Source organism: Acidovorax sp. FG42, assembly GCF_057809195.1.
Genome location: NZ_JBMDJM010000018.1, coordinates 1 through 113,628 on the forward strand (window position 1 = coordinate 1; position 113,628 = coordinate 113,628).

Consider the following 113,628-nt stretch of genomic DNA (forward strand, 5'->3'; position numbering starts at 1 on the left):
TTTTCTTTGGTGACTTTCTTTTGGCGAAGCAAAAGAAAGTTACTCGCACGCCGGGGCGACTCCCGGCCTCCGCCCTCAACAAAGGCACGCCACCCAATCAGCGCACAAGAACCAACACTACAAAATCAATAGCTATCACCGCATATCCCACTAACGCATCCAACCCCAAAGCCCTCAAACAGGCCCCAAAGCCATTCTTCCCGAAGAAGTCACCGACACATCCCTCGCATGCCGCGTCTCCACCCGGTTGCGCCCCGCCCGCTTGGCGTCATAACAAGCCATGTCCGCCGCGTACAGCACCGACGGCACATCCTGCAAGCTGGCATCGAGCACCACCAGCCCGATACTCACCCCCAACGTAAAACTGCGCCCCTGGTACGACGGCTCCCACGCATGCACAGCCGCACGCAACTGCTCGGCCACGGCCTGGCCGCGTGCCAGTGCACAGCCGGGCAACACCACCGCAAACTCATCGCCCCCCAGCCGCGCTGCCCAGCCAATCTGGCGCACATGGGACTCCAGCAGCCGGGCCACATGGCGCAGCACATCGTCGCCCGCGTCGTGGCCCGCAATGTCGTTGACCACGGTGAAATGGTCCAGGTCGAGGAACAGCACCACACCATCGCCCTGGGTGTCTCCACCCTCCTCATCGGCGGCGGGCACCACAGCGCGCTGGCGGGCCGACCGCTCGGCCATCAGCTGGCCCAGGCGCTCGTCGAACGCGGCGCGGTTGTACAGCTGCGTCAGCGCATCGTGCGCGCGGCCCCAGGACTGCTGCACCTGGGCCTCGCGCGCGGCGGTGATGTCTTCCAGAATCCACACGGTGCCACCGTGCACCTCCTCGGGGCGCACGCCCCGGCCCTGCACGCGGGCCCACACGGGGCTGCCGTCCTTGCGCATAAAGCAGATGTCGCCATCGAACGCACCATGCGCCGCCACCTCGGCGCGCACGCGGTCGCCCACCTGGGCATAGTCGGCGTCGCTGGCGTACAGGATGCGCGCGGGGCGGCCCTGCAGCTCCTGCGCGGTGTAACCCAGCATCACGCAGGCCTGGTGGCTCGCCACCTCCAGCATGCCGTGGCGGGTGATGACGATACCCACGGGGGCACTGTCCAGCACGGCCTGGAACTGGCCAACCACCGTGTCCTTGCGCGACTGCTGCAAGCTGCCCTGTTGCACCAGGCCCTGGAACACGCGCACCAGCTCACCCACCTCACCGCCCGCGCGGGGCCAGTCCACCGCTTCTGCGGGCTGCTGGCGCGCGCTGGTCCGGAGCAGCTGGCGCGCCTTGAAGGTCAGCTGCGCCAGTGGCTGCGCCATCCAGCCCATAAGCGCCACGGCCAGCAACATGCACAGCACCATGCTGGCCACCGCCAGCCACCAGGCTTCGCGCTGGGCGCCGCGCAGCGGTGCCAGCAGCGCCTGCGACTGGCTCACGCGCGCCACGATCCACTGCGGCAGCGGCATGCCCGCCATGCTCACGATGTGGTCGGACTGCACATGGGTCATGCCCCGCCCCACCACCGGCTGGGCCTGGCTTTGCCAGCGCGTGTACACCGGGGCCAGGCCCACTTCGTCACGCACCTGGCCCAGCACGCGGGTGGGGTCGGAGTGCGACAGGATGGTGCCGTCGCGGGTGAAGACGATGAGCTGCGAGTCATCGCGCGCAGGCAGCGTCATCGAAGGTGGCAGCAGGCTTTGGGATTGCAGGCGCAACGCCCCTGCCACCACACCCACCACTGTGCCGTCTTCGCGGTGCAGCGGCATGGTGAACATGACCCGCGCCTCGCCCCTGCGGCCGGCGATCAGCTCGGACACCAGGGGCTTGCCATCCACCAGGGTGCGGCGCAGGGCATCGCGTTCGGTGGGGTCCAGGTCCGCAGCCTTTTCGATCTGACCGGCGCGCAAATTCAGGCGCAGTTCGCCGTTGTCGCGGGCGACCTGCATGGTGTCGAAGAACTGCACCGCAGGCAGGCCCTGCTGCAGCAGCCATTCCAGCGACGAGGGTGACTCCAGCATCGCCGGTGTGATGCCTGCGGCCACGGTGCGCAGCACCTTCTGGCTTTGTTCGATCTTGCTGGCCAGCAACCGGGCCACCACCTCGACCTCGTCGGTCTGCTGGCTCACCACCCGGCGCATGGCCTCCTGCCCGGAGGCCCGTGTGACCAGCCAGGCGGCCACCGCCCCCGACAGCGCCACCGCCAGCGCAGCCACCAGCATCAGCCGCAGCACCAGGGCGCCGGGCACCAGCCAGCCCGGCGCAGGGTCCGGGGCAGCCTGGGGGCCGGGCGGCGGCGTCATGGACGCTTCCCCCCTGCGGGCTGATGGGCACGCTCAAAGTTCGGCATGGGGACGGGTCGCAGCAGACATGTCCCAACAAATATACGCAGGGCCTGTGCCCCGGGGCTTGGGTGGAACCCTTGGGTAAAGCCAAGGAAAAACCCTGAGCCCGCCGGGGTACGGAGGGTATGAAAAGAAGACGCGGCAAGGGCCGTGCAGCGCGGTGCAAGCGCGTATCGCCGCGCAGAAGAGCCTCCTCCGGGCCCATCGCCTCAGAGGTGCCGGTTTGTCAGGAAATGCAACGGAGCACAAGCCTGTGACAGCGCTCAGGAGCAAGCGGCCGGTTGGCCGCTGCTGAGCCTCCACCAAGCGGCGTCAGCAGCCCGCCATCGACTGCAAGGCCCGGGGCTGGGGCAGTGCCAGCACATTGCCGGTGCCGTGGATCAGGCCCAGTTCGCGCAGGTGACGCAGCACGCGCGAGAAGGTTTCGGGCGCAATACCCAGCTGGGCGGCGATGAGGCGTTTGCGCTGGTGCAGGGTAACCTGCATGGCGCCGCTGTGGTCAGGCTGGGCATGGTTCAGCAGCCACTGTGCGCAGCGCGATTCGGCATCCTGCGCGAGACGGCTTACCGCCAGTTCAGACTGTTGCCGGTAGCCCTGGGCCATGTCCAGCAGCAGGCCCCGCGCGCCCGCCGGCATGGCGGCCAGGCTGCGCTGGAACGCCTCAATGGGCACGCGCCGCACATGCACGCGGGTGTCGGCCACCATGTCCACCGGCAAAGGCAGGCCCAGCAAGGCCGACGCGGCATCAAGCCAGAACGGCCCCTCGACAGCACCGAGCTGGTGGCGCAGGAAACCGTCGTCCAGCACGCCGCGCAGCACACGGCCGCTTTCGAGGTGCAACACCGTCGTCAGCACCTCATTGCGCCTGCGCAGCACTTCGCCGGGAGCGATGACCTCGGTGTCAGCGGGCAGAGAAAAAAGGTTAGGTGGCAGCATGGAAGCCACTGTGCCGTGCGGCTGCGCCTGCGGCATTGAGCCACATCAAAACCGCACCATGTCGCCCGCCCCGCGCGCCCCAGGTTTGCGCCAAAACACACGAAAACTGCGCCAGCAACGTGCATGGATACGCGCTGAGAGCGCTTGGCAGGGATGTAAACAGGTGTTGCACCAGGGCATGGAACTTGCGAAGCCCTACCGGCGGGCCCCGCCCTGCACCACGGTGCAACAGGGGCCGCGTCTCCTTTGCCCCGCCGGCCCTCCGGCGCTTTTTTCCCCAGGAATCACTCCATGAAGAAAAACCTGATTGCACTGTCTCTATCGCTTGGTGGCGCCCTGCTGTGTGCCACCGGGGCCCACGCCCAGAGCTCCGTCCAGCTGATGGGCCTGACCGATGTGTTTGTGGGCTCCATGAAAAACGCCGGTGATGCCGGCAGCAGCAAGGTCGTCAACAGCGGCGGCATGACCACGTCGTGGTTCGGCGTCAAGGGCACTGAAGACCTGGGCGGCGGGCTCCGGGCCAACTTTGCACTCACCTCGTTCATCAAGGTAGACAGCGGGATCCAGGGCCGCTTTGCCAACGACACCTTCTTCTCGCGCGATGCCAACGTGGGCCTGAGCGACAGCTGGGGCACCGTGACCGTGGGACGCGGCCTGGCGCCCAACTTCCTGCCGTCGATCCTGTCGAACCCGCTGGGCGACTCGTTCACCTTTGCGCCGCTGATCCTGCACATGAACGTGCCCCTGTTCAACGGCACGGGCTGGGGTTCCACCACGCCGTCCGACACCGGCTGGTCCAACGAAATCATCTACAGCACGCCCAACCTGGGCGGCCTGACCGCCAACCTGCACTACCAGTTTGGCGAGGTCGCGGGCGACAGCAGCAAGAAGAACGTGGGCATCAACGCGCTGTACTTCAACGGCCCCATCACCCTCACCGGCTTTTACGAGCGTGACCAGATGAGCAACCCCGCCGTGCCCAGCACCTACCTGGGCACCACCAAGACCGACTGGATGCTGGGCGGCGCGTATGACTTTGCCGTGGTGAAGGCCTTTGCCAGCTACGGCCAGGCCAAGGCCGACAACACCACCAACAAGGCCAAGACCACGCAGCTGGGCGTGTCGGTGCCCGCAGGCGCCACCGGCAAGGTGCTGGCATCGTGGGCGCAGACCAAGATGACGGCCACCGACATCTCGCGCAAGACCTTCACCGTGGGGTATGACTACTTCCTGTCCAAGCGCACCGACGTGTACGTGATGGCCATGAACGACCGCATCACCAACCAGACCAAGGGCAACAGCTTCGGCGTGGGCATCCGCCACCGGTTCTGACGGCTGCACGCAGCGCCTGGGCCATTTTCAAGCCCCAGCAGCCCCAGGCGCTAGTGCAATATGTCTGAGCAGCTACAAAATTAGTAGCACCCGGAAATCGTTCACGTTGGTGTGCGTGGGGCCGGTGACCAGCAGGTCGTCCAACCCCGCAAAAAATCCCCAGGCGTCGTTGCGCGCCAAGTGGTCGTCGATGCGCAGGCCCTCTGCGCCTGCACGCGCCAGCGTGTCGGGACACACAAAGGCCCCCGCGTTGTCTTCGCTGCCGTCGATGCCGTCGGTGTCGGCCGCCAGCGCCCACACGGCGGGCTCGCCCTGCAGCGCCTGCGCCAGGCCCAGGCAAAACTCCCCCGCACGCCCGCCCCGCCCCCGGGGCACGCCGGGCGCACGTGGACGCACGGTGACGGTGGTCTCGCCCCCCGACAGGATCACACATGGCGCCGCAAACGGCTGGCCACGCCGCGCCACCGCGCGGGCCAGTGCCGCATGCACCTTGCCCACCTCGCGCGACTCTCCCTCCATCTCGTCCGACAGCACATGCGCAGGCAGCCCCGCCAAACGGGCCAGCGCGGCGGCGGCCTCCAGCGCCTGCTGGGGCGTGGCAATCATGTGCACCGCATGGCCGGCAAAACGCGCGTCGCCGGGTTTGGGCGTCTCCAGGCGGCTGGCCTCCAGCGCGGTGCGGATGGCCGGGGGCACCTCGATGCCGTAGCGCGCCAGAATGGCCAGCGCATCGGCGCAGGTGGTCGCGTCCGGCACGGTGGGGCCGCTGGCAATCACCGACGGGTCGTCGCCCGGCACGTCGCTGATGGTGAGCGTGACCACGCGCGCCGGCGCGCAGGCCGCCGCAAGGCGCCCGCCCTTGATGCGCGAGAGGTGCTTGCGCACGCAGTTCATCTCGCCAATGTGGGCGCCGCTGTCGAGCAGGGCGCGGTTGATGCGCTGCTTGTCTTCCAGAGTCACCCCGTCGCAGGGCAAGGTCAGCAGGGACGAGCCCCCGCCCGAGATCAGGCACAGCACCAGGTCGTGCTCCGTCAGCCCCTGGGTCAGATCCAGAATGCGCTGCGCTGCGGCCAGCCCGGCCGCATCGGGCACAGGGTGCGCGGCCTCCACCACCTCGATGCGCTGGGGCACGTCCGCAGGCCGGGGCGGCACATGCCCGTAGCGCGTGACCACCAGGCCCGAGAGGGGCGCGTCCTGCGGCCACAGGGCCTCCAGCGCCTGCGCCATGGCGCCGCCCGCCTTGCCCGCGCCCAGCACCAGGGTACGGCCCCCGCTCTCGCGGCTGGGCGGCTGGGGCAGCCACTGGCGCATGCCGTGCAGGGGTTGTGCGCTGTGCACGGCGGCATCAAACAAGGCCTTCAGAAAGGCGCGGGGGTGGGTGCGGTAATCCGGCAGGGAGGGGCTGGCTGGCTGGGTTTCTGGGTGCATGCCGCGCATTGTGCAGCGGCGGGGCGGGTCACCCGGCTGTAACCAGGTTGTCACACGCCGCCGGTATCGTCGGCACCCTTGCTCAGGGACCCACAACAGCCATGCACAACACCCCATGGAGCCGACTGGAGGCGATGATGGCACTGCTGTCGCCCGCCGCCCGCCAGGGCACCGGCCCCCTGGCGCGGCTGATGCGCGAAGGCGGGCTGTACAGCGTGTTCCAGCCCCTGGCCGACCTGCGCGAGGGCCAGGTGTACGCGCATGAGGCGCTGATACGTGGCCCCCAGAACACCCCCTTGCACACCCCTGACAAACTGCTGGAGCTGGCCCGGCACGAGGGCATTCTGCAGGACTTTGAGCTGCTGTGCGTTTACACCGCCATGGAGCAATGGGGGCTACACGACGCGCCGGGCCGGCTGTTTGTGAACATCAGCGCCGACGCGCTGGTGCATGGGGTCCAGCTGATCGGCGCTACCGAGCTGGGCAACACCGTGCGCAGCCTGGGCCTGAGCGCCCGCATGCTGGTGCTGGAAATCACCGAACACGAACGCGTGACCGACATGCCCCTGCTGCGCCAGGCCATCAAGGCCGTACACGCCTGCGGCGCGCGGCTGGCGCTGGACGACTTTGGCGACGGCCGCTCCAGCCTGCGGCTGTGGTCCGAGGTCAAACCCGACTTCGTGAAGATCGACAAATACTTCATCCGCGACATCAGCGACCACCCCGAAAACCTGCAGATGCTGCAGGCCATCAAGGGCATTGCCGACGTGTTCGGCACCCAGCTCATCGCCGAAGGCATCGAAACCCGCGACGACCTGCGCGCGCTGCGCGACTTGGACATCCCCCTGGGCCAAGGCTGGCTGCTGGGCCGCCCGGCCATGGCGCCGCGCGAGGCGGTGGACGACGCTGCGCTGGAGGTGATGCACGACCGCCGCGTGGCCGTGCTGCCGCACCTGGGGCAAACCGCGCGCCCAGGCATCCTGCGCAGCCTGCTGGTGGTGCAGGCACCCACCGCAGCGCCCGCCACCAACAACGATGCCGTGGCCGCCCTGTTCCGCCAGCACACGGACCTGCACGCGCTGGCGGTTGTGGACGGGTCGCGCCCCGTGGCCCTCATCAACCGCCAGCAGTTCATGAACCACTACGCCACGCCGTACTTCCGCGAGGTGCATGGCCGCAAGTCCTGCCTGGCGTTTGCCAACCTGGCGCCGCGCGTGGTAGAGCTTGACTGCGATGTGGACCAGCTCGTGGGCATCCTCACGTCGCAGGACCAACGCTACCTGAGCGACGGCTACATCGTCACCGACAACGGCCGCTACCTGGGCCTGGGCACCGGCGACCAGCTGGTGCGCGCCGTGACCGAAACCCGCATCGAGGCCGCGCGCCACGCCAATCCGCTCACCTTTTTGCCAGGCAACATCCCCATCAGCCTGCACATCCAGCGCTTGCTGGAAAGCGGCACCGAGTTTGTGGCCTGCTATGCGGACCTGAACAACTTCAAGCCCTTCAACGACCACTACGGCTACTGGCGCGGCGACCAGATGATCCGGCTGGTGGCGCGCCTGGCCACGGCACACTGCGACGCACGCAGCGACTTTGTGGGCCATGTGGGCGGGGACGACTTCATGCTGATCTTCCAGAGCAGCAACTGGCTGCAGCGCTGCAAGAACATCGTGGACGAGTTCGCACGCGAGGCCGTCACGCTGTTTGACGACAGCGCACGGCTGGCAGGCGGCATCCATGCCGAGGACCGGCATGGCGTGCAGCGGTTCTTTCCTTGCACCACGCTGGCCATCGGCGCCGTGCGCATCACGCCCGGGCGCTTTCGGCATGCCGAAGAAGTGGCCAACCTGGCTGCCGTGGCCAAGCATGAAGCCAAGCAGGCAGCGACCGGGGTGGTACTGCATGGCGGGTTCACCGAGTCGAGCCTGGGGGCGCTGGCTGCGACGCGGGCGCTGCAGGATGTGTTGGCGGCGTAGGGACTGTTTGGACCGCGTCTAAGGGGCGCAACGCCGACGCAGAAAGCGGTGTTCTGGCTCAACGTCAGGCTGTCATTGACACCGCACGGCTTAGGGCAAACAAGTCTGCTTCGGGCCCGAAGCTGCTGTTGACTCGCTACGCGCTTGCTTGCAGTCCAAGCCGCGCAGTGTCCGGAGCCTGACAATGCACTCTCACCCTCAATTGAGAGGACATGCCCAAGCAAGCCGGGTAATGCCTCTCATCTCAAACGGTAGGCCTCATGAATTCAGTCTTTGCTCGCGCCGAGTTCTTCGATGCTTCGGCACTGGTTCTACTTTACGTCAACGACCCAGGTGCTTCGGCGGTTCGTGAATACTTCAATCGACGGCCAACCGTTTACACGACGGAGTTTTGCTTCCACGAGGCTCTTAGTGTTCTGAAGACTAAGTGGCGAAGGGTCAAAGTTCTAAGTCGAGATGAGTACTTGGCGGCAGCTCATGAGCTGACTATTTGGTATTCGGGGATGCAACGGACGTTGCCAGAAATCGCACTTCACGATCGTGACTACTATTCCTTGGTTCGCGAGCTAGCGATTCGCACTGGGCTCGATTATTCAGATGCGCTTCAGTTGGCGAGCCTGAAGTATGGGAACTATGCAAGCTTGACTAGAGAGTCAAAGACGGTCTTAACTACAGCCGATCGAGAATTGGCCAATGCTGCACGTGCCGAGGGGTTGCGCGTTTGGTCGGTGCTTGATGAGACGCCACCGAATGAGGTCTAACCTATTGCTAGTTCCGAGAAGCGTCGGAGAGCTGCCACTCGCGACTCAGTGTCAGCATTGACCGTCCGCTTCTAGCTGCCGGAAGAGACCGCTCCTCGCCGCTTGCTGCCGCCCCACTCGACTCCCTCAAGGCCCCGTAGGCGCCCCCGCCTCAAACCACTTCCCAATCAGCGCCCGCTCCGCATCGGTAATTCCCGTGGCGTTGTTCATGGGCATGAGCTTTTGCACCACGGCCTGCTGGTAGATGGCCTGGGCGTGTTGCTTCACGCTGTCGGGCGAATCAAGCCGCAGGTTCTTCATCTGCACCTGCTCGCCGTGGCACATGTAGCAGCGCTGTTCCAGCACCGCCTGCACGGCCTTGAAGTCATTTTGGCCGCTAGCGCCGGTTTTATCTGCGCTGGCAGCTCCTGAAACAGGAGCATTCACCACGGGGGTGGCCATCGGTGCGGGGCGCATCCACACAATGGCGCCCACGATCACAGCCACGCCGACCAGCGCATACGGCAGCGGGTTGCCGTTGCGGCCCAGCTTGTAGCCGTGGCGCATCACGAAGAACTGGCGGATGGCCGCGCCGGCAAACATCATCAGGATCAGCACCAGCCAGTTTTGCGGGTGGCTCCAGGTGAAGCTGTAGTGGTTGCTCAGCATGGCAAACAGCACGGGCAGCGTGAAATAGGTGTTGTGCACGCTGCGCTGCTTGCCGCGTTTGCCGTGGATAGGGTCCACGGGCTGGCCGGCCTTGATCTGGCTGATGACGGTGCGCTGGCCAGGGATGATCCAGAAGAACACGTTGGCGCTCATGGATGTGGCGATCATCGCCCCCACCAGCAGGAAGGCCGCGCGGCCCGCAAACCAGTGGCAGGCCAGCCACGAGGCCACGCACACCAGCACCAGCACCAGCGCGCCCACAATGGCGTCGCCGTTCTTGCGCTGGCCGAAGATGCGGCAGATGGCGTCGTACAGCAGCCAGAACACCACAAAGAAGCCCAGCGCCACCATGATGGCCGTGGCGGGCGCCCAGTCCATGCGCGACTTGTCGATGAGGTAGGTGCTGGCGCTGTAGAGGTAGGACACGGTGAACAGCGCAAACCCGCTGATCCAGGTGCTGTAGCTCTCCCAGAAGAACCAGTGCAGGTGTTTGGGCAACTGCGGGGGCGACACCGCGAACTTGACGGGGTGGTAAAACCCGCCGCCGTGCACGGCCCAGAGCTCGCCGCTCACGCCTTGTTTCTTGAGGTCTTCGTCCTCGGGCGGCGTGAGGCTGCTGTCCAGAAAAACGAAATAGAACGACGAGCCGATCCAGGCGATGGCCGTAATGACATGGACCCAGCGCAAAAGCAGGTTGGCCCAGTCGAGAAAGTAGCTTTCCATATCTCAACCTTGATGGCGCGTTAGCGCCAAACAGCAAACCTGCTCACCACTGCGGGCGCTCTGAGCAGACATTGAGGTCGCGCACCTTGGCCAGTGGGTTGCTGGCCGGGGCACCGCTGCGACCGGTACGTCAAAGTGTATGCAGGAATTGTTCCCGATTCCAGCCCCAACCTGGGGCATTCGGGGCCGGAATTACCCTCATTTCCCGGCCTTTGGCATGGGCGGTAGCGTCTGCAGCAACTGCGCTGCCACGGCCACGGCAATCACCTCGGGCTCCTTGCCCCCGATGCCGGGAATGCCGATGGGGCAGGTCACCTGCGCCAGCTCCTCGGGCGCGAACCCGCGCTCATGCAGGCGGTTGCTGAAGGTGGCCCATTTGGTTTGGCTGCCAATCAGCCCGATGAAGGGCAGGTCGCCCTGCTCGCGCTGGCGGCGCAGGCAGGCGGCCACCACGTCCAGGTCCTCGGCGTGGCTGAAGCTCATGATCAGCACGCGGCTGCCGGGTGCCAGGCGGGGCACGGCGAGTTGAACCGGCTCGGAGTGTTCGCAGACCACGCCCTCCGGCGGGTCGGGCGGGAAGATGCCGTCCCGGCTGTCGATCCAGGTCAGGGCAAAGGGCAGTGGCGCCAGCACGCGGGCCAGCGCGTGGCCCACGTGCCCGCCGCCAAACAGGGCCACCGGGTGCAGGTTGGGTGTGAGGCGCTGGGCCAGCCCCGGGGCGTCTTGCGCCGTGAGCAGCTCAAACCCCAGGTGCACGACACCGCCGCAGCACTGGCCCAGCGCCGGGCCCAGCGCAAACCGCATCGGCCCAAGCGCCGTCACCGGCCCACCCGCTAGGCGGCGGCGCGCCTCGGCAATCGCCTGCAGCTCCAGATGCCCGCCGCCGATGGTGCCCACCAGCTGGTCGGCGAACACGGCCATCCAGGCGCCGGGCTCCCGGGGCACGGACCCTTGGGTAGACTCCACGGTCACCAGGCAGGCTGGCACGGCCCCCAGGCCGTCCAGCAGCATTTGCAAATTTGTCACCGCGATCCTTTTCGTGACGGATGCAAAACGGGGCTCTGCCAGCGGCTCACCCTCCGGTGAGGCAGCTGTTGTAGCCCTCATTTCGACCGTCGTCATTTTGTAACGTACCACCTTCGCCGCTGGGTTATCGTGCCCGCAGTCTCAGGAACCTTTCACACCATGCCCGACACGCCCTCTCCCCGCTCCACCGGAAAGCGCAGCCACTGGTTGCTGGCAGGCATCATGGCCGTGGGTGCGGCGCTGGTCTCGGCCTGCAAGTCCCCGCCAGAGCCCACGCCAGCCCCCGCGCCCGACAGCGTCCCCTCCACCGGCCCCGATGCCAGCGGCGTCAAGGGCCCCGTGCCCGCCACCGCCGGGTCAGCGCGCCCCTCGGCCGCTGCCACGCCGCTGGCCTATCGCCAGGATGCCGCCACGCACCTGTATGGCCTGAACCGCGAGCGCATCTTCAAAGGCAAGCTGCCGCCGCAGCTGTATGCCATCGGCGTGCTGCAGCTCGACATCGACCGCGCGGGCAAGATCACCCGCCTGCACTGGATGCGCGCCCCGCGCCATGCCCCCGAGGTGGTCACCGAGATCGAGCGCACAGTGCGCGCTGCGGCCCCCTTCCCAGTCCCCGCCCGCATGGGCAAGGTCACCTACACCGAGACCTGGCTGTGGGACAAGAGCGGGCACTTCCAGCTCGATACGCTGACCGAAGGGCAGCTGTAGCGCCCCCCTGAGCGGCCAGGCCGCTTCCGCCTTCTGGCAGCGCTTGCTACGAGCCCCGGTAGGTCGAATAGCTCCAGGGGCTGACCAGCAGCGGCACGTGGTAGTGCTGGTCGGCGTGCGCAATGCCGAAGTCCAGGCTCACCTGGTTCAGAAAATTGGGTTCGGGCAGCTGCACGCCCCGGGCCTTGAAGTAGCCCGCCACATCAAAGCGCAGCCGGTACGTGCCGGTGCGCAGGCTGGCGTTGTCGAACAGCGGCGCATCGGTGCGGCCGTCATGGTTCAGCACCAGGCGCTTGATGAGGGTGGCGTTGTCGCCGTCGGTGGAATACAGGGCCACTTCCATGCCGGCCGCAGGGCAGCCGTTCATGGTGTCCAGAACGTGGGTGCTCAATCCCATGGGGGAATCTCCTGAAGTAAGAGTCTGTCCAATCGGCGACGATTGCCAGATCGCAGTGTGTAGACCAAAAGTGTATACACTTTTCACCATCCACCGTATCATGCAGCCATGGAATCTTCCTCCACCAGCGCCATCGTCGAAGCGCTGACCCGCGCCATCGTAGAACACCGCCTGCAACCCGGCACCAAGCTGGCCGAGCAAAAGCTGGCCGACCACTTTGGCGTGTCGCGCACGCTGGTGCGGCAGGCGCTGTTTCAGCTGGCGCAAAACCGGCTGGTCACCCTGGAGCCCGCACGGGGCGCGTTTGTGGCGACACCCTCGGTCGAGGAGGCGCGCCAGGTGTTTGCCGTGCGCCGCATGCTGGAGACCGAGATGACCCGCGCCTTTGTGCGCAGCGTGACGCCCGCCAAGCTCAAGGCCCTGCGCGCCCACGTGGCCAGCGAGAAGGCCGCCATGGGCACCCACGACGCCAGCACCCGTACCGAGTTGCTCGGCGACTTCCATGTGCGCATGGCCGAGCTGATGGGCAACGAGGTGCTGGCGCAGATGCTGGGAGACCTGATCTCGCGCTGCGCCCTCATCACGCTGATGTACCAGTCGGCCAGCGCGGCCGAGCACTCGCACGAGGAGCATGCCGACATCGTGGCGGCCCTGGCCGCGCGCGACGAGGAGCGCGCAGTGGCCCTGATGCAAAGCCACCTCGAACATGTCGAAGCCAGCCTGACCTTTGACCGCAAGCGCCCGGCCAGTGACCTGGCCGCCGCGCTGGCCTCTTGAAAACCACCCCACCATGATCTACGACACCACCCAGGCCTACCCCCGCGACCTCATCGGCTACGGCAAGACACCGCCCCACGCCCAGTGGCCCGGTGACGCGCGCATTGCCGTGCAATTCGTCCTGAACTACGAAGAAGGCGGCGAAAACGCGGTGCTGCATGGCGATGCGGGCAGCGAGCAGTTCCTGTCCGAAATGTTCAACCCGGCCAGCTACCCCGAGCGGCACATGAGCATGGAGGGCATCTATGAATACGGCTCGCGTGCTGGCGTGTGGCGCATCCTGCGCGAGTTTGAAAAGCGCCAACTGCCCCTCACGGTGTTTGGCGTGTCCACGGCCCTGCAGCGCCACCCCGAGCTCACGGCGGCTTTTGTGGAGCTGGGCCACGAGATTGCGTGCCATGGGCTCAAGTGGATCCATTACCAGCACATCCCCGAAGAGGTGGAGCGCGCCCACATGCAAGAGGCGATGGACATCATCCAACGCATGACGGGCGTAAGAGGAAGTTCGCAAGACCATGTACATGGTCTGGGCTGGTACACCGGCCGCGACAGCCCCAACACCCACCGCCTGGTGGCTGACTACGGCGGCTTTGAATACGACAGCGACTACTACGGCGACGACCTGCCCTTCTGGATGAAGGTGCAAAAAACCGACGGTAGCGTGGTGCCCCAGCTCATCGTGCCCTACACGCTGGACTGCAATGACATGCGCTTTGCGCTGCCCCAGGGCTACTCGCACGCCGACCCGTTCTTCCAGTACATGAAGGACACCTTCGACGCGCTGTATGCCGAAGGCGACCCTGCCGGCGATAACGCGCCCAAGATGATGAGCATTGGCATGCACTGCCGTCTGCTGGGCCGCCCGGGCCGCATCACGGCGCTGCAGCGCTTTCTGGATCACATTGCGCAGCACGACAAGGTGTGGGTGGCCCGCCGTATCGACATCGCGCGCCACTGGAAGGCCGTGCACCCCTACCCCACCACAAAGGCCTGATGACCATGGCATGGACCCTTGACCAACTGAACGCTGCCACGCCCGCACAGGCCCTGGAGGCGCTGGACGGCGTGTACGAGCATTCCCCCTGGATTGCCGAACAGGCGCTTGCCCAGCGGCCGTTTCGCTCGCTGGCACACCTCAAGCACGCCCTGGCCCACGCGGTGCGCACCGCCAGCACCGAGGCGCAGCTGGGCCTGATCCGCGCCCACCCCGAGCTGGCGGGCAAGGCCATGGTGGCGAAAAGCCTGACGGCCGAATCGACCAACGAGCAGTCCAAGGCGGGCCTGACGCAGTGCACGCCCGAAGAATTTGCGCGCATCCAGCAGCTCAATGCGGACTACAACGCCCGCTTTGGCTTCCCCTTCATTCTGGCCGTGCGCGGTCCGCGCGGCGCGGGGCTGAACAAGCAGCAGATCATCAATACCTTTGCGCGGCGGCTCGACAACCACCCGGAGTTCGAGGTGGCAGAGGCCTTGCGCAACATCCACCGCATCGCCGAGATCCGCCTGAACGACAAGTTCGCCACCGAACCTGTGCTGGGCAATGACGTGTGGGACTGGCATGAAAAGCTGGCCGAACACTCCGACCCCGGTTTTGCCGAAAAGGGCCAGCTCACCGTCACCTACCTCACCGACGCCCACCGCGCCTGCGCCCAGCGCATCAGCCACTGGATGCGCGACTGCGGCTTCGACGAGGTCGAGGTGGACGCCGTGGGCAACGTGGTGGGACGGTATCGCGCCGCCACACCCGGTGCCAAGTACCTCATGACCGGCTCGCACTACGACACCGTGCGCAACGGCGGCAAGTACGACGGGCGCCTGGGCATTTTTGTGCCCATGGCCTGCGTGCGCGAACTGCACCGCGCGGGCCAGCGTCTGCCGTTCGGCATCGAGGTGATTGCCTTTGCCGAAGAAGAAGGCCAGCGCTACAAGGCCACCTTCCTGGGTTCGGGCGCGCTCATCGGGCACTTCAACCCCGCCTGGCTGGACCAGAAGGATGCCGATGGCGTGACCATGCGCGCGGCCATGCAGCACGCGGGGCTGTGCATTGACGACATCGCCAAGCTGCAACGCGACCCGGCCCAGTACCTGGGCTTTATTGAAGTCCACATCGAACAGGGCCCGGTGCTCAACGAGCTGGACCTGCCGCTGGGCGTGGTCACCTCCATCAACGGGGGTGTGCGGTTTGTGGGCGAAATGATCGGCACCGCCAGCCACGCAGGCACCACCCCCATGGACCGCCGCCGCGATGCGGCCGTGGCGGTGGCAGAGCTGGCGCTGTACATCGAGCAGCGCGCCGCCCAAGACGGAGACTCGGTGGGCACAATTGGCCTGCTCAACGTGCCCGGCGGCTCCATCAATGTGGTGCCGGGACGCTGCCAGTTCAGCCTGGACCTGCGTGCACCCACCGATCCGCAACGCGACGCACTGGTGCGCGATGTGCTGGACCACCTGGGTCAGATCGCTGCCCGGCGCGGCCTGCGCTACACGCTGGAAGAATCCATGCGCGCTGCCGCCGCCCCCAGCGCCCCAGCCCTGCAGCACCAGTGGGAGCGTGCGGTGGACCACCTGGGCGTGCCCGTGTTCCGCATGCCCAGTGGCGCAGGCCACGACGCGATGAAGCTGCACGAAATCATGCCGCAGGCCATGCTGTTCGTGCGCGGAGAAAACTCCGGCATCAGCCACAACCCGCTCGAATCCACCACCAACAACGACATGCAACTGGCCGTGGACGCCTTCACCCAGGTGCTGCACCAGCTTGCCGAGGAACCACAACCATGACCACCCCGAACCACCACGCCGCGCTGGACGCCTGGATCGACCAGCACTTTGACGAAGAAGTGCGCTTTCTGCAGGCCCTGGTGCGCGTGCCCACCGACACGCCCCCCGGCAACAACGCGCCCCACGCCGAACGCACGGCAGAGCTGCTGAAGGACTTTGGCTACGAGGCCGAAAAGCACGCCGTGCCCACCGCCGATGTGCAGGCCTACGGCATGGAGTCCATCACCAACCTCATCGTGCGCAGACCGTACGGCAGCGGCGGCAAGACCATCGCCCTGAACGCCCACGGCGACGTGGTGCCGCCCGGCGAAGGCTGGACGCACGACCCCTACGGGGCCGAGATCGTCGATGGCGCCATGTACGGCCGCGCCACCGCCGTGAGCAAGAGCGACTTTGCAAGCTTCACCTTTGCGGTGCGTGCCCTCGAAGCCGTGGCCAGGCCCGCCCAGGGCGCGGTAGAGCTGCACTTCACCTACGACGAAGAGTTTGGCGGCGAACTGGGCCCCGGCTGGCTGCTGCAAAAGGGGCTGACCAAGCCGGACCTGATGATTGCCGCGGGCTTCAGCTACGAAGTGGTCACCGCCCACAACGGCTGCCTGCAGATGGAAGTGACAGTGCACGGCAAGATGGCACACGCCGCCGTGCCCCACACCGGCGTGGATGCCCTGCAAGGCGCCGTGCACATCCTGAATGCGCTGTACGCACAGAACGACGAGTACAAGAAGGTCACGTCCAAGGTCGAGGGGATCAAGCACCCCTACCTGAACGTGGGCCGCATCGAAGGCGGCACCAACACCAACGTCGTACCCGGCAAGGTGATGTTCAAGCTCGACCGCCGCATGATCCCCGAGGAAAACCCGGTGGAGGTCGAAGCCACCATCCGCCGCGTGATCGAACAGGCCGCAGGTGAGCGCGCCGGTATCAGCGTGGAGATCAAGCGCCTGCTGCTGGCCAACGCGATGACGCCGCTGGCGGGCAACAAGCCCCTGGTCGACGCCATCCAGCAACATGCCCAAGCCGTGATCGGCGAACCGGTCCCTGCCGTGGGCACGCCGCTCTATACCGACGTGCGCCTGTATGTGGAGCGCGGCATTCCCGGCGTGATCTACGGCGCCGGCCCCCGCACCGTGCTCGAATCGCACGCCAAGCGCGCCGACGAGCGCCTGCAACTCGAAGACCTGCGCCGCGCCACCAAGGTGATCGCGCGGACATTGAGCGACTTGCTCGCCTGAAGGCCCGCAGAGTATTGAGGTTGAATCATGCATGCAGCACATCAGTGCTGCGCTGCAATGTCATGACGAGATTGACTCTGACAGCCCCTTGACCAACCTACACTGGCGCGGGCGCATCCATCGACTGGGTGCGCCCGTTGTCATTTCCAGATTCCACACACCAGGAGATATCCCATGAACATTCGCCATACGCTGCTGGCTGGCAGCGTTGTGCTGGCCCTGGCCAGCCTCACGGCCTGCGGCAGCACGCCGCCGGTGGCCAAGGCTCAGCCGGTAGCCGCAGTACAGCAGACCGCCTCGGCCCAGGCCGCCAGCGCAGCCTACGACTTCGACATGGATGTGTTCCACCCCGTCGTGGCACGCAACGGCATGGTGGCCACCGAGCAGGAACTGGCCTCGCAGATCGGCCTGGACATCCTCAAGGCCGGTGGCAATGCGGTGGATGCCGCCGTCGGCATTGGCTTTGCGCTGGCCGTGGCCCTGCCCAACGCGGGCAACCTGGGCGGCGGCGGTTTCATGATGGTGCACGACGCCAAGACCGGCAAGAGCGTGGCCCTGGACTTCCGCGAAGTGGCGCCTATCAAGGCCACGCGCGACATGTACCTGGATGCCAAAGGCAATGTGGTGGACGGCAAGTCGCTGTACACCCACTACGCCGTGGGCGTGCCTGGCACCGTGGCCGGCATGGAGCACGCGCTCAAGAGCTGGGGCACCCTGCCCCTGTCGCGTGTGATCGCTCCGGCCATTGAGCTGGCGGACAAGGGCTTCCCGGTGAGCGAAACGCTCGCCAAGATTCTGCAGCAAGAGAAGAAGAACATGGGCCAATGGCCCGCCACCCAGGCCATCTTCTGGAAGAACGGCGAACCGCTGAAGGTGGGCGACCCACTGGTACAAAAAGACTTGGCGCAGTCCATGCGCCTGATTGCCCAGCAGGGCGCCAAGGCGTTCTACGAAGGCGAGATCGCCCAGAAGATTGCGGCCGAAATGGCACCCCACGCGGGCGCCATCACGCTGCAGGATTTGCGCGAGTACAAGGTGGTGGAGCGCGCACCCACGCGTGGTACCTACCGTGGCTATGAGATCGTGACCATGCCCCCACCCTCCTCGGGCGGCCCACACTTGGTGCAGATTCTGAACATGCTGGAGCCGCTGCCCCTGGCCCAGTGGGGTCCCAACAGCGCGCAGACCATCCACCACATGGCCGAGAGCAGCAAGCTGGCCTACGCCGACCGCTCCGAATATCTGGGCGACCCGGACTTTGTGAAGATCCCGCTCAAGGGCCTGACCTCCAAGCGCTATGCCGAATCGCTGGCCAAGGGCATCGACCCCAACCGCGCCCGCCCGGCCAAGGAGATCAAGCCCGGCCAGCCCCAGCCGTATGAGAGTGACCAGACCACCCACTACTCGGTGGTGGACAAGGCAGGCAACGCCGTGGCCGTCACGTACACGCTGAACACCAATTTCGGCAGCGGCATCGTGGCCAAAGGCACGGGCATTTTGCTCAATAACGAGATGGACGACTTCTCAGCCAAGCCCGGCGTGGCCAATGCCTACGGGCTGGTCGGCGGTGACGCCAACGCCGTGGCCGCCAAGAAGCGCCCCCTGTCGTCCATGACGCCCACCTTGGTGCTGAAGGACGGCAAGCCCACGCTGGTGACCGGCAGCCCCGGCGGCGCGCGCATCATCACCACGGTGCTGCAGACAGTGGTCAACACCATCGACTTTGGCATGAACCCCGCCGAGGCCGCTGCCGCACCCCGCGTACACCACCAGTGGACGCCCGACGAGCTGCGCGTGGAAAAGGGCCTGTCGCCCGACACCATCGCCCTGCTCAAGCAGCGCGGCCACAACATCGCGGTCAAGCCCTCGATGGGCCGTACGCAGACCATCCAGATCCGCGGTGGCGCGCTGTACGGCTACTCGGACCCGCGCAACCCCGACGGCAAGACCCTCGGCTACTGATTGCCAGGGCCCGCCTAGTGCGGGCTAGCTGCGCCTGTCAGCCTTTGCAAGGCCACGCCCTCTAAAGGTGTGGCCTTTTTCATTGAGCCCTTCGCGACAGCATGCGGGCATACCCTCATACGCCGCCATTCAGACTTGCCTACAGTTCTTGTATGCAAGATTTGCGTTCAAAAAGCTACTGAAGGAGTTGGCATGCCCCGGTTTTTCAAATCCCTTTTTGGCCAGGTGGTGCTGGCCTTGATAGCCGGTGTGGTGGTGGGCCTGGTCTGGCCTGACACCGCCATCGCGCTCAAGCCCCTGGGCGACGGCTTCATCAAACTCATCAAGATGCTGATCCCGCTCATCGTTTTCTGCGTGGTGGTGCATGGCATCGCAGGCACGGGCGACCTGAAGCGGGTGGGCCGGGTGGGCGTCAAATCGCTGATCTACTTCGAGGTCGTCACTTCCATCGCCCTGGTGCTGGGCCTGGCGCTGGCGTTCTGGTTCGAGCCCGGCGTGGGCATGAACGTGGACCCCAAGGCGCTCGACCCCAAAGCCATGGGTGCCTATGCCGAGAACGCCAGCAAGCTCACCGGGGGCGGCTTCACCGACTTCTTGCTCAAGCTCATTCCCACCACCGCCGTGAGCGCGTTTGCCAACGGCGATGTGCTGCAGGTCCTGCTGTTCTCCATCGTTTTTGGCTGCGCCCTGGCATTGATCGGGGAACGCGGCGCGCGCGTCACCGGCCTGATCGACGACCTGTCGCATGTGCTGTTCAAGACAATGGGCCTGATCATCAAGCTCGCACCGTTGGGTGTGCTGGGCGCCATCGCGTTCACCGTGGGCAAGTACGGCCTGGGGTCCCTCAAGCAGCTGGGCATGCTGGTGGCGCTGTTCTACGCCGCGGTGGTCATCTTCGTCGTGGTGGTGCTGGGCCTCATCATGCGGGTGTCGGGCTTCAGCCTGTTTAAGCTGCTGCGCTATCTGCGCGAGGAACTGGCCGTGGTGTTTGCCACCACGTCGTCCGACAGCGTGCTGCCCCAGATCATGGCCAAGCTCCAGCACATGGGCATCCGCGACTCCACCGTGGGCCTGGTGATCCCCACCGGCTACTCGTTCAACCTCGACGCTTTCTCGATCTACATCACGCTGGCGGCTGTTTTCATCGCCCAGGCCACCAACACGCCGATTTCCATGGCCGACCTGCTGACCATCCTGGCGATCTCGCTGGTCACCTCCAAGGGCGCACACGGCGTGCCCGGCTCGGCCATCGTCGTGCTGGCCGCCACCTTGCAGGCCATCCCTGCTATTCCGGCGATTGGCCTGGTGCTGGTGCTGTCGGTGGACTGGTTCATGGGCATCGCCCGCGCGCTGGGCAACCTCATTGGCAACTGCGTCGCCACCGTGGCCGTAGCGGCGTGGGAGGGCGACATCGACCGCGAACGCGCCCATGCCGTGCTCGACGGCCGCGAGCCACCCATGCCACGCGCCTGATCGGGCACAGCACCTTTGCAGCACGCGACAATCCGGCCATGAGCATCAACCAGACCCAGATCGCCCAGCAGGTGGTGGAATCCATCCTCGCGCAAAAACTCTCGCCCGGCGAGCGCCTGGGCGAGCAGGAGCTGGCCGATCTGTTCGGCGTGAGCCGCACGCTGGTGCGCGAGGCCCTGATGCAGCTGCAGGCACGGGGCTTTGTGGAAGTGCGCTCGCGCCGGGGCTGGTACGTGGTGGAACCCTCGGTGGAGGATGCACGCGACGCGTTCTCCGCCCGGCGCATCATCGAATCCGGCATCCTGGCCGATGCGGGCCGACCGCTGCAAAGCGTGACCCGCCGCCTGCGTGCGCACATCGCCGACGAGCAGCAGGCCATCGAAGGCGCGGACGCTGCCACGCGCGCCTTTCTGCTCGCAGACTTCCACGTCTGCCTGGCCGAGGCGATGGGCCACCGCAGCCTGAGCGACATCCTGCGCGACCTCACGGCACGTACCACCCTGGCCGCATCGCTCTACCAATCGCAGCACGCGGCCAGCCAGTCCTGCGCCGAACACGCCGCCATCGTCGAGGCACTGGAGGCCGGCAACACCACCCTGGCCCGCGAGCGCATGCTGGCCCACATCGGCCATGTGGAAGGCGCTCTCAACCCCGGCCAGCCCCTGGTGCGCGACCGGCTGCGGGAATCCTTGGCACCGCTGACCAGCCCACGCACCAAGGCGGCAGCTACGGACCCGGGCTAGCCACACCGAAGGCACCCAGGCCCCACCGTCCAACCGCCTCCACCCGGGCAGGCGGGAACTTGCTGCGCCTCTCTAAGGGTTAACCGGGATAAGCGCACCCGGTCATTTTGTATACGATTTTTGTATGGACACCTGTGCACCATCTCGCACCCGTGTTCCTCTCGTATTCACACCCCAAACCCGCCGAAGGACACCCATGAACCCGCCCGTACACCCCGTGGACGAACACCTGCCCCTGGGGCGACTGACGGCGCTGGGCCTGCAGCATGTGCTGGTGATGTATGCGGGCGCTGTGGCGGTGCCGCTCATTGTGGGCCGCGCGCTCAACCTCACGCCCGACCAGGTGGCCAAGCTGATCTCGGCCGACCTGTTTGTGTGCGGGCTGGTCACACTGATTCAGGCGCTGGGCGCCTCGCGCTGGTTTGGCATTCAGCTGCCGGTGATGATGGGGGTGACCTTTGCCTCGGTGGCGCCCATGATCTCGATGGCGCAGAGCACGGGCGGCACGGCCGGGGCCGGGCTGATCTTTGGCTCGGTGATCGGCGCGGGCGTGATCTCCATCCTGATCGCACCGCTGGTCAGCCGCATGCTCCGCTTCTTCCCGCCCGTGGTCACCGGCACCATCATTGCGGTCATCGGCATCAGCCTGATGCGCGTGGGCATCAACTGGATCTTTGGCAACCCGGTAGGCCCCACAGCGCCCAGCGTGCCCAACCCCGAGCACCTCAAATGGCTGGCAGAGGCGCAGGCAGCGGCAGGTGCCCCCGGCTCGTCGCTGCCACCGGTCCCCAAGGGCTTTGCCGTGGTGCCCACGGTGCCCAACCCCAAGTACGCAGACCTGACCGGTGTGGGTATCTCGGGCTTGGTACTTCTGTCCATCCTGCTGATTGCCAAGTTTGCCAAGGGCTTCATTGCCAACATCTCGGTGCTGCTGGGCATCGTGATCGGCGCCGTGGTGGCCGTGGGCATGGGGCTGATGAACTTTGACAAGGTGGCCAAGGCGCAGTGGTTTGACCTGGTGCTGCCGTTCGAGATTGCCGGCCCCGTGTTCGACCCCATCCTGATCCTGACCATGACCCTGGTGATGATTGTGGTCATGATCGAATCCACCGGCATGTTCCTCGCCCTGGGCGAGATGACCGACCGCAAGGTGGACCAGGCGGCCCTCACGCGCGGCCTGCGCACCGACGGCCTGGGGACGCTGCTGGGCGGCATCTTCAACACCTTTCCGTACACCAGCTTCTCGCAGAACGTGGGGCTGGTGGCCGTCACCGGTGTCAAGAGCCGCTTTGTGTGTGTGGCCGGCGGTGTGATCCTGATCGTGCTGGGTGTGCTGCCCAAGATGGCCGCGCTGGTCGAGTCGCTGCCCACCATGGTGCTGGGCGGCGCGGGGCTGGTGATGTTTGGCATGGTGGCGGCCACGGGCATCCGCATCCTGGGCGGGGTGGACTTCAAGACCAACCGCTTCAACGCCATGATCGTGGCCGTCTCCATCGGCGTGGGCATGGTGCCGCTGATCGCGCCCAACTTCCGCCAGTGGATGCCGCATGCCATCCACCCTCTGATCGAATCCGGTATCCTCCTGGCCTCGATCACGGCGGTGGCCCTGAACGTTTTCTTCAATGGCGCCAGCCGCGACACCTCCGCCGCTGTCAACGCCGCACGCCAGGCCGACGCCCACTAGCATCCCGCCTGCCCGTTGCCGAAAACCCGCCACCGCCCGCGTGGCCCGCCCCCTGTCCGCCACAGCTGCCAGGGGGTTTTAGCTTTAGAGCCTGGTTCAAAGTCTTTTTGGAGATCGCATTGGAGTGCAATCGGGAGGAGTGGATGCGTCGGGTGCGCCGCATGGGCTCGTGCCCATGCAAGCGGCCGGGGCTTCTAATTGCCCGATTTCACTCCAACCCTTCGGGCAAGTGCCTTGCCGGGCGGTCTGCGGCGGAGCAAAGCTTGCCAATAGCACGGGCTATTGGCTGCGCACCGCGCCTTGCATCCCATCCCGGCAAGGGACTTGTGCGACCCCAAAAAGACTTTGAACAGGCTCTTATGCTGCATCCGCATAAACCTGCATGCCAGCCGCCCACGCCATCGGGTACCCTTGTTTTCGCTTTCCGCCCAGGACTTCCAGGATTTCCGCATGACACAGAACATTTCCGCTGCCGAACAGGCCCTGCGCGACGCTGCGCGCGAATACCACCGCAACCCCACCCGGGGCAAGATTTCGGTCACCCCCACCAAGCCTTTGTCCAACCAGCGCGACCTGTCGCTGGCCTACTCGCCAGGCGTGGCCTACCCGTGCCTCGATATCGCTGCCGACCCTTCCAAAGCGTTTGACTACACCTCGCGCGGCAACCTGGTTGCGGTGATCACCAACGGCACGGCGGTGCTGGGCCTGGGCGACATCGGCCCGCTGGCCAGCAAGCCGGTGATGGAAGGCAAGGGCTGCCTGTTCAAGAAGTTTGCCGGGGTCGACGTGTTCGACATCGAACTGGCCGAACGCGACCCCGACAAGCTGATCGAAATCATCGCGGCGCTGGAGCCCACGCTGGGCGGCATCAACCTCGAAGACATCAAGGCGCCCGAGTGCTTCTACATCGAGCGGGAACTCAGCAAGCGCATGAACATCCCGGTGTTCCATGACGACCAGCACGGCACGGCCATCATCAGCAGCGCGGCGTTGCTCAACGGCCTGGAGCTGGTGGGCAAGCAGATCGACCAAGTCAAGATTGCTGTGTCGGGCGCGGGCGCGGCCGCCATTGCCTGCCTGAACGTGATGGTGGGCCTGGGCGTGAAGGTCGAGAACATCTTTGTGTGCGACTCCAAGGGCGTGATCTACGAAGGCCGCCCTGGTGGCTACGACGAATCGAAAGCGGCCTACGCGCAAAAGACCGACGCCCGCACGCTGGCCGATGCGGTCAACGGCGCCGACGTGTTCCTGGGCTGCTCGGCCCCTGGCGTGCTCACGGCCGAGATGGTCAAGACCATGGCGCCGAAGCCCATCATCCTGGCGCTGGCCAACCCCGAGCCGGAAATCCGCCCCGAGCTGGCCAAGGCCATCCGCCCCGACTGCATCATCGCCACGGGCCGCTCGGACTACCCCAACCAGGTCAACAACGTCCTGTGCTTCCCGTACATCTTCCGTGGCGCGCTGGACTGCGGCGCCACCAAGATCACCGAAGCCATGAAGCTGGCCTGCGTGCGCCAGATCGCCGACCTGGCCAAGGCCGACATCAGCGAAGAAGTGGCCAGCGCCTATGCAGGCAAAGAGCTGACCTTCGGCCCTGACTACCTGATCCCCACGCCGTTCGACTCGCGCCTGATCCTCAAGATCGCGCCCGCCGTGGCCAAGGCCGCCGCCGAGTCCGGCGTGGCCACGCGCCCCATCGAAGACATGGAGGCCTACAAGGAAACACTGTCGCGCTTCGTGTACCAGACCGGCATGCTGATGCGCCCCGTGATCAACGCGGCCAAGGCCCTGCCCGATGCACAAAAGCGCGTGGCCTATGCCGACGGTGAAGACGAGCGCGCCCTGCGCGCCGCACAGATGGCGATTGACGACAAGATCGCCCACCCCATCCTCATCGGCCGCCCCGCCGTGATTGCCGCGCGCATTGCCAAGGCCGGCCTGCGCATGCAGCTGGGCAAGGACGTAGAGGTGTGCAACCCTGAGGACGACCCGCGCTTCCGCCAGTACTGGGAGCATTACCACCAGCTCATGAAGCGCAACGGTGCCTCGCCCGAAGTGGCCAAGGCCGCCGTGCGCCGCTCCAACACCATCATCGCCTCGCTGATGGTGAAGCTGGGCGATGCCGACGCCATGATCTGCGGCCTGGTGGGCACGTACGAGACGCACCTGGAGCGCATCCACAGCATCATCGGCCGCCAGGAAGGCGCCAACAACTACGCCGCGCTGAACGCGCTGATGACCAACCGGGGCACGCTGTTCATTGCCGACACCTACGTGAATGAAGACCCCACGGCCCAGCAGCTGGCCGACATCGCCTGGATGTCGGTGCAGGAGGTGCAGCGCTTTGGCATCCCGCCCAAGGTCGCCTTCCTGTCGCACTCCAGCTACGGCTCGTCCAAGCGCGCATCGGCCCGCAAGATGCGCGAGGCGCGCGACCTGTTCGTGGCCGCCCACCCCGAGATCGAGTGCGACGGCGAGCTGCACGGCGATGCCGCGCTGGAGCCGAACATCCGCAACGCCTACATGGCGGACTCGACCCTGACGGACTCAGCCAATCTGCTGATCTGCCCCAACCTGGATGCCGCCAACATCCTCTACAACGTGCTCAAGACCACCACCAGCGGTGGCGTCACCGTGGGCCCCATCCTGATGGGCGCCGCTGCCACGGCCTACATCCTGACCCCGGCCGCCACCGTGCGCCGCGTGCTCAACATGACGGCCCTGGCCGTGGCCAGCGCTGCCACCCGGCCGCGCTGAAAGTACCGTGCCGGCCTTGCGCTGGCCGGCCTGCACACCGAGTCAACGGGGCCCCTGGGCCCCGTTTTTTTATGCGTGCGACAACCCCTTGCACTGCACTCGCACCATTTCGGGAAACCCAGCATGCTGGCATGCACCACTTCGGTGAACAATGGGGCACGGCAAAACACCCGCATCCGCAAACCGGGCATCGTTTTTGCTGACTGCAGGTGCATGGCCCCTGGATGGGGCCAACACCTTCCCTCACCGCATTTCCCCTTGCCCGACAGGAGCCCCGAATGAAAAAAAGACTGTTCATGCAAACCGCTGCCGCCCTGGCTCTGATCGGCAGCGCGTCGCTGGCCCAGGCACAGGCCACCACGCCCATCAAGTTCCAGCTGGACTGGCGTTTTGAAGGCCCTGCGGCGCTGTTCCTGCAACCCGTGGCCAAGGGCTACTTCAAAGCCGCAGGCCTGGACGTGACGGTGGACGCGGGCAACGGCTCCGGCGGTGCGGTGCAGCGCGTGGCATCGGGCACATACGACATGGGGTTTGCCGACCTGGCCGCCGTGATGGAGTTCCACGCCAACAACCCCGACGCGCAGAACAAGCCCGTGGCGGTGATGGTGGTCTACAACAACACACCCGCCTCGGTCATGGCGCTGAAAAAGAGCGGCATCACCAAGCCCGCTGACCTGGCAGGCAAGAAGCTGGGCGCCCCCGTATTTGACGCAGGCCGCCGCGCGTTCCCCATCTTCCAGAAGGCCAACGGCATCGGCGCCGTGACCTGGACCGCCATGGACCCGCCACTGCGCGAAACCATGCTGGTGCGCGGTGACGTGGACGCCATCACCGGCTTCACCTTCACCTCGCTGCTCAACCTGGAAGCCCGTGGCGCCAAGGCTGCCGACGTGGTGGTGCTGCCCTATGCCGACTTTGGCGTGAAGCTGTACGGCAACGTGATCATCGCCAGCCCCAAGCTCATCAAGGAGAACCCGGGCGCCATCAAGGCGTTCCTGTCGGCCTTCACCAAGGGCGCCAAGGAAGTCATCGCCAACCCCGCTGCGTCCATCGAATACGTGAAGGCGCGCGACGGCATCGTGAACGTGCCGCTCGAAACCCGCCGCCTGCAGCTGGCCATCGACACCGTGATCAACAGCCCCGACGCGCGCGCCGAGGGCTTTGGCCAGCTCAAGCCCGGCCGCCTCTCGCTGATGGCGTCGCAGGTGTCCGATGCGTTCAACACCAAGACCCGTGTGAACGCCGACGATGTGTGGAACGCCAGCTTCTTGCCCAGCGCTGCCGAGCTGAACATCCTGCCCAAGAAGTAAATACTATTAATTTGATAGCTGCAAGCGCATTATTCACGGCGCTTGCGGTCATTCTGAGCATAAAAACTTCCATGCAGGCTGCTGACAACTATTTTGTGGACTTCCGAGACGTCTGGCTCGCCTACAACGACGAGCTGCGCGCCAAGAACCAGTTTGCGGTCGAAGCCATCGACCTGCAGGTGCGGCGCGGCGAGTTCATCGCCATCGTCGGCCCCTCGGGCTGTGGCAAGTCCACCTTCATGAAGCTGGCCACGGGGCTGAAGATGCCGTCGATGGGCAAGATCCTCATCGACGGCCAGCCGGTGACGGGGCCGCTCAAGGTGTCGGGCATGGCCTTCCAGGCGCCTTCGCTGCTGCCCTGGCGCACCACGGTGGACAACGTGCTGCTGCCGCTCGAAATCGTTGAGCCCTACCGCAGCCACTTCAAGCAAAAGCGCAAGGAATACGAAGAACGCGCGCGCAAGCTGCTGCAAAAGGTGGGCCTTGCGGGGTATGAAGACAAATTCCCCTGGCAGCTGTCGGGCGGCATGCAGCAGCGCGCCAGCATCTGCCGCGCGCTGATCCACGAGCCCAAGATGCTGCTGCTGGACGAGCCGTTCGGCGCGCTCGACGCTTTCACCCGCGAAGAGCTGTGGTGCATCCTGCGCGACCTGTGGACCGAGCAGCAGTTCAACGTGATCCTGGTCACGCACGACCTGCGCGAGTCGGTCTTCCTGGCCGACACGGTGTATGTGATGAGCAAGAGCCCCGGCCGGTTTGTGGTGCGCAAGGAGATCGAGCTGCCCCGCCCGCGCGACCTGGAAGTGACCTACACCAAGGAGTTCACCGACATCGTGCACGAGCTGCGCGGCCACATCGGTGCCCTGCGAAAAGCAGGCGCGCCCATCCAGCAATAAGAACAAAGAAAGCGCCTCATCCCCATGCACAAAAAAACCGTGGAGCGCTGGTCCCCCTGGATCCTGCTCGTCGCCACCATCCTGCTGTGGCAAATCATCTGCTCGGCCTTCAGCATCCCTGAATACCTGTTCCCCAGCCCCTGGGCCATCGGCGTGCAGCTGGTGGAGTTCAGCGGCGTCATCGCAGGCCATGCCTGGCGCACCTTCTGGGTCACCATGGCGGGCTTTGGCATCGCTATCGTCGTTGGCGTGCTGCTGGGTTTTGTGATCGGCAGCTCGCGCATCGCCTATGCCGCCGTGTACCCGCTGATGACGGCCTTCAATGCACTGCCCAAGGCCGCCTTTGTGCCCATCCTGGTGGTGTGGTTCGGCATCGGCGTGGGCCCGGCCATCCTGACGGCCTTCCTCATCAGCTTCTTCCCCATCATGGTCAACATCGCCACGGGCCTGGCCACGCTGGAGCCCGAGCTGGAAGACGTGCTGCGCGTGCTGGGCGCCAAGCGCTGGGACGTGCTGACCAAGGTGGGGCTGCCACGCTCCATGCCGTACTTCTACGGCTCGCTCAAGGTAGCCATCACGCTGGCCTTTGTGGGCACCACCGTGTCGGAAATGACCGCTGCGAACGAAGGCATTGGCTACCTGCTGATCAGCGCAGGCTCGTCCATGCAGATGGGCCTGGCCTTTGCGGGCCTGATGGTCGTGGGCGCCATGGCCATGGTGATGTACGAGCTGTTCAGCTGGATTGAAAGACGCACCACGGGCTGGGCGCACCGGGGTTCTCAAGGTGAATAACCCGGCGGTGTTGAGCGAAGCCCAGGCAGCTACGCTGCTGCGCCGCGCCAACGCTGTGGCCCAACGCGCCAAGCACATGGGCCGCCACCCCTTCGGCGCGCTGCTCGTTGCGCCCGATGGGGAGACGGTACTGGCCGAGCAGGGCAATATCGACACCGTGAACCACGCCGAGAGCACGCTGGCCCGCACGGCGGCGGCGAACTACCCCGGCGCCTACCTGGCGCAGTGCACGCTGGTCACCACCTTCGAGCCCTGCGCCATGTGTGCGGGCACCATCTACTGGGCGGGCATCGGCCGCGTGCTGTATGGCGCCGAAGAAACCGCCCTGCTCGCCCTGACGGGCGACCACCCCGAGAACCCCACCCTGGCCCTGCCCTGCCGCACGGTGTTTGCCAGCGGCCAGCGCTCCACCGAGGTACTGGGCCCGGTGCCCGCACTGCAGGACGAGATCACCGCCCTGCACCGCGATTTCTGGCGGTAGCGGGCTCTGGCGCTTGTATGACAAGCGCGAGTAGCTTCTGTTTCAGTAGCAAGAGACACCATCAACGGGTGCCCCGGCACCCTGCCGCTATACTGCCCGCCCCGTTTGGACGACAGCAGGATCACACCGCATGCGCTTGACCATTCTTTTGCGCCTTCTGGCCCTTGGGGCCGCAGCAGGTCTGGCCGCATGCGGCGGCACCGCACCAACACAGCCGGCGGCGGGCGATGCCACACCGGTCGCAGCGACCCCATCCGCCACGCCCCCCATCCGCATCGGCATCGCCCTGGGCGGGGGTGCGGCCAAGGGCTTTGCGCACATTGGCGTGATCAAGATGCTGGAGGCCAATGGCCTGGCGCCCGCCGTGGTCTCGGGCACCAGCGCAGGCAGCGTGGTCGGCGCGCTGTATGCCAGCGGCATGAATGCCTTCGAGATGCAGGAAAAGGCCGTGGCGCTGGACGAAGCCAAGATCCGCGACCTGCAGCTCTCGTCTGGCGGGCTGGTGCTGGGGCAGAAGCTGGAAGACTATGTGAACGAGCAGGTGCGCCGCAAACCGCTGGAGCAGATGGCCAAGCCCTTTGTCGTCGTGGCCACGCGGCTGGAGGACGGTGAGCGCACCGTGTTTGCGCGCGGCAACACCGGCCAGGCCGTGCGCGCATCGAGCAGCGTGCCGGGCGTGTTCCAGCCCGTCACCATCGGCAAGTACCACTTTGTGGATGGCGGCATCGTGAGCCCCGTGCCGGTGGATGCCGCACGCCAGCTGGGCGCGGATATCGTGATCGCGGTGGACATCTCCAACAAGGCCCGGGGCCAGACGCCCGGCAACATGCTGGGCGCGCTCAACCAGTCGATTGCCATCATGGGCCAGAAGCTGGGCCAGGCCGAGCTGGCGCGGGCCGATGTGATCGTCCGCCCACAGGTGCTGGACATCGGCGCCGCCGACTTCAGCCAGCGCGCCAATGCCATCGTGGAAGGCGAAAAGGCCGCACTGGCCGTGATGCCGCAAATCCGCGAGCGCGTGGCCCAGCTGCAGACCGAACGCGCCAAGGCGGCGGCGCAGGCCCAGCAGAAGGCGGCCGAGGTGCAGTACCAGGCCTGCCTGGACAACCGCAGCCGGCTGCAGAAGCTTGCGGGCCTGGCCAAGCTGGACGACTCCTGCCCGGCGCCCAAGTAGAGCAGCCAACAAACCCTTCCGGCACAGCGCCCTTCGGGTAAAGTCTATTGCGCCCAACGCCTGCCCGCACCACCCGGCAACGCGTTCACGCCCCCACTGCCCGCGCCACCCATTCCATGTCTTCACCCTTCTCCGCCGTCAAACCCAGCGCCAAGCTCTCCGACCAGGTGGCCAGCGCGCTGGAGGCCGAGATTCGCGCGGGCCGCATCCAGGCTGCGCAGAAGCTGCCCACCGAGGCCGTGCTGGCGCAGCAATTCCAGGTCAGCCGCACGGTGGTGCGTGAGGCCATCTCGCGCCTCAAGTCGCTGGGGCTGGTGGACTCACGGCAGGGCAGCGGCGTGTATGTGCTGGCGCCCGGCATCGAGCCGTTGCAGTTTGATGTGCCCCTTGCGGCATCGCGCGAGGCGGTGATGCAGATTGTGGAAGTGCGCCGAGCGCTCGAAGCCGAGGTGGCAGAACTGGCAGCCCTGCGCCGCAGCGAGGAAGACATTGCCGCCATCCGCGCCGCCATGCAGCACATTGCCGACGCCGTGCGCGCAGGCCGCGACGGGGTGGAAGAAGACGTGCTCTTCCACCGCGCCATTGCCCAGGCGGCGGGCAACCCGTTCATGATCAGCACGCTGGACTACCTGGCCCAGTTTCTCAAAGGCGCCACGCGTGTGACCCGCGCCAACGAGGCGCGGCGCACCGACTTTGCCGATGCGGTGACCCACGAGCACACCCACATCGTGCGCGCCATCGAGGCGGGCGACCCGGTGGCTGCACGCGCCGCTGCGGCGCAGCATATGAAGAACGCATTGGCCCGCATCGAGCAGGCCGACCTGTCGTTCTGGGCCCAGGACGGCGCGCGACTGGCCCAGCCGCTGGTGGCGGCGTCCGCACCGCTGGTGTTCTGAGCTGCATCGGTGATGCCTGCGCGACGGGCTTAAACGCTTTGACGCTGGTGGCGTAGCGCGCATCCGAGCGAAGCTTGAGGTGTGGCGGCGGCGGGGTTTGCGCCCCGGTCGCATTGTTGATTTGCTACATATTTAGTAGCTTCTCAGGCATATTGCACTAGCGCTTGAGCACTAAAACGCCTCAAAAGCGCGTCACCTGCCCTCTCCACGCACTGGCACACGCGGGTTAACCCGTAGGAGTACAGATCGCAATAATTTGTATGATAACCATATAAACACATCAAACCGGGTGCGCCCAGCCTTCCTCAACAGGCCGTTTTCAGCGGCCTCCATCTGGGCCTGCCCCCCTTCCATCCCGGAGATACCCCGTTCATGTCCACCCTCGCACTTCTCGGCATCGGCGCCGGCAGCATTGGCCTGCTCCTGTTGCTCATCATCCGCTGGCAGGTCCACGCTTTCGTGGCGATGATGCTAGTGAGCTTTCTGGTGGCGTTTGCCACGGGCATGCCCATTGGCGACATCATCAGCACGCTGATTGCGGGCATGGGCGGCACACTAGGGTCGGTGGCCATCCTGGTGGCGCTGGGTTCCATGCTGGGGCGCATGATCGAGGTCTCGGGCGGTGCGGCCAGCCTGGCCAATCGCTTCACACAGCTGCTGGGGCCTACACGGGTGCCCATGGCCCTCACGGCTGCAGCGCTGGTGCTGGCGATCCCGGTGTTTTTTGACGTGGGCTTCATCATCCTCGTGCCCATCGTCTACGGCTTTTGCAAGGCGGCGGGCGTCAACCCCATCAAGTTCGGCCTGCCCGTAGCGGGCATCATGCTGGCTGCGCACGTGGTGGTGCCACCGCACCCCGGCATCGTGGGCGGGGCAGCTATCGTCAAGGGCGACATTGGCTGGATCACCATCATTGGCCTGGCCATCTGCATCCCGCTGGCGGCGTTGTCTCAGGTCGTGGCGGGCTGGCTCAATCGCAAGGGCTACCCCATGCTGCCCACCACGGCTGAGCAGTTTGCCGCCTTTGGCAACAGCGAAGACAGCAAGACCAGCAAAGCAAGCGCCGCTCCAAGCGTCGGCACCATCATGGCGCTGATCCTCATCCCCCTGGCCCTCATCATGGCGGGCACCACCGGCGCCACGCTGCTGCCCAAGGGTGACAACCTGCGCAACGTGCTGGGCTTCATCGGCTCGCCCATCTTTGCGCTGATGGTGGCCGTGGGCCTGGCGATGTTTCTGCTGGGCCGCAACCAGGGCTGGAACCGCGAGCGCACCAACGCCATCATGGAATCCGCCCTGCCCCCTGCTGCCACCGTGATTTTGGTGACGGGCGCGGGCGGCGTGTTTGCCAAGGTGCTCACGGCCAGCGGTATTGGCGCTGCGCTGTCGCAAAGCCTAACCGCTACCCATCTGCCGCTCATCCTGCTGGCGTTCATCATCTCTCTGGCCCTGCGCGCCGCCCAGGGCTCGGCCACCGTGGCCATCATCACCACCTGCGGTTTGCTGGCCGATGCGATGGCGGGTGGCGGGTATTCCCCCTTGCAAGTGGCGCTGCTCACGGTTGCCATTGGCTTTGGCAGCCTGGGTCTGTCCCACGTCAACGATTCGGGCTTCTGGATCGTGACCCGCTACCTGGGCCTGAGCGTGGGCGATGGCCTGCGCACCTGGACCGTGCTGACCACCGTGCTGGGTCTGGCGGGCTTTGCCCTGACTGCCCTGCTGTGGGTGGCCGTTGCTTGATTTTTCCTCTTTGCTCTAGAAAGACACCACTATGACCCAACCCACCGTCGGCATCATCGGCCTGGGCGCCATGGGCGCTGGCATTGCCAAGACCCTGCGCAACAACGGTTTCACCATCCACGTGTGCGACGCGCGCCCCGGCGCGGCCGATGCCTTTGTGGCCGACGGCGGCACGGCACACGCCACCACCGCTGCATTGGCAGCGGTGAGTGATGTGGTGGTGTCGGTGGTGGTCAACGCCGCGCAGACCGAGAGCGTGCTGTTTGGCGACGATGGCCAAAGCGGCGCAGCCAGCACCATGCGCCCCGGCAGCACCTTTGTGATGTGCTCCACGGTGGACCCAAACTGGTCGGTGGCACTGGAAGCGCGCCTGAACGCCCTGGGCCTGCACTATGTGGACGCACCCATCTCCGGCGGCGCCGCCAAGGCGGCATCGGGCCAGATGACCATGATGACCTCGGCCAAACCAGAAGCCTATGCCGCTGCGGGCGTCGTGCTCGACGGCATGGCCGGTAAGGTGTACCGCCTGGGCGACAAGGCGGGCGCGGGCAGCAAGGTCAAGATCATCAACCAGCTGCTGGCCGGTGTGCACATCGCCGTGGCTGCCGAAGCCATGGCGCTGGGCCTGCGCGAGGGTGTGGAAGCCAGCGCCTTGTATGAAGTGATCACGAACAGCGCGGGCAACAGCTGGATGTTTGAAAACCGCATGGCACATGTGCTGGCGGGCGACTACACGCCGCTGTCGGCCGTCGATATCTTCGTGAAGGACCTGGGCCTGGTGCTGGACACCGCCCGTGCCAGCAAATTCCCCCTGCCGCTGGCGGCCACCGCACACCAGATGTTCATGCAGGCATCGACCGCAGGCTTTGCCAAGGAAGATGACAGCGCTGTGATCAAGATCTTCCCGGGCATCACTCTGCCCGAAGGGAAGGACAAGGCATGACACGCGCACGTGCATTGCTGGGCTGCATTGCCGACGACTTCACCGGCGCGACCGACTTGGCCAACAACCTGGTGCGCGCCGGCATGCGCGTGGTGCAAGCCATGGGCGTTCCCAAGGCGCCGTTGGATACCGAGGCAGATGCCATCGTGGTCGCACTCAAGTCGCGCACCATCCCCAAAGACGAAGCGATTGCCCAGTCGCTTGAGGCGCTGAAGTGGCTGCAGGCGCAAGGTGCCGAGCAGATCTACTTCAAATACTGCTCCACCTTTGACAGCACAGCCGCAGGCAACATCGGCCCCGTGACCGATGCGCTGATGCAGGCCCTGGGCACCGACTTCACCATCGCAACGCCCGCATTTCCCGACAACAAGCGCACCGTGTTCAAGGGCTACCTGTTTGTGGGCGATGTGCTGCTGAACGAGAGCGGCATGCAGAACCACCCGCTCACGCCCATGACCGACCCCAACCTGGTGCGCGTGCTGCAGGCGCAGACCGAGAGCCGCGTGGGCCTGATCGACCACAGCGTGGTCGCACAGGGCGAGGCCGCTATCCGCGCGTGCATCGACCAACTGAAGGCCGAAGGCGTGCGCATGGCCGTGGTGGATGCGGTATCGAACGCCGACCTGCTGCGCCTGGGCCCTGCCCTCAAGAGCATGCCGCTGGTGACTGCTGGCTCGGGCGTGGCCATTGGCCTGCCGGGCAACTTTGGCGTGACGCCCAGCAACGAGGCCGCCCGCCTGCCCGCTTCACAAGGGCTGCAGGCCATCGTGTCCGGCAGCTGCTCGGTAGCCACCAACCAGCAAGTGATGGATTTCATCAAGGCGGGTAAGCCCGCTCTGGCCATCGACCCGCTGCGCATCGCCGCAGGCGTGGACGTGGCCGCCGAGGCGCTGGCATGGGCTGAGGGCCACATCGGCCAAGGCCCGGTGCTGGTGTATTCCACCGCCGAACCCTCGGCTGTGCGCGCCATTCAAGGCAAGCTGGGCTCTGAAAAAGCCGGAGCCATGGTGGAAGACACCATTGCCGCCATTGCACGCGGCCTGGTGCAGCGCGGTGTGCGCCAGCTCATCGTGGCGGGTGGCGAAACCTCGGGAGCCTGCGTGCAGGCCCTGGGCATCACGCAAATGCGCATTGGCGGGCAGATTGACCCCGGCGTGCCGTGGTGCCATGCCGTGGCCCCCGACGCGAAGGACGGACTGCACATCACGCTGAAGTCGGGCAACTTTGGCAGCACCGACTTTTTCACCAAGGCTTTTGCACAATTGCAGGCATGACCTCTACCCCCGCCTTCATGGATGAAGCCCAAGCCCGCGACGAAATCTGCCGCGTAGGCCGCAGCCTGTTCAAGCGGGGCTATGTGCACGCCACCGCAGGCAACATCAGCGTGCGCCTGGCCGATGGCTACCTCATCACCCCCACCGATGCCTGCCTGGGCACGTTGCAACCCCAGCGGCTGGCGCGCCTGGACGCACAGGGCCAGCAGGTGGCGGGCGACCGGGCCAGCAAGACCATTGCGCTGCACCGGCAGATTTACGAGGCCTCGGCTTCGACTGCAGCCCCAGCGCGCTGCGTGATCCACACGCACAGCACACATCTGGTCGCCTGCTCGCTGCAAGCCGACACCGCTGCAGATGGCCAGCTGTCGCCCGATACGCAATTGCTGCCGCCCATCACGCCCTACTTCGTCATGAAGGTGGGTCGCGTGCCGCACATCCCGTACCACCGCCCTGGTGATGCCGCAGCGGCCGCGCTGGTGGCGCAGACCATCACCCGCTATGCGGCGCAGCGCAGCCCTGTGCGCGCGGTGATGCTGGCGCGCGTGGGCCCCAACGTGTGGCACGACACGCCCGCCGCCGCCATGGCCGTGCTGGAAGAGCTGGAAGAAACCGCACGCCTGTGGCTGCTGTGCCAGCCCCGCCCTGCGCCACTGACTGAGCCCCAGATTGAAGAGCTGCGGCAAAGCTTTGGATCCCACTGGTAACGGGTAACGGGCTGGCTGCGCACAAGGCGCGGGGATGAAAGAACACACACAAGGAGACAAACCATGACCCTTTCTTTCTGGCACAAAGCCTTCGCCCCCATGCTGCTGGGCGTGCTGGCCACAGGGGGCGCATCGGCTGCGGACTACCCCGCTCCCAAGCACGGCGAGTGGGTCGTCAAGGACTTCCGCTTCCACACCGGCCAGACTTTGCCCGAACTCAAGCTGGCCTACTCCACCGTGGGTGAGCCCACCGGAGAGCCCGTGCTGGTGCTGCATGGCACCAATGGCTCGGCAGAGAGCATGCTCACGCTCGGCTTTGCGGGCACGCTGTTTGGCCCCGGCCAGCCGCTGGATGCGCGCAAGCACTTCATCATCCTGCCGGACGCCATCGGCACAGGCCGCTCCAGCAAGCCGTCGGACGGCCTGCGCGCCGCCTTCCCAGCCTACAACTACGACGACATGGTGCAGGCCCAGTACCGCCTGCTTACCGAGCACCTGGGCGTGCGCCATGTGCGCGCCATCATCGGCAACTCCATGGGCGGCATGCACACCTGGGTGTGGGCCCAGCGCTACCCCGACTTCATGGACATTGCCGTGCCCATGGCGTCGCTGCCCGCCGCCATGTCGGGCCGCAACTGGATGATGCGCCGCCTGCTGGTCGATGCCATCCGCAACGACCCCGAATGGCAGGGCGGCAACTACACCCGCCAGCCCCGCAGCCTGCAGTTTGCGTCGGTGTTCTTTGGCACCGGCACCAACGGCGGCAACCAAGGTCTGCAAAAGCTGGCCCCAAGCCGCGCTGCAGCCGATGCGCTGGTGGAGCAACGCCTCAAGGCCCCTTTCCGTGGCGATGCCAACGACCACATCTATCAGTGGGAAGCATCGCGCGACTACGACCCCGAGCCTGGGCTGGAACGCATCACCGCGCGCGTGCTGGCCATCAACTCGGCAGACGATGAGCGCAACCCACCCGAGCTGGGCGTGCTGGACAAAGCCATCGCCCGCATCCCGCACGCACAGGCCTACGTGATCCCTGCCAGCGCCGACACCCTCGGCCACAGCACGGTGGGCCTGGCGCGCTTTTACCAAGACCGGCTGGCACAGGTGCTCACAACCGCACCCCGCCGCTGACCGCTTTTTCTCAGGAATCTTTCATGCCCCGCTTTGCTGCCAACCTGTCCATGCTCTACAACGACGTGGACTTTCTCGACCGTTTTGCTGCCGCCGCCCGCGATGGTTTCCAGGCGGTGGAGTACCTGTTTCCCTACGCCTACCCGACGCAAGAACTGGCCGCGCGCCTGCAAGCCAACGGCCTGCAGCAGGTGCTGTTCAACGCTCCGCCCGGCAACTGGGACGCGGGCGAACGTGGGCTGGCCTGCCTGCCGGGGCGTGAGGCCGAGTTCCGCGAAGGCATTGCCAAGGCCATCGACTACGCCAAGGCCCTGCAGTGCCCCCGCATCCACGTGATGGCAGGTCTGGTGCCCCAGGGCGCGGACGCAGCCACCGTGCGCGCCACCTACATCGCCAACGTGCGCCACGCCGCCGAACAGGCTGCACCGCACGGCATCCAGATCCTGCTGGAGCCCATCAACGGCCGCGACATGCCAGGCTTCTTCCTGAGCCGCCAGGACCAGGCTCATGCGCTGATCGCCGAGATCGGTGCCACCAACGTGAAGGTGCAGATGGACCTGTACCACTGCCAGATCGTGGAAGGCGACCTGGCCATGAAGGTGCGCCAATACCTGCCCACCGGCAACGTCGGCCACTTCCAGATTGCCGGCGTGCCCGAGCGGCATGAGCCTGATGTGGGCGAGATCAACTACACCTACCTGTTCAAGTTGCTGGACAGCCTGGGCTACGACGGCTGGATTGGCTGCGAATACCGCCCTGCGCGTGGCGCTGCCGCCCACGCCACCAGCGACGGGCTGGGCTGGCTCAAGCCCTGGCTTTAAGAGCCTGTTTACGATCTCGCAGGGGATCGCGTTGGAGCGCAATCGGGATGAGTGGATGCGTCGGATGCGCCGCATGGGCTCATGCCCATGCAAGCAGCCAGGGCGTCCAATCGCCCGATTTCGCTCCAACCCTTCGGGCAGTGGCCTTTGCGGGCGGTCTGCGGCGTTGCAGCGCTTGTGGATAGCGGGGCTATCCACTGCGCACCGCGCCTTGCATCCCATCCCGCAAAGACCGCTGCGCGACCCCTGGGAGATCGTGAACAGGCTCTAAGCCCGCTCCGCACCACAGTTGCCGCTGCACGCCTGACGCTGGTGCAGCGCGCACCATGGCGCGGCACACGGGGGCGTCCAGACATAGTTTCTCGCTGGGTTGGCATGGCACAGATCCTGCAAATACATCGACGCCAAGAGTAGAAGCGTTCAGCGGCCACCGCCCGGAAATTGCTCTTGAAGCATGCAATGGACTGACGCCACCCACGGGCGAGCAGGACTGTGCGTCTTCAGGAGGCCGCTGCCCCACCTTGCAGCCCCAGCGCCCTGTCGGTTGATTGCATGCACCCCGTCCGGAGGGGTGTGAAGCCTGGCTTTTCACTCCCCCGTGGTTATCCGCCAACGACCAGGAGTGCTCCACCATGCAACGCCGTTCCCTCATCCGCGCCACTGGCGCCGCCGCCCTGCTGTCTGCCACACCGTTTGTGCGCGCCCAGGGCAATCTGCAAAAGTTCAAGTTCAACCTGGGCTGGAAGGTTGAGGCCTCGGGCGCGGGCTTTTTGCTGGCGCAGCAGCGCGGCTACTACAAGGATGCGGGCCTGGACGTCACCATCGACACCGGCAACGGGTCTGCATCGGCCATCAGCCTGGTGGCGGGCGGTGCGTATGACGTGGCGTCGGCCGACCTCTCGACCATGATCGAGTTCAACACCGCCAACCCACAATCCAAACTGGCGGCGGTCGCCATCCAGTACGACCTGAACCCCAACTCGGTCATGGTGCGCAAAGATGGCGCCATCAATAAACCCGCCGACCTAGCGGGCAAGACCATCCTGGGCCAGCCCTTCAACGCCTCCCGCAAGCTCTTTCCTGCCTTTGCCAAGGCGCAAGGCTTTGACGGCAGCGGCGTGAAATGGGAGAACGTGGCGCCCGACATTGGCGACACGCGCTTTGTGAAAGGTGACTTTGACGCAGCAGCGTACTTCTTCTTCACCGGTCTGCTCAACCTGAAGGCGCGCGGCCTGACGCCGGATCAGATCACGGTGTTTCGCTTCTCGGACTACGGCCTCAAGTCCTACGGCAACGGGCTGATCGCCAACGCCAAGAGCATGCAGGACAACCCGGATGCCATGAAGGCCTTCGTCAAGGCCACCACGCGCGGCTGGGTCGATGCGATTGCCGACCCGCGCGCCGGCGCTGCCGCCATCAAGGCCCGCGAGCCCTTGGCCCATGAAGAGATCGAGTTCGAACGCCTGCAGCTCATCGTGGACGGCACCATGAAGACCGCTGAGACACGCACCAACGGCTGGGGCGCTGCCACCCCTGCGCGCCTGCAGGCCACCATCGATGAGACCGTGGCGGCCTTCGGCCTCAAGAGCAGCCTGGCGGTGGCCGACATCTGGACCGACCGCTTCCTGCCCCCGGCCGCCGACCGCAAGCTCAAAGCCTGACCCGGGGAAATCCATGGGCATCCCCCTCATCGACCTCAGCGGCGCCCTGCAGCCAGGCGCGCCGCGCAGCCCTGCCGTGATGGCTGTGGCCGACCAACTGCGCCAGGCCTGCATGGGCGCAGGGTTCTTCTACGTGCGCGACCACGGGGTGCCGCTGGACGTCATTGCACGCCAGTTTGAATTGGCGCAGCAGTTCTTCGACCTGCCGCTGGCATCCAAGGAAGCGATTTCGCTGCACCACTCACCCGCCATTCGGGGCTACGAAAGCCTGGGCGGGCAGACCCTGGACGCAAATGCGCGCCCGGACCTCAAAGAGAGCTTCTACTGCGGGCTGGACTACGCTGCCGAACATCCGTACGTGCAGCGTGGCTACCACTCCTACGGCAGCAACCAGTGGCCGGAGGGGTTGCCCGAGCTGGCCACCCAGAGCCACACCTACATCGCCGCCATGCGGCAACTGGCCATGCGGCTGATGCAGCTGCTGGCACTCTCGCTCGACCTGCCCGAGGACTACTTCGACCACACGCACCAGAGCCCCATGCTCACGCTGCGGCTGCTGCGCTACCCGCCGCATCCTGAAAGCGCCGATGCACTCACCTTTGGCGCAGGCGAGCACACGGACTGGGGTGCCATCACCCTGCTGGCCCAGGATCACCATGGCGGTCTGGAGGTGAAGCTATCCACCGGCGAATGGGTGGCCGCCACACCCATCGAGGGCGCGCTGGTGGTGAACCTGGGCGACATGATTCCGCGCTGGACCAACGGGCTGTACCGGTCCAACCCGCATCGCGTGCGCAACGTGCACAGCGGGGGCGCACCGCGCCACTCCATTCCGTTTTTCTACACGCCCGACTACGAGGCCCAGGTGATCCCCGTCCCCACCTGTGTGCCTGCCGGTGAGTCGCCGCGCTTTGCACCCTGCACCGTGGGCGAGCACTTGCAGGCCATGTACCGCAAGACCTATGGCCTGGGTCAGACCACCACATCCACCACCCCGGCCAGCGCGGCGGTGATGGCATGAGGCTCTGGTTCAACCTGTTGTGCCAGGACATCGAGGCACAACTGCAGTTCTATCAAGCCCTGCTGCAGTTGCCCGAGGCGTCGGGGACGCGCTCGGCCATCTACCGGGCGGTGGAGACCGAGCACTTCCAGCTCGGCTTCAATGCCCCCGAGGCCTATGCCCTGCTGGGCCTGGCCGACCGGCAGCCTGGCGCAGCCTTGCCGTCACCACGCGGCGTGACGGGCTATGCCACCTTCATGCTGGACACACCGGACGCCGTGGAGGCTGCCACCGAAAAGGCCAAAGCTCTGGGCGGACAGGTCATCAAGCCACCTTACGCCACGTACTACAGCCAATGGCAGGCGGTGCTGGCGGACCCGGAGGACAACGTGTTCCGGATAAGCGCTGTGGGTGTACCGCGCCACGTCGCTTGAGCCTGCCCCTAGCCTGGCCGCGCCATCGACGGCACCCGCCCACCCAGGCATCGGCGGGGCGGACAAGCGCCCACCCCTGCCTCCCAAGTCACGCGTCAATAAGCCTTGAAGTTGGCCGCCACCCGCTGGTTCAGGTAGTCGCCCGCGGCAATCGCCGGGTACTTCTTGCCGGGCCCTTCGATGATGGCGTCGCGGTTGGCCTGGGCAAAGAAGGCGATGCTGTAGCGCGGCCCCATGTACTCGCCGGGCAGAGGGTTCTTTACACGGTGGAAGTTGCTGGGCAGCTGGTCGTCGCTCCAGCGCATCAGCATGTCCCCGATGTTGCAGGTGATGGCCTGCTCGTCGGGCTCCACCGAGGTCCAGGCTTGGGTGTCCATCTCCTTGCCCGGGCACACCTGCAGGCCACCCTGGCCCTGGCGCTGAAAGAGCAGGGTCAGGCAATCAAAGTCGGTATGCGCCCCGGCGCGCCACAGGCCCAGGTGGGCTTGCTGCTCGGGCGGGGTCGCAAAGTAGTGCAGCAGGCGCAAGGTGCTTTGGTAACTGGCCTGCGCAGGGTCGTGCGCGCGGGCAAAGAAGGCCTCGTCAAACTCCAGCTTCCACGCAAAGCACGACAGCACCTGCATGGCCACCTGCCAGCACCGGCCCTCAAACGCAAGCATGGTGGCCTGAAAGCCTGCCAGCTCCTCGTCAGTGGGCCACAGGCCGGCCATGTGCGGGCGGGTGATCTGGTACGACTCCTTCTGGTCCGGCGTGCCGGTGGAGGGGCGCACCTGCGCGCGGCTCTCCCAGCCCACATTCAGCGCTTTCTTGAGCGGGTACTGCGCCTTCACGCCATCCGGCAGCGCAAAGAAGCGCTCGGTCATCGCAAAGGCGTTGTGCACCTCGGCCAGGTCAATGCCGTGGTTCACGATCTGGAAAAAGCCGACATCGACGGCGGCGTCCCATAGCTGGTCGGCAATCTCGGTCTTGCGCTGAGCAAAGTGGCTGAGGTCGATGCGGCGGATCTCGCGGCTCGCGGTTTCCGAGCCCATCGCGCCCATGCGCGTTTCTTTTTGCAGCTCGGCGAGGTCGTAGGCAGCAGTAGTGGTCATGCAGTTCTCCTGAAGGCAAGTGGAAGGAAGAAAGGCCCTCCCGCTGGGTGCTTCAAGAGTGGGTGACACCGCCTGCGGCGGCCGTCCTTTCAACCCTTGAAGCCACGATGTGTCAACGCACACCGCTGTGTGCACAGCGGGCTTCAAGAGCAATTTCCGACTGGCATCGCCCCGTGCAGGATCACACAGGGGGCAACGCAGTGAACGCTTCTACTCTTGCCAAAACCGATGCAAGAAGAATGCCCACGGCTCCTTGCTTGTGTGTCCACGCAGGGTGAGAGCGCTTGTGTGCAGCGCATCAAAAGCCATTCATACATGTCACTGATTGTGATTGGCATGCCAAATGCATAGCGCCCTGCACCACAACGGCGGGCGTGCAGACAGTCCGGCGTTGCACAACGACAGCCACCCACCCACCATCGACGGAGACACCTACACCATGCACGCGCTCATGTCTGCACCCCCAGCCAGCTTTGACGACCCCACCCCCATCAACGACACCGACGGCACCTACCTGCGCCAGGCCATCGCGTGGTCGTGCACGGCCCGCGCGCGCGGCAACCGCCCGTTTGGCGCGGTGGTGATCAGTGCCGAAGGGCGCCTACTGGCCGAGGCTTACTGCAACACCACCGAGACCGGCGACTGCACGGGCCACGCCGAGACGAATGCGGTGCGCCAGCTCAGTCCGCGCGTGGGGCGCGATGCCCTGGCCAAGGCCACGCTGTATTCGTCGGCCGAGCCCTGCGTGATGTGTGCGGGCGCCATCTTCTGGTCGGGCATTGGGCGCGTGGTGTTTGGCATTGACGCCGAGCGCCTGCGCGTATTCCGGGGCGCGCGGGCCGAGCAGCGCGATGCCGAGCTGTCGTGCCGTGACGTGTTTGCAGCCTCGCCCCACGCCATCGAATGCATCGGCCCGGCGCTGGTCGAAGAAGCCAGCGCACCCCATATCGGGTTCTGGAAAGTCTGACCCACTCCTGCGCGGGCAGAATCTGCGGCGCACACTCTGCAATCCCCCCATGCCTCGCACCAAAGCCATGACCGAATCCGAAGCCGAAGCCGCCTCCGGCGCGCTGCTCAGCCGCGCCAAACAGGGGCGCGAACGCATCCTGGGCGCTATCCGCGACGCGGCCATTGCCGAGTTCAGCCGCCATGGTTTCAAGGGGGCATCCACCAAGGCCATTGCCGAGCGCGCCGGGCTGACCAAGCCCCAGCTGCACTACTACATCAGCAGCAAGGAAGAGCTGTATGAAGAGCTGCTGTACTCGGTGCTCAACGGCTGGTCGGGCGCCTTCATCTTTGACAGCAACAGCGACGATCCCAAGAAGGTGTTGAGCAGCTATGTGCGCAAAAAGCTCGACTACGCACTGGACAACCCGGGCCTGTCGCGCATCTTCACCACCGAGGTGCTGGGCGGTGGGCGCAACCTGGGCAAGTACTGGCCGGTGGCCGTCAAGTCCACCCAGCAGAAGGTGGACCTCATCAACCGCTGGATTGCCGAAGGCCGCATGCGCAAGGTGGACGCCAAGGTTTTGCTGATGCAGATCTGGGGCATGACGCAGCACTACGCCGACTACGGCGTGCAGGTGCACATCATGCTGGGCCTGGCGCCCGACGACCCCATCGACCGCGAGCCCATCGTGCGCGAACTCACCAGCTTTGTGCTGCTGGGCTGCGGCCTCGCACCAGACTAAGGCCCCCGCCCCATTCTGGGCATCCCTCGGGTGCCCGAGGGGCGAATCCCGGGCAATTTGCACCAGCACGCGGCGTCAAAAGCCGCTTTCAGGCCGCGTTGATCCACCACAAAGACGTTTGACGGGTTTTTGTGGCTGGCACAGCCTTTGCAATAGTTTGACCAATCGATCAAATCACATGGTCAAACAATGCAGACAGCCCCCGACACCGCCAGCGCCACCCGCACAGAACACACGTTCGAGCTGATCCTGCAGCGCAGTCAGATGCGCTTGCCTGTTGGCCCCGGCGAGAGCATGGCCGACGTGCTGCAGCTCGCAGGCGTGCCGCTGGAAACCCTGTGCGAGCAGGGCGTGTGCGGCACCTGCGTGACCCGCTGGCTGGACGGCGAACCCGACCACCGCGACAGCTGCCTGAGCGCCGCAGAGCAAGCCACCCACCTCGCCGTGTGCTGCGCACGCAGCCACAGCGCCACGCTCACCCTGGACATCTAGGTCCATCCCACGCACCCGAAGGACACCCGCCATGCGCATCCTCGTGATTTATTGCCACCCCGTAGAAACCAGCTACAACGCCGCACTGCACACCGAGGTGGTGCAGCAGCTGCGCGGCGCGGGCCATGAGGTGGACGACTGCGACCTGTACGCCGAGGGCTTCAACCCCGTGATGACCCGCGAGGAGCGCCTGGGCTACCACGAGGTGCCCAGCAACCAGTTGCCCGTGCAGGGCTATGTGGACCGCTTGCTCTGGGCCGAGGCGGTGGTGTTCTGCTTTCCCACCTGGTGCTTTGGCATGCCGGCGATGCTCAAAGGTTTTTTTGACCGCGTGCTCATGCCCGGCGTGGCCTTTGACATCAGCGACCCGCACAACGTCAAGCCCTCACTCACCCACATCAAGCGCATCTCCGCCGTGGTCACCTACGGCCGCCCCCGCTGGACGGCCCTGTTCATGGGCGACCCACCGCGCAAGTCCATCACACGCTACATGCGCCTGCTCACTGGCGGCAAGGCGCGGGTGGACTACCACGCCTACTACCACATGAACGTGGCCACCCCACCCCGGCTGGCAGCCTTCAAGGCCCGTGTGGGCCAGGCCATGGCGCGCTTTGCATAAGACCAATTTCTAAGGGCCACGGCATGCACGCATCCAGCACTCCCGACCACATCCTGCGCGCAAGGTTGCCGCGCTGGCTGCTGCCTTCCGCATGGCCGCAGCAGGGCCACCACCCCGCACTGGCCGACCTGCACCTGGCCCAAGGCCGCATCGTGCAGGTGCTGCCCCATGGCACCCAGCCAGCGCCCCACGGCACGGTGTGGGACGTAGCAGGCGCACTGGTGCTGCCCGGCTTGGTGGATGCGCACACCCACCTTGACAAGGCCTTCACCCTGCCCCGCATGGGCGTGGTCCAGCCCGGCCTGCTGGGCGCCATCGAGGCCATGATGGTGGACCGGCAAAGCTGGACCGAAGCCGACATCCACGCCCGCGCCAGCCGCGCGCTGCAATGGGCCTATGACGCGGGCACCGTGCACCTGCGCACCCACTGCGACTGGTGGGAGCCCGACGCACAGCCACTGGCCTGGAACGTGTTGCGCGCACTGGCCCATGACTGGGCCGACCGCATCACGCTGGAGCGCGTAAGCCTGATCCCCTTGCATCTGTATAAGGACCGCAGCGCCGCCATGCAGCTTGCCGCCACCGTGGCCGCCAGCGGCCCTGGTGCCTTGCTGGGCGGCTTTGTGCATTCCACCAACTGGGACCCGCAGGCGCTGCGCCACCTGTTCGAAGCCGCACAACACCACGGCCTGAACGTGGACCTGCATGTGGACGAAGAGCTGCACCCCGGCGCCCAGGGCTTGGCGACCACCGCTGCACTGCTCAAGGATCTGCGCTTTGAAGGCCATGTGGTCTGCGGGCACACCTGCGCGCTGGCGGCACAGGACGAGGCCACCGCCCTCGCCACGCTCGACGCCGTCGCGCAAAGCCCCATCACACTGGTCACGCTGCCCATCACCAACCTGCTGCTGCAGGACGCCACCACCGGCCGCACGCCGCGCCAGCGTGGCCTGACGCTGGTGAAGGAGGCCCGTGCACGCGGCATCCCGGTGCTGGTGGCCAGCGACAACGTGCAAGACCCGTTCTGCCCTGTGGGCAGCTTCGACCCGCTGGAGGCCTTGGCCACGGGCGTGCTGGCGGCGCAGCTGGAGGCACCCTTTGACCAATGGAGCGAATCCCTGTGCCGCACCGACTGGCTGCGCTCCGGCAGCACTGGCCCCACCGCGCTGCCGCTGCAGCCCGGTGCGGTGGCTGACCTGCTGGTCTTCACCCAGGCCGACCACTGGGGCTTTCCATCGCGCACACAAGGCGCGCAGGGCCGCGTGGTGCTGCGCCAGGGCCGCGTCGCCAGCGGCCACGCACCAGCCGCCTGGCATGTGCCCACCACCCAAACCGCAAGGAGCCTCGCATGAGCCCCGCATCCGCAACCTTGCCTGCGCCCGGCATCGCCCAGCCCCTGGCCCGCTATGCCGCATGGCGCCGCGCAGGCGACTTCATCTACCTCAGCGGGATCATCGCCGTGGACCCCGCCGCCAGCCGCATCGTGCGCGGCTATGCCGACATCCCCGACGAAGCGGCCACGCTGATTGGCCGTACGGGCGAGTTCAGCAGCGACATCAAAGAGGGCCCCATCCTCGCGCAGAGCTGGTACGTGCTCGACCGCATCCGCCAGACCATCGAGGCCACAGGCGGCCAGATGTCCGACGTGTTCAAGCTGGTGCAGTACTTCAAGAACCTGGACCACTTCCCGCAGTACAGCCGCGTGCGCAAGCTGTTCTTCCCCGGCGAGCCCCCCGCATCCACCGTGGTGGAAGTGAGCGGCATGTTGCCCACGCCCGACATCCTGATTGAGGTCGAAGCCACGGCCTATCTGCCACAGCGCTGATCCACCCCCAACACCTACACGAAAGTCTTTCATGCTGCACGGCTACAACCCGCCCCACCGCTACCTGCCCTACCTGAGCTGGACCGAGATCGCAGACCTGCCCGACAAGGAAAACACCGTCATCGTGCTGCCCACCGGCGCGACCGAGCAGCACGGCCCACACCTGCCGTGTGCGGTGGACACCGTCATCAGCGCGGGCGTGGTGGGCCATGCACTCGCGCGCCTGCCGGATGATGTGCCCGCGTTTGCGATGGCCCCCATCACCTACGGCAAGTCCGAAGAGCACCTGCACTTCCCGGGTACCGTCACGCTGAGCGGCGAGACCCTGCTGGCCACCATGAACGAGGTGGGCGAGTCGGTATACCGCGCGGGCTTTCGCAAGCTGCTGTTCGTCAATGGCCATGGCGGCCAGCCGCAGGTGATGGAGATGTGTGCCCGCGAGCTGCGGCTGCGCCATGGCGACTTCATCGTGGTGCCCAGCTTCACCTGGCGGGTGCCACATGTGGCGGGCAAGTTCCTCTCCGACAAGGAAAAACGCCTGGCCATGCACGCCGGTCATGGCGAAACCGCACTGATGCTGGCCCTGGCCCCCGACACCGTGCACATGGAGCGTGCAATAGTCAACTACCCGCCCGTTTTTGATTCGCCCCTGCTCTCGCCCGACGGCCGCCCTGCCTGCGCCTGGAGTGCGCGCGACTTCGGCCCCAGCGGAATCATTGGCGACCCGCTGCCCGCCACGGCCGAGCAGGGCCACGCCATCCTCGAATCGCTGGCCGTGAGCTGGGCCGCCGCCATCACCGAACTGCACAAACTGCAGTGGGCGCCGCGCGCTAAGCCCACCTGGGGCCGCGCCCATCACACCGGCCACATCGAGCACCCGTCCGCACTGGCCTGAAACCTGCGAACGCTACCGCCAATCCTTTGCGCCTTTCCCTTCGTTGTCCCTTCGTTCCACCTCCACCCCCTACCGGAGTACCACCATGATGAAGACCGCCTCCCGACTTTCCAAACTTGGTGCAGCCGCGCTGCTCGCTGTTGGCGCCGTCGGCACCATGTCGAGCACTGCCCACGCGCAAGAGAAGTTCACCTACATGACCAACTGGTACGCGCAGGCCGAGCATGGCGGCTTCTACCAGGCGGTGGCCACAGGCCTGTACAAAAAGTACGGGCTGGACGTGACCATCAAGATGGGCGGCCCACAGGTCAACATCGTGCAGATGATGGCCGCCGGCCAGGCCGAATGCGTGATGGGATCGAGCGACCTGCAAATGATCCAGATGCGTGAGGGCGGCGTGCCCGTGGTCAACGTGGCCGCTGTGTTCCAGAAGGACCCGCAAGTGCTCATCGCCCACGAGGACGTGAAGAAGTTCGAAGACCTCAAGGGCAAGACCATCCTGATCGCATCGTCGGCCCAGCGCGGCTACTGGCCCTGGCTCAAGGCCAAGTACGGCTTCACCGATTCGCAGACCCGCCCCTACACCTTCAACATCCAGCCCTTTGTGGCTGACAAGAACAGCGCCCAGCAGGGCTACCTGACCTCTGAGCCGTTTGCGATTGCCAAAGCGGGCGTCAAGGCCAACACGCTGATGTTCAGCGACCAGGGCTACCCCGCCTACGCCACCACCATCTCGTGCATGGAAAAAACGGTGAAGGACCGCAGCGCCGCCGTGGCCTCGTTTGTGAAGGCGTCGATGGAAGGCTGGAAGAGCTACCTGGCCGACCCCGCCCCCGCCAACGCGCTCATCAAGAAAGACAACCCCAACATGACTGACGAGCAGCTCGCCTACAGCGTGGCCAAGCTCAAGGAAATGGGTATGGCCACCGGGGGCGACGCAGCCACCATGGGCATCGGCATCATGACCGACGCGCGCGCCAAGGCCAGCTACGACTTCCTGGTGGACGCCAAGCTCATCGACCCCGCCAAGGTGAAGCTGACCGAGACCTACACCACCGCCTTCGTCAAAGACCTCAAGGTTCTGCCCTGAGCCCTGACAGCCCTGAAACAGCGGCCGGTGCGCTCCCTCGCACGCCCGGCCGCATCCATCGAAAGGCGACCATGACATCCCCCGCTGAATCTCCGCCGCCGGCACACGCCCAGGCACCGCTGCCCCATTCCACGCCCGCCGTGGAGGTGCTTTCCGCCGAAAAAACCTACCCCAACGGTACGCAGGCCCTGCTGCCGGTGGACCTGACCATTGAGGAAGGCGAATTCGTCACCCTGCTCGGCCCATCGGGCTGCGGCAAGAGCACGCTGCTGAAAATGGTGGCGGGCCTGCTGGAGCCTACCGACGGCCGCCTGCACCTGTGGCGCAAGCCCGTGGCGCAGCTGGACGAAAGCGGCAAGAAGATGGCGTTTGTCTTTCAGTCACCCACGCTCATGCCCTGGGCCAGTGTGCAAACCAACGTACGCCTGCCGCTGGACCTGGCAGGCGTGCCGCGTGCCGAGGCCGATGCGCGCGTGACCGAAGCGCTGGCGCTGGTGGGTTTGTCCAAATTTGCCAACGCCCTGCCCCGGGCGCTGTCGGGCGGCATGCAGATGCGCGTGTCCATCGCGCGCGGCCTGGTCACCCAGCCCGACCTGCTGCTGATGGACGAGCCCTTTGGTGCGCTCGACGAGATCACGCGCCACAAGCTCGACGCCGACCTGCTCGACTTGTGGCGCAAGAAGAAGCTCACCGTGATCTTTGTGACGCACTCGATCCACGAAGCGGTGTTCCTCTCCAGCCGTGTGGTCATGATGGCCGCGCGCCCCGGCCGCGTGGTCGAAGAGTTCCGCATCGACGCGCCCTACCCCCGCACGGCCGACTTCATGGTGTCGCCCGAATTCAGCCGCTACGCCAAGCTGCTGCAGGACAGCCTGCTGCGCGCCAGCGTGGACACCGAGGAGACCGTGGCATGAGCACCCCCTTCCCTTCCGCACGCATGGCGTCGCCCGCGGTCACCGCGCACCCTGCAGCCGCCCCGCGCTCAGCGCCTGCACCAGCCGCTGCCAAACCTGCCACCAAGACCACGCCCAAACGCCCGCCGCTCATGGCCCAGCCCCGCGTGCAGCGCGTGGTGTACCCCGTGCTCGTCGGCCTGGTGCTGATCGCACTGTGGCAGGGGCTGGTCACGGCCATGGAGCTGCCGCCCTACCTGGTGCCCTCGCCCATCCTGATGATGAAGACGCTGTTCACCGACTGGGCGGCCCTCGGCGGCTCGCTGTGGGTCACCGTCAAGATCACGGTGCTGGCCTTTGTGGTGGCCACCGTCGCGGGGGTGCTGATCTCGTTCCTGTTTGTGCAGAGCAAACGCATCGAGACGGCGCTGTTTCCCTACGCCGTGCTGCTGCAGGTCACGCCCATCGTGGCCGTGGCGCCCCTCATCATCATCTGGGTGAAGGACCCGACGGCATCGATGGTGATCTGCGCCGCACTGGTGGCCCTGTTCCCCATCATCAGCAACACCACGCTGGGCCTGCGCAGCGTGGAGCCTGACCTGCAAAGCTACTTCCAGCTCAACCGCGCCACGCGGCTGCAGACGCTGCTGCGCCTGCGCATCCCCAGCGCGCTGCCCTACTTCTTTGGCGGGCTGCGCATCTCCAGCGGCCTGGCGCTCATCGGCGCGGTGGTGGCGGAGTTTGTGGCGGGCACCGGGGGTCAGGGTGCAGGGCTGGCGTACCAGATCCTGCAGGCAGGCTTTCAGCTCAACATCCCGCGCATGTTTGCTGCACTGCTGCTGATTTCGCTCACTGGCGTCGCCTTGTTCGTGCTGATGGCCTGGCTCACCCGCGTCGCCCTGGGCGGCTGGCACGCCAGCGAAACGTCGCACGACTAGGGCGACGCTGAACAAGCCTCCGCGATGCGGCGGGCCCTGGGTCGGGATGGGCTGCAAGGCGCAAACCACAGCGATAGCCGTAGCTATCGCGAGGATTTGCAACGCTGCAGACCGTCCTGAGCCTGGGATGCGCCGGGCGCGAGAGGCTTGTTGAGCGGTGCCCTAGACCTTTCACCCCCATCGCCAACACACCGCGCGCAGCCACTGGCGCGCGGCACGGGCTTCCTTTTGCCTAAAACGGCCACCAGCTGCCAAGGAGATACCGACATGACCACCACCGCCCAACAACTGCCCGACCTGCTGCCCGACCTGGACTGGATTGCCGACCCGCTGCGCGTGGGCCGCCTCTCACAGGACTTTGCCTGGTTCAGCCCCGTGCTCAAGCGAGACCTGGCAGGCAAGCGCGGCGACATCGCCGTGCGCCCGCGCACCGAAGCAGAAATCCGCCAGGTGGTAGCGGCCTGCGCCAGTGCTGGCATTCCCCTCACCGTACGCGGCAGCGGCACCGGCAACTACGGCCAAAGCACACCGCTGCATGGCGGCGTGATCCTGGACCTGTCGGGCTACAACGCCTTTGGCTGGGTGCGCGGCGGCGTGGGCCGCGCGCAGTCGGGCATCCGGCTGGCAGACTTTGACGCGCAGGCCAAGCCCCACGGGCAAGAACTGCGCTGGCTGCCCAGCACCTACCGCAGCGCCACGCTGGGCGGGCTGTTTGGCGGCGGCTTTGGCGGTGCGGGCTCCATCAACCACGGCCCGCTGGCCGCGCCCGGCAATGTGCTGGCCGTGCGTGCGATGACGGTAGAGCCCGAGCCCCAGGTCATCGAACTGCGCGGACCAGAGGCCATGCTGCTGCACCACACCTACGGCACCAACGGCATCGTGCTGGAACTGGAGGTAGCACTGACACCCGCTGTGGAGTGGACCGAGTGCATCGCCACCTTCGAGCAGTTTGACGCTGCGCTGGAGTTTGCCGACCGCTTTGGCAGCGCGCCCGGGTTGGAGAAAAAAGAGGTGTGCTTCGTTGCCGCCCCCATCCCGCAGTACTTCACCAGCCTGGCCGAGCACCTGCCCGCCAACCAGCACGCGGTGCTGCTGCTGGTGGCCCCGCATTCCGAGGCGGGCATGCGCGACATGGTGGCGCAGCACGGCGGCCAGGTCACCTACCGCAAGACGGCCGATGAAGTGGCCAGCAGCCACAAGACGCTGCTCGAATACACCTGGAACCACACCACCCTGCACGCCCTCAAGGTGGACAAGGGCCTGACCTACATCCAGAGCGGCTTTAACCCCATGCACCGCCTCAAGCAGGTGAAGGCGCTGGAGGCCGCGCTGAAGGGCGAGGTAATGATGCACCTGGAGTTCTTGCGTACGAAGGAAGGCGCCTTCAACTGCAGCGGCCTGCAGATCATCCGCTACACCACCGAGGAGCGCCTGAACCAGATCATGCAGATCTACCGCGACCATGGTGTGCAAATCAACAACCCGCACGTGTACATCGTGGAAGACGGCAAGCAGAACAACCTGGACCCGGCCGTGGTGGGCATGAAGCGCCGCTTTGACCCGCAAGGCCTGCTCAACCCCGGCAAGCTGCGCAGCTGGTACACAGCCGAACCCACAGCCCCCGTGGAGGCGCCTGCGCAGACACCCGTACGCCAAACAGCGTAGAGAAAACGGGTGGCACGTGTCCCACCCGCAGGCCTCTACCGCTTGCCTGCAGGGCATAATCAGCTACTCATTTCGTAGCAGACCATCACCCCATGCCCTGGCACGCCCGCCTCCAGCTCGACTACACGGCAGAACACGACGCCCGCACCGTCGCCCGCTACGAGCACAACGGGCCGCTGCGCATCCTGCAAAGCCTGTACCCCGAGGGCGACGCCATCTGCCACAACGTGCTGGTGCATCCACCTGGTGGCCTGGTGGGCGGCGACACACTGGACATCACCACCACCGTGGGCCCCGGCGCCCACGGCCTGGTCACCACACCCGGGGCCACGCGCTTTTACCGCTCCACTGGCCCGCTGGCGCTGCAGCGCAGCCACCTCACCCTGGCCGAAGGTGCGCGCCTGGAATGGCTACCACTCGAAGCCCTGTGCTACAGCGCCTGCCACGCTGAAAACCACCTCACGCTGAACCTCGCCCCCGGCGCCGAATGCATCGCCTGGGACGTGACCGCGCTCGGCCTGCCCCATGCGGGCCAGCTGTTTGAACAAGGCCGCTTCACCCAGCACCTGGAAGTGCCCGGCCTGTGGCTGGAGCGTGGCGTGATCGATGCCACCGATGACCGGCTGCTGAGCAGCCCCTTGGGCCTGGCAGGCCACCGCTGCATGGCCAGCATGTTCTTTGCCGCAGGCACGCCGCTCGACCGCACGCGCCGCGACGCAGCCTTGGACACCGCCCGCGCAGTGATGGATCAACACCCCCAGGTCAAAGCCACCGCAGGCGCCACCAGCCCCAATGACCGCATGGTGGTGGTGCGCGTGCTGGCGCCGCAGGTGGAGCCAGCGATGCAACTGCTCAAGGCCGTGCGGGTGGCTTGGCGGGAGGTGTTGTGGAAGCTAGAGGGGGAGGCGCCCAGGATTTGGGCGATGTGAACGTGGGCGCCGCTTCGTTCGCACTGGCAATGCCTGCCAAGGATTACAAGGCGGGCTTACGTGCCTGAAGTGCGGAGCAAGTCTTCACGAGCCAGTGGTCGTGGTGGCCTTTATCCGTTCGTTCCGGGGGACAGTTTCTCTGCAATCAGGTTGGCTGTGTAGCGCAGTCGTTGAATGTCCGCATCCGCGTTCACCGTGCGACTGAAGCAGCACAGCGTGCCGTATATCTCGCCGCCAGGCAGGCGCACCGGAGTGCTCAGATGGGTCCCGATGGGAAAGCCCGGATCTGGCGCTTGGCCCTGCGCAATCAGCGGCTTGGCATCTGCGATCTTCTCCGGCAGGCGGCCGTCGACCACGTATTGGCACCAACTTTCCTCGACCGGATCTGATTGGCCAGCATGGACGGGAGAAAAGCCTGGCGCGCAATCCACTGCCTCTATCACGCGGCGGCCGTTGGCGATCTGGGATACAAAAGCGACGTCCATGCCCAGACGTGTGCGCAGCATCCTTAAAACGGTGGGCACCACATCGGGCAGATCGGGATCCGCAGAGTCACTGGTGGCAACCAGCAACTCAGAGATGGTGACGTCGAGATCGTCGGGGTTGTAGTCCAGCAAGTGCATACCCACCAGTCTAGATCGCAACCGACGTGATACCGGTAAGCAGACGTTGAAAATGGGTATCGAAACGCACGCTGCCAAGCGGCGCTGGCCCCGCCTTAATTCCGCGACCGCAGGGCGTACCAAACGCCCTGCACTCAATGGGCACGCACGCGGCCGTGCACGTCCAGGGACTCAGGTGGCTGGGGCAATTGCCGCAGGCACCTTCAACAACCCATCCGCTTTGAACATGGCGCGAATCCCCCGCACCGCCTGCCGAATCCGCGCCTCGTTCTCGATCAGCGCGAAGCGCACGTACTCATCCCCCTGGTCGCCAAACCCAATGCCAGGCGACACGCACACCTTGGCCTTGTCCAGCAGCTGCCGCGCAAACTCCAGCGAGCCCAGCGCGCGGTAGGGCTCGGGGATTCGGGCCCAAATGTACATGCTGGCCTTGGGGCAGTCCACCGCCCAGCCCGCTTCGGTGAGGCCCTTGTAGAGCACGTCGCGGCGGCGCTGGTACTGGGCGGCGATGTCTTTCACGCATTGCTGGTCGCCCTCCAGCGCGGCAATCGCAGCCACCTGCAGGGGCGTGAAGGTGCCGTAGTCGTGGTAGCTCTTGATGCGGGCCAGGGCCGCCACCAGGTCGGGGTTGCCCACCATGAAGCCCACGCGCCAGCCGGCCATGTTGTAGCTTTTGCTGAGCGTGAAGAACTCCACCGCCACATCCTTGGCGCCGGGCACTTCCATGATGCTGGGGGCGCGGTAGCCGTCATACACGATGTCGGCGTAGGCCAGGTCGTGGACCACCAGGATGTCGTGCTTCTTGGCCAGGGCGATCACGCGCTCGAAGAAGCCCAGATCCACGCACTGCGCCGTGGGGTTGCTGGGGAAGCCGAAGATCATCATCTTGGGCTTGGGGTAGCTGCCGCGAATGGCCTTTTCCAGCTCGGCAAAAAAGTCCACGTCGGGCGCCACGGGCACGCTGCGGATGTCGGCACCGGCAATCACCGCGCCGTAGATGTGGATGGGGTAGCTGGGGTCGGGCACCAGCACGGTGTCGCCCCGGTCCAGCGTGGCCAGCATCAGGTGGGCCAGGCCCTCCTTGGAGCCGATGGTGACGATGGCCTCGGTGTCGGGGTTGATGTCCACCGCGTAGCGGTCCTTGTACCAGTGGCTGATGGCGCGACGCAGGCGCGGGATGCCTTTGCTGGCGCTGTAGCCGTGGGTGTCGGGCCGCTGGGCCACTTCAGTGAGCTTGGCGACGATGTGCGGTGGTGTGGCCCCGTCGGGGTTGCCCATGCTCATGTCGATGATGTCTTCGCCCCGGCGGCGGGCGGCGAGCTTGAGCTCGGCCGTGATATTGAAGACGTAGGGAGGGAGGCGATCGATGCGCGCAAAACGGCGCTTGCCCTGCGATGCAGACATGCGGTGTGACTTTCACGTAAGCGCCCGGAACCGTCCGAGCGACGTGGCTGACAGAAAGGCCAGCCCGCAGCCAATGTAGCGCAAGCTGCGGGCAACACTCCAGCCCTTTGTGCGCAGTGTGGCGGCAATGCCGCAGTGGGGACGAGGGCTTGCCGCCGCCTCTACGATGAACGCATGAATACCCTCCCATCCACCAACCCCACTGCCCTGCCTGCCGACCATCCCTTTGCCCAGGTGCAGGTGCTGGCCTTCGACATCTTTGGCACCGTGGTGGACTGGCACGGCAGCATTGCGCGCGAGGTGCGGGCACTCTATCCCCAGGTGGATGCCGATGCGTTTGCACTGGCGTGGCGCGCGGGCTACCAGCCCGCCATGGCGCAGGTGATGCGCGGCGAACAGGGCTGGACGCTGATCGATGCCTTGCACCGGCAGATCCTGGACGAGATCCTGCCGCGCTTTGGGCTGAGCCACCTGGGCGAGGCCGAGCGCCAGCACCTCAACCGCGTGTGGCACCGGCTCCATGCCTGGCCCGACAGCGTGCAGGGCCTGACGCGGCTCAAGCAGCGCTACACCATCACCACGCTATCGAACGGCAACATCGGCCTGCTGACCGACATGGCCAAGCGCGCCGGGCTGCCCTGGGACTGCGTACTGAGCGCCGAGGTGTTCAAGGCCTACAAGCCCCACCCCGACACCTACCGGGGCGTGGCGCGGGTGTTTGACCTGCCGCCGCAGCAGGTGGCGCTGGTGGCCGCGCACCACGACGACCTCGCTGCTGCGCGGGGCTGCGGCCTGCGCACGGCGTACATCGAACGGCCGCACGAGTTTGGCATGGCACAGCCCAAGGATGTGTCGCCGCAGCCGGGCAATGACTTGCATGCCCAGGACCTGAACGATTTCGCCAGCATGCTGGGGTGCTGAACGGCTCGCGGTGCGGTGTGCGCCGGTGTGCGCGCGCCTCAGTGGGCCACCAGCAGCTGCACAAACATCTGCACCTTGGCGCGGCACTCAGCGCTGATGGAGGTGAACTCCAGCCCGGCCACCCATTCATCGCCCTCCTGTTTGAGGGTGACGACGCGGGCGTACACATCGGCCACACGGTAGTCCACCAGCGGCAGCTCGAACTCCAGCTTGATCTCGCTGTGGGGTTCCAGCGGCTCGATCAGCTCCACCAGCAGGCCGTGGTAGCCGATGTCGCGGATGGCGCCGTGCACGATGTGGGGCACCACGATCTTGTCCTGCATGCGCTGGCACAGGCAGGGCAAGCGCGCGTCCACGCGGTGGCTGCGGCGGAACTCCTGGCGGGGCACCTTGAGCTTGTGCGACGGGATGGCGATCAGCTCGCGCAGGCTGACGGGCTGCGTGCGCCCTTTGACGAACACCTGCATCGGCGCTGACGCCGACACCAGCCCCCAGCAGCGCTGGTAGGTGGAGTCGCTGATCAGCACCTGGCCGCGCAGGCTCAGCGCCTCGATGCGGGAGGCCAGGTTCACCGCCTCGCCGATCACGGTGTATTCGGAATACACGTCGGATCCAAAACGCCCGGCCATCACGGTGCCCGTGTTCACGCCGATGCCCAGAAACACCTCAGGCAGGCGCTCGGTCATGTGGGCAAGGTTCAGCTCGCGCATGGCGATCTGCATCTCCACCGCACACAGCAGCGCGCGGTCCACATCGTCATCGCGGGCCACCGGCGCGCCAAACAGCACCATGATCGAATCGCCCATGAACTTGTCGATGGTGCCCTGGTACTTGAACACCACCTCCGACAGCCGTGCCAGGCAGCGGTTGAGCGCCGCAATGACCACTGACGCAGGCTGTGAGCCCGACAGCGCCGTGAACCCGCGCAGGTCGGCCAGCAAGATGGTCACCTCGCGCGGCGCTACCTCCAGGCCGTTGGCAGCTGCGCCCTCGGGGTTCTCCATGCCGTGCAGGATGTCTGCCATCTCGGCCTGGGCCGCCTCGCCCAGGGGCTTGCCGGTTTCGCGTTCGATCAGCGCCTGCAGGCGGCGCACGGCGTCGTGGTGGAATTCTTTGTGCATGGAGGTCAGGGGCGTGGAGCGGCCGGGCTTTTGTGGGTGGGGGTAATAACCTGTTCAAGAGGCAATGCCTGCCCTTCGCCACCCAGAATAGGCGCCGCCCCACGGCTGGTCAACCGGTGAAAACACTCCGGGCAAAGCAGCAACAGTGAGCGCCATGGCAACTCCTCACCATCAAAAAACTGATGTGCGGAGGACGCGAGCAGCGTTCCAGCACTGTCAGAGGGTGATTTGGAGTGTTTTTGACTTCAAGCGCTAGAACCACATGCGCTGATAGCTATTACTTGTGTAGCAATCGGCGGATTTCCCACCTTTACCCAGCGCTCACCCGGTCCACGCACACAAACTCGCCCACGGCACCGTCATAGTCCCAGCGGGCCGCCACCCTTGCCTGACCGTCCGGTGCGGCGCCCGATGCCTCGGTGCTAAGCACCACCAGGCTGTTGGGGCTGCCGTGCCGCAGGCGGTGCGACACCGCCGTGCCTGCGCTGCTGGCCCACAGCCCGGGCAAGGGCTGCAGCAGGCGGGGCTGGTGCACGTGGCCGGACAGCAGCATTTGCGCACCGGCAATGCGCCAGCGCTCCACGGCTTCGTCTGCACGGTGGGGGCGGTGGTCGCGGTCCTCGGCGTCGCGGGCCACCAGGGGGTGGTGGCTGGCCACGATCCGCCATGCGCCAGGGGGCGCCCGCGCCAGGAGCAGCGCCACATGCTCGATCTGCGCGGACGACAGGCTGCCGCGCTCGTGCCGCCAGGCGCGTGTGGTGTTCACGCCCACCACGTAGAACGCCCCCATCTGCCGCACGGGCTCCTGGTCCATGCCGAACTGTTCGGAGAACCGCTCGTACGAACGGCCCCAGCGCATCCACCACGCGAACAGGGGCAGGTCGTGGTTGCCCGCCAGCACCAGACTGCTGCGCGCATGCAGGCCCTGCACAAACCGGGCGGCCTGTTCAAACTGCTCGGCCGTGGCGCGCTGCGTGAGGTCGCCCGACACCACCACCATCGCCACGCCCAGGCGTTGCGCCAGCCGCTGCACAGCGGCGCACACCACCGGGTCGTGCGCACCGAAGTGCAGGTCGGACAGGTGCATCAGAACCGTCATGGCAGGGGGTGGCGCGGGGTGGGCTGGTGCAAGGGTCACTCCATCAAGCAGGCAGCAGGCCGGGCGCGGGAGTGGCGCCCGGCGCGGGCGTGTCGGCAGGGACGAAAGCAGTGGCTTCTTCAGGCGGTGGGGTCTGCGATGCACCGTCACGCGCAAGTTGACTCGGCGCCACCAGCCACAGCGGCCGCGCACTGATGCGGAAATGCAAGGGTGGTGCCATCCACTCCCGCTCGCCGTCAAACGCCACCTTGACCTGCGGTGGGCGCCAGCTGGCGGGTGCGACGGACAGCTCGGAACAAGCCATGCTGACCACCGCGTTGTCCTTGTCGAGCTGGCCGGTGGCGGCATTCCACACCGTGCGGGCGATGGCCCAGCGCCCTTGCGGCTTGAGCATGACCACGGCCAGGTGCCCACCATCGGCCACCTTCTGCGCCTGCGGCAGGCCCATGCGGTCCAACTGCAAGGGGTTGTTGCCCACAAACAGGGTGGTGACCAGGTGCTCTTCCTGCTGCGCCTCGGCGCCCTGGTGCGTCTTCATCACCACGCGCCAGCGGCGGCCCGACGCAGGGCGGAACAGGCTCCACACCGCAGCAGCCACGGCCACCCAGCGCTTGCGGCCAAAGCGGCGCGATGCCATTTCGCGGTCGGCCAGCATCTTGGGGTACAGGCCCACGCTGGCGTTGACCACAAACATGCGGCGGTTCACAAACCCCACCTGCACCGGCCGCAGGTCGCCCGCATGCAGGGCCTGCAGCAGGTCCTGCACGGCGGTTTCCGGGTCCAGCGCCAGACCGTGCTCGCGGCTGAAATAGTTGAAGGTGCCCATGGGCACCACCCCCAGCGGTACCCCGGCGCGCAGCGCGGCCGACGCCACGGCGTTGATGGTGCCGTCGCCCCCGGCGGCCACCAACAGCCCGCCGTCATCCTGCGCGGCCTGGGCAGCACGCTCGGCCAGCTGCACGATGTCTGCACGGCGGTCGGGCACATGCCAGACCACATCGTGCGTCTGCAAGGCGGGCACGCCCTCCAGCTTGGCGCGCAGCAGGTCCAGGTCGGCACCGGGCCGCCGAGGCACCACCAGGTGGATGGGGCCACGGGGCTGGGGGGGAAGGGTGTGTTCCGAAGGTGTCATGCAAAAACTCTGCAACAAACAAGAGCAACCCCACAGCGCGCAGAACAAATCGCAGCGGCCGGGCAGACCCACAGGCCACCCCACCACCGGCAAGCCCGTACGGACTGCAGGGCACTTCATGCTGACAAACCATCACGCGCGGTGCAGCCGGTCACCACCCCTTGCGCCTGTCAGCCAGCGCCGACAACCGCGCTGTGGGCAGGTTCGCAGGCCCCAATACACCCACCGCACGGCGGGATGCTGGGAACTTCAGTACAACCCCGGCTTCTGTCACTGAGCCCCTGCACGTTGCGGGTGCCCCAAAAGAGAAAGGACGCGCGATCTCCATGACCACGACCTCCAGCGCCCTGGCGGCCAACGACATAGGAGCCCTGCTGGCGCAGCACCCCTTGGGCTGGTGGATGACTGGCGCAGTGGCTTTTGCCCTGCTGGGCAGCGCTGCGTTGACGGGCTTGCGCAGCCTGCGGCAGCATGTGGGCGCGCCGCTGGGCCGCGTGTTTCCGCCCCAGGCCCGCTGGGTATTGGTGGCGGCCATGGCGGCCTCGGCCTGCACGCTGGTGCTGGCGGGTGCCACCCTGGCAGAGCTGGCCGAAAGCGGAAGCGCCCAAGGTTACTGGGGCGCACTGGACGACGCACTGGCCGCCAGCCTGCAAGCACAGGCATCGGCCGCCGTGCTGCAGTGGTTTGCCACCCTCACCCACCTGGGCGACACCTGGGTGCTGACCGCCGTGGCGCTAGGTGTGGCTGCCGCGCTATGGCTGCGCCGGCACCGCCTGCTGGCCACCGGCTGGCTGGTGGCCATGGCGGGCAACGGCGCGCTGACCAAGGTGCTGAAGAATCTGTTCGAGCGCGTGCGGCCCGAGCACACGCATGGCATTGCGGAGGCCAGCGGCTACAGCTTTCCCAGCGGGCACAGCAGCGCATCGATGGTGGCCTACGCCATGCTGGCCTACCTGGTCACGCGGCTGCTACCCCGTGCATGGCACCGGCCTGCGGTGATGCTGGCCGGTGCGCTGATCTTCACCACCGGCTGGAGCCGCGTGGTGCTGCAGGTGCACTACGCCAGCGACGTGCTGGCAGGCTGGCTGCTGGGCGGCACCTGGATGGTGTGCACGGTGCTGATCATGGAGAGTGTGTCGCGCTGGCGCAGTCCGGCCCTTGCCACCGCTGCAGCGCAACGCCTCTGAGCCTTCAGATCGCCACGAGGTTGCGAATGCCCTTGGCTTCCATCTCGCTACCCGGGCCGCGCGCTATGACCTCGCCGCGCTCCATCACCAAGTACTCGTCGGCCAGCTCCTGCGCAAAGTCGTAGTACTGCTCGCACAGCAGGATCGCCATCTCACCCTGGTCCGCCAGCATGCGGATCACGCGGCCGATGTCCTTGATGATGCTGGGCTGGATGCCTTCGGTGGGCTCGTCCAGGATCAGCAAACGCGGGCCGGGGGCCAAGGCGCGGGCGATGGCCAGCTGCTGCTGTTGGCCGCCGGACAGGTCACCGCCCCGGCGCTTGAGCATTTGCTTGAGCACGGGGAACAGTTCGTACAAGTGCGGCGGCACGGGGGTGGAGCCGCTTTTGTAGGCCAGGCCCATGCGCAGGTTTTCTTCCACGGTGAGGCGGCCGAAGATTTCGCGGCCTTGGGGCACAAAGCCGATGCCGGCGCGCGCCCGGTCGTAGGGCGTGGCTTTGTCGATGGGCTTGCCATCAAACTGGATGGAGCCGCTTTTGATGGGCACCAGGCCCATCAGGCTTTTGAGCAGCGTGGTCTTGCCCACGCCGTTGCGGCCGAGCAGCACGGTGACCTTGCCCGGGGTGGCGGTGAGGCTCACGTCACGCAGGATGTGGGAGCCGCCGTAGTACTGGTTGATGTTCTGGACGGTGAGCATGGTGAATTGGAGTGTTTTGGGCCGCAAGCGCTGGTTCAATATGCGCTGGCAGCTATACTTTTGATAGTGAAAACCTTCACCGGCCGAGGTACACCTCGATCACGCGCTCGTCGGCCTGCACCTGGTCGAGCGCGCCTTCGGCCAGCACCGAGCCATCGCACAGCACCGTCACTTTTTCGGAGATGGTGCGGATGAAACCCATGTCGTGCTCCACCACCATGAGCGAGTGTTTGCCCTTGAGCGTGAGGAACAGCTCGGCCGTGCGCGCGGTTTCTTCGTCCGTCATGCCCGCCACCGGTTCGTCCAGCAGCAGCAGCTTGGGGTCCTGCATCAGCAGCATGCCAATCTCCAGCCACTGCTTTTGCCCGTGGCTCAGGTTGCCCGACTGGCGTGTGACGCTGTCGGCCAGGTGAATGGTGTGCAGGATCTCGGCCAGACGGTCCGACTGCGCGGAGTCGAGCCGAAAGAACATGCTGGACTTCACGCCCTTGGGGGTCTTGAGCGCCAGCTCCAGGTTCTCAAACACGCTGAGCTGCTCGAACACCGTGGGCTTCTGGAACTTGCGGCCAATGCCCAGGCTGGCGATCTCGGGCTCGTTGTGGCGCAGCAGGTCGATGGTGGAGCCGAAGAACACCGTGCCTTTGTCAGGCCGCGTCTTGCCAGTGATGATGTCCATCATCGTCGTCTTGCCCGCGCCGTTGGGGCCGATGATGCAGCGCAGCTCGCCCGGGGCGATGTCCAGGCTCAGGCCGTTGATGGCCTTGAAGCCGTCAAAGCTGACATGCACGTCTTCCAGGTACAGGATGCGGCCATGGGTCACGTCCACCTCGCCCGGCACCGCCACGCGCGAGAAGCCTGCCGCGCGGCCGCCCGACTCAGTCTGGCCCAGCACAGCGGGCGCCAGCGTCTTTTGCAGCCGCCGCGCGCCTTCTTCCATCAGATCGGGCGTCATTGCGCAGCTCCCTTCGTGGTTGTCATTTTTGCTTTGAGCTTCTTGACCAGGCCCACCACACCATCGGGCAGGAACAGCGTCACGGCAATGAACAGTGCGCCCAGAAAGTACAGCCAGAACTCCGGCGCCGTCACCGTGAGCCAGCTCTTGGCACCGTTGACGATGAACGCGCCCACGATGGGCCCGATGAGCGTCGCGCGGCCGCCCACCGCAGCCCACACGGCGATCTCGATGGAGTTGGCAGCACTCATTTCGCCGGGGTTGATGATGCCGACCTGGGGCACATACAGCGCGCCCGCCACGCCGCACATCATGGCGCTGATGGTCCAGATGGTGAGCTTGTAGGGCAGCGGCGAGTAGCCCGAGAACATGACGCGGCTCTCGGCATCGCGCACGGCCTGCAGCACGCGGCCAAACTTGCTGCGCACCAGCCAGCGCGCCAGCAAAAAGAAGCCCAGCAACGTGACGCCCGTCAGCACAAACAGCGTCATGCGCATGTTCTGCGTGGCGATGGGCATGCCCAGGATGCGCTTGAAATCAGTGAAGCCGTTGTTGCCGCCAAAGCCCGTCTCATTGCGGAAGAACAGCAGCATGGCCGCATACGTCATGGCCTGCGTGATGATGGAAAAGTACACACCCTTGATGCGCGAGCGGAAGGCGAAGTAACCGAACACGAACGCAATCACGCCCGGCACCGCCACGATGAGAATCAGCGTGGCGATGAAGCTGTCAGACAGCGCCCAGTGCCAGGGCAGCTCTTTCCAGTCCAGGAATACCATGAAGTCCGGCAGGTCGCTCTTGTAATTGCCGTCGCGGCCGATCTGGCGCATGAGGTACATGCCCATCACGTAGCCACCCAGCGCAAAGAACAGGCCGTGGCCCAGGCTCAGGATGCCGGTGTAGCCCCAGATCAGGTCCATGGCCAGCGCGCAGATGGCGTAGCACATGATCTTGCCGAGCAGCGCCACGGCGTAGTCCGACAGGTGGAACACGCTGCCTGCAGGCACCCACAGGTTGAGCACCGGTGCGACGGCGCACACCACGATGAGCGCCACGATGAAGGCCGACCAGCCGCCGCGCGTGAGCAGCGGCGCCGGTGCGGGCAATTGGAGGTTGGGAGAGGTTGGCGTAGTCATGATCTGTCGTCTCTGGTGCTTCAGTCGGCCGTACGCCCTTTGACCGCGAAGATGCCTTGGGGCCGCTTCTGGATGAAGATGATGATGAACACCAGCACCGCAATCTTGGCCAGCACGGCGCCTGCCCAGCCTTCAAGGAACTTGTTCAAAATGCCCAGGCCCAGCGCGGCATACACCGTGCCCGCCAGCTGGCCCACGCCACCCAGCACCACCACCATGAAGGCGTCGACGATGTAGCTCTGGCCCAGGTCGGGCCCCACATTGCCCACCTGGCTCAGCGCGCAGCCAGCCAGGCCGGCAATGCCTGAGCCCAGGGCAAAAGCCATGGTGTCAATGCGCGCGGTGTTCACGCCCATGCACGAGGCAATGGGCCGGTTTTGAGTCACGCCGCGCACGAAAAGGCCGAGGCGCGTGCGGCCAATCAGATAGCCCATGCCCAGCAGCACCGCGATGGCAAAGCCGATGATGACGAGGCGGTTGTAAGGCAGCGTGAGGTTGGAAAGCACCTGCACGCCACCGCTCATCCACGCGGGGTTTTCCACGCCTACGTTCTGCGCGCCAAACAGGCTGCGCACCAGCTGCATCAGCACCAGGCTGATGCCCCAGGTGGCCAGCAGTGTCTCCAGCGGGCGGCCGTACAGAAAGCGCAGCACGCCACGCTCCAGCACAGCGCCCACGAGGGCCGATGTGAGAAAGGCCAGCGGCACCGCAGCCACCAGGTACCAATCGAACGCGCCTGGAAAGAACTTCTGGAACACGCCCTGCACCACGTAGGTGGCGTAGGCGCCGATCATCATCAGCTCGCCATGGGCCATGTTGATCACGCCCATGAGGCCGTAGGTGATGGCCAGGCCCAAGGCCACCAGCAGCAGGATGGAGCCCAGGCTGATGCCCGAAAACGCAGCGCCCAGGCGCTCGCCCCAGGCCAGTTGGTCGTCCAGCGTGCGCAGCGCGGCCTGCAGGGCAGCCTTGACCTTGGCGTCTTCCTCCACCGCCACGCGCTCGTTCAGCAGCAGGCGCGTGTCGGGCGTGGCGCTGGCCGACAGGGCCTGCGCGGCAGCGATGCGTTGCGATGCGTCGTCACTGCCCAGCAAGGTGGCAGCGCGCGCCAGCTGCAGTTGGGCCTTGATCTTGTCGCTGGTTTCCTGCGCCAGGGCTTTATCGAGCAGCGGCAGGCGACCTCCGTCAGGCTCTTTGGTCAGTGCCTTGGCGGCTGCCATGCGCTGGGCTTCGTCCTTGCCAAAAAGCGCCAGGCCCGCAAGGGCCGTGTCGATCTCGCCGCGCATGCGGTTGTTGTTGATGATGTCTTCGGCATCGGCAGGCAGCGGCACCTCGGCGCCGGTGACGGGGTCGATGCCCTTGTCGTCCCGCACGATCAGCGCCTTGCCACCGGCGACCTTCACCGCATCATCGGCAAGTGCCTGCAAAAAGGCAGCGGTGCGCTCGCTGGGGTCGACCACGGCCTGCTGCACGGCGGCCACGCGGTCGTCGGTGTCGCCAGCGGCCATGGCCAGGGCCTGCTCGGCGGTGAGTGCATGTGCCTGCGCAGTTGCGTAAAGCAAAAGGCAGACAAAGAGGCGAGGTATGAAAGAGAAAATCATGGAGGGGCCAGTCGGTCAATATGCAAAGGCCCATGCAGAGGGCAGGGCCTAGACCAGGGCCCCCGCGCAAGGGCCGCCCCGCCGCGCTGGGGGCGTCCCCCCTCCCACGCGCAGCGTGAGAGAGGGGGTGAAGGCGCGCTAGCGCCTCAGAGGGGTGTCACTTCTTTTCAGGCTCGTCCTTCTTCTTGTCGTTGCCTTCGATGTAAGGGCTCCATGGCTTGGCCTTCACGGGGCCGGGGGTCTTCCACACCACGTTGAACTGGCCGTCGGCCTTGATCTCGCCGATGAACACGCTCTTGTGCAGGTGGTGGTTCTTCTCGTCCATCTTGCTCACGATGCCCGACGGCGCCTTGAAGGTCTGGCCGGCCATGGCGGCGATCACCTTGTCCACATCGGTGCTCTTGGCCTTTTCAACCGCTTGCTTCCACATGTTGATGCCGATGTAGGTGGCTTCCATCGGGTCGTTGGTGAGCGGCTTGTCCTTGTGGCCGGCAATGCCCTTGGCCTTGGCGTAGTCGCTCCACTTCTTGATGAAGGCGGTGTTCTCAGGGCTCTTGATGGATTGGAAGTAGTTCCAGGCGGCCAGGTGGCCCACCAGCGGCTTGGTGTCCACGCCGCGCAGTTCTTCTTCACCCACCGAGAAGGCCACCACAGGCACATCCTTGGCCTTCAGGCCGGCGTTGCCCAGTTCCTTGTAGAAGGGCACGTTGGAGTCGCCATTGATGGTGGAGACCACGGCCGTCTTGCCGCCCTGGCTGAACTTCTTGATGTCAGCCACGATGGTCTGGTAGTCAGAGTGGCCGAAGGGGGTGTACTTTTCATCGATGTCCGAATCCTTCACGCCCTTGCTCTTGAGGTAGGCGCGCAGGATCTTGTTGGTGGTGCGGGGGTACACGTAGTCGGTGCCCAGCAGCACCCAGCGCTTGGCACCGCCGCCGTCCTTGCTCATCAGGTAGTCCACCGCAGGGATGGCCTGCTGGTTGGGCGCGGCGCCGGTGTAGAACACGTTCTTGGACAGTTCCTCGCCTTCATACTGCACGGGATAGAACAGCAGGCCGTTCATTTCCTCGACCACAGGCAGCACCGACTTGCGCGACACCGAGGTCCAGCAGCCGAAGATGACCGAGACCTTGTCCTGGCCCAGCAGCTGCTTGGTCTTTTCGGCAAACAGCGGCCAGTTGGAGGCCGGGTCCACCACCACGGGCTCGAGCTTCTTGCCCAGCACTCCGCCCTTGGCATTGATCTCGTCGATCGCCATGAGCACGGTGTCTTTCAGCACGGTCTCAGAGATGGCCATGGTGCCCGACAGGCTGTGCAGGATGCCGACCTTGATCGTGTCCTGGGCGTGGGCTGGCAGCGCAGACAGGCCAGCGAGCGTAGCGACGGCCGCGAGGGCCTTGAGGGAATAACGACGTTGCATGTGTGCTTCTCCGGTGGTGGTTTCAATCAGGGAATCAATCAAACCGCTTCGCCCGGCGGGCCCCGGTGTGGAGCCGCATTCGATCGGGCGATGGAATGGATTCTGGAGAGCGGGGCCCGTTGGCGAAATACGCCGGGTGGCGTACACGCACCGCTGCGGGGCTGCTCCCCACGGGGCCGTTGTGTGGCATCTCACTGCCAACGACAGGCGCAACAAGGGAGCCGGAGTCGGCAACGCGATTACTATCAAAAAGATAGCTGATGCCGCATATATCACTAGCGCCACCGGCCCTTTTCATTCAAAAACCTTGACCAGCGAAGGTTGTGGAGTCTCCGTAGAGTCTGCGGGTTTTCCCTAATCTTCGCGTGCCAGGCCTCCATGGGCCCGGTTGCCGCCCTTCTGCCCCGCTGCGCTCCATGAACCTCCCTTTGCTGGCCCTGGCCATTGCCGCTTTTGGCATTGGCACCACCGAATTCGTGATCCTGGGGCTGCTGCCCGAAGTGGCGGGTGACCTGTCCGTCTCCATCCCCGCCGCCGGCATGCTGGTGTCGGCCTACGCCCTGGGCGTGGCCGTGGGTGGGCCGCTGCTGGCGGTGGCCACCGCGCGCTGGCCGCGCAAGACCACGCTGACCTGGCTGATGGTGCTGTTCATCATCGGCAATGTGGGCTGCGCGTTGGCGCCCAGTTATGCGTGGCTGATGGTGGCGCGTGTGGTCACCTCGTTCTGCCACGCGGCGTTTTTTGGCATTGGCGCCGTGGTGGCGGCCAGCGTGGTGGAGCCGCACAAGCGCGCCCAGGCCATGGCGCTGATGTTCACCGGGCTCACGCTGGCCAACGTGCTGGGCGTGCCGCTGGGTACGCTGCTGGGCCAGCACCTGGGCTGGCGCTCCACCTTCTGGGCGGTGGTGGTGATTGGGGTGCTGGCCGTGGCTGCCGTGGTGCGCTGGGTGCCGCACCTGCGCCACCAGATCAGCGGCAGCGCGCTGGGCGAGTTCCGCGTGCTGCGCATCCGCCAGGTGTGGCTGGCGCTGGCGGTGAGCGTGCTGGCCTCCACCAGCATGTTCACGCTGTTCACCTACATCACACCCATCCTGCGCGACGTGACCGGCGTATCGCCCCAGAACGTGAGCGGCGTGCTGCTGCTGTGCGGCGTGGGCCTGACCATTGGCAACCTGCTGGGCGGCCGCCTGGCAGACTGGAAGCTGCTGCCCTCGCTGATGGGCATCTTCGCCGTGCTGGCGGGGGTGCTGGCGGCGTTTTCGTTCACCAGCGCGTGGCTGTGGCCCGCCATCCTCACCGTGGTGGTGTGGGGCATGGTGTCGTTCGCAGCGGGTACGCCACTGCAGGCGCGCGTGGTGTCGCAGGCGGGCGATGCACCCAGCCTGGCGTCCACACTCAACATCGGTGCATTCAACCTGGGCAATGCCATCGGGGCCTGGCTGGGCGGCGCGGTCATCACGGCCGGGTGGTCGCTGCAGGCCATTCCGCTGGTGGCGGCTGCTGTCACGCTGAGCGCACTGGCGCTCACGGCGTACATCGCCTGGCTGGACCGGCAGCCCGCTGCCCAAGCGCCCGTGCTCGCCGACTGCAAGACGGCCTGACGGCCCGGCCCTGCAGCGGCCCGCACCCCACCGGCCCCAGACCACAGGCCCCGCCCTGCCCGGCGTACCCGGCAGGGCTTTTTTTCGCCTTCGCCCGTATCGGCCTGCGCCCCATCCGCCTGCCGCGCTGCGTCGCGTAGCCGACATGGGCGTACAGCGTCCACCCGCGCACGGCGATAGGATGGCAGCCCAACGGCTGGACGCACCCGCAGGTCCTCCGCAACGGCAAGGACAACCCATGGTGAAACGACGCACAGTGCTCCTCGGCGGCGCCGCAACGGCGGGCGCGCTGGTCATCGGCTGGGGCGTGGTGCCCCCGCGCCAGCGGCTGCACACCGCGCAGCCCCTGCCCCAGGCCACGGGCCAGGTGGCACTCAATGGCTGGCTCAAGGTAGCGGCCGACAACACGGTGACGGTGATGATGGCCAAGTCCGAAATGGGCCAGGGCGCGCACACCGGGCTGGCCGCCATCCTGGCGGAAGAGCTGGACGCCGACTGGGCCCAGGTGCGGCTGGAGATGGCGCCCATCGACGACATCTACAACAACCTGGCCACGGTGGTGGACGGCCTGCCGTTCCACCCCGACAACGACGGATCCATCAAGGCCGTGGCAGGCTGGCTGACGGCCAAAACCATGCGCGAGGTGGGCGTGATGATGACGGGTGGCTCCAGCAGCATCAAGGACCTGTGGCGCCCCATGCGCGAGGCCGGTGCGCACGCCCGCGCCATGCTCATCAATGCAGCCGCCGTGCAGTGGAAGGTGCAGGCCGCCGAATGCAAGGCCAACGCCGGCGTGGTGGAACATGCAGCAGGCCAGCGCGCCACGTTTGGCGAACTGGCAGCACTGGCGGCGCAGCAGCCGCCACCGGGCAAGGTCACGCTCAAGGAGCCCGCTGAATTCAAGCTGATCGGCAAACCGCTCACCCGTATCGAGGCGCCCTCCAAGCTCGATGGCAGTGCGGTGTTTGGCATCGACGCCCACCCGCCCGGCCTGCTGCACGCCAGCGTGGTGATGTGCCCCACGCGGGGCGGCAAAGTGGCCCGGTTCGATGGCGCAGCCGCACAGAAAATGCCCGGGGTGAAGCAGGTGCTGGCCGTCGCGCCGTACCACGGCGGCACTGGCGGCGTGGCCGTGATTGCCGACACGCCCTGGCACGCCAAGAAGGCCGCCGCCGCAGTCACCGTGCAGTGGGACCACGGCCCCGCCGCCACGCTGTCGAGCGCCGCCGTCATGACCCAGCTGACCCAGGCGCTGGACCAGGCCCAGGGCTTTGGTTACCACAGCGTGGGCGATGTGGACCAAGCCCTGCAAGGCGCAGCGACCACCCTCACCGCCGACTACCGTGCGCCCTACCTGGCCCACGCCACCATGGAGCCCATCAACTGCACGGTGCAGTTCAAGGACGGCGTGGCCAGCGTGTGGACATCTACCCAGGTGCCGGGCCTGGCGCGCATGGCGGCCGCCAAGGCCCTGGGCATCGACGAGGACAAGGTGACCGTGCACCAGCTGCTGCTGGGCGGCGGCTTTGGCCGGCGGCTGGAGGTGGACTACGTGGCCCAGGCCGCCGCCATTGCCAAGACTGCGGGCGGTGCGCCGGTGCAGACGCTGTGGTCCCGCGAGCAGGACATGCAGCACGACTTCTACCGCCCCGCTTGCGTGGCGCGGTTCAAGGCCGGGCTAGACGCACAGGGCCAGCTGGTGGCCTGGCACAACGTGTCGGCCGGCCAGGCCATCGTGCCGCAGGTGCTGTCCCGCACCTTTGGCCTGCCAGGCGCCGGGCCTGACAAGACCTCGTCCGAAGGTGCGTTCGACCAGCCCTACGAGTGGCCCCACGCACGCATCGCCCACGAGATCATCGACCTGCCGCTGCCCGTGGGCTTCTGGCGCTCGGTGGGGCATTCGCACCAGGCGTTCTTCAAAGAGAGTTTTGTGGACGAAGCAGCCCACGCCGCCAAGAAGGACCCGGTGGCCTTCCGCGCCGCGCTGCTGCAAAAACACCCGCGCCACCTGACGGTCCTGCAAAAGGCGGCCGAGCTGGCGGGCTGGGGCCAGCCCTTGCCGCCCGATGCGTCGGGCGTGCAACGGGCGCGCGGCGTGGCGCTGCACCAGTCGTTCGGCTCCATCGTGGCGCAGGTGGCCGAGGTGTCGGTGGGTGCCGACAAGGCCATCCGCGTGCACCGCGTGGTGTGCGTGATCGACTGCGGCGCGGCCATCAACCCCAACCTCATTGCCCAGCAGATGGAAAGCGCCGTGGTCTACGGCCTCACGGCGGCGCTGTGGGGCGAAGTGACCATCAAAGACGGCCAGGTGCAGCAGAGCAACCTGCACGACTACCCCCTGCTGCGCATGGCCGACTGCCCCCGCGTGGAGACCCACATCATCGCCAGCGCCGAGCCCCCCGAGGGCGTGGGTGAGCCCGGCGTGCCGCCCATCGCCCCCGCCGTGGCCAATGCATTGTTTGCCCTGACCGGCCAGCGCCTGCGCGCGCTGCCGCTCAAGCTCAGCTGACCCGACGCACCGGAGCCCCCATGACCACGACCCTGAACCTCAACGGCCAACCCGTCGCCGTCAACGCTGAACCTGACACGCCCCTGCTGTGGGTGCTGCGCGGCGAGCTGCAGATGAACGGCACCAAGTTTGGCTGCGGCATGGCGCTGTGTGGCGCCTGCACCGTGCACCTGAACGGCGAACCGGTGCGCGCATGCATCACGCCCCTGTCGGCCGTAGGCAATGCCCAGGTGACCACCATCGAGGGCATGCAGGGCCCAGAAGCCACCGCGCTGCGCACGGCGTGGACGGCCGTGGATGTGGCGCAATGCGGCTACTGCCAGAGCGGGCAGCTGATGTCGGCCTGCGCGCTGCTGAAGAAAACCCCGCAGCCCACCGATGCCGACATCGACGCCGCCATGTCGGGCAATGCCTGCCGCTGCGGCACCTACCCGCGCATCCGGGCGGCGATCCACCAGGCCGCGCGCGGGCCTCAGGGCTGAGAGATTTGGCCCCCCAGGTCGAGCGACGCCTGCTCGACCACGCCCCCTTGTTCGGGCGGTAGGTCGGCGCAATAGACGGCGTTGCGCCCCGTGCCCTTGGCCTGGTAGAGGGCCTGGTCGGCACGGTTCACCAGCTCTTCAAAATTCATCCCCGAGCCCTTGTACAGGGTGGCTACGCCAATGCTCACGGTGACGGCCACCTCCTGCCCTTCGTCGCCCACGCACACCAGCAGGGTCTCGACCTCGCGGCGCAGTGACTCCGCCACTTGCAGCGCGCTGGGGCCATCGGTCTCGGGCAGCACGATGACGAACTCCTCGCCCCCAAACCGCGCAACGATGTCCACTCCGCTGCGCTTGCGCGCCGCGCACACCTGGGCCACGGCGCAGATCACACGGTCCCCGGCCAGGTGGCCGTACATGTCGTTGACGGACTTGAACAGGTCGATGTCCGCCACCAGCAAGGACATCGGGTGGCCGAAGCGTTCGGTGCGTTTGGCCTCCTTGGCGCCCAGCTCCATGAGCGTGCGGCGGTTGGACAGGCCCGTGAGCGAGTCGTTGGCGGCCAGCCGCTCCAGCGTGGCGTTGAGCTGTTGCAGCAGACGGTTCTGCTCGGTGAGCTGCTGGTTGATCTGGGCGATTTCGGTCTCGCGGCACTTGCGGTCGTGGATGTTGAACGTGACGCCGATCAAGCGCTTGCCAGGCGTGTCGCTGTGGCCGTCCATGATGCGGCCGTAGTTGGCAAACCAGATCCACTCGCCACTCTTGGACCGCAGCCTGAACTCGCACCGGTACTGGGGCGTGACGCCCGTCAGGTGGTCGGCCACGGCCCGGCGCACGGTGTCGATGTCGTCGGGGTGGAACAGGCCATAGATATCCTGCACGCCCGAGACGATTTCGTCTTCGGTGAACCCCAGCTCTTCAAACGTCTTGGTCGCCTTGCGCGTGACGTTGCCGGTGATGAGGTCGTTCTCCCACAGGTCAAGCCCGGCGGCCTCCAGGGCCAGCTCCAGCCGCTCCTTGTTCAGGTCCGCCTCACCCATGGCCATGACCACCTTTTTTCACAGCGTTCCGTTTCTCTCGTGCGTCGGCGCGGGCTTCAGGAATCAGGCGGGGGGCATGCCGCCCGCGTAACCGATATTGCGCAGCAGCGCCGCAAAGGAGGCCACCACACCGGGAGTGTTGTAGAGCTGGGGCGCCGTCTGCACCGCAATCACGCTCACCTGGTTGCCGGTGCTGCGGCCCGCTTTGGCATCGAAATACTGGGCCAGGTCGTCGCTGGCGTTGGAGAACCCGCGCCCTGTGCTCTCGGAGTAGTAGCAGATCGAGTCGGGCGCGATGATGTCGGGGGTGGTGCTCGCCGCCGAATACATGATCAGGTTCTCGTTGAGGTTGTACAGGTAATGCGTCTCGGTGCTCTGGGCCGGGTCTGGCGCATTGTCCAGCCGGATGATGCCCGAGTCCAGCGACGCGCTGGAGGTGGACTGGGTGACCGCGGTCATGAAAAAGTTGGTGACCACGGCCCGCGCCGCACGGCCGGTGAGGTTCTGGATACCCGCCGCCACGGCCTGGGTGCTGAGCGGCGTGACCGCCTGCAAGAGCTGCAGGCCTAGCTGGCGTGCCTGCTCCAGCGTGCCCGGGATGTAGCTGCCCGACAACGCGAACTGATTGCCCGCATTGGAGGGCCACATCGCAATGCCCGAGTACCCGCCAAAACCACCCACCACCCCGCCCGCCAGCGACTCGATGCCCGACGCCGTGGCAGAGCCCAGCACCGCATACTCCGCCGCTACCAGCGTGGACGCATCGCTGGCCAGCACAGCTGGGCTGGGCGCGGGCCCGGAGGGGGCGGTGAAGGTGGTCTGGGGCAGCTCGGGCACCGCGCGGCCCGCGCCGTCGCCATTGACCACCCAGATGCTGCCGCCCGACAAGGCCGCGCCGATCAGCGGCACCAGCGAATTGATGGGCCCGATCTCCACCGGGATGAAGGCGCCCGGCTGCATGCCGGTGTACGCCTGCATCACGGCCACAGTGTTGTCGATAGAGTTCTGCACCGCCGTGAGGGTGAGGTTGTCGGCCGCGTCGGGCGAGCCCATAATGGCCAGCACACAGGCGTTGGTGGCGCCGTCGTAGTCCTGCACCTGCACCGTGCCGGAGTAGCCCTGGTCTGCCAGCTGCTGCACGATGGCGCAGGCGTCGTGGTAACTGCCGCCGCCGCCACTGGCCAGCACGGCCGCCCCGGTGGCGATGGCCCGGAAGTCGGTCAGGCCATAGAAATAGACATTGCCCATCGGGCACCCCTCTCTTTTTTTGGATGGGAAGCACGATATCCCAGCCCCGTCGAAAGTCAATCACGGGGATACCACGGGGGGATCGTCGCCACGGCAGGGCCTGTACTCTGGTTTATGGGGGCATCATCGCCTATGCTGTGCACCAGTTGTATTTGCCATTGCCCACCATGAGCCTCCCCGAAAAATCCACCGTCTACGGCACCGAAGACCTTTTGATCAGCCTGTGCAACTCCGTCACCCGCGTGCTGGGCGTGGCCACACACAGCCAGATCCACTATTCCGGCATGGTGCAGCGCATCAGCAAGACCTGCCTGAAACCCGACATTGGCTGCTTTGTGCTGTTTGACGGCGGCTTCTCGGGGCTGGTGATCATCAATTTCTCGGGCCAGGCGGCGATGGAGCTGTACGCCAACTACCTGCTGAACATGGGCATGTCCAAGGACGACCTGGTCAGCTCGTACACGTCCGACGAGGTCAGCAACGTGATGGGCGAGCTGATGAACCAGGTGGTGGGTGACTTCACCGGCAAGGTGCGGCGCGAGCTGCAGACCCACATCACACAGAACCAGCCCAAGATGCTGGTGCTGAACAAGCAGGTGCAGCTGTCGGTGGACGCCAACCTCGACAAGCCCGAGGCGCGGCGCGTGACCTTCTACACCAGCAACAACAACATCTTCTACCTCGAACTCGCCATCGACCGCACCGAGTTCATCAAGCTCTACGACTTCGAAGCGCAGGAAGCGCCCGACCCGGACGCACTGATGGCCCAGTCGCAAGAGGCCCCGCCCGTGCCCGCCCCACCGCCCGCCGGCCAGGACGACACGGATGCGCTGCTCAAGTCCCTGGGCATGTAGAACACTACAAAAAAGATAGCTGCCAGCGCATGATGCACTAGCGCTTGCAGCCAATTTTGCTCAAAAGAAGCGCCCAGAGTGGCTGCGGCGCCCTCCGGGCGGCCCAGCGGGCCTGTCCTACACCCGCCGTCACGATGCACTGACCGCTCCGCCAGGTCACGGGTCTAAGCTGAAAAGCCCACCTGTTGATCGGAAAGGAGCCCCCATGCCACGTGCCGCCTGGAGCGCCAAACGCGAGCGCCAGTACGAACACATCAAGGACAGCCTGCTGGAACGCGGTGAGAGCGAAAGGACCGCCGAAGAGATTGCCGCACGCACCGTGAACAAGGAGCGCGCGCAACACGGCGAAGCCCGCACGGCCAACCCCCAAACCCTGAAAGCCACGCCGGCCCCTGTGCGCGGCGGCAAAAACTCGCACCGCGGCCCGCAAGGCCGCACGCGCGAGCAGCTGTACGAAGACGCCAGGCGCGCGAACATCCGGGGCCGGTCCCGGATGAACAAGCAGCAGCTGGAGCAGGCCCTGGCGCGATGAACCGGGCGCGGCTCTCACGCCGCCCCTACTGCCAGCCGTAGCGCCGCACGTACCAGCGCTTCATCACCGTCGTCAGCAGCACGTAGCCCGCCAAGATGCCCACCAGCCACGGAAAGTAAGCCAGCGGCAGCGCCTGCAGCTTGAAGTGACCGGCCAACGGCCCCATGGGGATGAAGATGCCCACCGCCATGATGAGCACCGTGGCCGTGAGCAGCGGCACCGACGCCACGCTTTGCACAAAGGGCAGCTTGGGCGTGCGGATCATGTGCACGATCAGCGTCTGCGTGAGCAGCCCCACCACGAACCAGCCCGACTGGAACAGCGTCTGCGCCCCGACGTTGTTGGCACCAAACACTTGCCACATGACGGCGAAGGTGGTGATGTCGAACACCGAGCTGATGGGCCCGAAGAACACCATGAAGCGGCCGATGTCGCCCGGGTTCCACTTCAGCGGGTTGCGGATGAGCTCCTCGTCCACGTTGTCGAACGGGATGGCGATCTGCGACAGGTCGTACAGCAGGTTCTGCACCAGCAGGTGCAGCGGCAGCATGGGCAAGAAGGGCAGGAACGCGCTGGCCACCAGCACCGAGAACACGTTGCCGAAGTTGGAGCTGGCCGTCATGCGGATGTACTTGAGCATGTTGCTGAAGGTCTTGCGGCCCTCCATCACGCCCTCTTCCAGCACCATCAGGCTTTTCTCCAGCAAGATGATGTCGGCCGCCTCCTTGGCAATGTCCACCGCGCTGTCCACGCTGATTCCGATGTCGGCCGCACGCAGCGCGGGCGCATCGTTGATGCCGTCGCCCATGAAGCCCACCACATGACCGCCCGCGCGCAACGCGCGCACCAGCCGTTCCTTGTGCAGCGGCGAGAGCTTGGCAAACACGTTGTGGGTGTCGGCCGCACGCGCCAAGGCGGCGTCGTCCATGGCATCCACGTCCTTGCCCAGCAGCACGCCCTGCACGGCCAGGCCCACCTCGCGGCAGACCTTGAGCGTCACCAGCTCGTTGTCACCGGTCAGCACCTTCACGGCCACGCCGTGCGCGGCCAGCGCCTTGAGCGCGGGGGCGGTGGATTCCTTCGGTGGGTCCAGAAACGCCACGTAGCCGATCAGCGTGAGGCCCGACTCATCGGCCACGCTGTACACCGTCTGGTGGGGCGGCGTCTCCCTCATGGCCACCGCCACCACGCGCAGGCCCTCGTTGTTCAGGCCGCGCGTCACCTCCAGCACCCGTGCGCGCAGGGTGGCGTCCAGCGGCAGGTCTTGCACGCCGGTGTCTTCCACCACGCGGACCTGGGTGCACACGTCCAGCATCTCTTCCACCGCGCCCTTGCAGATCAGCTCGTGGTGGTCGTTGCGCTCGCTCACGATGACCGACATGCGCCGGCGCACGAAGTCGAACGGCACCTCATCAACCTTGCGGTAGTCCTGCGCCAGGCGCAGGTCGGTCTGCAGCTCCACATGCTCCAGCACGGCGTGGTCCAGCAGGTTCTTGAGGCCGCTCTGGTAGTGGCTGTTGAGGTAAGCAAAGGCCAGCACCTCGTCACTGTTGTGGCCGAACACGTCGGTGTGGCGCTCCAGAAAGATCTTGTCCTGCGTGAGCGTGCCCGTCTTGTCGGTGCACAGTACGTCCATGGCGCCAAAGTTCTGGATCGCGTCCAGCCGCTTGACCACCACCTTCTTGCGCGACAGCAGCACAGCGCCCTTGGCCAGCGTGCTGGTCACGATCATGGGCAGCATCTCGGGCGTGAGGCCCACGGCCACCGACAGCGCGAACAAAAAGGCCTCCAGCCAGTCGCCTTTGGTAAAGCCGTTGACCACCAGCACGATAGGCACCATGACGAGTGCAAAGCGGATCAGCAGCCAGCTCACGCTGTTGACGCCTGCCTGGAACGCGGTGGGCGTGCGGTCGGTGGCCGTGACGCGCGTGGCCAGCGTGCCAAAGTAGGTGTGGTTGCCCGTGGCCACCACCAGCGCCGTGGCCGAGCCCGACACCACGTTGGTGCCCATGAACAGCAGGTTGGTCGCGTCCAGCGCACTGGTGCCGGGCTGGTTGCGCTCGGCAAATTTTTCGACCGGCAGCGATTCGCCCGTCATGGCCGACTGGCTCACGAACAGGTCCTTGGCCGTGAGCACGCGGCAGTCCGACGGGATCATGTCGCCCGCCGACAGCACGATGTGATCGCCCGGCACCAGCTGGTGGATGGGCAGCTCGCGCGGCGTGGCTGCCTTGCCTTCGCCCTCCGCGCCGCTGCGGCGCAGCACCGTGGCGGTGTTGCTGACCAGCGACTTGAGACGCTCGGCCGCGCGGTTGGAGCGGCCCTCCTGCACAAACCGCAGCAGCGTGGAGAGCACCACCATTGCCAGAATCACGACGGTGGCCTCGTGGTCTTCGGTGAGGTACGAGATCAGTGCCAGCACCGTGAGCAGCACGTTGAACGGGTTCTTGTAGCAGTGCCACAGGTGCAGCCAGGCGGGCAGCGGCTTTTCGTGCTCCACCTCGTTGGGGCCGTGCTGGGCCAGGGCGGCGGCAGCCTGGGCATCGCTCAGGCCTGCAGGGTCGGACTGCAGGCGCTCGATCAGTGCGGGCAGCTCATCGCTGGCGGCGCGCTGCAGTTCGCGGCTGAGCAGGTCGGGCGACGTGGAGGGGGTGGGCGCGCGGCCCAGCGTGAGCGTGTCCAGAATCAGCCGCCGCGCAAAGTGGCGGGTGACATGGCGGGTGTGCAAAAAGCGGTCGAACAGGTGGTGCAGGAAGCTCATGGCGGTCTCCCTAGCAGCCAACGCGGACGGCGTTGCGCGTCACGGGCTGTGGTGCCGTGTGCGCAGAAATGTGGATGAAACGGAACATGGTGAGTCACTCCTTCTGGCCCGCAACGGCCAGAGGATGCGGCTCACGCGGTCACGCAAGCCATCGCCTCCGGCCCAGGGCCCGGTATGCAAAGTTCAAGGGGGTGGTGTGGGGTGGCGCTTCAGAGCGCCAGCGCGGGTCTGGATCCATGGGGCCTCCTGGGGGATGGTTGGGGTACAGGGCCGGTCGTGGCCGGGTTCAGAGGCTGAGGGTTTTTTGCCCGAGCCCGAAAGGTGCGTCAAAACGCCCCTGATCGAGGCGCAAAGCACAGCCATAGCGCGGGCTATGGCGCGCATTTGCAACGATGGGCAGCGGTGTTTTGGCGTGCAAGGCGGGCATGGGCAAAAGACTCTCAGCCTCTCAGGACTGCCGCGCGCGGCGGTGCGATGCGCGCGCTGGCGGCTGGCTGTGCAGGTAGCAGCGAATGCGGTGCGTGGGCCACAGGGTGGCGCCATCCAGGTCGGCCACGGTTTGCAGGCTGTCCGCCGCCGCACGGGCCGGCCCCTGCGCGCCTGAGGGCAGCTGTGCCCCCGGTTCAGCGCTGGCAGCGCCAGGCGCCACCGCACGCTGGAAAAGGCTGGGCAGGTCTACAACAAAAAAACGCATGGCCGTCGTCCTTGGCAGGCAGGACGGAGCACGCAGACGCAGAGATATGCCGAAAGGTGCCGTCACGGCACGCGGGCAACGCCCCGGCGAAGGGGGCATGGCCTGTGCGGACGGCACAGATGCAACGAAGCGGCAAGACGGGAGAGCCACCCACACCACCATGGCCAAAAAGGCCAAAGCTGCCCCAATGGGCACACAGGTACAACAGGGGGCTGGGAGGGACGGAGCCGGGGCTTGCACAAGGCAACCCACGGCCCGGGAGCGGGCGTCAGGAGGCCTGGCAGGCAGCAGCCGTCACGGCTTGCTGGGTTTCACTGCAACAACTGGCACTTTCCACGCTGGGGCTCCGAAAATGAAGGTGCGCGATTATTGCGCTGCAACATTGGTTGGTCAACGTGTTTTTTGCGCCTCCCTGGCGATGAAGCCGCGATCAGCCCTCGAACTGGGGATGCAGTTGCCGGATGCGGTTCATGGCCATGGCGGCGGCTGCGGTGCGAGTTTCCACGCCCAGCTTGGCAAACACGCGTTCCAGGTGCTTTTTGACCGTGGCGGGGCTGGCCCCCAGGATGTCGCCGATGTCCCGGTTGATCTTGCCCTTGACGACCCAGTACAGCACCTCGGCCTCGCGCGCCGTGAGCTTGAAAGACAGGCTCATGGACTCGATGATCTTCGCGTCGGACACCTCGCGCATCACGATGAGCCAGTCGCCACCGCCTGCGCTGTCGCCCGCCTGCTGGTGCAGGCGGAAGGTGAGGCGGCGTGCGCCCTGCTCGACCGCCAGGCGCGGCGGCTCGGCCAGCGAAGCCTCCAGCAGCTCGGCCGCGTTGTCGGCCAGCACGTGGCGGCGCAGCCAGGCCTGCACGGGCTCGGGCGCCCATTGGCCAAAGGGGGTGGGCGCGCCGTCCGGCCCCACTTCGCCAAAGTAGCTTTGCAGCAGCTCGCGCGCCAGCGGGGTCTGCCACACGATGCGCCCGTCCGCTGCGCGCACGGTGATGCTGGCGTAGCCAAACGCATCCAGCGCGTTGCGCGCCTCGCGCGCCTGACGCGCGTCCTGCCGGGCCTTGCGGGCTGCGCCCAGGTGCACGCCCATGCGGGCCATCACCTCGCGCGGCTTGATGGGCTTGGTGACGTAGTCCACGCCGCCCGCCTCCAGCGCGGCGACCAGGTGCTCGGTCTCGGTGAGGCCGGTCATGAAGATGATAGGGATGTGCGCCGTGGCAGGTGATGCCTTGAGGCGCCGGGCGACTTCAAAGCCGTCCATGCCCGGCATCATGGCGTCGAGCAACACAATGTCGGGCAGGGCCTGGGCCGCACGCTGCAGCGCCGCCTCGCCATGCATGGCCACGAGCACGGTGTAGCCCGATTCATCCAGCGCGTCGTGCAGTACGGCCAGGTTGTCGGGCACATCGTCCACGATCAGCACCACATCGCTGTCGCTGCGGTCCAGCGCGCTGGCGGGTGCTGTGGGGGGGTGAGAGGAAAAGGGGTTGGCAGTGGTCATCACGAGGGTGCCTGCTCCAGGATCTGGCCCATGGCATCGAACTGGAATTGCTTGGCCAGTTGCCGCATGGTGCCGACAAAAGCGCTGTGTGCGGGCTGGCTGCGCTCAATGTCGTCCAGCGTGTTGAGAATGCCTCGGTAGTAGCCCAAGGACACCGCCTGCGCCAGAGCCAGCAACGCAGCGGCATCGGGGTATGTGAGGGGTGCGGGCGCCGCAGACGCCACGGCGGGTTCAGCACCCGCGGGCGCCGTGATGGCCTCGTCGTATAGCCACTGCAGGCCCAGGCGGCGTTCGAGCCAGTCCAGCAGCTCGCTATGGCGCACGGGCTTGACGATGAAGTCTTCGGGGCGGATGTCCACGTCGTTGTCGAGCGCCTTGTCGAAAGCATTGGCGGAAACAATTGCACATTGCACGTGGGGCAGGTGCATCTGCCGCACGCGCCGCAGCGTCTCCCACCCGTCGATGCCCGGCATGGCCAGGTCCATGAAGATCACGTGCGGACGGTACCCGGTGGCCAGCAGGTCCAGCGCGTCGTGGCCGCTGGCAGCCTGGCGCAGCTCAAAGCCCAGCGGCTCCAGCAGCTGCACCAGCAGCTCGCGGTCGGGCTCTTCGTTGTCCACCACGAGGATGCGGCGGCGCTGGCCCGCGTAGCCCTTGCGCTGGCGTTGGCCATGGGCAGCCAGTGCCGCCGGCGTTGCAGCCTTGCCCAGTGCATCGCCATGCACCTCGGGCAGGAACAGCTTGACATGGAACACCGAACCCACGCCCGGGGTGCTGCTCACCGTCAGCTCGCCGCCCATGAGCGCAGTGAGCATCTTGGCAATGGTCAGGCCCAGCCCTGCTCCCGGCGCGGCAGCGGTGCTACCGCCGCCCGATCCCCCGCGCGCGAAGGGCTCGAAGATGCGCTCGATCTCCTCGGTCGTGAGGCCGGGCCCGGTGTCCTGCACCTCGATGCGCGCCATTTCGCGCGCATAGCGCACGCGCAGGGTGACGGTGCCCTGCGCGGTGAACTTGACGGCATTGCCCAGCAGGTTGATGAGGATCTGGCGCAGCCGCTTGTCGTCGGCGCGCACCACCTCCGGAATCACCCCTTGCACGTCGAACGTGAACGCCAGGCCCTTGGCGGCGGCCTGCAGCTCGAACAGGCTGGCCATCTCGTGCAGACCGTCGGCAAAACGCATGGGCGCTACGTCCAGCGTGAGCTTGCCCGACTCGATGCGCGCGATGTCCAGCGTGCCCTCGATGAGCGACAACAAATGTTCACCCCCGCGCCGGATCACGTGCACCGCCTGCTTGCGGTGCGGCGGCACGCCCGCGTCCTCTCCCATGAGCTGCGCGTAGCCCAGGATGGAGTTGAGCGGCGTGCGGATCTCGTGGCTGATGGCGCTGATGTAGCGGCTCTTGGCCTGGTTGGCCTGGTCGGCCCGCAAGCGGGCTTCCTCGGCCTGCTGCTGCGCGGCCTCGGCCACGCTGCGCGCCGTCTGCAACGCTTCGTCGGTCTGGCGGTGCAGCTCGATCTCGCGCACCAGCAGGCCCGTCTGGCGGTTGGATTCCTCCTGCGCCACCTGGCGGCTCTTGTGCGCCAGCACCAGCCACCACGCCACGATGCCCGAGATGACCAGCAGCGCGAGATAGGCCTTGAGCAGGCCCGAGCGCAGCGCCACTTCAGGGGCCGCCATCACCTCGGTGTCGGTAGCGGCCTGGGCAATGGTGTTGAGCTCCTGGTGGTACAGCAGCCCCATCACCGACGCCAGCAGCGGCGCAATCACCAGCATCAGCAGCAGGAAGTGGCCCAGGCCCGTGTCCAGATAGCGCCAGATGGCACGCGGCAGCACCCAGCGCAGCGCGGCCGACCACTGCACCGCCATGCTCGCATGGGGCTTGCACAGGTCGCCGCAGCGCGCGTCCAGTGTGCAGCACAGCGAGCAGATGGCGCCCCGGTAAGCGGGGCACTGGGCCATGTCAGGCGCTTCGTATTCGCGTTCGCAGATCACGCAACGCTGCACAGTGAAGCGCTGGTAGCTGCCCATGTCGGCAGCCCGCGCGCCAGGCACAGGCCCCGCCACAGGCACAGCCACCGTCTCGCTCTGCCGCGCGATGTAGTACTTGCCGCGCGTGGCCCAGGCGATCAACGGCGCAGTCACAAAGGCCACCGCCATCGCAATGACGGCCGAGAACGCCTGCGGCAGCGGGCCAAACAGCCCCAGGTGCGCACTGATGGACAGCACAGACGCCAGCGCCATCGATCCCACGCCCACCGGGTTGATGTCGTACAGGTGCGCGCGCTTGAACTCGATACCCTTGGGCGACAGCCCCAGCGGCTTGTTGATGACGAGGTCCGCCACCACCGACATGATCCAGGCGATGGCGATGTTGGAGTACAGCCCCAGCACCTCGCCCATGGCGCGGAACACGTTCATCTCCATCAGCATGAAGGCGATCAGCGTGTTGAACACCACCCACACCACTCGCCCCGGGTGGCTGTGCGTGAGGCGCGAGAAAAAGTTGGACCATGCCAACGACCCTGCATAGGCGTTGGTCACGTTGATCTTCATCTGCGAAACCACCACAAACAGCGCCGTGGCCGCCACCGCCCACCCATAGTGCGGGAAGACGTATTCGTAGGCCACCAGGTACATCTGGTTCGGGTCCACCGCGCGCTCGGCGGGCACCATATGCGTGAGCGCCAGCCAGGCCAGCAGCGCGCCGCCCAGCATCTTGAGCACGCCCAGCACCACCCAGCCTGGCCCGCCCACCAACACCCCCAGCCACCAGCGGCCACGCGTGGTGGCGGTGCGGGCGGGCATGAAACGCAGGTAGTCAGCCTGCTCCCCCATCTGGGTAATGAGCGCAATACCCACGGTGAGCGCCGCACCAAACAAGGGCAATTGGAACGTGGCACCGCGCGCCAATTCACCACCGTAGTGCACCACCCCAGAAAACGCACCAGGATCGCGCACCAGCACGTACACAAACGGTACCACCAGCATCAGCAGCCACAGCGGCTGCGTCCACACCTGCAGGCGGCTGATGGCCGACACGCCGTGCGTGACCAGTGGAATCACCACAATGGCGCAGATCAGGTACCCCCAGGTGGGTGGAATGTCGAGCGCCAGCTCCAGCGCATAGGCCATCACGGCGGCTTCGAGCGCGAAGAAGATGAAGGTGAAGCTGGCGTAGATCAGCGAGGTGAGCGTGGAGCCGATGTAGCCAAAGCCCGCGCCGCGCGTGAGCAGGTCCATGTCCACCCCGTACCGTGCCGCATACACGCTGATGGGCAGCCCCGCCAGAAAGATGATGAGCCCCGTGGCCACGATGGCCCAGAAGGCATTGATGAAGCCGTACTGCACCAGCAGCGTGGCGCCCACGGCTTCGAGGATCAGAAAGGATGCCGCGCCGAAGGCCGTGTTGGCCACCCGCCATTCGGACCACTTGCGAAAACGCTGGGGCGTGTAGCGCAGCGCGTAGTCCTCCATGGTCTCGGTGGCCACCCAGCTGTTGTAGTCGCGCCGGACCTTGACCACCTGCTGAGGCGCCTGCGCGTCGGCATCCGGCCCTGGCACAGGGGCCGAATTCGCGTCGGGCGGGGCAAGGAAGGCGGTGGAGGGGGGCATGGGCAAAGGGCGGCGACAGCCCCTGCAAGTGCAGTTTCCATGCCACGGGTCGGCTTCATGTCCAGTGCACCTTCGCCCTCTGGCGTATGGCGGGCACGGGGCTTGCTGCCTATGATGAATCCGCTGCCCTTCGGACCGCATGGCCATCGATGACGATTGCCCCGTGTGTCCGGCCTGGACAACCCGCCACACGAGCCCACCCCTCCTTACATTGAGCAGAACGACATGGAACTGACCCCTCGTGAGAAAGACAAGCTGCTGATCTTCACTGCTGCCCTGCTGGCCGAGCGCCGCAAGGCCCGGGGGCTGAAGCTCAACTACCCCGAGGCCGTCGCCCTGATCAGTGCCGCCGTGATGGAAGGCGCGCGCGACGGCAAGACCGTGGCGCAGCTCATGAGCGAAGGCCGCACCGTGCTGACCCGCGCGGACGTGATGGAAGGCATCCCCGAGATGATTCCGGACATCCAGGTCGAGGCCACGTTCCCCGACGGCACCAAGCTGGTCACCGTGCACCAGCCGATCGTCTGATCCCTTTCCCCCTCTTCTCTCTGTGGAGCCACCATGCGCATCGCCCTCTCACACCGCCACACAGCCGCTCTTCTTTTCATAGCTGCCAGCGCAATAGGCACTAGCGCCAGCGCCCATACCGGTGCTGAATCGCACATCCACAACAGTTTTCTGAGCGGCTTTGCCCACCCCCTGTTCGGTCTGGACCACTTGGCCGCCATGGTGGCCGTGGGCCTGTGGAGCGCCCTGGCCGCCCGCAGCGCGGGGCGCGACCTGCTGTGGGGCCCCGTGGGCTTTGCGGCCATGCTGCTGGTGGGCGCCGTGCTGGGCCTGCAGGGTGTGGCGCTGCCTGCGGTGGAGCCGATGATTGCCGCATCGCTGCTGGTCACGGGCCTGCTCGTGGTGTCGCGCTTGCGGGTGCCCGGGCTGGTGGCAGCGCTGGGTGTGGGCGTGTTTGCCGTCTTCCACGGCGTGGCGCACGGCTACGAATTGGCGGGCAGCGACAGCGCCTGGTTGACCTTGGCAGGCATGCTGACCGCCACCGTGCTGCTGCACAGCGCGGGCCTGGCAGCGGGCTGGGCACTGCGCCACCGGCAGGTGTGGCTGGCACGCGCCGCCGGTGCGGGCGTGGCGGCATTCGGCGGCGCACTGCTGCTGCAGATGGCGTGATGGCACAAGTCCGCTCTGCGTTTGACAAGCCCACAAGCCCCTCTCCCCTCGCGGGAGAGGGGTGGGGGAGAGGCGGTAAAACTGGCGCACTGCTCACATCGCACACCCCCTCTCCCCGGCCCTCTCCCGCGAGGGGAGAGAGAGTAAATCCAAGGATGGAGAACTGAACATGATCCCAGGCGAACTCTTCACCGAACCCGGCGAACACCTGCTCAACACCGGCCGCCGCACGCTCACGCTGGTGGTGCGCAACATGGCCGACCGCCCCATCCAGGTCGGCTCGCACTACCACTTTGCCGAGACCAACAACGCCCTAGGCTTTGACCGTGCGGCTGCGCGCGGCATGCGGCTGAACATTGCGTCGGGCACCGCCGTGCGCTTTGAGCCCGGCCAGGAGCGCACCGTAGAGCTGGTGGACTACGCGGGCGAGCGCCGCGTGTTCGGCTTTCAGGGCCTGACCCAGGGCCCGCTGTAGCAAATTCAAGCCCAATTGGCCGATAGCGCCGGTATCAATTGCCCCAGCAGCTATCAAAAATAGAGTAAACCGTTCTTGCGGAGCACCCCTCACATGGCAACCATTGGACGACGCGCCTACGCCGAGATGTTCGGCCCCACGGTGGGCGACCGCGTGCGCCTGGCCGACACCGAACTCATTCTCGAAGTCGAGGCCGACCACACCCTGCGCGCAGGCAGCTACGGCGAAGAGGTGAAGTTTGGCGGCGGCAAGACGATTCGCGACGGTATGGCACAGAGCCAGCGCAGCAACGCACAAGGCGCGGTGGACACAGTGCTGACCAACGCCCTGGTGGTAGACCACACCGGCATCTTCAAGGCCGACATCGGCCTGCGCGCGGGCCGCATCGCCGCCATCGGCAAGGCCGGCAACCCCGACACGCAACCGGGCGTGGACATCATCATCGGCCCCGGCACCGAGGTCATCAGCTGCGAGGGCAACATCGTCACCGCGGGCGGCATCGACAGCCACATCCACTTCATCTGCCCGCAGCAGGTGGAAGAAGCCCTGGCCAGCGGCGTGACCACCATGCTGGGCGGCGGCACTGGCCCCGCCACCGGCACGCTGGCCACCACCTGCACGTCCGGCCCCTTCAACATGGAGCGCATGCTGCAGGCCGCCGACGCCTTCCCGATGAACCTGGGCTTTCTCGGCAAGGGCAACGCCAGCCTGCCCGATGCGCTGCACGAGCAGATCAACGCCGGGGCCATCGGCCTCAAGCTGCACGAAGACTGGGGCACCACGCCCTCGGCCATCAGCAACTGCCTGGATGTGGCGGACGAGACCGACACGCAGGTCGCCATCCACTCTGACACGCTCAACGAATCAGGCTTTGTGGAGAACACCATCGCCGCCGTGGGCGGGCGCGGCATTTGCGCCTTCCACACCGAAGGCGCGGGCGGCGGGCACGCGCCCGACATCCTGCGCGTTGTGGGTGAGGACAACTTTTTGCCATCGTCCACCAACCCCACCATGCCCTACACCCAGAACACGCTGGACGAGCATGTGGACATGCTCATGGTGTGCCACCACCTCGACGCCAGCATTGCCGAAGACCTGGCCTTTGCCGAAAGCCGCATCCGCAAGGAAACCATCGCCGCCGAAGACATCCTGCACGACCTGGGCGCCATCAGCATGATGAGCAGCGACAGCCAGGCCATGGGCCGCGTGGGCGAAGTCATCCTGCGCACCTGGCAGACCGCGCACAAGATGAAGGTGCAGCGCGGCTGGCTGGCCCCCACCGCAGGGCGCGACGAGCTGGCCGAAATCCTGCAGCGCAACGACAACTTCCGCATCAAGCGCTACGTGGCCAAGTACACGATCAACCCCGCCATTGCGCACGGCATTGCCCACGAGGTGGGCTCACTGGAGGTCGGTAAGTGGGCCGACATCGTGATCTGGAAGCCTGCGTTCTTCGGCGTCAAACCCGCGCTCATCTTGAAGGGCGGCCTGATCGCGATGGCCGCCATGGGCGACCCCAATGCCTCCATCCCCACACCCCAGCCCGTGCACTACCGCCCCATGTTCGGCGCGTTTGGCGGTGCCATTGCCAAGACCTCGCTCACCTTTGTGTCGCAAGCGGGGCTGAACGCGGGCATTGGCGAACGCTTTGGCCTGCGCAAGCAGCTCAGCGCCGTGCGCAACATCCGTGGCGTGCGCAAACAGCACATGGTGCACAACAGCTACACGCCCAAAATGGAGGTGGACGCGCAAACCTACACCGTGCGCGCCGACGGCCAGCTGCTCACCTGCGAGCCCGCCACCCTGCTGCCCATGGCGCAGCGCTACTTTTTGTTCTGACACTCCCCCACGATGAGCAGCTTGCTGGACAGCCTCTCCCTGCGCCTGGACGACCTGAGCGACCCGCGCATTGCCACCTTCATGGAAGAGCATCTGCAGGACATGCGCGCGACCTCGCCGCCCGAGAGCGTGCATGCGCTGGACATGGACCAGCTGCGCCGCCCCGATATCCGCTTCTGGACGGCATGGCTGCCGGACGCCACCGAACCCGCGCCCGGTCGGCTGGTGGGCACCGGCGCCCTCAAACACCTGAGCGCCGACCACGTCGAGCTCAAATCCATGCGTGCCGCAGAGTCCCTGCGCGGCCTCGGCGTGGGCCGAGCCATCCTTGAACACATCCTGGGCCAGGCCGTGGATCTGGGCTACCAGCGCATCAGCCTGGAAACGGGCACCCTGCCCTTCTTTGAACCCGCTCACCAGCTCTACCTGCGCTACGGCTTTACTGACTGCGCGCCGTTCGGCAGCTACCAGCTTGACCCCCACAGCCGGTACATGAGCCGCGCGCTGTAGAGCCACCCGTGCCACCCCGCAGCCAAGGCCACAATGTGGACCTCGCCTTGCCGGCACCGAAATCCTCTTTTGCAATGATCCAGGTTTCCAAACTCCTCCCCCAAGGCCAAGGCCTCGCGCCCGTCCTGCTCAAACGCGCCACCACCGTTGAACTGGACTGGGACGTACGCCAGAAAAGCCGCTTTGCCGCTACCGACTCCGCCGGGCGTGAACTGGGTATCTTCCTGCCACGCGGCACCCTGGTGCGTGGCGGCGATGTGCTGGTGGCCGAAGACGGCTCCATGGTCCGCGTGATTGCAGCGCCCCAGCCCGTGCTGGTCATCACCCACTGCCAACACCACGGCACGCCGTTTGACCTGACCCGCGCCGCCTACCACCTGGGCAACCGCCATGTGCCTATCGAGCTGCAGCCTGACCACCTCAAGATCGAACCCGACCATGTGCTGGCCGACATGCTGCGCGCCATGCACCTGATCGTGACCGAGCAGAACATGGCGTTTGAGCCTGAAGGCGGTGCTTATGCGGCAGGGCATGGCGGCGGGCACAGCCATGGGGAACATGGACATGGAAAGGGGCACGACCATCACCATGGTCACGACCACTCCCATGACCATTCACATGGCCATACCCACGAACATGGGCATAGCCACGATCACAACCATGCAGTTGCCCCCGTTGCCCCCAGCGCAGTCCCTGCCCGTGGGCGCACCGTGTCCATCCCCGTGGTCGCCCAAGAGCATGTGCACGGCCCCGACTGCAACCACGACCACTGACTCCCCGCTCCATGCGCCTGGACCGCCCCACGCCCCTGCCCGCCGCCAGCTTCTTGCAGCTGATGTGGCTGGCCTCCCCCGCGCTGCCCGTGGGCGGGTTCTCATACTCCGAAGGGCTGGAAAGCGCCATTGAGAACGCAGGCCTCGCCAGCGAGGTCGCCGTGGGCGACTGGCTGCTGGACCAGCTCCACATCACGCAGGCACGCGGCGACATGGCGCTGATCGCCAAGGCAGTGGGCGCCTGGCGCCGCGCCGACTGGGCCCATGTACGCGAACTCAACGACTGGGTGCAGCACACCCGCGAGACGAGCGAGCTGCGGCTGCAGACCGAGCAGATGGGCCGCTCCATGGCCGAATGGCTGCGCAACCAATACCAAGGCGACGAGGCCCTGATGCCCGCCGTTCGCCACCTGGCCGCCCTGCCCCCCACCTACCCCGTGGCCTTTGCCCTTGCCGCGTCCACCACCCAGGCCCCCGTGCGCGATGTGCTGTTGGCCTACGGCTTTGGCTGGGCGGAAAACATGGTGCAAGCCGCACTCAAGTCCATGCAGCTGGGCCAAAGCGCAGGGCAGCGCATCCTGGCGCGCCTGGCCGACGCCATTCCCCCTGCTGCAGACCACGCCATCGGCCTCATGGACAGCGAGCGCCAGGCCTTCTCGCCCATGCTCGCCATCCTGTCGGCACAGCACGAAACCCAATACTCCCGCCTCTTCCGATCATGACCACCAGCAACCTGCACCACATCCCGAACCGCACCAAACCACTGCCCCCTTTGCGCGTCGGCATCGGCGGCCCCGTGGGCTCCGGCAAGACCACGCTGCTCGAAATGCTGTGCAAGGCCATGCGCGATGACTACGACCTGGTGGCCATCACCAACGACATCTACACCAAGGAAGACCAGCGCCTGCTCACCGTGAGCGGCGCCCTGCCCGCCGAACGCATCCTGGGCGTGGAAACCGGCGGCTGCCCCCACACTGCCATCCGCGAAGACTGCTCCATCAACCTGGAGGCCATCGACCGCATGCTGGGCAAGTTCCCCAACGCCGACATCGTGTTTGTGGAAAGCGGTGGCGACAACCTGGCCGCCACCTTCAGCCCCGAGCTGAGCGACCTCACCATCTACGTGATCGACGTGGCCGCCGGTGAAAAAATCCCGCGCAAGGGCGGCCCCGGCATCACCAAAAGCGACCTGTTCGTCATCAACAAGACCGACCTGGCCCCCCACGTGGGCGCCAACCTGGAGGTGATGCACGCCGACACCACCCGCATGCGCGCCAACGCCCAGGGCCTCAAGCCATTCGTAATGACCAACCTCAAGACCCTGGCGGGCGTGGCCGACGTGGTGAAGTTCATCGAGACCCGCGGCCTGCTGCAAAAGAAATCAGCACCCGCAGTCAGCTAGAATTCGCGCCTTCCCTCCCGGAGACTTGGGTGAGTGGTTTAAACCAGCAGTCTTGAAAACTGCCGACGGGCAACCGTCCGTGAGTTCGAATCTCACAGTCTCCGCCAGTTCTTGGCCCGGCACAGTTCTACCCGCGAGATGTGCGCCCAGGCCCGCACGGCAACATGTCTGTTGCCGAAAACCCTCCCCCAACTCGGTTCACAAGAATACGTCTGCCCCCTAGACTGTGTTTAGCTGGGCCTTGCCGCATCCATGGGCAGGATGTAGGAGTTGGTGTGAGCCAGCTGCCTGCTGAAGTGGTCAGCCTTTTCACGGAGTGAAAGATGTTGTTGTCCGCCCTCTACGCCTCGTTCTTCTTCACGGTGGCGCTGCTGGTCACCACCGCCTACTTCTTGATGGGCGGCCTGCCACTTCTGACGCTGAAACATGACACCCCACTGGACGCGTGGTTCGTTCGGGGGTTTTTCAACGTGTACTACCGTGCAGCGTTCTGGGCGTCGCTGGGGGCGTTTGTCAGCTATGCGCTTTGGGGCAGGTATCCCTTTGCCCTCGGCGTGGCGGTCAATGCCTGCATCGTCTCGCTGCTGCGCAAGCATTTGTTGCAGGCCATGCAGCAACTCGGCGCAAAGATCGAGGCCAGCAGCGACGGGGCGATTCAACACTTTCGTCGTGTGCATACGGCAGCGCTCTGCGTCAACCTGGTTCAGCTGGTGGCCATCGTCTGGGGGCTGCTGTGGCTGTCCCGGCAGCTCAGATAACCATCTCGGTAGCGAGCCGGACCACGCCTGCGCTCTGCGTGCAGTCTTATTTCTACCTCGTCAGCCCCGCTCCCTGCGGTGCAATGGGGGTCAAGTCTTCAGGACGGCACACCTCTTCGCTGTGCGCCAACCGAATCCACAGACCGGTGCGTTTGATGATGACGTAGTCCACGCTCACCGTTCTGCCTTTGTAGAGAAACTGCGTGCCGGGTTTGTACAGAATCATTCTTTTGATGTAGCGCGCTGGGATGGCTGGGTGATGACGGCATCGCCCGTACCGCAATGGTGCCGACAGATGGACAAGGGGGCTTTGCGGCTCGGCAAAAGGCCTACTGCGCAGTCGCTTTTTCATCCCTGTGTTGATGCCTTAGGGCGGGCAAAAAAAAAGCCCGCAAATTGCGGGCTGAACACTTGCGCGATGCAAGCGGGAGGGATGTCGAGGGGATCGACGGACCAATGTTAGGACGGTGACTACTGAGGCCATGTAGGACAGGACCCATTCCTCCAAGCTCTGTCGATCAGCAGCAGTAAGGGATATGGATTCAGTACCCGAGCTATCGGCGCTTATGTTCCGTAAATCCTTGCGCAGCCCCGCCCCGTGGCCTTGGCCAGGTACATCGCGGAATCGGCCTTGCGCAGGAGTTCTTCGGCCTCGGTGCCGTCGCCGGGCGAGAGGACAATGCCGATGGACGCGCCAATTTGTAGCGCGTGCGCTTCAATCTCGGTGGGCTGGCCCAGGGCTTGCACCAGCCGGTCGGCCAGGCGGTACGCGCTGTCACCGTCCGATACCCCCTGCTGCAGCAGCGCGAACTCATCGCCGCCCAGGCGCGCCACCACATCGTCCTCGCGCGCGGCCTGCGTCAGTTGCTGGGCCACCCACACCAGCAACTGGTCACCCACGGCGTGCCCGTAGCGGTCATTGACGGGTTTGAACCCATCGAGATCCACGTACAAGACTGCGAAACCACGGCCCGACCGGTGCACGTCGGTGGCTGCGGCCTGCAATGCTTGCAAAAAGGCGGTGCGGTTGAGCAAGCCCGTCAGGCCGTCGTGCTCTGCCACATGGCGGATCTGCTGCTCGGCCTGCTTGCGCTGGGTGACGTCGGTAAAAGTGCGCAGCGCGCCGCCGCCTTTGATCGGCACGGTCTGGACCTCCAGAATGCGGCCGTCGGGCCGGGGACGGTCATACACCTGGGGCTGATCGACCCCGCCATTGCTGTGCCGCAGCAGGTCCTGCACTTCTTGCGATGCGCCCTGGAACTCGCCACGAGCCCGCAGGTAGGCCAGCACATTCACCAGCGTGGGCTTGGATGCCATCAGCTCGGCTGGCAGGTCCAGCAGTTCCATGGCCCGGCGGTTGCACAGCTCGACTACCCCCGCGGCACTGATCTTGGCCACGCCCTGGTCCATGTGCTCCAGCGTGGCTTCAAGCAGGATGGATTTCTCCCGCAATTGCGCCTCGCTGTCGCGGGCGCTGCGTTCGGCCTGCGCCAGCAAGCGCTGCTGGCGCTTGAGCTCGGTGATGTCCACATGGGCGTAGAACACGGTGCCGTCGCTGCCCTGCTTGGCGATGACGCGGCTCCAGCCGCTGCGTGGCAAGGGCACTTCAAACGGCGCTCCGGCAAAACGCATGTGCTCCTGCAAGGTCGATAGCCCGTCGTAAAACGGTGCCATGTCGCCCTCGCCCCCGACGGACCATGCATGGCGGTACACCTCGTCAAACGCCAGGCCCACTGCGGCAGCGCGGTCCGGCAGGTGGTACATCTGCATGAAAGGCTGGTTGACCCACTGGATGCGCTGGTCTTCAGCGCAGATCATCAGCCCATCGGGAATGCGGTCAAACAGCTCGGTGCTTTCGATCACTGGACTGCGCAGGTAGCCGGGTTCGTGGATGTTGGCGCTGGACTGCGCAGACATGTCAGTGGATGCGCTCTGAGCCGTTAGCGCCTCGGCACGCCACACACGCACCCGCCCCACGCCATCGATAGGCAACGACGACACATGGACGCGCAGCCCGCGGTGCTCAAAGCTGTAAGGCCGGGTCTGTGCCCGGTGCCGCTCGACCCCGGCCGTGATGTAGCGCTCGATGTTGGGCAGCTCCTGGGCATCCAGCCGCTGGGTGTAGAAGCGGCGCAGATTGGCCTCGTAGGGCTCGCCTACGTACACATGCCCCGCGTGCTCTGGAAAGAACTTGAAGAAGGTGCTGTTCCAGGCCAGCGTGCGGTCGCTGTCGTCAAACGCGCACAGCGCCACGTCCAGACCATCCAGGGTGTCGCCCAGGGCACGGATGAGGCGAAGGCGGGAATCGTCAGGCATGGTCAGAAGGTTCGGTACGGCGACGTCGACACAGGCCCGCGCATCACGCAGCCCCAGATGGCACGGGCCCGCCGCTGCCAACACACAACACACAATGGCGGACGCTCCATTGTGCGGAACCGTGCTTACGGCAACCCGTCGAGGAGTGGTGGGCCTGCGACCAGCTGGTGAGCATGTTGCCCTTGCGCAACACATCTTGATACAAATCAAGAACCCGCTCCAGTAAAGACGGATGCAGGCAACAGCCCGTTACGGCTGGAAACCGGCCCATATTGCTACGGAAACCCCATGGCACCTGCGTTCCGCTATGGTGGGCGTTTTGAACTCAGGAGCCTTCCGCCATGATGAAGAAGACCCGCACCCCTTTTGCCGTCGCCTGCTGCTTGGCCCTGGGAGCGGCCGTCACCGGTTGCGCGGGTTATGGGCAGACACCCGCGCCGTCGGCGGGCTCGGCCGCCGCAGGGTCTGGATCACTCCCCGCCAGCGTGTGCAACGCCCAGCCTGCACAGTTCGTCGTGGGGCAAAACAGCACCGCATCGGTTGTTGAATCTGCCCGTCAGCGCTCGGGCGCGCAGACGGCGCGCATCCTGCGCCCTGGGCAGATCATCACCAAGGAATACGACACCCAGCGGCTGAACCTCGAAGTGGACAGCACCGGCCGCATCCTCGCCGCAAAGTGCGGCTGAGCGGAGGTTGCGCTGCCGATGAGGGGTGACTGAAACCCGAGCGGTCAGTCCGCCAGAAACAGTTCCTGCAGATCGCTCAGAAAGTCAAAACCCCGCTCGGTAGGCCGCACGCGCGCCATGTCGCGTTCGATCAGGCCCTTGCGCTCGGCTGCCTCCAGCCCCTTGGCGATCGCGGTCAGCGGCAGGCCTGTGCGGGCCATGAAGTCCTGCAGCGCAAAGCCCTCGCGCAGGCGCAGGGCGTTGAGCATGTACTCGAACGGCAGATCGGCGCGGCGCACCTCGTCGTCCTGGGCCACGGCATGGCCCGCCAGGGCGTTGTCCATGTAGCGCGCCGGGTCCCGAAAGCGCACCTGCCGTACCACGCGGTGGGCAAAGCTCAGCTTGCTGTGCGCGCCCGCGCCGATGCCCAGATAGTCGCCAAACTGCCAGTAGTTGGTGTTGTGAAAACACTGGTGGCCCGGCTGCGCGTAGGCCGAGATTTCGTAGCGGGTCATGCCCGCCTGGCCCGTCATCTCGGTGATGCGGTCGAGCATGGCGTAGGCCTGATCGTCCTCGGGGATGGCCGGGGGGAACTTGGCGAAGTAGGTGTTGGGCTCGATGGTGAGGTGGTAGATGGAAATGTGCGGCGGCTTGAAGGCCAGCGCGGTCTGCAGGTCCTGCTCCAGCTCTGGCAGCGTCTGGCCCGGCAGCGCGTACATGATGTCGAGGTTGAAGGTGTCGAAGGACGCAGCAGCCTCCTCCACCGCCGCCATCGCCTGGGCGCGGTCGTGCACGCGGCCCAGGGCCTTCAGGTGCTGGTCGTTGAAGCTCTGCACCCCCACCGACAGGCGGGTGACGCCCGCCGCGCGGAAGGCGCGAAACCGGTCTTTCTCGAACGTGCCGGGGTTGGCCTCCATCGTGATCTCGCAATCGGGCTCCAGCCGCAGGCGGGCGCGGATGTCGCCGATCAGCCGGTCGATGGCTGCGGGCGAGAACAGGCTGGGCGTGCCGCCACCGATGAAGATGCTGTGCACGGACCGCCCCCAGACCAGGGGCAGCGCGGCCTCCAGGTCGGCCATCAGGGCGTCGATGTAGCGCTGCTCGGGCACCTCGCCCCCGGTGCCGGAACCCGCGCGGAACTCATGCGAGTTGAAGTCGCAGTACGGGCATTTCTTGAGGCACCAGGGCAAGTGCACGTACAGCGACAGCGGCGGCAGGCTGGGCAGCTGCAGCAGGCCCGGGCGCATGTAGTGCTGGATGTCGCGCACCACCGCTGGCTCGGTGTCGCCCTGGGGCGTGATCGGGATATGAACCACGGTCAGCACCCTTCTACAACCAGCGCTCGCGCATCAATGCCAGCATTTGCGCGGCCGAGCGGCCCCGGTGGCTGTGTGCGTTTTTCACCTCCACGGGCAACTCGGCAAAGGTCTTGCCGAACTCGGGGATGAACATCACGGGATCGAAGCCAAAGCCATTGCTACCCCGGGGTTCGGTGGTGATCTCGCCCACCACGCGGCCCACGGCGATCAACGGTTCGGGGTCTTGCGGGCTGCGCACGGCGACCAGGGTGCTGACCATGGCGGCGCGGCGGTTGGTCACGCCTTGCAGCTGCTCCAGCAGGGCACGCACGTTGTTGTCATCGCTTTTCTCGTAGCCGAACTGGGTGCAGTAGTAAGCGGTGTCCACGCCGGGCAGGCCGCCAAAGGCATCCACGCACATGCCAGCATCGTCGGCCAGCGCCGGCAGGCCTGTGTGCTCCGACGCAAACCGTGCCTTGGCCAAGGCGTTTTCGACAAAGGTGCGAAAGGGCTCCTCGGCCTCGCCCACGCCCAGATCGGCTTGGCGCACCAGCTCCACGCCCAAGGGCGCAAACATGGCCTGCAACTCGGCCAGCTTGCCGCGGTTGTTGGATGCTAGAACAATTTTCATGGTCAAAACGGCCACAAGCGCTAGTGGAATATGCGCCAGCAGCTATCAATTAAGGATTATTTTGCAACGCCTGCTGCTGCAGCTGCACCAGTTGGGCAATGCCCTGTTCGGCCAGGCCCAGCAGTTGATCCATCTCGGCACGGGTAAAGGCCACGCCCTCGGCCGTGCCCTGCACCTCCACATAGTGGCCCGCGCCGGTCATCACCACGTTCATGTCGGTGTCGCAATCCACGTCTTCCACATATTCCAGGTCCAGCAGCGGTGTGCCCTGCACGATGCCGACCGAGATCGCCGCCACGGGCTGCAGCAGCGGCGACTGGGTGATCTTGCCGCTGGCCAGCAACTGGTTGACCGCATCCTGCGCAGCCACCCAAGCGCCGGTGATGGCAGCGGTGCGCGTGCCACCATCGGCCTGGATCACGTCGCAGTCGAGCTGGATGGTGCGCTCGCCCAGCAGTTTGAGGTCAAACACGGCGCGCAGGCTGCGGCCAATCAGGCGCTGAATCTCTTGCGTGCGGCCTGTCTGCTTGCCCCTTGCGGCCTCGCGGTCGCTTCGGGTGTGGGTGGCGCGCGGCAGCATGCCGTATTCCGCCGTGACCCAGCCTTCGCCACTGCCGCGCTTGTGCGGGGGCACGCGCTCCTCCACTGAGGCGGTGCAGAGCAACTTGGTGTTGCCAAACTCGATCAGCACCGAACCCTCGGCGTGCATGGTGTAGTGGCGGGTGATGCGCACAGGACGCAGTTGGTTGGCGGCGCGGTTGCCGGTGCGGGTGAATGTGGTCATGGTTCTTGGGGGTCCAAAAAATGCCTTCCATGCGTGACCCAAAGCGCACGCCAGAAAACGGAACAGTTCAACTGACAGGCATCAGCTCAATGCACGAGGCTGCGCAGCCCCGGCCGGGCCCATCACGTCCGTCAGGCTTTGCGGGCCGCAGAGCGGCGAATCGCCTCGTTGATTTCGGCAATCGAGCGCTCGATGGCCGCATCGTCCAGGTCATCCACCAGCCCATCGAGCGGACCGGCCTGGATGGTGGAGGCGAACACGTCGTCGCTGATGCTGTCGGTGGACACGCCTTGGGTGGACTCGAACGCATCCGGCGTCTCCCACTCCAGGGCCACCACCGTCACGTTGTCGCTGCTGTCTCCGGCTTTGCGCAGGGCGTCTTCCACCAGCTCGGGCACGGCGTGCGATACGGTGTTGCGGCCCAGCTGCTTGGCGATTTCGTCGTCGCTGAGCGTGCCCCAGAGGCCGTCGGAGCACAACAGAATGCGGTCGCCCTGCTCGAGGTACACGGGGCCGGTAATGTCGTAGATGGGCTTGGTGGGCGAACCCAGGCAGGTGAACAACACGTTGCGGTTGATGCGCTCCAGCCCGGGCGGCGGCGTGTTGCGCAGTTCCATGTACGAGTGGTCCCGCGTGCGGGTCAGCAGATCGCCATCGCGCACCATGTACAGGCGCGAATCGCCACAGTGGATCCAGGTGGCGGTACCGGCCTGCAACACCGCCGCAACCAGGGTGGTGCGCGGTGTGTCGAGCATGCCTTTTTCTGTGGCGTAGCGCAGGATCTGGTGGTGCGCCGCGAGCAACGCGCCAGACAGGAACTCCTGCACATCCTTGAGCTGGGGCTTGGCCTGGCGCTGGAACAACGCCGAGATGGTCTGCAGCGCAATCTGCGCAGCCACTTCGCCCTCGGGGTGGCCGCCCATGCCATCGGCCAACACAAACAGGCCCGATTCGCGCGTGTAGCAATAGCCCATGCGGTCTTCGTTCTTCTCGCGGCCGCCACGGCGGCTGATCTGGAATACCGAGAACTTCATAAGGACTCACGCAAACAAGGATGCACCCGGGCGCCATCCGTGGATATGTACCTCGCCCGAACCCGCATTGCGTGCGTCCGGTTCATTTGGGCTTGGCTCCGATACCGGTGGCTTCACCCACCTTCTGCACATTTTTCTTGGTGTCAGACACAAGGGTGTCCAATTGCAGCCGCATCTTCTCGGCCACCGTGAGCTTGGTGTAGCGGCGCTCACCCTCGCGGCTGAGCTCTTTTTGCAAGGCAAACACCGACTGGGGGCGGGACAGCGGGTCGAGCGCCATGCACCACTCCACCACCTCGATCAGGTTGTCAGAATACACGCCACGCAACTTGGTCAGGGCGAGCGACAGGCGGTCCTTGTCCACGCGCTGCGGCGCCTCGTTGGGCGGAAAGCCCTGCATGCAAGCGTAAATGCAGGCGCCGATGGCGTAGATGTCGGTCCACGGCCCCATCTGCGAATCGCGCCGGTACATCTCGGGCGCAGCAAAGCCGGGGGTGTACATGGGGCGGATGAAATTGCCTTCCTTGCTCAGCACTTCGCGCGCCGCGCCGAAGTCGATCATCACGGCCTTGTTGTCGTCGGTGATGAAGATGTTGGCGGGCTTGATGTCCAGGTGCAGCATCTTGTGCTGGTGCACGATGCGCAGGCCGCGCAGCACTTCGTCGAACAACGAGCGGATGGTGGACTCGCGGAACACCTTCTGTGTCTTGAGGTCGCGGGCGGTGATGATGAAGTCCTGCAGGGTCGCGCCCTCCAGGTAGTTCATCACCATGTAAACGGTTTCGTTCTCGCGGAAGAAATTGAGCACGCTCACCACGGAGGCGTGCGAGATCTGGGCCAGCGAGCGGCCCTCTTCAAAGAAGCTCTTGAGCCCCAGGCGGTACAGCGAGAGCTTTTCGGGTGGCACCTTCGGCAGCAGCTCGCCAGGAGCGCGCGTGGCCAGGGACGAAGGGAGGTACTCCTTGATGGCGACCTGCTGGCCTTCGGCGTCGAGGGCCAGATAGACCACACCAAAACCACCGGAGGACAACCGGCGCACCACGCGGTAGCCGCCAATTGCGGTATCGGGCGGCAAGGGGGCCGGTTTGATTTTTGACATATTTTGCGAAGATGATTCGGGGGTAAGGCGGAACCCGGATAATCGCCGGATCGCAAGCAACCATCAAAAAGTCCAATGGCAGTTTACAGCATGACCGGATACGCCAGCGCACAGCATGGCGCATCTGCCACTGGCGCTGAAACCGACGCCCGCGCCCCCCAGACGCGCAGGCTGGGGCTGGAAATCCGATCCGTCAACAGCCGCTTTCTGGACCTGTCGTTCCGTCTGCCCGACGAGCTGCGCGCCATGGAGCCCACGCTGCGCGCACTGCTCACAGCGCGCCTGAAGCGCGGCAAGGTCGAAGTGCGGGCGGCCCTCGACAGCGACGATGGCAACAGCCTGCAAGACCCACCGGCAAGGCTGCTGCAGCGCCTGAACTCTCTGCAAGACTCCGTCCGGGCCTGGCTGCCCAGCGCCGCACCCCTTACGGTGGCGGACGCCTTGCGCCTGTGCGCCAACGCACACTCGGGCAGCGAAGACTGGAGCGAGGCCGTGCCCGCCCTGGCCGAAGAAGCCCTGACCGCCTTGCTGGCCGCCCGCGAACGCGAAGGCAAGCGCTTGGCGACCATGCTGCTGGATCGCGTCAAGCAGTTGCGGGCCTTGGCCGCACAGGCCGTCCCCATGGTTCCGCTGCTGGTGGAGCAGCAACGCCAGCGCTTTATGGAGCGCTGGAAGGAGGCGATGGCCCTCACCGACGGATCCACACTGCCCGAGGCCGCCCGTGACCGCGCGTTGACCGAAGCCACCGCCTTTGCCATCCGCATCGACGTGGCCGAAGAGATCACGCGGCTGGATTCGCACCTGGACGAAATTGAGCGCCTGCTGAAAAAAGGCGGCGAAGTGGGCAAGCGCCTCGACTTCCTGATCCAGGAGCTGCACCGCGAAGCCAATACCCTGGGCTCCAAATCTGCCGCGCTCGACCTTACCCGCATCAGCGTGGACATGAAGGTGCTGATCGAGCAGATGCGCGAGCAAGTGCAAAATATCGAATAACACTCATTTTTTGATAGCGCCTGGCGCACATCAACCATGGACTATCCTGGAAATCTCATCGTAGTGGCAGCCCCCAGTGGTGCCGGCAAGTCCAGCCTGGTCAAGGCATTGCTGGAGCTGGATTCGCACGTTCACCTCTCGGTCTCACACACCACCCGCGCACCGCGCGGCCAGGAGAAACACGGCCGCGACTACTACTTCGCGTCGCAATCTGAGTTTGACGCGATGGTGCAGAGCAATGCCTTCGTGGAGTGGGCGCATGTGCACGGCAATCGTTACGGTACCTCCAAGAAAGCCATCGAAGAGCGCATTGCCCAGGGCTCGGATGTGATCCTGGAAATCGACTTCCAGGGTGCACTGCAGATCAGGGAGGCCTTCGCCAACGCCGTGCTGGTCTTCATCCTGCCGCCCAGTTGGGAAGAGCTGCGCTCTCGCCTGGAGCGGCGTGGCGAAGACACGCCAGAGGTGATCGAGGTCCGCCTCAAAAATGCGGCCGAAGAGATGGCGCAGGTCAGCAAATTCGACTTCGTTATAATCAACGAGTTGTTTGAGCGCGCGCTTTTCGACCTGAAAGCCGTAGTTCACGCCCAGCGACTCAAGTACGCCGCCCAGCGCCGCGCCCGTGCTGACACCTTCCAGTCGCTCAATATCACCTGAATCCCCGGAGTAAACGATGGCACGCATCACCGTAGAAGACTGTCTGGAAAAGATCCCCAACCGCTTCCAGCTCGTGCTGGCCGCCACGTACCGCGCTCGCATGCTGAGCCAGGGCCACGCTCCCCGCATTGAAAGCCGCAACAAGCCGGCAGTGACCGCCCTGCGTGAGATCGCCGAAGGCAAAGTGGGCTTGGAGATGCTCAAGAAGGTTCCCGGTTGAACGTTTTTCTGGGCAAAGCCCATCCAAAAGCACCGCGCCAGCGGTGCTTTTTTTTGCCCAAAAGTCCTCTGGCGCTGTCCCGCGCTACATTTAAGGCATGAACGCGGTGCTCAACTCACCTTCTGCAACGCAGCCCCGGCCCGGTGAACCGGCCCCGACAGGCAATCTTTCGGCAGCCGCTGCGGCCGCCAATGCGGCTGCGGCCAGCTTCGCCGCACTGACCGACAGCCTGGACTACCTGGACGCCACCAGCATCGAACAGGTGCGCCAGGCGTACCGCTTTGCCGACGAAGCCCACCTGGGGCAATTGCGTAACAGTGGCGAGCCTTACATCACCCACCCCATTGCGGTCGCCGCACAGTGCGCGGCCTGGAAGCTTGACGCCCAGGCGCTGATGGCGGCGCTGCTGCACGACGCGATGGAAGACTGTGGTGTGACCAAGGCCGACCTGATCGACCGGTTTGGCGCCCCCGTGGCCGAGCTGGTGGACGGCCTCACCAAGCTGGACAAGCTCCAGTTCAACACCCGCGAAGAGAACCAGGCCGAGTCGTTTCGCAAAATGCTGCTGGCCATGGCGCGGGATGTGCGCGTCATCCTCATCAAACTGGCCGACCGCACCCACAACATGCGCACGCTGTCGGACATGCCGCGCAGCAAATGGGGCCGCATCTCGTCCGAGACGCTGGAAATCTATGCCCCTATTGCCCACCGCCTCGGCCTGAACCAGACCTATCGCGAACTGCAGGATCTGGCCTTCCGGCACCTGCACCCCTGGCGCTACGCCACGCTGGCCAAAGCGGTCAACAAATCCCGCAACCGCCGACGCGATCTGGTTCAAAAAGTGCAGGCTGAAGTGGATGCTGCGTTCTCCAAGATCGGCATGAAGGTGCGCCTGGCTGGGCGCGAGAAAACGCTGTACGCCATCTATCAAAAGATGGACCTCAAGCACCTGAGCTTTGCCCAGGTGACGGACATCTACGGCTTTCGGGTCATTGTGCCTACCGTGACCGATTGCTACACGGCGCTGGGTGTTTTGCACCAGATGTACAAGCCAGTGCCCGGTAAGTTCAAAGACCACATCGCGATTGCCAAACTCAACGGCTACCAGTCGCTGCACACCACGCTGGTTGGCCCCTCGGGCGTGAACATCGAGTTCCAGATGCGCACCGACGAGATGCATGTGATTGCCGAAGCCGGCGTGGCAGCGCACTGGCTGTACAAGGCCCAGGACGGAGAAGGCACTGCCGCTGAGCGCCTGGGAACCAAGTGGCTGCAGTCCCTGCTGGACATCCAGAACGAAACGCGGGATGCGGCGGAGTTCTGGGACCACGTCAAGGTGGACCTCTTTCCCGATGCGGTGTATGTCTTCACTCCCAAGAGCCAGATCATGGCCTTGCCGCGTGGTGCCACGGTAGTGGATTTCGCCTACGCGATTCACAGCAACGTGGGCGACCGTACCACCGCCGCGAAAATCAATAACGAGCAGGTCCCGCTGCGCACGGAACTGAAAAACGGTGACGTGGTCGAGATCATTACTGCCCCGGTTTCCACACCCAACCCTGCGTGGCTGGGTTTTGTGCGTACGGGCCGTGCGCGGTCCAAGATCCGTCACTACCTCAAAACCTTGGCCCAAACCGAGTCTGAAGGGCTGGGCGAAAAACTGTTGACCCAGGCGATTCGCGCGGAAGGCCTCGAACAACTGCCCCCCGTCAACGCCGAGACCCAACCGCTGTGGGACAAACTGCTGCGCTTTACCGGCAACCGCACGCGCAGCGAGCTGATGACCGATCTGGGTCTGGGCAAACGCATTGCCAGCATCGTCGCCAAGCGGCTGATGGTGTTGATGTCAGAGCATGGCCACCGTCCGGACGCCCTGCTCATGACCCGTGAGCGCTACACATCCCACGAAAACCTGTCGCAAGGGGCCGTCACGCTGGACGGCAGCGAGAATGCTTCCGTGCAATACGCCACCTGCTGCCGCCCAGTGCCAGGCGACAGCATCGTCGGTTATCTGGGCCGCGGTGAGGGGCTGGTGGTGCACAACGCACATTGCAGTGTTGCCAAACGGCTTCAGCACAAAGACAGCGAACGCTTCATTGCCGTGGACTGGTCGGACGAGCCCACTCGCATGTTCGAAACGGGCGTGGTAGTCACCGTGAACAACGGCAAGGGGGTGCTGGCGCGCGTGGCGGCAGAGCTTGCCAATTCAGAGGCCGATATCACCCATGTGGATATGGACGATGAGGCGGCCCTGGACACCACGGATTTGCGATTCATCGTGGCAGTTCGCGACCAAGCCCACCTTGAGCTGGCATTGCGCAACCTGCGGCGTACGCAGGCGGTGCTGCGCGCGGCAAGGATCACGCCGCAGCCCTGACACCTCAGGGCTGCGCATCAAGCTCTGAGGTCTTTACAACTGGCACGCAGGCCGCCGCTTGTGCGCAAACAGGTTAGTTAGCGACACTACGAGGTGGGTACTGCACCTCCACCACCTCCAAATGGCGCACCCCACCCGGCGTGGGCAGCTGTACCTCATCCCCAACGCGAGCTTTCAACAGAGCACGCGCCACAGGCGAAATCCAGCTGACTTGCCCCATACGGCTGTCGGCCTCGTCGATGCCCATGATGGTGATCGTGCGTTCACCGTCCTCGTCATCGGAATAGGTGACGGTGGCCCCAAAGAAGACCTGTTGACTGCCCGCATGCAAACTCGGGTCCACTACCTCAGCGATCTCCAGCCGCTTGGTCAAAAAACGGATGCGCCGATCAATTTCGCGTAGGCGCTTCTTGCCATAGAGGTAGTCGCCGTTTTCAGACCGGTCTCCATTGCTGGCCGCCCAGTGCACCACATCCACGATCTTGGGCCGCTCGTTGTCGATGAGATCCAACAGCTCTGCCCTCAGGCGTGCATAGCCTGATGGGGTGATGTAGTTTTTGCCACCCGGCGGCAAAGGAGGCAGTGCCAATCCTTCGTCATCGTCGGCGCTATCGGTTTCCTTGGTAAAAGCCTTGCTCATCGCCAGAACTCTCCAATCAGCGCAAAGCGCTTGGACAAATGAAAAAGCCTGCAATCTTGCGATTGCAGGCTTTAAACATTGGTGCGGCTGGCAGGAATCGAACCCACGACCCCTTGGTTCGTAGCCAAGTACTCTATCCAGCTGAGCTACAGCCGCTAAGCTTTGAATTATAGCATGATTTCTTGGCGACCCTTGAAATTTGCTTTTTTCTGATTGCTTTCCTGAGTCAGGCACCGCAAACAGACAGTCAATTCAACGCGAGCCGAGATTGTAATGCACGATGAAGGCTCCAAAAACAAACTGAGCGATTTGGATCACAAAACACGTCATTTGTTGACGGGTCCACCCTGCAAGCAAGGGTGGTAGGGCGTGTTGGACTTGAACCAACGACCAAAGGATTATGAGTCCTCTGCTCTAACCAACTGAGCTAACGCCCCCATCCATGCTCCAGCGCTATACAACGGAGCAAGCGCCGTATTGTAGGGGCTTACTTGCGGTGACTGAGTGCGTTGGACACCAGCTTGGAAGTGATATCCACGATCTGGATCATGCGGTCGTATGGCATGCGCGTAGGACCAATCACACCCAAAGTCCCCACCACCTTGCCGTCCACCTCATAAGGGGAGCTGACGATCGAGAGCTCTTCAAAAGGCACGACCTGGCTCTCGCCGCCGATGTAGATGCGCACCCCTTCCGCTTGGCTTGAGATATCCAGAAGGCGAAGGATCTGCGTCTTCTGCTCGAACAAGTCGAATGCCCTGCGCAAGTTACCCATGTCGCTGGAGAAATCACTGACGGAGAGCAGGTTGCGCTCGCCAGAAATTACCACCTCGTCCTGCGCCTCGGAGAGTGCTTCCGAACCTACGTTGACTGCTGCTTGCATGAGCGATGCGATCTCTCCGCGCAGCACATCGACCTCGGACTTCAAACGCTCTCGCACCTGCTCCATTGCGAGCCCGGCGTAATGTGCATTCAGAAAGTTGGAGGCTTCGACCAGTTGCGACTGGGAGTGATCCACCTCGGTGAAGATCACACGATTCTGTACGTCACCTTCCGGCGACACGATGATGACGAGAAAGCGCTTTTCAGAGAGTCGCAGGAACTCTATGTGGCGAAATACCGAAGTACGCCGAGGTGCCATTACCACACCGACGAACTGGGAGAGGTTGGACAACAGCTGTGCGGCGTTGGCGATGACCTTTTGGGGCTGCTCTGGAGCCAGCTGCGCCGGCATGACCGACTCCCGCTGCACTGTCAGCATCGTGTCCACAAACAGACGGTATCCACGCGCGGTGGGAATGCGGCCTGCGGAGGTATGTGGACTTGCAATCAACCCCAGCTCTTCGAGGTCCGCCATGACGTTTCGAATCGTGGCGGGAGACAAATCCAAGCCGGACGCACGAGAAAGCGTCCGCGATCCCACAGGCTGCCCATCAGCGATGTAACGCTCGACCAGGGCTTTCAGCAACAACTTGGCACGGTCATCGAGCATGGAATGATTTTAATGATGTAATTTCGTGATGACGTCCAATTTCCGCCATGTCGCACTTATAGGCAAGTACCAGACTTCAGCTGCAGGCGCCTCCGGTGACGGCTCGCGCAGAGCTTTGGAAGACATTGCACATTTCTTGGAGCGTCAGGGATGCGAGGTTGCACTCGAAGCAGAAACCGCAAGCAACACAGGACTGACACACTATCCATCTTTGAATGTAGACCAGATCGGTGCGCGGTGCGATCTGGGCCTGGTGGTCGGGGGTGATGGGACGATGCTGGGCATCGGTCGCCGCCTGGCCCGTTTTGGAACGCCACTGATCGGCATCAACCAGGGCCGACTGGGTTTCATCACCGATATTCCTTTCGACACCTATCAGACCACACTGCCGCCCATGCTGCGAGGGGCCTACGAAGAAGACCAGCGGCCACTGATGCACGCAACCGTGGTTCGCGATGAGCGTGTGGTGTTTGAAGCCCTTGCCATGAACGATGTGGTCGTCAACCGTGGCGCAACTTCAGGCATGGTGGAGCTGCGCGTGGAAGTGGGTGGACAGTTTGTGGCCAACCAAAGGGCCGACGGTCTGATCATTGCATCCCCCACCGGATCGACAGCCTATTCGCTGTCAGCAGGGGGGCCAATGCTTCACCCCTCCATCCCAGGCTGGGTGCTGGTTCCTATCGCACCGCATACGCTGTCCAACCGCCCCATCGTGCTCTCCGATGCGACCGAAGTAGCCGTTGAAGTGGTGAGCGGGCGCGATGTCAGCGCAAACTTCGACATGCAGTCTCTCGCATCCTTGCTGCATGGCGACCGTATCCTCGTCAAACGATCGGAACACCGTGTACGTTTTCTACACCCGCAGGGCTGGAACTACTTCGCGACACTGCGCAAGAAGCTGCGCTGGAATGAAGGGGGCTCCTGACCATGGCGTTGCGGCAGATTACCCTGCGCGATTTCGTGATCGTACAAACGCTGGAACTGGATTTGCGCAATGGCTTCACTGTGTTGACCGGGGAGACTGGTGCCGGGAAGTCCATTCTGATCGACGCATTGCAACTGGCCTTGGGGGCGCGTGCAGATGCGGGCGTGGTGCGAGAGGGATGCAGCAAGACCGACATTTGCGCTGAATTTGACTGCCCCCCACACGCCCGCCCCTGGCTGGAGGAGGGAGGGTTCGAAGCCGATGACAGGCTGCTGCTGCGCCGCACCGTCGACACGCAGGGCAAGAGCCGCGCGTGGATCAATGGCACCCCTGCCACAGCCTCCCAGTTGCGCTCGCTGGGTGAGATGCTTGTCGACATCCACGGTCAGCACGCGTGGCAAAGCCTGACCCGACCAGAGTCGGTGCGAGGCTTGCTTGACGCATTCGCCGGTGTGAACACCCGGGACACAGCATCCCGCTGGGCGCAATGGCGCGCGGACCTCAAGGCATTGCAACAGGCGCGCGCCGCGCAAGCCACATTGCAGCAAGAACGCGAGCGCCTGCAGTGGCAAATCAGCGAAGTGGACAAGCTGGGGCCCGGTGATGACGAGTGGGAGGAGCTCGACGCCCAACACAAACGCCTGTCCCATGCACAGGCCCTGCTGGACGGAGCGCAGGGGACGCTTCAGGCCTTGCAGGAAGACGAAGCTGGAGCTGTTTCCGCGCTGACCCGCGCCCACGCCCTTCTACAAGCCCAGGAACATATTGAGCCGGAGTTCGCCAATCTGGCCGATATCTTGGCATCGAGCTTGGCGCAGACGACCGATGTGGTGCATTCGCTGCACAGCTACTTGCGCCATGCAGACACCGACCCGCAACGGTTGCTGGAGCTGGACGAGCGTATATCCCAGTGGATGGGACTGGCACGCCGGTACAAACGCCCTCCTGCAGAGCTACCTGCGCTGCTCAAGGACTGGAAAGCATCCCTGCACGAGCTTGATGCCGCGACCGATCTTGACAAGCTACAAGCCAGCGAGTCGGCCAGCGCCAAGGCATACCAGGCAGCGGCACGCACGCTCTCTATGGCACGAGCCAAAGCGGCCCCCAAACTCTCCGCATCCATCTCTCAGGCCATGCAGGGACTCGGCATGGAGGGTGGCAAATTTGAGGTATCGGTGGGCAAGGGGGCAGAACCCTCACCCGATGGGATCGACGAGGTCGTGTTCTTGGTCGCAGGGCACCCCGGCATGACACCCAAGCCCGTCGGCAAGGTCGCATCGGGTGGCGAGCTGTCTCGCATTTCGCTCGCCATTGCGGTCACAACCAGCGAGTTGGGAGCAGCCCCTACGCTCATTTTTGACGAGGTGGACTCCGGCGTGGGTGGAGCAGTCGCCGAAACCGTAGGAAAGCTGATGCAACAGCTGGGGCGAGATCGGCAAGTGCTGGCGGTGACCCACCTGCCGCAAGTGGCGGCCTGTGCGCATCACCACCTCAAAGTGGCAAAAAACAAGAGCGCTCAAGGTACAACCAGCACGGTTCTGGTTGTGCAGCAAGATGAACGCGTGGCAGAAATCGCTCGCATGCTGGGCGGCGAGCGCGCTACGGAGACTACGCTGGCGCACGCGCGCGAAATGCTGAGCACTGCTGCGCTGGCGCTGACCAGTGCGCCTACCCCGCCTTCGGATTCATCTATCTCCCCCACCGCCGCGAGGAAACGCTGATGGCTCTTGAGATCGTTGTCATCACAGGCATGTCGGGATCTGGAAAATCCGTCGCCTTGCACGCACTGGAAGACGCTGGCTACTACTGCGTAGACAACCTGCCACCCGAACTGCTGCCAGCCTTCGTAGCGCTGGAACACAAACACCATGGCAACCGCGTAGCCATTGCAGTGGATGTCCGCAGCGCCACTTCGCTGCACCAGGTGCCTCAGGAATTGAGCCGTTTGCGCAGCCAGGGCGTGGCCGTGAAATCCCTTTTTCTGGACGCCACGATTGATACCTTGGTGCGGCGTTTCTCCGAAACGCGCCGCCGCCACCCCTTGTCGCACGACGATCTTCAACAAGGGCGCAGGGCGTTGGTCCAGATCATTGAGCTGGAGCGGGAGTTGCTGGCAGAGCTGCGCGAACAATCGCACGTGATCGACACCAGCACCATCCGCGCCTCCCAATTGCAAAGTTATGTCAAAGGTCTGATGTCCACGGCGCAAGGGCAATTGACCTTGGTATTCCAGTCCTTTGCGTTCAAACGCGGCATTCCCATGGATGCCGACTACGTCTTCGACGTGCGCATGCTGCCCAACCCGCACTATGAGGCGGCCCTTCGGGATCTCACAGGACTGGACCAGCCTGTGGCTGATTTTCTGGATCTGCAGCCGGACGTGGCTCTGATGCGAGCGCACATTGAACAGTTTCTGACGCACTGGCTGGACATGCTGGACCGCAACCACCGAAGCTACGTCACGGTAGCCATCGGTTGCACGGGCGGACAACACCGCTCTGTCTATCTGGTCGAAAGACTGGCCCAGGCTTTCAGCGACCGGTGGACCGCGCTGAAGCGCCACCGCGAACTGGACGGGCGCTGACTCTTGCGCTGGCGCCTGATTGCTACGCGCTAAGCTGCGCGCAGCATGAGTAACGGGATCTCGGCGCTGGCGAAGGCGGCACAGACATTCGCTGGAGCGACATGCGCACCTACCAAAGGGTAGATTGTGTGGTGTCCAGCAACTTGCGAATAGGCGCCGGCAACCCCACCGAAGACCATTGGTCTGGCCCCAGCCACTCCCCCTCTTCTGCTAGGGCGATCATCCCGTTAGCCTGTATCAACAGGGGATGAAGGTGCAGGTCCCGGTGCGTCAGCACATGTACGAAGGGCTGCAGCTCTTGCTGCACCAATTGCTCATTGCCACCCAAGCTATTCACAAAAGTATCTCGGGACTCCAGGTCAGGGAAGACGGGTACGCAGTGCATTCCCGCCCAAATCCCTGTTGGAGGGCGGCGCTGCAGCCAGATGCGGCCCTGGCCATCGCGCAGGATCGCCAATTGCCAGGATTCGGCGCGGCGTGACAGTTTCCGGGTTCTGACGGGATAGCTTTCAGGATTGCCTTCCTTGAAAGCGACGCAATCGCCAGACAAAGGACAATCGGAGCATTTTGGAGCGCGAGGCGTGCACAGGGAAGCCCCCAAGTCCATCAAGCCCTGGGTGTAACGGGGCATCGCCACATTGAGATCGCGCACAGGCAACAGCGCATCGGCATGCTCCCATAGAAGGCGCTCGTTCTTGGCAGAGGCAAGATCTTTGTCAAAGCCCAGCAGACGCGTCAGGACCCTCCGCACATTGGCATCCAGGATGGGTACGCGCTCTGAAAAACAGAATGCTGCAATGGCGCCGGCGGTTGAACGCCCGATGCCCGGCAATGACGCCAGCACCGATGCCGTTCGCGGGAAGGCACCGCCATGGTCGGTCATGATTTGCTGGGCGCAGCGATGGAGGTTGCGTGCACGGCTGTAGTAACCCAAGCCACTCCACAATCCCAGAACTTCGTCCTGAGGGGCTGCCGCTAGGGCGCCCACATCAGGAAACCGATCCAGAAAGCGCGCGTAATAGTCCAGCACGGTGGCGACCTGGGTCTGCTGCAGCATGATCTCCGACAGCCATACCCGGTAGGGGTCTCGGGTCTGCTGCCAGGGCAGATGGTTGCGCCCATGCACCGCCTGCCAAGCGACTACCCGCTCGGCCACACCCTCTCGGGATTCGGCACTCATGCAGAAACTGGATGCGCGTCAATCACTGCCGGCACAGCCCCTGGCAGAGCCACCAACTTGGAGGTGAGTTCGTGGAGCTTGCGCTCCAGCTGTCCCAACTCCTCTTCGCCAGCCTCGATTTCGGAGATTCTTTCCACCAACCCACTGGCAGCCTGTTGGATGCGGTCTACCGCCTCCATGCGACGAGCGAAGCTGCGCCGCCGCTCCCGCAGCTGCGCGTCCAATTGCGCGGTGGCGGATTTGCTCCACAGTTCCAGGTCGTTGGCGGCCGACTCATAGACCGTACGCAACCGCATCGCTAAAGCGCGCACCAGACGCTCGGCAAACTCGGGTTGCGCCAGCTTGAGCGCATTGCCCATGCCCAGGTACTGCAAATGGCTCTGCTCGATTTGGTGCAGGTCTTGCGCAAAATGCTCCAGCTGTGGCGGCGTAGGCACCTGCAAAGAAAAACCAAACTCGGCATTCAGCTGCCGGAAGGTCCCGCTCAGCATGGCCTGGATCTCGGTTCCAGAGGCTTGCGCTTTGTCCAAGGTGCCTCGCAGCTTGTCAAAGGTCTGGACGTATATCTTCTTGACGCCGAGCTTAAGCCCTTTTTGCTGCAGCGTCTGGGCCAGCTCGGCCAGCTCAGCCTTGAGGGCCTTGGCTCCCAGCTGTTGGAACACATCACGCAGCAACTTGAGATGAACCGCGCGAACCGCCTGAATCTTGGCGGTACTGAGGTCGAATTCACGCTGCTCCTGCTCTATGCGATGGCGCATGGATTCGATCACCGATGCATTCTTGCCCCGCAGGCTGCGAAGCTCTGCCATCTGGTCATCGAGGTCCCGCCGCCGAATGTTGATGACCCGCGACGTTTCAGTGCGCAGGCTCGCCACGCCCGTGGCCACAGCAGCTCGCAATATGGACTGGCGCCGGCCCATGATGCCTTTGGCCAGCGCCTCCTCCAGCACGGGCAGTCCACTGGTTTCCAGCAATACATCATCCGCGGTGATCTTGGCGACCAAGCCCTTTTGGGCCGATACCGGCACCACACGATCCAGGGACACACCCAGCATCTCCGCCGAGGTAGCGCACTGCCGCTCCATCTGCGACTGGACTTGCTCGGCGGTGTTGAGCGTGTCCCAGAGCGTATCGATCTTGTTCAACACCACCAAACGCGCTTCCACGCTCTCTGGTGAGATGGCCAAGTGTTCACGCCAGATCGAGAGGTCCGAGCGAGTCACACCGGTATCAGCGCTCAGGATGAACACTACCGCGTGTGCCTGGGGAATGAGATTGACGGTCAACTCCGGCTCCGCACCCACGGCGTTCAGGCCGGGCGTGTCCAGAATCACCAACCCTTGCTTCAAAAGTGGGTGCGGGATATTGATGATGGCGTGGCGCCACATGGGCACCTCCACCATGCCCTGCGCATCGGGCACAGGATTCTCGTCCGTCAGATCGTCATGCCAGAAACCCAGCGCACGCGCGTTGTCCAAACTGACCTTGCGCACCTCCGCCACTTTTTCGAGGGCTTTGGCAATCTGGTCCGCGTTGCCGACGTCCAGGGGAATCTCGTGCCAGCGGTCTGCCTTGACGCGCCACTCCGCCAGACTCTGCATCTGAAGCCGGGTTTCAATCGGTAGCAGCCGCAAGCTGGGCGCCACATTGGCGTCGTAACCCAGCTCGGTGGGGCACATGGTCGTGCGGCCAGCGCTGGCAGGCATGATGCGGCGGCCGTAGTCAGCAAAAAAGATCGCATTGATCAGCTCTGACTTGCCGCGCGAAAACTCCGCCACAAACGCCACCATGACCTTGTCGCTGCGCACCTGATCCTCTAGACGCTGCAGGCGCTCTTGCACCGCTGCATCCATGAGGTCATGCGTGGCCATCCAATCGGCCAGCCGCTTGAGCTGCTGGGCGAACTCCCGTCGCCAGACGCCGTGCTGGTCAAACTGTTCGTTGAATGAAGGTCCCACTTTGCTCCCAGAGATCTATGGATGGCCCGCGAGGCAGGTATATACAAAATATAGCATCGACCGTCCGCCCGCTGTCACAAACCGCCGATCGGACTGTCGGCACCTAGGGGCGCTGACACTGCCGGCAGAAGTAAGTGCTTCTTTGTCCCTGGCGAATCAACTCGATGGCTGTACCACAGGCGTGGCATGGCTGACCATCGCGGCCATACACATTCGCGGCCGTCTGAAAGTGGCCCGCCATTCCATCGGCATTCGAAAAGTCGCGCAGCGTGCTCCCCCCCATTTCTACAGCGCGGGCCAGCACGGAACGAATGGCCTGATGCAGCGTGTGGACCCGGGCAGCGCCGATGCGGGAAGCCACCGTAGTGGGACGGATGCCTGACAGGAAAAGCACCTCGGAGGCATAGATATTCCCCACCCCTACCACCAAGCGTCCCGCCAGAAGCAATTGCTTGATGGGCATCCGGCTTTTCTTGAGTCCCGCCTGAAAAGTCGGGAGCAGAAACTCCTCTGACAAGGGCTCCATGCCCAACCCACCCAACAACTTGGCGGCCACGGGCGAATCCTCTGATGTCGCATAGACCACCGCGCCAAATCGGCGTGGGTCGTGCAGGCGCAGCGTGCCCCGGTGGGTGACGAGGTCAAAGTGGTCATGCGGGCCCGCTTCCGGCATGTCAGCAGCAAACCGCAGGCTGCCGGACATGCCCAGATGCAGAAGCAGCAGGCCTTGCTCCATATCCAGCAACAGGTACTTGCCCCGCCGGCGCACTCCGACCACTTGCTGACCCACCAGCAATTGCGGGTCGCAACCCAGAGGCCATCGCAAGGGCTTGCCCATCACCACCGCCTCGATCCGGGCTCCAGTGATCGCGTTAGCAAAACTGCGCCGCGTCACTTCCACTTCAGGCAACTCAGGCATACAAACAACCGGGCAACGGCTTAACAGGCATGGATTATTATGGCCCGATGGTGTTATCCCACAGCTTTCGTACCGTCGCCTTGGCCACTGTGATTGCGGCCGCCGCCCACTCTGCCTGGGCCCAAAAGCCCGCCGGCGAAAGCCCTCCCCCGAGCGAGTCCTCCTCTCCAGTGGCGTCCAACCCCGCGCTGGACGCAGAGCTGTTCTACGAAATCTTCCTGGGCGAGATCAGTGCGCGCACCGGGGACCCCGGTGCCGGCTACGCATTCATGCTGGAGGCCGCGCGCCGGAGTGCGGATGGTCAGCTTTACCAACGCGCCGCTGACATTGCCTTGCAGTCACGATCGGGCGAATACGCCCTGGCTGCCGCCAGAGCCTGGAAGGAAGCCCTGCCCCAATCGCGCGAGGCCAATCAATATGTGCTGCAAATCCTGATCGCGTTGAACCGCATCGCCGAAACACCGGAATTGCTGCGCCAGGAACTCGCACAGGCCTCTCCCCGGTCCAAGGCTTCTGCGCTGGCCTCCCTGCCGCAACTGTATGGACGTGCGAGTGACAAAGCGCTGGCCGCCAAAGTGGTGGAACAAGCCCTGGTCAACGAACTCACCAATCCAGCCACCGGGCCCGAGGCCTGGGTATCGCTGGGCCGCTTGAGACTTGCTGCGGGCGACAAGGCCGGCGCGCTGGACGCGGCACGCAGGGCGCAGGGCTTGGACAATGCCAGCGAAAGTGCCGCCCGGCTGGCGCTGGAGCTGATGGACGAAGGCTTGCTGGACGCGGAGCCCATCGTGACGCAAACCCTGTCCAAGCAGCCCATCCCGGACCTGCGCATGGCGTATGCACGGGTATTGCTGGGCCTTCAGCGCTACCCAGAGGCCAGCCGCCAACTGGAAACCGTCACGAAGGAAAAGCCTGATCTGACGGAGGCCTGGCTGGTGGCGGCCACTCTGCAGTACCAAGACAACCGGCTGACCGCTGCTGAGGCGTCGCTGCAGCGGTTCATGGAGCTTGCCTCTGCGTCCACCGATGCCGACCTGCGGCGAAAGAGTCTCACGCAGGCGTACTTGCTGCACGCCCAGATTGCCGAGAAAAAGAAAGACTTTGCGGGCGCAGAAGCTTGGCTCGCACGCATCGACAACGCAGAGGAAGTCTTTGGTGCACAGACGCGTCGCGCGTCATTGCTGGCACGCCAGGGCAAGCTCGCCGAGGCACGGGCCTTGTTGCGCAGCTTGCCAGGCAATTCCCCGGAAAGCCACCGCCTGAAACTCATGGCCGAAGTACAGCTGCTGCGCGACCAACGCCTGTACCAGGAAGCCTACAAAGTGCAAACGGAACTGGTGGCCATAGCTCCGGACGATGCGGAACTGATCTACGACCAGGCTATGCTCGCCGAAAAGGCTGGCCAGCCCGACACCATGGAACAGCTGCTGCGCCAAGTGATAGCGCGCCAGCCCGACTACCACCACGCCTACAACGCCCTCGGCTATTCGCTCGCGGACCGGGGCGTGCGGCTGGATGAGGCCAAACAGCTCATCCTGAAGGCCCTGCAGTTTGCCCCCAACGACCCCTTCATCATGGACAGCCTGGGATGGGTGGAATTCCGCTTGGGCAACAAGGCCGACGCGCGCAAGCACCTCGAAGCGGCCTTCAAGGCCCGGCCCGACGTGGAGATAGCCGCACATCTGGGTGAGGTTCTCTGGAGCATGGGTGACAAGGACG

100 protein-coding genes and 3 tRNA genes (1 of these 103 only partly in view) are annotated in these 113,628 nt (G+C 65.2%); 66 read left to right on the forward strand and 37 right to left on the reverse strand.

The features are described 5' to 3' along the window. Positions 1-174 precede the first annotated feature (174 nt). Together ACODSM_RS17480 and ACODSM_RS17485 are read right to left on the reverse strand one after the other, a co-directional pair. Positions 175-2,301, reverse strand: coding sequence for a sensor domain-containing diguanylate cyclase (locus tag ACODSM_RS17480; RefSeq protein ID WP_488806354.1), 2,127 nt, complete (start codon positions 2,299-2,301; stop codon positions 175-177). Between the two features lie 354 nt (positions 2,302-2,655). Then, positions 2,656-3,279, reverse strand: coding sequence for a Crp/Fnr family transcriptional regulator (locus ACODSM_RS17485; RefSeq protein ID WP_060985679.1), 624 nt, complete (start codon positions 3,277-3,279; stop codon positions 2,656-2,658). Between the two features lie 291 nt (positions 3,280-3,570). Here ACODSM_RS17485 and ACODSM_RS17490 point away from each other — a divergent pair, with 291 nt between their 5' ends. Then, positions 3,571-4,611, forward strand: coding sequence for a porin (locus ACODSM_RS17490; protein ID WP_488806355.1), 1,041 nt, complete (start codon positions 3,571-3,573; stop codon positions 4,609-4,611). Between the two features lie 72 nt (positions 4,612-4,683). Here the strand turns inward: ACODSM_RS17490 and ACODSM_RS17495 are convergent, their stop codons facing one another. After that, positions 4,684-6,039, reverse strand: coding sequence for a glycerate kinase type-2 family protein (locus ACODSM_RS17495; RefSeq protein ID WP_488806356.1), 1,356 nt, complete (start codon positions 6,037-6,039; stop codon positions 4,684-4,686). A 101-nt stretch (positions 6,040-6,140) separates the two neighbouring features. On the opposite strand from ACODSM_RS17495, the gene ACODSM_RS17500 reads away from it, so the two are divergent. Both ACODSM_RS17500 and ACODSM_RS17505 read left to right on the forward strand, forming a co-directional pair. Next, positions 6,141-8,018 (forward strand): EAL domain-containing protein, encoded by a 1,878-nt coding sequence (locus tag ACODSM_RS17500; RefSeq protein ID WP_488806357.1) that lies wholly within the window; start codon positions 6,141-6,143, stop codon positions 8,016-8,018. 260 nt (positions 8,019-8,278) lie between these two features. Further along, positions 8,279-8,779 carry a type II toxin-antitoxin system VapC family toxin gene (locus ACODSM_RS17505; RefSeq protein WP_488806358.1) on the forward strand — a complete coding sequence of 167 codons (501 nt, stop codon included), beginning with the start codon at positions 8,279-8,281 and terminating at the stop codon, positions 8,777-8,779. 126 nt (positions 8,780-8,905) lie between these two features. On the opposite strand, the gene ACODSM_RS17510 is transcribed toward ACODSM_RS17505, so the two are convergent. Continuing rightward, positions 8,906-10,150, reverse strand: coding sequence for a urate hydroxylase PuuD (locus ACODSM_RS17510; RefSeq protein WP_488806359.1), 1,245 nt, complete (start codon positions 10,148-10,150; stop codon positions 8,906-8,908). A 198-nt stretch (positions 10,151-10,348) separates the two neighbouring features. Then, positions 10,349-11,176, reverse strand: a complete 828-nt coding sequence (xdhC, locus tag ACODSM_RS17515) for a xanthine dehydrogenase accessory protein XdhC (RefSeq protein WP_488806360.1) — start codon at positions 11,174-11,176, stop codon at positions 10,349-10,351. 159 nt (positions 11,177-11,335) lie between these two features. On the opposite strand from xdhC, the gene ACODSM_RS17520 reads away from it, so the two are divergent. Continuing rightward, entirely contained in the window at positions 11,336-11,884 is a 549-nt protein-coding gene (locus tag ACODSM_RS17520) for a hypothetical protein (protein WP_082522390.1), read from the forward strand. 46 nt (positions 11,885-11,930) lie between these two features. On the opposite strand, the gene uraH is transcribed toward ACODSM_RS17520, so the two are convergent. Next, positions 11,931-12,281, reverse strand: a complete 351-nt coding sequence (gene uraH, locus ACODSM_RS17525) for a hydroxyisourate hydrolase (protein ID WP_015012870.1) — start codon at positions 12,279-12,281, stop codon at positions 11,931-11,933. A gap of 108 nt (positions 12,282-12,389) precedes the next feature. On the opposite strand from uraH, the gene ACODSM_RS17530 reads away from it, so the two are divergent. From ACODSM_RS17530 to ACODSM_RS17645, 24 genes are all read left to right on the forward strand, one after another. Further along, positions 12,390-13,058: a GntR family transcriptional regulator gene (locus tag ACODSM_RS17530; protein ID WP_015012869.1), complete on the forward strand. Its 669-nt coding sequence runs from the start codon at positions 12,390-12,392 to the stop codon at positions 13,056-13,058. A 13-nt stretch (positions 13,059-13,071) separates the two neighbouring features. Further along, positions 13,072-14,052, forward strand: a complete 981-nt coding sequence (gene puuE, locus ACODSM_RS17535) for an allantoinase PuuE (protein WP_488806361.1) — start codon at positions 13,072-13,074, stop codon at positions 14,050-14,052. 5 nt (positions 14,053-14,057) lie between these two features. After that, positions 14,058-15,836, forward strand: coding sequence for a 2-oxo-4-hydroxy-4-carboxy-5-ureidoimidazoline decarboxylase (gene uraD, locus ACODSM_RS17540; RefSeq protein WP_488806362.1), 1,779 nt, complete (start codon positions 14,058-14,060; stop codon positions 15,834-15,836). Next, entirely contained in the window at positions 15,833-17,068 is a 1,236-nt protein-coding gene (locus tag ACODSM_RS17545; protein WP_015012866.1) for a M20 family metallopeptidase, read from the forward strand. The genes uraD and ACODSM_RS17545 overlap by 4 nt, the downstream gene beginning before the upstream one ends. Before the next feature lie 174 nt (positions 17,069-17,242). Beyond that, complete coding sequence (ggt, locus tag ACODSM_RS17550; RefSeq protein WP_488806363.1) at positions 17,243-19,030, forward strand: gamma-glutamyltransferase; 1,788 nt, start codon at positions 17,243-17,245, stop codon at positions 19,028-19,030. Between the two features lie 192 nt (positions 19,031-19,222). Next, entirely contained in the window at positions 19,223-20,503 is a 1,281-nt protein-coding gene (locus ACODSM_RS17555; RefSeq protein ID WP_488806364.1) for a C4-dicarboxylate transporter DctA, read from the forward strand. 38 nt (positions 20,504-20,541) lie between these two features. Then, positions 20,542-21,246: a GntR family transcriptional regulator gene (locus tag ACODSM_RS17560; protein ID WP_108626735.1), complete on the forward strand. Its 705-nt coding sequence runs from the start codon at positions 20,542-20,544 to the stop codon at positions 21,244-21,246. Between the two features lie 196 nt (positions 21,247-21,442). Further along, positions 21,443-22,930 carry a nucleobase:cation symporter-2 family protein gene (locus ACODSM_RS17565; RefSeq protein ID WP_015012862.1) on the forward strand — a complete coding sequence of 496 codons (1,488 nt, stop codon included), beginning with the start codon at positions 21,443-21,445 and terminating at the stop codon, positions 22,928-22,930. A gap of 450 nt (positions 22,931-23,380) precedes the next feature. Next, positions 23,381-25,687 carry an NADP-dependent malic enzyme gene (locus ACODSM_RS17570; RefSeq protein WP_488806365.1) on the forward strand — a complete coding sequence of 769 codons (2,307 nt, stop codon included), beginning with the start codon at positions 23,381-23,383 and terminating at the stop codon, positions 25,685-25,687. A gap of 278 nt (positions 25,688-25,965) precedes the next feature. Beyond that, positions 25,966-26,997 (forward strand): ABC transporter substrate-binding protein, encoded by a 1,032-nt coding sequence (locus ACODSM_RS17575; RefSeq protein ID WP_015012860.1) that lies wholly within the window; start codon positions 25,966-25,968, stop codon positions 26,995-26,997. 71 nt (positions 26,998-27,068) lie between these two features. Next, positions 27,069-27,893 (forward strand): ABC transporter ATP-binding protein, encoded by an 825-nt coding sequence (locus ACODSM_RS17580; protein ID WP_043566088.1) that lies wholly within the window; start codon positions 27,069-27,071, stop codon positions 27,891-27,893. A 24-nt stretch (positions 27,894-27,917) separates the two neighbouring features. After that, the gene (locus tag ACODSM_RS17585; RefSeq protein WP_488806366.1) at positions 27,918-28,685 is read left to right on the forward strand and encodes an ABC transporter permease; all 768 of its coding nucleotides are present in this window, start codon (positions 27,918-27,920) and stop codon (positions 28,683-28,685) included. Between the two features lie 10 nt (positions 28,686-28,695). Next, positions 28,696-29,166 (forward strand): nucleoside deaminase, encoded by a 471-nt coding sequence (locus ACODSM_RS17590; RefSeq protein WP_488806367.1) that lies wholly within the window; start codon positions 28,696-28,698, stop codon positions 29,164-29,166. 130 nt (positions 29,167-29,296) lie between these two features. Continuing rightward, a complete protein-coding gene (locus ACODSM_RS17595; protein WP_488806368.1) occupies positions 29,297-30,340 on the forward strand; it encodes a patatin-like phospholipase family protein in 1,044 nt (347 codons plus the stop codon). Between the two features lie 116 nt (positions 30,341-30,456). Continuing rightward, the gene (locus tag ACODSM_RS17600) at positions 30,457-31,236 is read left to right on the forward strand and encodes a FadR/GntR family transcriptional regulator (RefSeq protein WP_116749138.1); all 780 of its coding nucleotides are present in this window, start codon (positions 30,457-30,459) and stop codon (positions 31,234-31,236) included. A gap of 372 nt (positions 31,237-31,608) precedes the next feature. Continuing rightward, on the forward strand, positions 31,609-32,976 hold the full coding sequence (locus tag ACODSM_RS17605) for a GntP family transporter (protein WP_295942857.1): 1,368 nt from the start codon (positions 31,609-31,611) through the stop codon (positions 32,974-32,976). Between the two features lie 31 nt (positions 32,977-33,007). Then, a complete protein-coding gene (gene ltnD / locus ACODSM_RS17610; protein WP_488806369.1) occupies positions 33,008-33,919 on the forward strand; it encodes an L-threonate dehydrogenase in 912 nt (303 codons plus the stop codon). Next, positions 33,916-35,193, forward strand: coding sequence for a 3-oxo-tetronate kinase (gene otnK, locus ACODSM_RS17615; protein ID WP_488806370.1), 1,278 nt, complete (start codon positions 33,916-33,918; stop codon positions 35,191-35,193). Before ltnD ends, otnK begins: the two co-directional genes overlap by 4 nt. 17 nt (positions 35,194-35,210) lie before the next feature. Beyond that, positions 35,211-35,900, forward strand: coding sequence for a class II aldolase/adducin family protein (locus ACODSM_RS17620; RefSeq protein WP_488806423.1), 690 nt, complete (start codon positions 35,211-35,213; stop codon positions 35,898-35,900). A 63-nt stretch (positions 35,901-35,963) separates the two neighbouring features. Next, positions 35,964-37,031 (forward strand): alpha/beta fold hydrolase, encoded by a 1,068-nt coding sequence (locus ACODSM_RS17625; RefSeq protein WP_488806371.1) that lies wholly within the window; start codon positions 35,964-35,966, stop codon positions 37,029-37,031. 23 nt (positions 37,032-37,054) lie between these two features. Further along, positions 37,055-37,852 (forward strand): 2-oxo-tetronate isomerase, encoded by a 798-nt coding sequence (gene otnI / locus ACODSM_RS17630; RefSeq protein WP_488806372.1) that lies wholly within the window; start codon positions 37,055-37,057, stop codon positions 37,850-37,852. 632 nt (positions 37,853-38,484) lie between these two features. Then, positions 38,485-39,513 (forward strand): ABC transporter substrate-binding protein, encoded by a 1,029-nt coding sequence (locus ACODSM_RS17635; protein ID WP_488806373.1) that lies wholly within the window; start codon positions 38,485-38,487, stop codon positions 39,511-39,513. 13 nt (positions 39,514-39,526) lie between these two features. Continuing rightward, complete coding sequence (locus ACODSM_RS17640; RefSeq protein ID WP_488806374.1) at positions 39,527-40,534, forward strand: isopenicillin N synthase family dioxygenase; 1,008 nt, start codon at positions 39,527-39,529, stop codon at positions 40,532-40,534. Next, complete coding sequence (locus tag ACODSM_RS17645; RefSeq protein ID WP_488806375.1) at positions 40,531-40,947, forward strand: VOC family protein; 417 nt, start codon at positions 40,531-40,533, stop codon at positions 40,945-40,947. The genes ACODSM_RS17640 and ACODSM_RS17645 overlap by 4 nt, the downstream gene beginning before the upstream one ends. A 95-nt stretch (positions 40,948-41,042) precedes the next feature. Here ACODSM_RS17645 and ACODSM_RS17650 read toward each other — a convergent pair whose 3' ends face one another. Then, positions 41,043-42,038: an isopenicillin N synthase family dioxygenase gene (locus ACODSM_RS17650; RefSeq protein ID WP_488806376.1), complete on the reverse strand. Its 996-nt coding sequence runs from the start codon at positions 42,036-42,038 to the stop codon at positions 41,043-41,045. 451 nt (positions 42,039-42,489) lie between these two features. Here ACODSM_RS17650 and ACODSM_RS17655 point away from each other — a divergent pair, with 451 nt between their 5' ends. The 12 genes from ACODSM_RS17655 to ACODSM_RS17710 all read left to right on the forward strand — a co-directional run bounded on the left by ACODSM_RS17655 (position 42,490) and on the right by ACODSM_RS17710 (position 53,075). Next, positions 42,490-43,005, forward strand: coding sequence for a nucleoside deaminase (locus ACODSM_RS17655; protein WP_488806424.1), 516 nt, complete (start codon positions 42,490-42,492; stop codon positions 43,003-43,005). A gap of 67 nt (positions 43,006-43,072) precedes the next feature. Continuing rightward, entirely contained in the window at positions 43,073-43,729 is a 657-nt protein-coding gene (locus ACODSM_RS17660; RefSeq protein WP_488806425.1) for a TetR/AcrR family transcriptional regulator, read from the forward strand. Positions 43,730-43,918: 189 nt separating this feature from the next. Continuing rightward, positions 43,919-44,221: a 2Fe-2S iron-sulfur cluster-binding protein gene (locus ACODSM_RS17665; protein WP_488806377.1), complete on the forward strand. Its 303-nt coding sequence runs from the start codon at positions 43,919-43,921 to the stop codon at positions 44,219-44,221. A gap of 31 nt (positions 44,222-44,252) precedes the next feature. Then, positions 44,253-44,840, forward strand: a complete 588-nt coding sequence (locus tag ACODSM_RS17670; protein WP_044398955.1) for an NAD(P)H-dependent oxidoreductase — start codon at positions 44,253-44,255, stop codon at positions 44,838-44,840. 23 nt (positions 44,841-44,863) lie between these two features. After that, positions 44,864-46,192 carry an amidohydrolase family protein gene (locus ACODSM_RS17675; protein ID WP_488806378.1) on the forward strand — a complete coding sequence of 443 codons (1,329 nt, stop codon included), beginning with the start codon at positions 44,864-44,866 and terminating at the stop codon, positions 46,190-46,192. Next, complete coding sequence (locus tag ACODSM_RS17680) at positions 46,189-46,665, forward strand: RidA family protein (protein WP_488806379.1); 477 nt, start codon at positions 46,189-46,191, stop codon at positions 46,663-46,665. The genes ACODSM_RS17675 and ACODSM_RS17680 overlap by 4 nt, the downstream gene beginning before the upstream one ends. A gap of 31 nt (positions 46,666-46,696) precedes the next feature. Beyond that, on the forward strand, positions 46,697-47,560 hold the full coding sequence (locus ACODSM_RS17685; RefSeq protein WP_488806380.1) for a creatininase family protein: 864 nt from the start codon (positions 46,697-46,699) through the stop codon (positions 47,558-47,560). 85 nt (positions 47,561-47,645) lie between these two features. Beyond that, the gene (locus tag ACODSM_RS17690) at positions 47,646-48,650 is read left to right on the forward strand and encodes an ABC transporter substrate-binding protein (protein WP_298449972.1); all 1,005 of its coding nucleotides are present in this window, start codon (positions 47,646-47,648) and stop codon (positions 48,648-48,650) included. A gap of 71 nt (positions 48,651-48,721) precedes the next feature. Continuing rightward, positions 48,722-49,564 (forward strand): ABC transporter ATP-binding protein, encoded by an 843-nt coding sequence (locus ACODSM_RS17695; RefSeq protein ID WP_488806381.1) that lies wholly within the window; start codon positions 48,722-48,724, stop codon positions 49,562-49,564. Then, a complete protein-coding gene (locus ACODSM_RS17700) occupies positions 49,561-50,481 on the forward strand; it encodes an ABC transporter permease (RefSeq protein ID WP_488806382.1) in 921 nt (306 codons plus the stop codon). The genes ACODSM_RS17695 and ACODSM_RS17700 overlap by 4 nt, the downstream gene beginning before the upstream one ends. 267 nt (positions 50,482-50,748) lie before the next feature. Continuing rightward, positions 50,749-52,146: an FAD-binding oxidoreductase gene (locus tag ACODSM_RS17705; RefSeq protein WP_488806383.1), complete on the forward strand. Its 1,398-nt coding sequence runs from the start codon at positions 50,749-50,751 to the stop codon at positions 52,144-52,146. A 92-nt stretch (positions 52,147-52,238) separates the two neighbouring features. Beyond that, entirely contained in the window at positions 52,239-53,075 is an 837-nt protein-coding gene (locus tag ACODSM_RS17710) for an urease accessory protein UreD (RefSeq protein ID WP_488806384.1), read from the forward strand. 110 nt (positions 53,076-53,185) lie between these two features. On the opposite strand, the gene ACODSM_RS17715 is transcribed toward ACODSM_RS17710, so the two are convergent. Next, positions 53,186-53,698, reverse strand: a complete 513-nt coding sequence (locus tag ACODSM_RS17715) for a GAF domain-containing protein (RefSeq protein WP_488806385.1) — start codon at positions 53,696-53,698, stop codon at positions 53,186-53,188. A gap of 171 nt (positions 53,699-53,869) precedes the next feature. Then, on the reverse strand, positions 53,870-55,102 hold the full coding sequence (gene alaC, locus ACODSM_RS17720) for an alanine transaminase (RefSeq protein WP_295942890.1): 1,233 nt from the start codon (positions 55,100-55,102) through the stop codon (positions 53,870-53,872). Positions 55,103-55,276: 174 nt separating this feature from the next. Here alaC and ACODSM_RS17725 point away from each other — a divergent pair, with 174 nt between their 5' ends. Beyond that, on the forward strand, positions 55,277-56,023 hold the full coding sequence (locus tag ACODSM_RS17725; protein ID WP_488806386.1) for a haloacid dehalogenase type II: 747 nt from the start codon (positions 55,277-55,279) through the stop codon (positions 56,021-56,023). A gap of 38 nt (positions 56,024-56,061) precedes the next feature. Here the strand turns inward: ACODSM_RS17725 and ACODSM_RS17730 are convergent, their stop codons facing one another. The 3 genes from ACODSM_RS17730 to ACODSM_RS17740 form a co-directional block, all read right to left on the reverse strand. Beyond that, positions 56,062-57,144 (reverse strand): adenylate/guanylate cyclase domain-containing protein, encoded by a 1,083-nt coding sequence (locus tag ACODSM_RS17730; RefSeq protein ID WP_488806387.1) that lies wholly within the window; start codon positions 57,142-57,144, stop codon positions 56,062-56,064. Positions 57,145-57,454: 310 nt separating this feature from the next. Continuing rightward, complete coding sequence (locus ACODSM_RS17735; protein WP_488806388.1) at positions 57,455-58,243, reverse strand: metallophosphoesterase family protein; 789 nt, start codon at positions 58,241-58,243, stop codon at positions 57,455-57,457. 43 nt (positions 58,244-58,286) lie between these two features. After that, the gene (locus ACODSM_RS17740) at positions 58,287-59,375 is read right to left on the reverse strand and encodes a diacylglycerol/lipid kinase family protein (protein WP_209817414.1); all 1,089 of its coding nucleotides are present in this window, start codon (positions 59,373-59,375) and stop codon (positions 58,287-58,289) included. Positions 59,376-59,701: 326 nt separating this feature from the next. Between ACODSM_RS17740 and ACODSM_RS17745 the strand changes: the two genes are divergently transcribed. Next, positions 59,702-60,562 carry a phosphatase PAP2 family protein gene (locus ACODSM_RS17745; RefSeq protein WP_488806389.1) on the forward strand — a complete coding sequence of 287 codons (861 nt, stop codon included), beginning with the start codon at positions 59,702-59,704 and terminating at the stop codon, positions 60,560-60,562. 4 nt (positions 60,563-60,566) lie between these two features. Here the strand turns inward: ACODSM_RS17745 and urtE are convergent, their stop codons facing one another. From urtE to urtA, 5 genes are all read right to left on the reverse strand, one after another. Next, positions 60,567-61,259, reverse strand: a complete 693-nt coding sequence (gene urtE / locus ACODSM_RS17750) for an urea ABC transporter ATP-binding subunit UrtE (RefSeq protein ID WP_488806390.1) — start codon at positions 61,257-61,259, stop codon at positions 60,567-60,569. 76 nt (positions 61,260-61,335) lie between these two features. After that, the gene (gene urtD, locus ACODSM_RS17755) at positions 61,336-62,211 is read right to left on the reverse strand and encodes an urea ABC transporter ATP-binding protein UrtD (RefSeq protein WP_488806391.1); all 876 of its coding nucleotides are present in this window, start codon (positions 62,209-62,211) and stop codon (positions 61,336-61,338) included. Next, positions 62,208-63,347 carry an urea ABC transporter permease subunit UrtC gene (gene urtC, locus ACODSM_RS17760; RefSeq protein WP_488806392.1) on the reverse strand — a complete coding sequence of 380 codons (1,140 nt, stop codon included), beginning with the start codon at positions 63,345-63,347 and terminating at the stop codon, positions 62,208-62,210. The genes urtD and urtC overlap by 4 nt, the downstream gene beginning before the upstream one ends. A 20-nt stretch (positions 63,348-63,367) precedes the next feature. Continuing rightward, entirely contained in the window at positions 63,368-64,948 is a 1,581-nt protein-coding gene (gene urtB, locus ACODSM_RS17765) for an urea ABC transporter permease subunit UrtB (RefSeq protein ID WP_488806393.1), read from the reverse strand. Between the two features lie 157 nt (positions 64,949-65,105). Continuing rightward, a complete protein-coding gene (gene urtA / locus ACODSM_RS17770) occupies positions 65,106-66,368 on the reverse strand; it encodes an urea ABC transporter substrate-binding protein (RefSeq protein ID WP_060984130.1) in 1,263 nt (420 codons plus the stop codon). A 416-nt stretch (positions 66,369-66,784) separates the two neighbouring features. On the opposite strand from urtA, the gene ACODSM_RS17775 reads away from it, so the two are divergent. The 3 genes from ACODSM_RS17775 (at position 66,785) to ACODSM_RS17785 (ending at position 70,960) form a co-directional block, all read left to right on the forward strand. Then, entirely contained in the window at positions 66,785-67,969 is a 1,185-nt protein-coding gene (locus ACODSM_RS17775; RefSeq protein WP_488806394.1) for an MFS transporter, read from the forward strand. 238 nt (positions 67,970-68,207) lie between these two features. Beyond that, positions 68,208-70,478 (forward strand): xanthine dehydrogenase family protein molybdopterin-binding subunit, encoded by a 2,271-nt coding sequence (locus ACODSM_RS17780; RefSeq protein ID WP_488806395.1) that lies wholly within the window; start codon positions 68,208-68,210, stop codon positions 70,476-70,478. 20 nt (positions 70,479-70,498) lie between these two features. Then, entirely contained in the window at positions 70,499-70,960 is a 462-nt protein-coding gene (locus tag ACODSM_RS17785; protein ID WP_488806396.1) for a (2Fe-2S)-binding protein, read from the forward strand. Here ACODSM_RS17785 and ACODSM_RS17790 read toward each other — a convergent pair. Next, positions 70,951-72,006 (reverse strand): sensor domain-containing diguanylate cyclase, encoded by a 1,056-nt coding sequence (locus ACODSM_RS17790; protein WP_488806397.1) that lies wholly within the window; start codon positions 72,004-72,006, stop codon positions 70,951-70,953. The two genes, ACODSM_RS17785 and ACODSM_RS17790, sit on opposite strands and share 10 nt — an antisense overlap. Before the next feature lie 57 nt (positions 72,007-72,063). Next, positions 72,064-73,248 carry an S-methyl thiohydantoin desulfurase domain-containing protein gene (locus ACODSM_RS17795; RefSeq protein WP_488806398.1) on the reverse strand — a complete coding sequence of 395 codons (1,185 nt, stop codon included), beginning with the start codon at positions 73,246-73,248 and terminating at the stop codon, positions 72,064-72,066. A gap of 167 nt (positions 73,249-73,415) precedes the next feature. Between ACODSM_RS17795 and ACODSM_RS17800 the strand changes: the two genes are divergently transcribed. Together ACODSM_RS17800 and ACODSM_RS17805 are read left to right on the forward strand one after the other, a co-directional pair. After that, entirely contained in the window at positions 73,416-74,102 is a 687-nt protein-coding gene (locus ACODSM_RS17800) for a DUF3334 family protein (RefSeq protein WP_060987604.1), read from the forward strand. 205 nt (positions 74,103-74,307) lie between these two features. After that, a complete protein-coding gene (locus tag ACODSM_RS17805) occupies positions 74,308-74,634 on the forward strand; it encodes a plasmid stabilization protein (protein WP_110959580.1) in 327 nt (108 codons plus the stop codon). 25 nt (positions 74,635-74,659) lie between these two features. Here ACODSM_RS17805 and mgtA read toward each other — a convergent pair whose 3' ends face one another. From mgtA to ACODSM_RS17830, 5 genes are all read right to left on the reverse strand, one after another. Further along, positions 74,660-77,395: a magnesium-translocating P-type ATPase gene (mgtA, locus tag ACODSM_RS17810; RefSeq protein ID WP_488806399.1), complete on the reverse strand. Its 2,736-nt coding sequence runs from the start codon at positions 77,393-77,395 to the stop codon at positions 74,660-74,662. A gap of 286 nt (positions 77,396-77,681) precedes the next feature. After that, on the reverse strand, positions 77,682-77,822 hold the full coding sequence (locus tag ACODSM_RS17815) for a hypothetical protein (protein ID WP_488806400.1): 141 nt from the start codon (positions 77,820-77,822) through the stop codon (positions 77,682-77,684). Positions 77,823-77,843: 21 nt separating this feature from the next. Further along, on the reverse strand, positions 77,844-78,089 hold the full coding sequence (locus ACODSM_RS17820) for a hypothetical protein (RefSeq protein ID WP_209817440.1): 246 nt from the start codon (positions 78,087-78,089) through the stop codon (positions 77,844-77,846). 430 nt (positions 78,090-78,519) lie between these two features. After that, entirely contained in the window at positions 78,520-79,590 is a 1,071-nt protein-coding gene (locus tag ACODSM_RS17825; RefSeq protein ID WP_110959583.1) for a response regulator, read from the reverse strand. Continuing rightward, positions 79,590-83,204 carry a hybrid sensor histidine kinase/response regulator gene (locus ACODSM_RS17830; protein WP_488806401.1) on the reverse strand — a complete coding sequence of 1,205 codons (3,615 nt, stop codon included), beginning with the start codon at positions 83,202-83,204 and terminating at the stop codon, positions 79,590-79,592. Before ACODSM_RS17830 ends, ACODSM_RS17825 begins: the two co-directional genes overlap by 1 nt. A gap of 225 nt (positions 83,205-83,429) precedes the next feature. Between ACODSM_RS17830 and ACODSM_RS17835 the strand changes: the two genes are divergently transcribed. From ACODSM_RS17835 to ACODSM_RS17880, 10 genes are all read left to right on the forward strand, one after another. Beyond that, positions 83,430-83,732, forward strand: a complete 303-nt coding sequence (locus ACODSM_RS17835) for an urease subunit gamma (protein WP_015012806.1) — start codon at positions 83,430-83,432, stop codon at positions 83,730-83,732. Positions 83,733-83,765: 33 nt separating this feature from the next. After that, positions 83,766-84,380, forward strand: coding sequence for a HupE/UreJ family protein (locus ACODSM_RS17840; RefSeq protein WP_488806402.1), 615 nt, complete (start codon positions 83,766-83,768; stop codon positions 84,378-84,380). 169 nt (positions 84,381-84,549) lie between these two features. After that, positions 84,550-84,855 (forward strand): urease subunit beta, encoded by a 306-nt coding sequence (locus tag ACODSM_RS17845; protein ID WP_488806403.1) that lies wholly within the window; start codon positions 84,550-84,552, stop codon positions 84,853-84,855. Positions 84,856-84,948: 93 nt separating this feature from the next. Further along, on the forward strand, positions 84,949-86,694 hold the full coding sequence (ureC, locus tag ACODSM_RS17850) for an urease subunit alpha (protein WP_488806404.1): 1,746 nt from the start codon (positions 84,949-84,951) through the stop codon (positions 86,692-86,694). Between the two features lie 12 nt (positions 86,695-86,706). Continuing rightward, entirely contained in the window at positions 86,707-87,204 is a 498-nt protein-coding gene (locus ACODSM_RS17855) for a GNAT family N-acetyltransferase (RefSeq protein WP_015012802.1), read from the forward strand. Positions 87,205-87,278: 74 nt separating this feature from the next. Beyond that, positions 87,279-87,977 (forward strand): urease accessory protein UreE, encoded by a 699-nt coding sequence (gene ureE / locus ACODSM_RS17860; protein ID WP_488806405.1) that lies wholly within the window; start codon positions 87,279-87,281, stop codon positions 87,975-87,977. Positions 87,978-87,988: 11 nt separating this feature from the next. Continuing rightward, the gene (locus ACODSM_RS17865) at positions 87,989-88,699 is read left to right on the forward strand and encodes an urease accessory protein UreF (RefSeq protein ID WP_488806406.1); all 711 of its coding nucleotides are present in this window, start codon (positions 87,989-87,991) and stop codon (positions 88,697-88,699) included. Further along, positions 88,696-89,379, forward strand: a complete 684-nt coding sequence (gene ureG, locus ACODSM_RS17870; protein ID WP_488806407.1) for an urease accessory protein UreG — start codon at positions 88,696-88,698, stop codon at positions 89,377-89,379. The genes ACODSM_RS17865 and ureG overlap by 4 nt, the downstream gene beginning before the upstream one ends. A 19-nt stretch (positions 89,380-89,398) precedes the next feature. Further along, positions 89,399-89,486, forward strand: a tRNA-Ser gene (locus tag ACODSM_RS17875). Between the two features lie 216 nt (positions 89,487-89,702). Next, entirely contained in the window at positions 89,703-90,137 is a 435-nt protein-coding gene (locus tag ACODSM_RS17880; RefSeq protein WP_488806408.1) for a hypothetical protein, read from the forward strand. Between the two features lie 564 nt (positions 90,138-90,701). Here ACODSM_RS17880 and ACODSM_RS17885 read toward each other — a convergent pair. Further along, entirely contained in the window at positions 90,702-92,453 is a 1,752-nt protein-coding gene (locus ACODSM_RS17885; RefSeq protein WP_488806409.1) for a diguanylate cyclase domain-containing protein, read from the reverse strand. A gap of 341 nt (positions 92,454-92,794) precedes the next feature. Between ACODSM_RS17885 and ACODSM_RS17890 the strand changes: the two genes are divergently transcribed. After that, entirely contained in the window at positions 92,795-93,139 is a 345-nt protein-coding gene (locus tag ACODSM_RS17890) for an I78 family peptidase inhibitor (protein ID WP_488806410.1), read from the forward strand. A 44-nt stretch (positions 93,140-93,183) separates the two neighbouring features. Here ACODSM_RS17890 and hemW read toward each other — a convergent pair whose 3' ends face one another. The 5 genes from hemW to ACODSM_RS17915 all read right to left on the reverse strand — a co-directional run bounded on the left by hemW (position 93,184) and on the right by ACODSM_RS17915 (position 97,964). Then, positions 93,184-94,434, reverse strand: coding sequence for a radical SAM family heme chaperone HemW (gene hemW / locus ACODSM_RS17895; protein WP_488806411.1), 1,251 nt, complete (start codon positions 94,432-94,434; stop codon positions 93,184-93,186). A gap of 13 nt (positions 94,435-94,447) precedes the next feature. Next, positions 94,448-95,047, reverse strand: a complete 600-nt coding sequence (gene rdgB / locus ACODSM_RS17900; protein WP_056641312.1) for an RdgB/HAM1 family non-canonical purine NTP pyrophosphatase — start codon at positions 95,045-95,047, stop codon at positions 94,448-94,450. Positions 95,048-95,096: 49 nt separating this feature from the next. After that, positions 95,097-95,831 (reverse strand): ribonuclease PH, encoded by a 735-nt coding sequence (gene rph, locus ACODSM_RS17905; protein WP_488806412.1) that lies wholly within the window; start codon positions 95,829-95,831, stop codon positions 95,097-95,099. A gap of 131 nt (positions 95,832-95,962) precedes the next feature. Then, positions 95,963-96,865 carry a PP2C family protein-serine/threonine phosphatase gene (locus ACODSM_RS17910; RefSeq protein ID WP_015012788.1) on the reverse strand — a complete coding sequence of 301 codons (903 nt, stop codon included), beginning with the start codon at positions 96,863-96,865 and terminating at the stop codon, positions 95,963-95,965. Between the two features lie 82 nt (positions 96,866-96,947). Beyond that, positions 96,948-97,964 (reverse strand): serine/threonine protein kinase, encoded by a 1,017-nt coding sequence (locus ACODSM_RS17915; RefSeq protein WP_015012787.1) that lies wholly within the window; start codon positions 97,962-97,964, stop codon positions 96,948-96,950. Between the two features lie 90 nt (positions 97,965-98,054). On the opposite strand from ACODSM_RS17915, the gene ACODSM_RS17920 reads away from it, so the two are divergent. From ACODSM_RS17920 to ACODSM_RS17935, 4 genes are all read left to right on the forward strand, one after another. Next, positions 98,055-98,957: a YicC/YloC family endoribonuclease gene (locus tag ACODSM_RS17920; RefSeq protein WP_488806413.1), complete on the forward strand. Its 903-nt coding sequence runs from the start codon at positions 98,055-98,057 to the stop codon at positions 98,955-98,957. Positions 98,958-98,993: 36 nt separating this feature from the next. Then, complete coding sequence (gmk, locus tag ACODSM_RS17925; RefSeq protein WP_015012785.1) at positions 98,994-99,614, forward strand: guanylate kinase; 621 nt, start codon at positions 98,994-98,996, stop codon at positions 99,612-99,614. Between the two features lie 16 nt (positions 99,615-99,630). Next, positions 99,631-99,834: a DNA-directed RNA polymerase subunit omega gene (gene rpoZ / locus ACODSM_RS17930; protein WP_005794722.1), complete on the forward strand. Its 204-nt coding sequence runs from the start codon at positions 99,631-99,633 to the stop codon at positions 99,832-99,834. 97 nt (positions 99,835-99,931) lie between these two features. Then, positions 99,932-102,211, forward strand: a complete 2,280-nt coding sequence (locus ACODSM_RS17935; protein WP_015012784.1) for a RelA/SpoT family protein — start codon at positions 99,932-99,934, stop codon at positions 102,209-102,211. A gap of 73 nt (positions 102,212-102,284) precedes the next feature. Here the strand turns inward: ACODSM_RS17935 and greB are convergent, their stop codons facing one another. The 4 genes from greB to hrcA all read right to left on the reverse strand — a co-directional run bounded on the left by greB (position 102,285) and on the right by hrcA (position 104,343). Further along, positions 102,285-102,851, reverse strand: a complete 567-nt coding sequence (greB, locus tag ACODSM_RS17940; protein WP_488806414.1) for a transcription elongation factor GreB — start codon at positions 102,849-102,851, stop codon at positions 102,285-102,287. 79 nt (positions 102,852-102,930) lie between these two features. Further along, positions 102,931-103,007: transfer RNA gene (locus tag ACODSM_RS17945), tRNA-Arg, on the reverse strand. Positions 103,008-103,211: 204 nt separating this feature from the next. Continuing rightward, positions 103,212-103,288 (reverse strand) — tRNA-Ile (locus ACODSM_RS17950). Positions 103,289-103,338: 50 nt separating this feature from the next. Further along, the gene (gene hrcA / locus ACODSM_RS17955) at positions 103,339-104,343 is read right to left on the reverse strand and encodes a heat-inducible transcriptional repressor HrcA (protein ID WP_015012782.1); all 1,005 of its coding nucleotides are present in this window, start codon (positions 104,341-104,343) and stop codon (positions 103,339-103,341) included. Positions 104,344-104,371: 28 nt separating this feature from the next. On the opposite strand from hrcA, the gene ACODSM_RS17960 reads away from it, so the two are divergent. The 3 genes from ACODSM_RS17960 to rapZ are packed head-to-tail and all read left to right on the forward strand — an operon-like array spanning position 104,372 to position 107,852. After that, positions 104,372-105,268: an NAD kinase gene (locus tag ACODSM_RS17960; RefSeq protein WP_110959669.1), complete on the forward strand. Its 897-nt coding sequence runs from the start codon at positions 104,372-104,374 to the stop codon at positions 105,266-105,268. A 2-nt stretch (positions 105,269-105,270) separates the two neighbouring features. Further along, positions 105,271-106,989, forward strand: a complete 1,719-nt coding sequence (recN, locus tag ACODSM_RS17965) for a DNA repair protein RecN (RefSeq protein WP_488806415.1) — start codon at positions 105,271-105,273, stop codon at positions 106,987-106,989. Then, complete coding sequence (rapZ, locus tag ACODSM_RS17970; RefSeq protein ID WP_110959671.1) at positions 106,989-107,852, forward strand: RNase adapter RapZ; 864 nt, start codon at positions 106,989-106,991, stop codon at positions 107,850-107,852. The genes recN and rapZ overlap by 1 nt, the downstream gene beginning before the upstream one ends. Positions 107,853-107,961: 109 nt before the next feature. On the opposite strand, the gene mutY is transcribed toward rapZ, so the two are convergent. The 3 genes from mutY to mutM form a co-directional block, all read right to left on the reverse strand. Further along, a complete protein-coding gene (mutY, locus tag ACODSM_RS17975; protein WP_488806416.1) occupies positions 107,962-109,032 on the reverse strand; it encodes an A/G-specific adenine glycosylase in 1,071 nt (356 codons plus the stop codon). Then, positions 109,029-110,990 carry a dynamin family protein gene (locus ACODSM_RS17980; protein WP_488806417.1) on the reverse strand — a complete coding sequence of 654 codons (1,962 nt, stop codon included), beginning with the start codon at positions 110,988-110,990 and terminating at the stop codon, positions 109,029-109,031. Before ACODSM_RS17980 ends, mutY begins: the two co-directional genes overlap by 4 nt. Positions 110,991-111,093: 103 nt before the next feature. Further along, a complete protein-coding gene (gene mutM, locus ACODSM_RS17985) occupies positions 111,094-111,909 on the reverse strand; it encodes a bifunctional DNA-formamidopyrimidine glycosylase/DNA-(apurinic or apyrimidinic site) lyase (RefSeq protein ID WP_488806418.1) in 816 nt (271 codons plus the stop codon). 29 nt (positions 111,910-111,938) lie between these two features. Between mutM and ACODSM_RS17990 the strand changes: the two genes are divergently transcribed. Continuing rightward, positions 111,939-113,628, forward strand: partial view of a tetratricopeptide repeat protein gene (locus ACODSM_RS17990; protein ID WP_488806419.1) — the 5' portion only. It continues 92 nt past the right edge of the window; the window shows 1,690 of its 1,782 coding nt (coding positions 1-1,690); the start codon lies at positions 111,939-111,941; its stop codon lies off the right edge, out of view.

What these genes read in the sequence shown, in the direction of transcription:
- ACODSM_RS17480 (WP_488806354.1), bottom strand. Translation starts at nt 2,301, where the DNA reads ATGACGCCGCCGCCCGGCCCCCAGGCTGCCCCGGACCCTGCGCCGGGC.
- ACODSM_RS17485 (WP_060985679.1), bottom strand. Translation starts at nt 3,279, where the DNA reads ATGCTGCCACCTAACCTTTTTTCTCTGCCCGCTGACACCGAGGTCATC.
- ACODSM_RS17490 (WP_488806355.1), top strand. Translation starts at nt 3,571, where the DNA reads ATGAAGAAAAACCTGATTGCACTGTCTCTATCGCTTGGTGGCGCCCTG.
- ACODSM_RS17495 (WP_488806356.1), bottom strand. Translation starts at nt 6,039, where the DNA reads ATGCACCCAGAAACCCAGCCAGCCAGCCCCTCCCTGCCGGATTACCGC.
- ACODSM_RS17500 (WP_488806357.1), top strand. Translation starts at nt 6,141, where the DNA reads ATGCACAACACCCCATGGAGCCGACTGGAGGCGATGATGGCACTGCTG.
- ACODSM_RS17505 (WP_488806358.1), top strand. Translation starts at nt 8,279, where the DNA reads ATGAATTCAGTCTTTGCTCGCGCCGAGTTCTTCGATGCTTCGGCACTG.
- ACODSM_RS17510 (WP_488806359.1), bottom strand. Translation starts at nt 10,150, where the DNA reads ATGGAAAGCTACTTTCTCGACTGGGCCAACCTGCTTTTGCGCTGGGTC.
- ACODSM_RS17520 (WP_082522390.1), top strand. Translation starts at nt 11,336, where the DNA reads ATGCCCGACACGCCCTCTCCCCGCTCCACCGGAAAGCGCAGCCACTGG.
- uraH (WP_015012870.1), bottom strand. Translation starts at nt 12,281, where the DNA reads ATGGGATTGAGCACCCACGTTCTGGACACCATGAACGGCTGCCCTGCG.
- ACODSM_RS17530 (WP_015012869.1), top strand. Translation starts at nt 12,390, where the DNA reads ATGGAATCTTCCTCCACCAGCGCCATCGTCGAAGCGCTGACCCGCGCC.
- puuE (WP_488806361.1), top strand. Translation starts at nt 13,072, where the DNA reads ATGATCTACGACACCACCCAGGCCTACCCCCGCGACCTCATCGGCTAC.
- uraD (WP_488806362.1), top strand. Translation starts at nt 14,058, where the DNA reads ATGGCATGGACCCTTGACCAACTGAACGCTGCCACGCCCGCACAGGCC.
- ACODSM_RS17545 (WP_015012866.1), top strand. Translation starts at nt 15,833, where the DNA reads ATGACCACCCCGAACCACCACGCCGCGCTGGACGCCTGGATCGACCAG.
- ggt (WP_488806363.1), top strand. Translation starts at nt 17,243, where the DNA reads ATGAACATTCGCCATACGCTGCTGGCTGGCAGCGTTGTGCTGGCCCTG.
- ACODSM_RS17555 (WP_488806364.1), top strand. Translation starts at nt 19,223, where the DNA reads ATGCCCCGGTTTTTCAAATCCCTTTTTGGCCAGGTGGTGCTGGCCTTG.
- ACODSM_RS17560 (WP_108626735.1), top strand. Translation starts at nt 20,542, where the DNA reads ATGAGCATCAACCAGACCCAGATCGCCCAGCAGGTGGTGGAATCCATC.
- ACODSM_RS17565 (WP_015012862.1), top strand. Translation starts at nt 21,443, where the DNA reads ATGAACCCGCCCGTACACCCCGTGGACGAACACCTGCCCCTGGGGCGA.
- ACODSM_RS17570 (WP_488806365.1), top strand. Translation starts at nt 23,381, where the DNA reads ATGACACAGAACATTTCCGCTGCCGAACAGGCCCTGCGCGACGCTGCG.
- ACODSM_RS17575 (WP_015012860.1), top strand. Translation starts at nt 25,966, where the DNA reads ATGAAAAAAAGACTGTTCATGCAAACCGCTGCCGCCCTGGCTCTGATC.
- ACODSM_RS17580 (WP_043566088.1), top strand. Translation starts at nt 27,069, where the DNA reads ATGCAGGCTGCTGACAACTATTTTGTGGACTTCCGAGACGTCTGGCTC.
- ACODSM_RS17585 (WP_488806366.1), top strand. Translation starts at nt 27,918, where the DNA reads ATGCACAAAAAAACCGTGGAGCGCTGGTCCCCCTGGATCCTGCTCGTC.
- ACODSM_RS17595 (WP_488806368.1), top strand. Translation starts at nt 29,297, where the DNA reads ATGCGCTTGACCATTCTTTTGCGCCTTCTGGCCCTTGGGGCCGCAGCA.
- ACODSM_RS17600 (WP_116749138.1), top strand. Translation starts at nt 30,457, where the DNA reads ATGTCTTCACCCTTCTCCGCCGTCAAACCCAGCGCCAAGCTCTCCGAC.
- ACODSM_RS17605 (WP_295942857.1), top strand. Translation starts at nt 31,609, where the DNA reads ATGTCCACCCTCGCACTTCTCGGCATCGGCGCCGGCAGCATTGGCCTG.
- ltnD (WP_488806369.1), top strand. Translation starts at nt 33,008, where the DNA reads ATGACCCAACCCACCGTCGGCATCATCGGCCTGGGCGCCATGGGCGCT.
- otnK (WP_488806370.1), top strand. Translation starts at nt 33,916, where the DNA reads ATGACACGCGCACGTGCATTGCTGGGCTGCATTGCCGACGACTTCACC.
- ACODSM_RS17620 (WP_488806423.1), top strand. Translation starts at nt 35,211, where the DNA reads ATGGATGAAGCCCAAGCCCGCGACGAAATCTGCCGCGTAGGCCGCAGC.
- ACODSM_RS17625 (WP_488806371.1), top strand. Translation starts at nt 35,964, where the DNA reads ATGACCCTTTCTTTCTGGCACAAAGCCTTCGCCCCCATGCTGCTGGGC.
- otnI (WP_488806372.1), top strand. Translation starts at nt 37,055, where the DNA reads ATGCCCCGCTTTGCTGCCAACCTGTCCATGCTCTACAACGACGTGGAC.
- ACODSM_RS17635 (WP_488806373.1), top strand. Translation starts at nt 38,485, where the DNA reads ATGCAACGCCGTTCCCTCATCCGCGCCACTGGCGCCGCCGCCCTGCTG.
- ACODSM_RS17640 (WP_488806374.1), top strand. Translation starts at nt 39,527, where the DNA reads ATGGGCATCCCCCTCATCGACCTCAGCGGCGCCCTGCAGCCAGGCGCG.
- ACODSM_RS17645 (WP_488806375.1), top strand. Translation starts at nt 40,531, where the DNA reads ATGAGGCTCTGGTTCAACCTGTTGTGCCAGGACATCGAGGCACAACTG.
- ACODSM_RS17650 (WP_488806376.1), bottom strand. Translation starts at nt 42,038, where the DNA reads ATGACCACTACTGCTGCCTACGACCTCGCCGAGCTGCAAAAAGAAACG.
- ACODSM_RS17655 (WP_488806424.1), top strand. Translation starts at nt 42,490, where the DNA reads ATGTCTGCACCCCCAGCCAGCTTTGACGACCCCACCCCCATCAACGAC.
- ACODSM_RS17660 (WP_488806425.1), top strand. Translation starts at nt 43,073, where the DNA reads ATGACCGAATCCGAAGCCGAAGCCGCCTCCGGCGCGCTGCTCAGCCGC.
- ACODSM_RS17665 (WP_488806377.1), top strand. Translation starts at nt 43,919, where the DNA reads ATGCAGACAGCCCCCGACACCGCCAGCGCCACCCGCACAGAACACACG.
- ACODSM_RS17670 (WP_044398955.1), top strand. Translation starts at nt 44,253, where the DNA reads ATGCGCATCCTCGTGATTTATTGCCACCCCGTAGAAACCAGCTACAAC.
- ACODSM_RS17675 (WP_488806378.1), top strand. Translation starts at nt 44,864, where the DNA reads ATGCACGCATCCAGCACTCCCGACCACATCCTGCGCGCAAGGTTGCCG.
- ACODSM_RS17680 (WP_488806379.1), top strand. Translation starts at nt 46,189, where the DNA reads ATGAGCCCCGCATCCGCAACCTTGCCTGCGCCCGGCATCGCCCAGCCC.
- ACODSM_RS17685 (WP_488806380.1), top strand. Translation starts at nt 46,697, where the DNA reads ATGCTGCACGGCTACAACCCGCCCCACCGCTACCTGCCCTACCTGAGC.
- ACODSM_RS17690 (WP_298449972.1), top strand. Translation starts at nt 47,646, where the DNA reads ATGATGAAGACCGCCTCCCGACTTTCCAAACTTGGTGCAGCCGCGCTG.
- ACODSM_RS17695 (WP_488806381.1), top strand. Translation starts at nt 48,722, where the DNA reads ATGACATCCCCCGCTGAATCTCCGCCGCCGGCACACGCCCAGGCACCG.
- ACODSM_RS17700 (WP_488806382.1), top strand. Translation starts at nt 49,561, where the DNA reads ATGAGCACCCCCTTCCCTTCCGCACGCATGGCGTCGCCCGCGGTCACC.
- ACODSM_RS17705 (WP_488806383.1), top strand. Translation starts at nt 50,749, where the DNA reads ATGACCACCACCGCCCAACAACTGCCCGACCTGCTGCCCGACCTGGAC.
- ACODSM_RS17710 (WP_488806384.1), top strand. Translation starts at nt 52,239, where the DNA reads ATGCCCTGGCACGCCCGCCTCCAGCTCGACTACACGGCAGAACACGAC.
- ACODSM_RS17715 (WP_488806385.1), bottom strand. Translation starts at nt 53,698, where the DNA reads ATGCACTTGCTGGACTACAACCCCGACGATCTCGACGTCACCATCTCT.
- alaC (WP_295942890.1), bottom strand. Translation starts at nt 55,102, where the DNA reads ATGTCTGCATCGCAGGGCAAGCGCCGTTTTGCGCGCATCGATCGCCTC.
- ACODSM_RS17725 (WP_488806386.1), top strand. Translation starts at nt 55,277, where the DNA reads ATGAATACCCTCCCATCCACCAACCCCACTGCCCTGCCTGCCGACCAT.
- ACODSM_RS17730 (WP_488806387.1), bottom strand. Translation starts at nt 57,144, where the DNA reads ATGCACAAAGAATTCCACCACGACGCCGTGCGCCGCCTGCAGGCGCTG.
- ACODSM_RS17735 (WP_488806388.1), bottom strand. Translation starts at nt 58,243, where the DNA reads ATGACGGTTCTGATGCACCTGTCCGACCTGCACTTCGGTGCGCACGAC.
- ACODSM_RS17740 (WP_209817414.1), bottom strand. Translation starts at nt 59,375, where the DNA reads ATGACACCTTCGGAACACACCCTTCCCCCCCAGCCCCGTGGCCCCATC.
- ACODSM_RS17745 (WP_488806389.1), top strand. Translation starts at nt 59,702, where the DNA reads ATGACCACGACCTCCAGCGCCCTGGCGGCCAACGACATAGGAGCCCTG.
- urtE (WP_488806390.1), bottom strand. Translation starts at nt 61,259, where the DNA reads ATGCTCACCGTCCAGAACATCAACCAGTACTACGGCGGCTCCCACATC.
- urtD (WP_488806391.1), bottom strand. Translation starts at nt 62,211, where the DNA reads ATGACGCCCGATCTGATGGAAGAAGGCGCGCGGCGGCTGCAAAAGACG.
- urtC (WP_488806392.1), bottom strand. Translation starts at nt 63,347, where the DNA reads ATGACTACGCCAACCTCTCCCAACCTCCAATTGCCCGCACCGGCGCCG.
- urtB (WP_488806393.1), bottom strand. Translation starts at nt 64,948, where the DNA reads ATGATTTTCTCTTTCATACCTCGCCTCTTTGTCTGCCTTTTGCTTTAC.
- urtA (WP_060984130.1), bottom strand. Translation starts at nt 66,368, where the DNA reads ATGCAACGTCGTTATTCCCTCAAGGCCCTCGCGGCCGTCGCTACGCTC.
- ACODSM_RS17775 (WP_488806394.1), top strand. Translation starts at nt 66,785, where the DNA reads ATGAACCTCCCTTTGCTGGCCCTGGCCATTGCCGCTTTTGGCATTGGC.
- ACODSM_RS17780 (WP_488806395.1), top strand. Translation starts at nt 68,208, where the DNA reads ATGGTGAAACGACGCACAGTGCTCCTCGGCGGCGCCGCAACGGCGGGC.
- ACODSM_RS17785 (WP_488806396.1), top strand. Translation starts at nt 70,499, where the DNA reads ATGACCACGACCCTGAACCTCAACGGCCAACCCGTCGCCGTCAACGCT.
- ACODSM_RS17790 (WP_488806397.1), bottom strand. Translation starts at nt 72,006, where the DNA reads ATGGCCATGGGTGAGGCGGACCTGAACAAGGAGCGGCTGGAGCTGGCC.
- ACODSM_RS17795 (WP_488806398.1), bottom strand. Translation starts at nt 73,248, where the DNA reads ATGGGCAATGTCTATTTCTATGGCCTGACCGACTTCCGGGCCATCGCC.
- ACODSM_RS17800 (WP_060987604.1), top strand. Translation starts at nt 73,416, where the DNA reads ATGAGCCTCCCCGAAAAATCCACCGTCTACGGCACCGAAGACCTTTTG.
- ACODSM_RS17805 (WP_110959580.1), top strand. Translation starts at nt 74,308, where the DNA reads ATGCCACGTGCCGCCTGGAGCGCCAAACGCGAGCGCCAGTACGAACAC.
- mgtA (WP_488806399.1), bottom strand. Translation starts at nt 77,395, where the DNA reads ATGAGCTTCCTGCACCACCTGTTCGACCGCTTTTTGCACACCCGCCAT.
- ACODSM_RS17815 (WP_488806400.1), bottom strand. Translation starts at nt 77,822, where the DNA reads ATGCCCGCCTTGCACGCCAAAACACCGCTGCCCATCGTTGCAAATGCG.
- ACODSM_RS17820 (WP_209817440.1), bottom strand. Translation starts at nt 78,089, where the DNA reads ATGCGTTTTTTTGTTGTAGACCTGCCCAGCCTTTTCCAGCGTGCGGTG.
- ACODSM_RS17825 (WP_110959583.1), bottom strand. Translation starts at nt 79,590, where the DNA reads ATGACCACTGCCAACCCCTTTTCCTCTCACCCCCCCACAGCACCCGCC.
- ACODSM_RS17830 (WP_488806401.1), bottom strand. Translation starts at nt 83,204, where the DNA reads ATGCCCCCCTCCACCGCCTTCCTTGCCCCGCCCGACGCGAATTCGGCC.
- ACODSM_RS17835 (WP_015012806.1), top strand. Translation starts at nt 83,430, where the DNA reads ATGGAACTGACCCCTCGTGAGAAAGACAAGCTGCTGATCTTCACTGCT.
- ACODSM_RS17840 (WP_488806402.1), top strand. Translation starts at nt 83,766, where the DNA reads ATGCGCATCGCCCTCTCACACCGCCACACAGCCGCTCTTCTTTTCATA.
- ACODSM_RS17845 (WP_488806403.1), top strand. Translation starts at nt 84,550, where the DNA reads ATGATCCCAGGCGAACTCTTCACCGAACCCGGCGAACACCTGCTCAAC.
- ureC (WP_488806404.1), top strand. Translation starts at nt 84,949, where the DNA reads ATGGCAACCATTGGACGACGCGCCTACGCCGAGATGTTCGGCCCCACG.
- ACODSM_RS17855 (WP_015012802.1), top strand. Translation starts at nt 86,707, where the DNA reads ATGAGCAGCTTGCTGGACAGCCTCTCCCTGCGCCTGGACGACCTGAGC.
- ureE (WP_488806405.1), top strand. Translation starts at nt 87,279, where the DNA reads ATGATCCAGGTTTCCAAACTCCTCCCCCAAGGCCAAGGCCTCGCGCCC.
- ACODSM_RS17865 (WP_488806406.1), top strand. Translation starts at nt 87,989, where the DNA reads ATGCGCCTGGACCGCCCCACGCCCCTGCCCGCCGCCAGCTTCTTGCAG.
- ureG (WP_488806407.1), top strand. Translation starts at nt 88,696, where the DNA reads ATGACCACCAGCAACCTGCACCACATCCCGAACCGCACCAAACCACTG.
- ACODSM_RS17880 (WP_488806408.1), top strand. Translation starts at nt 89,703, where the DNA reads ATGTTGTTGTCCGCCCTCTACGCCTCGTTCTTCTTCACGGTGGCGCTG.
- ACODSM_RS17885 (WP_488806409.1), bottom strand. Translation starts at nt 92,453, where the DNA reads ATGCCTGACGATTCCCGCCTTCGCCTCATCCGTGCCCTGGGCGACACC.
- ACODSM_RS17890 (WP_488806410.1), top strand. Translation starts at nt 92,795, where the DNA reads ATGATGAAGAAGACCCGCACCCCTTTTGCCGTCGCCTGCTGCTTGGCC.
- rdgB (WP_056641312.1), bottom strand. Translation starts at nt 95,047, where the DNA reads ATGAAAATTGTTCTAGCATCCAACAACCGCGGCAAGCTGGCCGAGTTG.
- rph (WP_488806412.1), bottom strand. Translation starts at nt 95,831, where the DNA reads ATGACCACATTCACCCGCACCGGCAACCGCGCCGCCAACCAACTGCGT.
- ACODSM_RS17910 (WP_015012788.1), bottom strand. Translation starts at nt 96,865, where the DNA reads ATGAAGTTCTCGGTATTCCAGATCAGCCGCCGTGGCGGCCGCGAGAAG.
- ACODSM_RS17915 (WP_015012787.1), bottom strand. Translation starts at nt 97,964, where the DNA reads ATGTCAAAAATCAAACCGGCCCCCTTGCCGCCCGATACCGCAATTGGC.
- ACODSM_RS17920 (WP_488806413.1), top strand. Translation starts at nt 98,055, where the DNA reads ATGACCGGATACGCCAGCGCACAGCATGGCGCATCTGCCACTGGCGCT.
- gmk (WP_015012785.1), top strand. Translation starts at nt 98,994, where the DNA reads ATGGACTATCCTGGAAATCTCATCGTAGTGGCAGCCCCCAGTGGTGCC.
- rpoZ (WP_005794722.1), top strand. Translation starts at nt 99,631, where the DNA reads ATGGCACGCATCACCGTAGAAGACTGTCTGGAAAAGATCCCCAACCGC.
- ACODSM_RS17935 (WP_015012784.1), top strand. Translation starts at nt 99,932, where the DNA reads ATGAACGCGGTGCTCAACTCACCTTCTGCAACGCAGCCCCGGCCCGGT.
- greB (WP_488806414.1), bottom strand. Translation starts at nt 102,851, where the DNA reads ATGAGCAAGGCTTTTACCAAGGAAACCGATAGCGCCGACGATGACGAA.
- hrcA (WP_015012782.1), bottom strand. Translation starts at nt 104,343, where the DNA reads ATGCTCGATGACCGTGCCAAGTTGTTGCTGAAAGCCCTGGTCGAGCGT.
- ACODSM_RS17960 (WP_110959669.1), top strand. Translation starts at nt 104,372, where the DNA reads ATGACGTCCAATTTCCGCCATGTCGCACTTATAGGCAAGTACCAGACT.
- recN (WP_488806415.1), top strand. Translation starts at nt 105,271, where the DNA reads ATGGCGTTGCGGCAGATTACCCTGCGCGATTTCGTGATCGTACAAACG.
- rapZ (WP_110959671.1), top strand. Translation starts at nt 106,989, where the DNA reads ATGGCTCTTGAGATCGTTGTCATCACAGGCATGTCGGGATCTGGAAAA.
- mutY (WP_488806416.1), bottom strand. Translation starts at nt 109,032, where the DNA reads ATGAGTGCCGAATCCCGAGAGGGTGTGGCCGAGCGGGTAGTCGCTTGG.
- mutM (WP_488806418.1), bottom strand. Translation starts at nt 111,909, where the DNA reads ATGCCTGAGTTGCCTGAAGTGGAAGTGACGCGGCGCAGTTTTGCTAAC.